This is a genomic window from Phenylobacterium sp. (assembly GCF_041916435.1).
Taxonomy (GTDB): domain Bacteria; phylum Pseudomonadota; class Alphaproteobacteria; order Caulobacterales; family Caulobacteraceae; genus Phenylobacterium.
This window is the reverse complement of the sequence record NZ_JAYRZM010000008.1, coordinates 1-100,547: the sequence shown is the minus strand read 5'-3', so window position 1 is coordinate 100,547 and position 100,547 is coordinate 1. Positions and strand designations below refer to the sequence as shown.

The 100,547-nt window shown below is 66.1% G+C and carries 88 protein-coding genes; 34 read left to right on the top strand and 54 right to left on the bottom strand.

All coding sequences use genetic code 11. The features are described from left to right. Positions 1-26: 26 nt before the first annotated feature. From ACE3TA_RS21435 to ACE3TA_RS21395, 9 genes are all read right to left on the bottom strand, one after another. On the bottom strand, positions 27-230 hold the full coding sequence (locus tag ACE3TA_RS21435; RefSeq protein ID WP_374576373.1) for a hypothetical protein: 204 nt from the start codon (positions 228-230) through the stop codon (positions 27-29). A gap of 337 nt (positions 231-567) precedes the next feature. Further along, positions 568-1,830 (bottom strand): Y-family DNA polymerase, encoded by a 1,263-nt coding sequence (locus ACE3TA_RS21430; RefSeq protein ID WP_374576372.1) that lies wholly within the window; start codon positions 1,828-1,830, stop codon positions 568-570. Then, complete coding sequence (locus ACE3TA_RS21425; RefSeq protein ID WP_374576371.1) at positions 1,827-2,246, bottom strand: LexA family protein; 420 nt, start codon at positions 2,244-2,246, stop codon at positions 1,827-1,829. Before ACE3TA_RS21425 ends, ACE3TA_RS21430 begins: the two co-directional genes overlap by 4 nt. Positions 2,247-2,397: 151 nt before the next feature. Next, positions 2,398-3,330: a DUF2493 domain-containing protein gene (locus ACE3TA_RS21420; RefSeq protein ID WP_374576370.1), complete on the bottom strand. Its 933-nt coding sequence runs from the start codon at positions 3,328-3,330 to the stop codon at positions 2,398-2,400. 234 nt (positions 3,331-3,564) lie between these two features. Continuing rightward, positions 3,565-4,149: a hypothetical protein gene (locus tag ACE3TA_RS21415; RefSeq protein WP_374576368.1), complete on the bottom strand. Its 585-nt coding sequence runs from the start codon at positions 4,147-4,149 to the stop codon at positions 3,565-3,567. A 61-nt stretch (positions 4,150-4,210) separates the two neighbouring features. Further along, positions 4,211-5,110 carry an ArdC family protein gene (locus ACE3TA_RS21410; RefSeq protein WP_374576367.1) on the bottom strand — a complete coding sequence of 300 codons (900 nt, stop codon included), beginning with the start codon at positions 5,108-5,110 and terminating at the stop codon, positions 4,211-4,213. Between the two features lie 141 nt (positions 5,111-5,251). Continuing rightward, on the bottom strand, positions 5,252-9,511 hold the full coding sequence (locus tag ACE3TA_RS21405; protein WP_374576366.1) for a strawberry notch-like NTP hydrolase domain-containing protein: 4,260 nt from the start codon (positions 9,509-9,511) through the stop codon (positions 5,252-5,254). 385 nt (positions 9,512-9,896) lie between these two features. Continuing rightward, positions 9,897-11,942, bottom strand: a complete 2,046-nt coding sequence (locus ACE3TA_RS21400; protein WP_374576365.1) for a chromosome partitioning protein ParB — start codon at positions 11,940-11,942, stop codon at positions 9,897-9,899. An 86-nt stretch (positions 11,943-12,028) separates the two neighbouring features. Further along, the gene (locus ACE3TA_RS21395; protein ID WP_374576364.1) at positions 12,029-12,934 is read right to left on the bottom strand and encodes a toprim domain-containing protein; all 906 of its coding nucleotides are present in this window, start codon (positions 12,932-12,934) and stop codon (positions 12,029-12,031) included. Positions 12,935-13,282: 348 nt separating this feature from the next. Here ACE3TA_RS21395 and ACE3TA_RS21390 point away from each other — a divergent pair, with 348 nt between their 5' ends. From ACE3TA_RS21390 to ACE3TA_RS21380, 3 genes are read left to right on the top strand one after another with little or no spacing between them, the layout of a single operon-like run. Beyond that, positions 13,283-13,669, top strand: a complete 387-nt coding sequence (locus ACE3TA_RS21390; RefSeq protein WP_374576363.1) for a hypothetical protein — start codon at positions 13,283-13,285, stop codon at positions 13,667-13,669. A gap of 38 nt (positions 13,670-13,707) precedes the next feature. After that, complete coding sequence (locus ACE3TA_RS21385; protein WP_374576362.1) at positions 13,708-14,361, top strand: hypothetical protein; 654 nt, start codon at positions 13,708-13,710, stop codon at positions 14,359-14,361. 9 nt (positions 14,362-14,370) lie between these two features. Continuing rightward, on the top strand, positions 14,371-14,790 hold the full coding sequence (locus ACE3TA_RS21380; RefSeq protein WP_374576361.1) for a hypothetical protein: 420 nt from the start codon (positions 14,371-14,373) through the stop codon (positions 14,788-14,790). 55 nt (positions 14,791-14,845) lie between these two features. On the opposite strand, the gene ACE3TA_RS21375 is transcribed toward ACE3TA_RS21380, so the two are convergent. Further along, the gene (locus tag ACE3TA_RS21375; protein WP_374576360.1) at positions 14,846-15,337 is read right to left on the bottom strand and encodes a DUF3368 domain-containing protein; all 492 of its coding nucleotides are present in this window, start codon (positions 15,335-15,337) and stop codon (positions 14,846-14,848) included. Between the two features lie 3 nt (positions 15,338-15,340). Continuing rightward, positions 15,341-16,396 carry a helix-turn-helix domain-containing protein gene (locus tag ACE3TA_RS21370; protein ID WP_374576359.1) on the bottom strand — a complete coding sequence of 352 codons (1,056 nt, stop codon included), beginning with the start codon at positions 16,394-16,396 and terminating at the stop codon, positions 15,341-15,343. A 279-nt stretch (positions 16,397-16,675) separates the two neighbouring features. Between ACE3TA_RS21370 and ACE3TA_RS21365 the strand changes: the two genes are divergently transcribed. The 3 genes from ACE3TA_RS21365 to ACE3TA_RS21355 are packed head-to-tail and all read left to right on the top strand — an operon-like array spanning position 16,676 to position 19,349. After that, complete coding sequence (locus ACE3TA_RS21365) at positions 16,676-17,776, top strand: nucleotidyltransferase (RefSeq protein ID WP_374576358.1); 1,101 nt, start codon at positions 16,676-16,678, stop codon at positions 17,774-17,776. Then, positions 17,773-18,216, top strand: coding sequence for a hypothetical protein (locus ACE3TA_RS21360; protein ID WP_374576357.1), 444 nt, complete (start codon positions 17,773-17,775; stop codon positions 18,214-18,216). The genes ACE3TA_RS21365 and ACE3TA_RS21360 overlap by 4 nt, the downstream gene beginning before the upstream one ends. Further along, positions 18,216-19,349: an SAVED domain-containing protein gene (locus ACE3TA_RS21355; RefSeq protein WP_374576356.1), complete on the top strand. Its 1,134-nt coding sequence runs from the start codon at positions 18,216-18,218 to the stop codon at positions 19,347-19,349. Before ACE3TA_RS21360 ends, ACE3TA_RS21355 begins: the two co-directional genes overlap by 1 nt. Positions 19,350-19,359: 10 nt before the next feature. Here ACE3TA_RS21355 and ACE3TA_RS21350 read toward each other — a convergent pair whose 3' ends face one another. Next, positions 19,360-20,031 carry a thermonuclease family protein gene (locus ACE3TA_RS21350; protein WP_374576355.1) on the bottom strand — a complete coding sequence of 224 codons (672 nt, stop codon included), beginning with the start codon at positions 20,029-20,031 and terminating at the stop codon, positions 19,360-19,362. Further along, positions 20,028-21,494 carry a DnaA N-terminal domain-containing protein gene (locus tag ACE3TA_RS21345; RefSeq protein WP_374576354.1) on the bottom strand — a complete coding sequence of 489 codons (1,467 nt, stop codon included), beginning with the start codon at positions 21,492-21,494 and terminating at the stop codon, positions 20,028-20,030. The genes ACE3TA_RS21350 and ACE3TA_RS21345 overlap by 4 nt, the downstream gene beginning before the upstream one ends. A gap of 454 nt (positions 21,495-21,948) precedes the next feature. Between ACE3TA_RS21345 and ACE3TA_RS21340 the strand changes: the two genes are divergently transcribed. Next, positions 21,949-22,158 carry a hypothetical protein gene (locus ACE3TA_RS21340; protein WP_374576353.1) on the top strand — a complete coding sequence of 70 codons (210 nt, stop codon included), beginning with the start codon at positions 21,949-21,951 and terminating at the stop codon, positions 22,156-22,158. A 5-nt stretch (positions 22,159-22,163) separates the two neighbouring features. Here the strand turns inward: ACE3TA_RS21340 and ACE3TA_RS21335 are convergent, their stop codons facing one another. The 11 genes from ACE3TA_RS21335 to ACE3TA_RS21285 form a co-directional block, all read right to left on the bottom strand. Next, entirely contained in the window at positions 22,164-22,337 is a 174-nt protein-coding gene (locus tag ACE3TA_RS21335; RefSeq protein ID WP_374576352.1) for a DUF2274 domain-containing protein, read from the bottom strand. Beyond that, positions 22,309-22,746, bottom strand: a complete 438-nt coding sequence (locus tag ACE3TA_RS21330) for a hypothetical protein (RefSeq protein ID WP_374576351.1) — start codon at positions 22,744-22,746, stop codon at positions 22,309-22,311. The genes ACE3TA_RS21335 and ACE3TA_RS21330 overlap by 29 nt, the downstream gene beginning before the upstream one ends. 15 nt (positions 22,747-22,761) lie before the next feature. Next, positions 22,762-23,979, bottom strand: a complete 1,218-nt coding sequence (locus tag ACE3TA_RS21325; RefSeq protein WP_374576350.1) for a TrbI/VirB10 family protein — start codon at positions 23,977-23,979, stop codon at positions 22,762-22,764. Next, positions 23,976-24,956 (bottom strand): P-type conjugative transfer protein TrbG, encoded by a 981-nt coding sequence (gene trbG, locus ACE3TA_RS21320; RefSeq protein WP_374576349.1) that lies wholly within the window; start codon positions 24,954-24,956, stop codon positions 23,976-23,978. Before trbG ends, ACE3TA_RS21325 begins: the two co-directional genes overlap by 4 nt. Beyond that, on the bottom strand, positions 24,953-25,636 hold the full coding sequence (trbF, locus tag ACE3TA_RS21315; protein ID WP_374576348.1) for a conjugal transfer protein TrbF: 684 nt from the start codon (positions 25,634-25,636) through the stop codon (positions 24,953-24,955). The genes trbG and trbF overlap by 4 nt, the downstream gene beginning before the upstream one ends. Positions 25,637-25,656: 20 nt before the next feature. Continuing rightward, entirely contained in the window at positions 25,657-26,976 is a 1,320-nt protein-coding gene (gene trbL, locus ACE3TA_RS21310) for a P-type conjugative transfer protein TrbL (RefSeq protein ID WP_374576347.1), read from the bottom strand. A 241-nt stretch (positions 26,977-27,217) separates the two neighbouring features. Next, positions 27,218-27,937, bottom strand: coding sequence for a conjugal transfer protein TrbJ (locus ACE3TA_RS21305; protein WP_374576346.1), 720 nt, complete (start codon positions 27,935-27,937; stop codon positions 27,218-27,220). Beyond that, on the bottom strand, positions 27,930-28,265 hold the full coding sequence (locus ACE3TA_RS21300) for a hypothetical protein (RefSeq protein WP_374576345.1): 336 nt from the start codon (positions 28,263-28,265) through the stop codon (positions 27,930-27,932). The genes ACE3TA_RS21305 and ACE3TA_RS21300 overlap by 8 nt, the downstream gene beginning before the upstream one ends. Beyond that, positions 28,265-30,739 carry a conjugal transfer protein TrbE gene (gene trbE / locus ACE3TA_RS21295; RefSeq protein ID WP_374576344.1) on the bottom strand — a complete coding sequence of 825 codons (2,475 nt, stop codon included), beginning with the start codon at positions 30,737-30,739 and terminating at the stop codon, positions 28,265-28,267. Before trbE ends, ACE3TA_RS21300 begins: the two co-directional genes overlap by 1 nt. A 52-nt stretch (positions 30,740-30,791) precedes the next feature. Beyond that, a complete protein-coding gene (locus tag ACE3TA_RS21290) occupies positions 30,792-31,058 on the bottom strand; it encodes a VirB3 family type IV secretion system protein (RefSeq protein WP_374576343.1) in 267 nt (88 codons plus the stop codon). A gap of 1 nt (position 31,059) precedes the next feature. Further along, positions 31,060-31,407, bottom strand: coding sequence for a TrbC/VirB2 family protein (locus ACE3TA_RS21285; protein WP_374576342.1), 348 nt, complete (start codon positions 31,405-31,407; stop codon positions 31,060-31,062). 373 nt (positions 31,408-31,780) lie between these two features. On the opposite strand from ACE3TA_RS21285, the gene ACE3TA_RS21280 reads away from it, so the two are divergent. Genes ACE3TA_RS21280 through ACE3TA_RS21265 form a run of 4 tightly spaced genes read left to right on the top strand, consistent with a single transcriptional unit; the run spans position 31,781 to position 34,689 of the window. Continuing rightward, positions 31,781-33,106, top strand: a complete 1,326-nt coding sequence (locus tag ACE3TA_RS21280) for an ADP-ribosylglycohydrolase family protein (protein WP_374576341.1) — start codon at positions 31,781-31,783, stop codon at positions 33,104-33,106. Continuing rightward, complete coding sequence (locus ACE3TA_RS21275; protein ID WP_374576340.1) at positions 33,103-33,822, top strand: hypothetical protein; 720 nt, start codon at positions 33,103-33,105, stop codon at positions 33,820-33,822. The genes ACE3TA_RS21280 and ACE3TA_RS21275 overlap by 4 nt, the downstream gene beginning before the upstream one ends. Positions 33,823-33,824: 2 nt before the next feature. Next, the gene (locus ACE3TA_RS21270) at positions 33,825-34,331 is read left to right on the top strand and encodes a hypothetical protein (RefSeq protein WP_374576339.1); all 507 of its coding nucleotides are present in this window, start codon (positions 33,825-33,827) and stop codon (positions 34,329-34,331) included. Next, positions 34,312-34,689, top strand: coding sequence for a hypothetical protein (locus tag ACE3TA_RS21265; protein ID WP_374576338.1), 378 nt, complete (start codon positions 34,312-34,314; stop codon positions 34,687-34,689). Before ACE3TA_RS21270 ends, ACE3TA_RS21265 begins: the two co-directional genes overlap by 20 nt. Positions 34,690-34,768: 79 nt before the next feature. Here ACE3TA_RS21265 and ACE3TA_RS21260 read toward each other — a convergent pair whose 3' ends face one another. The 7 genes from ACE3TA_RS21260 to ACE3TA_RS21230 all read right to left on the bottom strand — a co-directional run bounded on the left by ACE3TA_RS21260 (position 34,769) and on the right by ACE3TA_RS21230 (position 40,959). Further along, positions 34,769-34,975, bottom strand: a complete 207-nt coding sequence (locus tag ACE3TA_RS21260) for a TonB-dependent receptor (protein ID WP_184721713.1) — start codon at positions 34,973-34,975, stop codon at positions 34,769-34,771. A gap of 170 nt (positions 34,976-35,145) precedes the next feature. Continuing rightward, on the bottom strand, positions 35,146-36,297 hold the full coding sequence (locus ACE3TA_RS21255) for an ABC transporter permease (RefSeq protein WP_374576337.1): 1,152 nt from the start codon (positions 36,295-36,297) through the stop codon (positions 35,146-35,148). Further along, complete coding sequence (locus tag ACE3TA_RS21250; protein WP_184721709.1) at positions 36,294-37,433, bottom strand: ABC transporter permease; 1,140 nt, start codon at positions 37,431-37,433, stop codon at positions 36,294-36,296. Before ACE3TA_RS21250 ends, ACE3TA_RS21255 begins: the two co-directional genes overlap by 4 nt. A 2-nt stretch (positions 37,434-37,435) precedes the next feature. Continuing rightward, the gene (locus tag ACE3TA_RS21245) at positions 37,436-38,482 is read right to left on the bottom strand and encodes an HlyD family secretion protein (protein WP_304273865.1); all 1,047 of its coding nucleotides are present in this window, start codon (positions 38,480-38,482) and stop codon (positions 37,436-37,438) included. Next, positions 38,479-39,915 carry a TolC family protein gene (locus ACE3TA_RS21240; protein ID WP_374576336.1) on the bottom strand — a complete coding sequence of 479 codons (1,437 nt, stop codon included), beginning with the start codon at positions 39,913-39,915 and terminating at the stop codon, positions 38,479-38,481. Before ACE3TA_RS21240 ends, ACE3TA_RS21245 begins: the two co-directional genes overlap by 4 nt. 101 nt (positions 39,916-40,016) lie before the next feature. Continuing rightward, positions 40,017-40,220: a hypothetical protein gene (locus tag ACE3TA_RS21235; protein ID WP_374576335.1), complete on the bottom strand. Its 204-nt coding sequence runs from the start codon at positions 40,218-40,220 to the stop codon at positions 40,017-40,019. 52 nt (positions 40,221-40,272) lie between these two features. After that, positions 40,273-40,959, bottom strand: coding sequence for a TetR/AcrR family transcriptional regulator (locus ACE3TA_RS21230; protein WP_304273871.1), 687 nt, complete (start codon positions 40,957-40,959; stop codon positions 40,273-40,275). Between the two features lie 654 nt (positions 40,960-41,613). Here ACE3TA_RS21230 and ACE3TA_RS21225 point away from each other — a divergent pair. Genes ACE3TA_RS21225 through ACE3TA_RS21200 form a run of 6 tightly spaced genes read left to right on the top strand, consistent with a single transcriptional unit; the run spans position 41,614 to position 47,268 of the window. After that, positions 41,614-42,237 carry a TetR/AcrR family transcriptional regulator gene (locus tag ACE3TA_RS21225; protein WP_184721700.1) on the top strand — a complete coding sequence of 208 codons (624 nt, stop codon included), beginning with the start codon at positions 41,614-41,616 and terminating at the stop codon, positions 42,235-42,237. Next, a complete protein-coding gene (locus ACE3TA_RS21220; protein ID WP_297515753.1) occupies positions 42,234-42,737 on the top strand; it encodes a thioesterase family protein in 504 nt (167 codons plus the stop codon). Before ACE3TA_RS21225 ends, ACE3TA_RS21220 begins: the two co-directional genes overlap by 4 nt. Next, positions 42,730-43,581: a 3-hydroxyacyl-CoA dehydrogenase gene (locus tag ACE3TA_RS21215; RefSeq protein ID WP_184721698.1), complete on the top strand. Its 852-nt coding sequence runs from the start codon at positions 42,730-42,732 to the stop codon at positions 43,579-43,581. Before ACE3TA_RS21220 ends, ACE3TA_RS21215 begins: the two co-directional genes overlap by 8 nt. Before the next feature lie 39 nt (positions 43,582-43,620). Further along, positions 43,621-45,387: an oleate hydratase gene (locus tag ACE3TA_RS21210; RefSeq protein ID WP_184721696.1), complete on the top strand. Its 1,767-nt coding sequence runs from the start codon at positions 43,621-43,623 to the stop codon at positions 45,385-45,387. A 30-nt stretch (positions 45,388-45,417) separates the two neighbouring features. After that, the gene (locus ACE3TA_RS21205; protein ID WP_374576334.1) at positions 45,418-45,660 is read left to right on the top strand and encodes a YHS domain-containing protein; all 243 of its coding nucleotides are present in this window, start codon (positions 45,418-45,420) and stop codon (positions 45,658-45,660) included. Between the two features lie 48 nt (positions 45,661-45,708). Next, on the top strand, positions 45,709-47,268 hold the full coding sequence (locus tag ACE3TA_RS21200) for an ISL3 family transposase (protein WP_374576333.1): 1,560 nt from the start codon (positions 45,709-45,711) through the stop codon (positions 47,266-47,268). Between the two features lie 186 nt (positions 47,269-47,454). On the opposite strand, the gene ACE3TA_RS21195 is transcribed toward ACE3TA_RS21200, so the two are convergent. The 3 genes from ACE3TA_RS21195 to ACE3TA_RS21185 are packed head-to-tail and all read right to left on the bottom strand — an operon-like array spanning position 47,455 to position 51,867. Beyond that, positions 47,455-48,399, bottom strand: coding sequence for a phospholipase D family protein (locus ACE3TA_RS21195; protein WP_374576332.1), 945 nt, complete (start codon positions 48,397-48,399; stop codon positions 47,455-47,457). Further along, positions 48,396-50,234, bottom strand: coding sequence for an ATP-binding protein (locus tag ACE3TA_RS21190; RefSeq protein ID WP_374576331.1), 1,839 nt, complete (start codon positions 50,232-50,234; stop codon positions 48,396-48,398). The genes ACE3TA_RS21195 and ACE3TA_RS21190 overlap by 4 nt, the downstream gene beginning before the upstream one ends. Next, positions 50,227-51,867 (bottom strand): DEAD/DEAH box helicase, encoded by a 1,641-nt coding sequence (locus ACE3TA_RS21185; RefSeq protein WP_374576330.1) that lies wholly within the window; start codon positions 51,865-51,867, stop codon positions 50,227-50,229. Before ACE3TA_RS21185 ends, ACE3TA_RS21190 begins: the two co-directional genes overlap by 8 nt. Positions 51,868-52,242: 375 nt before the next feature. Here ACE3TA_RS21185 and ACE3TA_RS21180 point away from each other — a divergent pair, with 375 nt between their 5' ends. Next, positions 52,243-54,186, top strand: coding sequence for a DNA phosphorothioation-associated putative methyltransferase (locus tag ACE3TA_RS21180; RefSeq protein WP_374576374.1), 1,944 nt, complete (start codon positions 52,243-52,245; stop codon positions 54,184-54,186). Positions 54,187-54,211: 25 nt separating this feature from the next. Here the strand turns inward: ACE3TA_RS21180 and ACE3TA_RS21175 are convergent, their stop codons facing one another. After that, the gene (locus tag ACE3TA_RS21175; RefSeq protein WP_374576329.1) at positions 54,212-55,360 is read right to left on the bottom strand and encodes a cysteine desulfurase family protein; all 1,149 of its coding nucleotides are present in this window, start codon (positions 55,358-55,360) and stop codon (positions 54,212-54,214) included. 96 nt (positions 55,361-55,456) lie between these two features. Here ACE3TA_RS21175 and ACE3TA_RS21170 point away from each other — a divergent pair, with 96 nt between their 5' ends. From ACE3TA_RS21170 to ACE3TA_RS21160, 3 genes are read left to right on the top strand one after another with little or no spacing between them, the layout of a single operon-like run. Beyond that, complete coding sequence (locus tag ACE3TA_RS21170; protein WP_374576328.1) at positions 55,457-56,452, top strand: DUF4007 family protein; 996 nt, start codon at positions 55,457-55,459, stop codon at positions 56,450-56,452. Beyond that, positions 56,449-59,808, top strand: a complete 3,360-nt coding sequence (locus tag ACE3TA_RS21165) for a hypothetical protein (RefSeq protein ID WP_374576327.1) — start codon at positions 56,449-56,451, stop codon at positions 59,806-59,808. The genes ACE3TA_RS21170 and ACE3TA_RS21165 overlap by 4 nt, the downstream gene beginning before the upstream one ends. Further along, positions 59,809-60,639: a phosphoadenosine phosphosulfate reductase family protein gene (locus ACE3TA_RS21160; protein WP_374576326.1), complete on the top strand. Its 831-nt coding sequence runs from the start codon at positions 59,809-59,811 to the stop codon at positions 60,637-60,639. A gap of 10 nt (positions 60,640-60,649) precedes the next feature. Here the strand turns inward: ACE3TA_RS21160 and ACE3TA_RS21155 are convergent, their stop codons facing one another. The 4 genes from ACE3TA_RS21155 to ACE3TA_RS21140 all read right to left on the bottom strand — a co-directional run bounded on the left by ACE3TA_RS21155 (position 60,650) and on the right by ACE3TA_RS21140 (position 65,883). Next, a complete protein-coding gene (locus tag ACE3TA_RS21155) occupies positions 60,650-62,830 on the bottom strand; it encodes a DEAD/DEAH box helicase family protein (RefSeq protein WP_374576325.1) in 2,181 nt (726 codons plus the stop codon). Between the two features lies 1 nt (position 62,831). Then, positions 62,832-63,308: a DNA phosphorothioation-associated protein 4 gene (locus ACE3TA_RS21150; protein ID WP_374576324.1), complete on the bottom strand. Its 477-nt coding sequence runs from the start codon at positions 63,306-63,308 to the stop codon at positions 62,832-62,834. Further along, positions 63,308-65,326 (bottom strand): AAA family ATPase, encoded by a 2,019-nt coding sequence (locus ACE3TA_RS21145; protein ID WP_374576323.1) that lies wholly within the window; start codon positions 65,324-65,326, stop codon positions 63,308-63,310. Before ACE3TA_RS21145 ends, ACE3TA_RS21150 begins: the two co-directional genes overlap by 1 nt. 254 nt (positions 65,327-65,580) lie before the next feature. Continuing rightward, positions 65,581-65,883, bottom strand: coding sequence for a hypothetical protein (locus ACE3TA_RS21140; protein WP_374576322.1), 303 nt, complete (start codon positions 65,881-65,883; stop codon positions 65,581-65,583). A gap of 123 nt (positions 65,884-66,006) precedes the next feature. On the opposite strand from ACE3TA_RS21140, the gene ACE3TA_RS21135 reads away from it, so the two are divergent. The 9 genes from ACE3TA_RS21135 (at position 66,007) to ACE3TA_RS21095 (ending at position 81,138) form a co-directional block, all read left to right on the top strand. Beyond that, complete coding sequence (locus ACE3TA_RS21135; protein ID WP_374576321.1) at positions 66,007-67,020, top strand: helix-turn-helix transcriptional regulator; 1,014 nt, start codon at positions 66,007-66,009, stop codon at positions 67,018-67,020. 9 nt (positions 67,021-67,029) lie between these two features. Then, on the top strand, positions 67,030-69,759 hold the full coding sequence (locus ACE3TA_RS21130) for a PD-(D/E)XK nuclease family protein (protein WP_374576320.1): 2,730 nt from the start codon (positions 67,030-67,032) through the stop codon (positions 69,757-69,759). 2 nt (positions 69,760-69,761) lie between these two features. Next, positions 69,762-72,926 (top strand): UvrD-helicase domain-containing protein, encoded by a 3,165-nt coding sequence (locus ACE3TA_RS21125; protein ID WP_374576319.1) that lies wholly within the window; start codon positions 69,762-69,764, stop codon positions 72,924-72,926. Further along, on the top strand, positions 72,923-73,705 hold the full coding sequence (locus ACE3TA_RS21120; RefSeq protein ID WP_374576318.1) for a hypothetical protein: 783 nt from the start codon (positions 72,923-72,925) through the stop codon (positions 73,703-73,705). Before ACE3TA_RS21125 ends, ACE3TA_RS21120 begins: the two co-directional genes overlap by 4 nt. Further along, complete coding sequence (locus ACE3TA_RS21115; RefSeq protein WP_374576317.1) at positions 73,702-74,415, top strand: exonuclease domain-containing protein; 714 nt, start codon at positions 73,702-73,704, stop codon at positions 74,413-74,415. Before ACE3TA_RS21120 ends, ACE3TA_RS21115 begins: the two co-directional genes overlap by 4 nt. A gap of 157 nt (positions 74,416-74,572) precedes the next feature. After that, a complete protein-coding gene (locus ACE3TA_RS21110; RefSeq protein WP_374576316.1) occupies positions 74,573-78,247 on the top strand; it encodes a DUF3883 domain-containing protein in 3,675 nt (1,224 codons plus the stop codon). Between the two features lie 549 nt (positions 78,248-78,796). Then, positions 78,797-79,168, top strand: a complete 372-nt coding sequence (locus ACE3TA_RS21105) for a helix-turn-helix domain-containing protein (protein ID WP_374576315.1) — start codon at positions 78,797-78,799, stop codon at positions 79,166-79,168. A gap of 30 nt (positions 79,169-79,198) precedes the next feature. Further along, positions 79,199-80,617, top strand: coding sequence for a VIT domain-containing protein (locus ACE3TA_RS21100; protein WP_374576314.1), 1,419 nt, complete (start codon positions 79,199-79,201; stop codon positions 80,615-80,617). Continuing rightward, complete coding sequence (locus ACE3TA_RS21095; RefSeq protein ID WP_374576313.1) at positions 80,614-81,138, top strand: hypothetical protein; 525 nt, start codon at positions 80,614-80,616, stop codon at positions 81,136-81,138. Before ACE3TA_RS21100 ends, ACE3TA_RS21095 begins: the two co-directional genes overlap by 4 nt. 8 nt (positions 81,139-81,146) lie before the next feature. Here the strand turns inward: ACE3TA_RS21095 and ACE3TA_RS21090 are convergent, their stop codons facing one another. Together ACE3TA_RS21090 and ACE3TA_RS21085 are read right to left on the bottom strand one after the other, a co-directional pair. Further along, on the bottom strand, positions 81,147-81,677 hold the full coding sequence (locus ACE3TA_RS21090; RefSeq protein ID WP_374576312.1) for a hypothetical protein: 531 nt from the start codon (positions 81,675-81,677) through the stop codon (positions 81,147-81,149). A 58-nt stretch (positions 81,678-81,735) separates the two neighbouring features. Then, positions 81,736-82,995, bottom strand: coding sequence for a hypothetical protein (locus ACE3TA_RS21085; protein WP_374576311.1), 1,260 nt, complete (start codon positions 82,993-82,995; stop codon positions 81,736-81,738). Between the two features lie 116 nt (positions 82,996-83,111). On the opposite strand from ACE3TA_RS21085, the gene ACE3TA_RS21080 reads away from it, so the two are divergent. Beyond that, the gene (locus ACE3TA_RS21080; protein WP_374576310.1) at positions 83,112-83,474 is read left to right on the top strand and encodes a hypothetical protein; all 363 of its coding nucleotides are present in this window, start codon (positions 83,112-83,114) and stop codon (positions 83,472-83,474) included. 117 nt (positions 83,475-83,591) lie between these two features. Here ACE3TA_RS21080 and ACE3TA_RS21075 read toward each other — a convergent pair whose 3' ends face one another. The 3 genes from ACE3TA_RS21075 to ACE3TA_RS21065 form a co-directional block, all read right to left on the bottom strand. Further along, complete coding sequence (locus ACE3TA_RS21075; protein ID WP_374576309.1) at positions 83,592-83,954, bottom strand: hypothetical protein; 363 nt, start codon at positions 83,952-83,954, stop codon at positions 83,592-83,594. A 106-nt stretch (positions 83,955-84,060) separates the two neighbouring features. Then, positions 84,061-84,822 (bottom strand): hypothetical protein, encoded by a 762-nt coding sequence (locus tag ACE3TA_RS21070; RefSeq protein ID WP_374576308.1) that lies wholly within the window; start codon positions 84,820-84,822, stop codon positions 84,061-84,063. A gap of 271 nt (positions 84,823-85,093) precedes the next feature. Then, positions 85,094-86,431 (bottom strand): transposase, encoded by a 1,338-nt coding sequence (locus ACE3TA_RS21065; protein WP_374576307.1) that lies wholly within the window; start codon positions 86,429-86,431, stop codon positions 85,094-85,096. 499 nt (positions 86,432-86,930) lie between these two features. On the opposite strand from ACE3TA_RS21065, the gene ACE3TA_RS21060 reads away from it, so the two are divergent. Continuing rightward, positions 86,931-88,184: a type II toxin-antitoxin system HipA family toxin gene (locus tag ACE3TA_RS21060; RefSeq protein ID WP_374576306.1), complete on the top strand. Its 1,254-nt coding sequence runs from the start codon at positions 86,931-86,933 to the stop codon at positions 88,182-88,184. A gap of 2 nt (positions 88,185-88,186) precedes the next feature. Here the strand turns inward: ACE3TA_RS21060 and trbB are convergent, their stop codons facing one another. From trbB to mobQ, 3 genes are read right to left on the bottom strand one after another with little or no spacing between them, the layout of a single operon-like run. Further along, positions 88,187-89,140: a P-type conjugative transfer ATPase TrbB gene (gene trbB, locus ACE3TA_RS21055; RefSeq protein WP_374576305.1), complete on the bottom strand. Its 954-nt coding sequence runs from the start codon at positions 89,138-89,140 to the stop codon at positions 88,187-88,189. 24 nt (positions 89,141-89,164) lie between these two features. Next, positions 89,165-91,156, bottom strand: a complete 1,992-nt coding sequence (locus ACE3TA_RS21050) for a type IV secretory system conjugative DNA transfer family protein (RefSeq protein WP_374576304.1) — start codon at positions 91,154-91,156, stop codon at positions 89,165-89,167. Positions 91,157-91,163: 7 nt separating this feature from the next. After that, a complete protein-coding gene (gene mobQ, locus ACE3TA_RS21045) occupies positions 91,164-92,660 on the bottom strand; it encodes a MobQ family relaxase (RefSeq protein WP_374576303.1) in 1,497 nt (498 codons plus the stop codon). Positions 92,661-92,924: 264 nt separating this feature from the next. Between mobQ and ACE3TA_RS21040 the strand changes: the two genes are divergently transcribed. Next, positions 92,925-93,608 (top strand): hypothetical protein, encoded by a 684-nt coding sequence (locus ACE3TA_RS21040; RefSeq protein ID WP_374576302.1) that lies wholly within the window; start codon positions 92,925-92,927, stop codon positions 93,606-93,608. On the opposite strand, the gene ACE3TA_RS21035 is transcribed toward ACE3TA_RS21040, so the two are convergent. The 6 genes from ACE3TA_RS21035 to ACE3TA_RS21010 form a co-directional block, all read right to left on the bottom strand. Next, a complete protein-coding gene (locus ACE3TA_RS21035) occupies positions 93,609-94,319 on the bottom strand; it encodes a cell wall hydrolase (RefSeq protein ID WP_374576301.1) in 711 nt (236 codons plus the stop codon). 122 nt (positions 94,320-94,441) lie between these two features. Next, a complete protein-coding gene (locus ACE3TA_RS21030; RefSeq protein ID WP_374576300.1) occupies positions 94,442-94,993 on the bottom strand; it encodes a S26 family signal peptidase in 552 nt (183 codons plus the stop codon). A 212-nt stretch (positions 94,994-95,205) separates the two neighbouring features. Beyond that, on the bottom strand, positions 95,206-96,189 hold the full coding sequence (locus ACE3TA_RS21025; protein ID WP_374576299.1) for a ParB/RepB/Spo0J family partition protein: 984 nt from the start codon (positions 96,187-96,189) through the stop codon (positions 95,206-95,208). Positions 96,190-96,246: 57 nt separating this feature from the next. Next, complete coding sequence (locus tag ACE3TA_RS21020; protein WP_374576298.1) at positions 96,247-97,452, bottom strand: AAA family ATPase; 1,206 nt, start codon at positions 97,450-97,452, stop codon at positions 96,247-96,249. A 309-nt stretch (positions 97,453-97,761) separates the two neighbouring features. Then, complete coding sequence (locus ACE3TA_RS21015) at positions 97,762-98,727, bottom strand: replication initiator protein A (RefSeq protein ID WP_374576297.1); 966 nt, start codon at positions 98,725-98,727, stop codon at positions 97,762-97,764. Positions 98,728-98,899: 172 nt separating this feature from the next. After that, entirely contained in the window at positions 98,900-99,259 is a 360-nt protein-coding gene (locus ACE3TA_RS21010; RefSeq protein ID WP_374576296.1) for a single-stranded DNA-binding protein, read from the bottom strand. Positions 99,260-99,800: 541 nt separating this feature from the next. Here ACE3TA_RS21010 and ACE3TA_RS21005 point away from each other — a divergent pair. Beyond that, on the top strand, positions 99,801-99,926 hold the full coding sequence (locus tag ACE3TA_RS21005; protein WP_374576295.1) for a hypothetical protein: 126 nt from the start codon (positions 99,801-99,803) through the stop codon (positions 99,924-99,926). Positions 99,927-99,963: 37 nt separating this feature from the next. Here the strand turns inward: ACE3TA_RS21005 and ACE3TA_RS21000 are convergent, their stop codons facing one another. Next, on the bottom strand, positions 99,964-100,470 hold the full coding sequence (locus tag ACE3TA_RS21000; protein ID WP_374576294.1) for a mobile mystery protein A: 507 nt from the start codon (positions 100,468-100,470) through the stop codon (positions 99,964-99,966). Positions 100,471-100,547 lie beyond the last annotated feature (77 nt).

The window sequence follows — 100,547 nt, the reverse complement described above, 5'->3', positions numbered from 1 at the left end:
CGCCTTGAGCGCCGCGCGGTCCCCCGTCAGTGGCGGGTCTTGCGAGTGTCGTGCAGCAGGGTGTGGAAGTGGGCGATGGCCGCCGCTTCGAGCTCGAACGGCGTGGCGCTGCGCTCTTCCTGACGGTCCAGCTCTTCGGCGATCGCCAGGACGTCCCAACACTCGGCGACCACATACCAGCTGCCGGTGTCATAGAAGTCGTGGGCGTGTTGGAAAACCGCTTGCGCCATCGCCATCGTCGTCATCGTCGTCTCCCGCTTTGCTGCCGGATCGGCGGGCTCGTTCCCGCGATCTCGCGACCGGGAAGGGCGGGGAGTAGGGCAGGGGACAGGGTCGGGGCCGATGGAAACCGGCCTGCAGCGCAGCGAAGGCCGTGAGGGTCCGTCGGCCCCGCCTCGCCTTCGGCGAGGTCGCCTTGGCCCCTAACCGGCCCGCCCTAGGGTCGTGAGCTGGATCGCGGACGAGCTCGCTTCGGCGGCCTCCATCCGGGAGACGACCTTCGATGTTGCGGTGAGGTCAGGGGATCAGACCCCCCTCGAGGCGTCCGATATTCGGTGTTGGAGCGCCCTAGGCCCGGGCGACCGGCACCTCGTCCAGGCGCGTGGTGTAGCGCGGTGTCCGCCACTCAGCCTTCTGCGTCCATCGGGTCCGGCCCGTCGTCGCCCCGATCACCACGCTGCCCCGCCCAAAACGGCGGTTAGAGGCGTCAAGCGCCGCCATCAGCCGCTCTGAACGCGCAGAATCCCTTGCCGACAGCAGGCTCGCCTGCATCTGCCCGGCGGGAACCAGGCCCTCGCAGACGACGCCGGCCTTGCTGTAGCGATACCCATCCCGCCAGGCCTGGCGCGCCGCCTGCCGGGCGCCGGCGACGAGCTCGGTGCTGTCGGCCGTGGCCTCAAGGAAGGTCACGGCGCCACTGGCGCTATGATGCGGCCCGGCGCCGAAGGGATTGGTGTGCATGAACACCGACAGGCGCGGGGCGACCACCCCATTGCGGCGCAACTTCTCACCCACGCGACTGGCAAAGCTCGCGACCGCCTGCAGCAAGTCGTCTAAGTCCGTGATCGGCTGGCCAAAGCTTCGGGTCACCGCACACCCCTTGCGGCCCGCCGGAACCTCGTCCCACGACAGGCAGGTTTGGGCGCGCAACTCCAGCACCAAGCGCTCGCCGACGACACTGAGCATGGCGCGGACCTGCCGCGGATCGAGGTCGCGCAGTTGGCCGGCCGTCGTCACCCCCATGGCGGTGAGCCGCGCGGCATAGGCCGGGCCTACGCCCCAGACATCGCCAACGGGCAGATCGTCCAGGGCGGCGGCGCGCATCTGCGGGTCGCTCAGGTCGCAAACGCCGTCCAGCGCCGGCGTGCGCTTGGCCAGGTGGTTGGCCACCTTGGCCAGGGTCTTGGTAGGACCAAGCCCGACACAGGTCGGGATCCCGGTCCACTGGCGGACGGTCGCGCGCAAGGCGCGGGCGTGAGCGACCGGATCGGCAAGCCCTGTAAAATCTAGGAAGCTCTCATCGATGCTGTAGACGACGACCTCGCGCGCGAACCGCTCATAAACGGCGTTCACGCGCCGGCTCATGTCGCCATAGAGCACATAGTTCGAGGACAGGGCGGCGACCTGCTCGCGGGCGCAAAGCTCGCGGACCTTGAAGTAGGGATCGCCCATCTTCAGGCCGATCGCCTTGGCCTCGGGGCTGCGGGCGATGATGTTGCCGTCATTGGACGACAGCACCACGGTTGGCCGTCCTTCCAGGCGCGGATCGAAGACCCGCTCGCACGAGACGTAGAAGCAGTTGCCGTCGCTCAGGGCGATCACTGGCGTCATCGGGACGGCCGATGCGCGCGAAGCGACCAGGCGACCACGCCCCAGATGCTGATCTCGCTCAGCGGATCGGGCGCAAAAGGCAAGGCGCGCGGGTTGTCGTGACTAAGGCTTGGCCGTCCAGCGACATAGGTCAGGCGCTTGACGGTCGGCTCGCCGTCGACGACGGCGACCACCACGTCGCCCGAGACCGGGGCCAGCGAGCGATCGCAGACCAGATAATCACCGTCCAGGACGGTCGGTGTCATGCAGTCCCCCGACGCCCGCCACAGGAAGGTGGCGGCGGGGTTGGTGACCACCAGGCGACTGACATCGATGGCGTCTTCGATCCAGTCGTCGGCCGGGCTTGGAAATCCGCAGCAGATCCGAAAGCCCACGAGGGGGAGGGGCAGGGGAAGACCAATGACAACGGGACGCATGAGACCTCGAAAGCCTGCCGACACGAGGGCAGGGACGAGGTCGAGAACATATGTAGAACATTTGTGATCCCGCAAGAGGGCTCGGCCGCTGTCCACACATCGCCAACAGACAAAAAGGGCGTGACGGCGCGAGCCGCCACGCCCAGCGATGTCAGCCGCGCGCCTTCACCGGCAGGTGACGAATGCCGTGTTCAGCCGCCTTCTGGCCGAGGTTGAGGGCCGGCCCGAAGGGCTGCAGCGACGCCGCTCGCGTTCCGTTCAAGGTGTTGGCCAGGGTCAAGACGCAGACCGGCTCCAACGCGATCAGCTCGTCATTGGCCCGGAACGGCGCAGCCCGACCGTTCCTGTCGAAATCGGCCTTGGCCAGCACCAGGGTGACGGCCTTCTGCTTGGCCCACTTGATGGCGATCTTCTCGCCACCCTTGGCGCCCGTCGTCGCCAGCGCCATGTCCGGCCACTGCGCCTGCGCCCAGTTCAGGGCGTCGAAGATGCGATGGGCGTCGTCCTCGGTGTCTGCCTGGGGGGCGGCCCGGAAGGCGACGATGACGGCGCCCGGGTCGGTGGCGGCATGTTTGCGGGCTTTGGCGGTGCGCAGGGCGTCGCGCGCCTCGATCTGGGCGGCGGTCAGACGCGAGGCTTTCACATGGCCCTTCCAGGGGGACCAGACCTCCCCGGTCGCCGTGGTGTAGCTCGCGGCGGCCGCGTCGCGCACGAACTCCAAGGCCAGGCAGGCCACATCGGCGGCGCGGGCCTTGCGGGTGGCGTCCTGCATCTCGGTGTCGGCGATCTCCGAGCCATCGAAGTCGCGGCTCAAGCGGTTGAGCTCGTCCCTGGCCCGATCCGCCTCGCGCTCGATGCGTTGGGCGGCCGAGTGAAACGCCCCGATCAGGGTCTCGCAGATGATGGTCTGGAAGTCCTCGAGCGCGGTCTCGCCAAAGACATCGAGGGTCTCGGTCAACACGGCATGGCCAAGCTGGAGCAAGGCGTCTTCGTGAGGATGGGGCCGCGGATCGTCCAGGGAGAGCGCCTGGGCTTCGAAGTGGGTCAAGTGACCGGTGAGGGGTGAGAAGGCAGCAGAGGCCATGATGGGGGTCCTTGTCGGCGTGGGGTTTTGAGCCCGTCGGCTCGACGACCGCCCCGTGCCGACGGCTGGAGACGCCCACAAGGGCTTTGAGCGCAGCGTCCCTTGTGGGGGGCTCCGGACGGTGGCGAGGTCTCAAGAGCCAGAGGACTTAAAAGACCCAAGGACCGCCGGCAGGACCCTTGGCCGCGACGGCTTCACACCCCGTCAGCGCCCACGTCTGCCTCCGCCCAGGGCTCAGTCCCGGGAGCGCCCCGTCCGTCCCTCGATGAGGTAGACGCGGTCCTTCAGCTTGGGGATGCGGTAGAGCCCGCCCAGCTCGCTGCGATAGACGAGACCGCCGCGCCGGCGCCCTGGCCAGGCGACCGCCTCGAAGCGGGAGAAGGTCCGCCCGTCCTGAAACAGAAGCGGTTCGGCCAGGACCACGACATCACCCGGCTTGGGCGTCGGCTTGGCGGCCCGCGCCGCCCGATCCGACAGTCGGCCTCGGCAGCGTTCCCGCCAGGCCAGGGCATATGTGTTCTGCGTCGCGGTCAGGAGATCGAGGATCCGCGCGGGACACTCGGACTCGCACGGCCCCATGGACTCGGACATGTCCTTGTAGCCGAACACAAGGCCCTCCCGGTCGCGCGGGTTGTAGCGCACCAGGCAGACGAGGCCCCAGACCTCCCGCTCGCCGGATGCGGCGGTGACCCACTCGACGGCGGCGTAGTAGGTGCGCCGACCAATCAAACTTGAGGCCAGAACACGAGAGCTTCCGGTGTCGCGGTCGTAGGTGAATTGGGCGTCGAGATAGGCCTTCGGGGGTCGCGTACCCCGCAAGCGAACGCATGTAGAGCCAGCCCATGGCGGTCTCCTTGCAATGATGTGGGGGGAAGGGAGGTCAGTCGGCCAGATCGGTGACCGCACCCTGGGCGCTGAACGCCAGCAGGTAGTCGACGGCCCGCTGCGCATGACCGGAGGCTTCCAGCAGCGCAGTGGGCCGATGCCGCAGGATCTTCGCCCAATGGCCGAGATAGGCGGCGTGGCTGTCGAGCAGCTGCGGCGCAAGACCGATGCGCAGACCCAGCGCCGCCGCGCCGATTTCGGCGACCAGCTCCTCGAAGGCGTAGGCCTCGTCGCCAAAGCGTTTGCCGAAGGTGCGATCCAGCCGGTGCGCCGCGCCAGACCAGTGCAGCTGCTCATGCGCCTTGGTCGCCAGGAAGTCGTCGCGTGTGTCGAAGGCGTGCGGGTGCGGCAGGCGGATCAGGTCCAGCGCCGGCACATAGCAGGCCGTGCCGCCTCCGAACTCCACCCGGGCCGGAATCGCATCCAGCACCGCGTTGCGCGCGGCGATTCGGGCGGCGGGGTCAGGATCGACGATGTCGAGAAAGGCGCGCGGACAGTCCGTCAGCTGCTCGGCGTTGAAGACGCTGTAGGTCTTCAGATAGCGCAAGACCCGCGGGTCGCCGCTGTCATCGGCCGCGCCGACCTCCGATCTTTCGGAGGGCTCACCGACCACACGCGTCTTGTAGAGGATGGCCGGCGAGGCCTTCTCACCCTTGCCGACGGGCGCACCGATGGCCAGAGCCTGGCGGAAGGTGAACCAGTACGGCGAGCGATAGCCGCGCATCGCGCCGGCGAAGGCGAGCAGCCAGGCGTTGCTGCCGCTGAAGGCTTCGCCGTTCGACCGCAAGGGCATCCTCGGATCAGCGCTGGCCTTCCAGGCTTGGCGCCACGGCGGGACGCCCGCCTCGATGCGGGCGATGAGGTCTAAGATCAGATCATCGAGCGGGTTGGACATGGGACCCTCGGGTTCGCCCCCGGGCCAATCCCGGAGCGCTTGCCCGCTCCGTCCCTTCCTCCAGCCCTTTGCCCGTCGGTCCGCCGACGCGAAAGAGCCGCCGGCTCATCACCGGCGGCTCTCGATCACAAACCTGCTCGGTCAGGCCGCGGCGGGCAGGATGGTCTGCGCCGGCCAGCGCTCAAGGATGGCGCTCAGCACGTCCGGGCGATCGGTCGGCACGAAGACGCGCGGCGTGTAGGCGATGATCTCGACGAAGCAGCCCAGCGCCGTGAAGCTGGCGCGCTGGGCCGCCGCGCCCACGACCTCCAATCGCTGACGGTCCATCACCTTGGCCCGCCGCAGCCAGAGCCCGCCGCTCAAGGCGACGGAGGCGCCGTCCGCCAGCACCAGACGTGCGGCCGAGGCGCCATCGCCGACCGCGCCGGCCGTATCGGTCAGACCCAAGGCGATCTTCAGCGGGGTGACCTGCGCCGGGTCCAGCAGGCGCCCCAGCCAGCGCCGGCCGTCCGGCGCCTTGAGCCGGCGCACCGAGGTGCGCTTGTCGGGCAGGCTGCTCCAGATCGGCAGCAAGAGCCCCGTCACCAGCACAAGCTCGCGCGTCACCCACGGGTCGGCCACCGCCAGCTCCGCCTCCCAGGCCGCGCGCCAGGTCGCCTCGTCCGTCCCCTCCCACGCCGATTCCTCATAGGCCTTGAGCGGGGCCACGCTGCGCTTCTCTGGCCGGATCAGCCGCACCGCCGGCACCAGGCGGTCGTCATCATTGGTCGTGGTCAGGCCCTGGACGACCAGGGCGGCGCGGCCGGACTTGCTGTTGACGGCGAACACCCGCGCCTGCGGATCGCTCTCCGCCAGGGCCGCCTCGGCCCGCAGCAGGGACCGGGACGTGCGCACCTGAACGCGGAGCAGGCGGGTTTCAGCCCCGGTCACCGCATCGGTGCGGATGATTTCCTCGTCCAGCACCGAGAGGTCGTCGGCGACGACGTCCTCCATGCCCCGGTCCAGCGCGCCGGACGCCGCCGCCCGCTCCAGGATGCTGGCCAGGATCTCGTCGAACGCCGCAAACAGGCTGTTCTGGTCGGCGATCCGCAAGGCCAGGAGCCGGTTGAGGAAGGTGTTCATCGCCGGCATGTCGTCCGAACTCTTCAGCTCGCCGTCGCCGTTGATCAGCCGCAGCCCGGTCTTGGCCTCGAAGGTCTCCCGGTCCATCGCCTCCACGGTGCCGAAGTGCAGGGCGATGTAGAAGGCCTGCAGCGCCCGGTGCGCCCAGGGGCTTTCGAGATTGTCCTCGGGCCGGAAGAGGCCGTTGCCGGCGGTGCGGCGCTCGCCACGGGTCAGCGCGCCCAGGCTGTCGAGCCGCCGCGCGATGGTCGACAGGAACCGCTTCTCGCCGTGGATGTCCGTGGTCACCGGCCGAAACAGCGGGGCTATGGCCTGGTTGGTGCGGTGCGAGCGCCCCAAGCCCTGGATCGCCGCATCCGCGCGCCAGCCCGGCTCGACCAGGTAGTGGACCCGCCGCTGCTGGTTCGCCGCGCCCAGGTCGGCGTGATAGCTGCGCCCGGTCCCGCCGGCGTCGGAGAACACCAGGACGCGCTTCTTGCCGCTCATGAAGGCGTCGGTCTCGGCCTTGGCGGCCGAGGCGCTGCGCCGCTCGACCACGCGGCGGCCATCTCGGCGGATCACCCGGCGGCTGCGCCCGGTGATCTCGGCGACCTGCTCGGTCCCCAAGGCCTCAAGCACCGCATCCAAGACGCACGGCACCGCCGGCAGGCAGGCCAGGTGGGTGACCAGCTCGTCGCGAAGGCGCAGGGCGGCCTGGCTGACAACAGGCGCGCCATCGACCATCACCGGCACCATGGTGACATTGCCGTCCTCATCCTCGACCGCGTCCATCGCCATGATCGGGAAGGCCCCCATCAGGTAGTCGAGCACCTGGTCTTTCGGGGTCAGGTCGACAGCGAGGTTGTTCCATTCCTCCGGCGGGATCTCGGCCAGGCGACGCTCCATCACCGCCTCATTGGTCGAGACCACCTGGACGATGGCGGAGCGTCCGGCCGCCAGATCGTCTCGGATCGAGGCCACGAGGGAGGGGGCCTTGAGGCCGGCCAACAGGTGGCCAAAGAAGCGCAGCTTGGAGCCCTCGAAGGCCGACATCACGGCGGACGCCGCTTGGCCGCTCTTGGGCTTGCCCTCTTCGGTGACCCCGACCGCCTCCAGCGCGGCGCGCAGGTTGTGGTGGATCAGCTGGTAGGCGTCGGCCCAAGCGTCCCAGATGCCGATGTCGTCGGCGCTCAGCGGATGCTTCAGGGCGTCGTACTCGACGCCATCGAACGAGAGGGAGCGGGCGATGTAGAGCCCCATGGCCTTCAGCTCCCGGGCGATCAGCTCCATGACCGCCACGCCGCCGGTCTCCACAGCGTCCATGAAGGCCTCGCGCGTCGGGAACGGCGCATCCGGCCCGCCCCACAGGCCCAGACGGGCGGCGTAGGCCAGGTTCTCCGGCGTCGTCGCCCCGGTCGCCGAGACGTAGAGGATGCGGGCGTTGGGCAGGCGGTTCTGCAAGGCCAGACCCGCCATGCCTTGCTGAGAGGCCTTCTTCGGCCCACGCGCGCCCTTGGCGCCACCGGCGGCGTTGGCCATCGCATGGGCCTCGTCGAAGACGATCACCCCGTCGAAGTCAGCGCCGAGCCAAGCCACGATCTGATCGAGGCGGGACGGCCGGTCCCCCCGCGCTGGCTGGCGCAAGGTGGCGTAGGTGGTGAACAGGATCCCCCGATCGAGGCGGATGGCGTCCGCCTGCTTCCAGGCCGATTGCGGGGTGAGGTCGCTGGCCGCGCCGCCGATCGCGCCCCAGTCCCGCCGCGCGTCTTCCAGGAGGGCGTCGTTCTTCGACAGCCACACGGCCCGGGTCCGGCCCTGGGCGAGATTATCGGCGATGACGCCGGCGATCTGCCGGCCCTTGCCGCAGCCGGTGCCGTCGCCGAGAAAGAAGCCGCGCCGGAAGCTGACCGCATCGGCTGTGTCGTCGGCGACCAAAAGCACCTGATGCGGCGCTTCGCCCAGCCGCCAGCGGCCCGGCAACAGATTGGCGTGGGCCTCGCCGGCGTAGATCACCGTCTCCAGCTGGGCGTCCGAGATTAGGCCCTCGCCCGCGATCTTGGCGGGCAGGACCGGTCGATAGGTCGGAGCCGGCGAGGCCACCGAGGCCATGGGTCCGGATTCCACGAGGGGGGAGGGGTGAGGGCGGCTTTGGGCGAAAGCGACCCGGCCCAGTTGGTAGGCCTGATAGAGGCCGACGTCATGACCTTCGCCCGACCACGGCTTGGTCTCGTAGGCGACCGGCGCCGTGGTGGCGAGGAAAGCCAGCTTGTTCGAGGGGCTCGCCAGGGCCCGTGCCCGCGGGGCCAGGATGGCGACGCTCGCCGCCGCCCGGAACTGGCGCGGCTGCGCGCTCGGCCGAGCCGGGACGGCGGCCGCCGCGAGGGCCGCGTCCGCCAAGCCCTCGGCGGCGATCACGGGTGACAGCGCGCCAGGCTCGCCACGATCGATGACCAGCAGGCCCGTGTCGACCGAGGTCCCGTGCTTGGCGTAGGCGCGGGGCGGAAAGGCCAGCCGCAACACAATCGGTCCACGCGCCGCCAGCCCGCGCATCGCGGGCGCGTCATCGAACAGGCGGGTCGGCACGATCGCCGACAGCCGGCCGCCTTCGGCCAGGGTGTCCAGCGCGGCGTGCAGATGCGCCTCCAGCACCTGGAAGGGCGGATTGGCGATGACGGCATGGAAGCTGCCCGAGGCCGGCAGGATGTCCTTCAGGTGCCGCGCGTCATGGGCGCTGCGGGCCGCCAGCGGAAACAGCCCCTCAAGGATCGCGCCGCGTTGATCGGCGATTTCGTTCAGGGTCACATTGGCCCCGCAGGCTTCCGCCAGCACGGCCAGAAGACCGGTGCCGGCAGACGGTTCGAGCACCTGATCGCCAGGCCGGATCTGAGCGGCCAGCACCGCCAGCGCGCCCAGCTGCGGCGGCGTCGAGAACTGGTCGAGCGCCACCTGTTCTTCGCTGCGCCGCGTGTGGGTGAGGCCGAGTTCGGCCAGATTGGCCAAGAGGGCGCAGATCTCGGCCGGCGCATCTTCCAGGCGGCTGATCTGAGGCGACAGCCGGCGCAGCTGCAACACCAGTGCGGCCTCCACGGCGTCATAGGCGTCGCGCCAGATCCACGCCCCCTCCGCGTCCGAGCCGCCAAAGGTCGTGGTCATGGTGTTGGCCACCAGCCGCCGGTCGAGCGTGCGCGATCGGTTCAGCTGCGGGGTCAGGGCCCGCGCGGCGGCCAGGATGTTGGCGGCCTTGTGCGCGGCCGGGTCGGAGGCTCCAGCGGTCGCGAAGAGGGGAAGCATGGCGTTCATGGCGGGGATCCGTTCACCCGCGGCGGAGGGCGCCTCCCTCCAGTCCCGACGGGCTCGCCCGTCCACCCCCTTCCTTTACCCTTTCGGAACAACGCCGGCGCCCCGACCCCCTAAGAGGTCGGGGCCCTGTCCCTACTGGGTCAGGACGACGTAGTGAAAGAGCACGCCTGTCAGCAAAAGACGGGCGCAGCCACTGTTCACAAACGGAATGCCGTAGTGTCTGATTTTGATAACGCTTGTCATGAGATCACCTCCTTTCAGATGTATTTATGCTCGCAAGACGTAGACCAGACGATTACTTCGCTCTACCGGCTAGGGTGTGGCATTTCGGCGACACCCTGTGGCGCAGTTAGAGCCCCGCCGGTCGGACGGGGGCTCCTCTGGATCAGGCCGCGATGGCGTCGGCGACCACAGCGGGCTCGCTGTCGTCCTCGGGCTCGCCGACAGGCGCTTCGGGCTCATCCGTCTCGTCCGGCGAAGGCGCCTCGTCTTCCATGGCGCCCTCCGCCTCGCCGTCGTCATCGCCGAGCGCGGCGGGGCGATCCCAGGACAGCACGGCGGGGGCCCACTGCCGTTCGGCCGCCGCCTCGGCGACGAAGGTGACGAGCGCATCCTTCTTCAGGGTCTTGGCGCGATCGTCCTCCACCCCAAGCTCCTCCAGCAGAACCAGGAGCTGGGCCTTGGAGTGGACGCTCAGATAGGCCTCGTCCGGGGTCCAGTGGGCGGAGATGTCCGCGCCGCACAGCGCGGCGATCTCGGCCGCCTCGGCGCGGGCCCCATGGCGCAGGAGGCTGGTGCGGGCTTCGCGCATGTTGAGCGAGACTGCCGTCAGCTCCGCCATCAGGGCCATCTTCTCCCCGTGCGGCAGGGTCTCGACCCAGGTGATCGGCCGCAGGCCCGAGGCGCGGTAGGCCTCGCGGCGGGCGTCCAGGCGATGGCGCACCTCCCCGTCCAGAGCCGCGATCGGCGCCTGCGACCCGCGCTGATAGCGGGTGGCGGCGATCTGCGAGGCCGAGCCGTCCAGGGCCCCGCTCGAGTGCAGGGCCAGCTGCTTGAAGAGCTGGGCCACCAGCACCGTCAGGGCCGCGCTGGGATCGTCGGCCAGGTCGCGGATCAGGCCGCGCGTGGCGACATCGGTGCGGGTCTCATGCAGGACATGGCTTGCGCCCTCCACCTCGACGTCGGCCCGGGGAACCTCAACGTCCTGGGTCACCGCGCTGGGACGGCCACCGGCGGACAGGGTGTCGTCTTCGCTCTCGTCTTCCTCGGGCAGCTCTTCGATCGGCAGCGGCACCGAGTAGAAGGTTGCGGCCAGCCCGTGTCCGTCCGACGGCGTGAGCAGCACCGCCCCGATCTTGCTGCGGGTCAGGACCGCGCCGGCCGCCACGCCATAGGCGCTGACCAGCGGCGCCAGCTGGATCGGCGCCTCATCCGTGGACGGATCGAGATCCTGCAGGGCGCTCTCGAGCTGGGTCACCGCATAGCGGGCCTCGGCCAGCGCCGTCTTCTGGACCTCGTCGAGGTCGCGCTCCCAGACATGGGCCAGGCGGAAGAAGCCGTCCGGGGCGCTGTAGCCCGCTTCCCGCGCCAGATAGACCGCCAGGCCCTCGGCCTTCAGGTGCTCGACGATCGGCTGCACACGCTCGCGCCAGGCGCCCTGCAGGACCTCCGGATCGAGCAGGAAGTCGGGGTACTCGCCGAAGAGGTCCGAGGCCACCCGGCCGCCGGCGGCCAGGTAGCGGTCCATGCCGACCAGGGTGAAGCGGTCGTCCTCGACCGTCGCCCGGTCATGCTCGACGACGGCGCGCAGCTGATAGTCCTGGAAATAGCCGTCGAGCGCGGTCTGGGCGATCTCGGCCTGCTGCTTCTTGTCGGGCAGGCGGGCGAAGAGCCGGACCTGCTTCAGGGTCAGCCGCCCCTGCCGCAGGGCCTTCAGGACCGTGGGATGAACCGCGGCCAGGGCCTCCAGCCGCTTGATCTCCAGCTCGGCATAGCCGAGCGCGGTCGAGATCGCCTGGGTGTCCATTCTGGCTTTGCGCAGCTTGCCGATGGCGGTGATCACGTCGGCGATGTGGACCGGCGCGTGCTCGGTGTTCGGCAGCACGATGGCGGCCGCCTGCTGGGCCGGGGTCTCGGCCAGGAGGCAGTCGATGGGGTAGTCGTCATCGATATCGCCGCGCTCCCGCAGCAGGATCAGGCCAAAGCGCCGGCGGCGGCCGTCGAGCGCCATGAACGGGGCCTCGCCCTTGCGCCCCGGTCGCACAATCGGCGGGATCACCACGCCGGCGGCCAGCAGGGTGTCGGCCAGTTGCGGCACCCCGTCGTCGGCCGGTTCGTGGAAGCGGAGGTTCTCCTTGGCCAGGCCAAGATCGCCGAGGCGCACCTGGATGCGGGTCATGGCGGCGGGCGAGGCGGGGGATTGATCGGTCATCGGGGTCTTAAGCTCCTCGCGCCTGGGCGAGGGACATCCTGCCCCTGGGCGCACCCGCCCGATCCCTTCCTCCCTCCTTTCCCCGCTCAGGTCAGGACCGGATCCAGCCGGCCGGCAGCCTCCGCCTCGTTCCAGTCCCCAAAGCCCTCCGGCGGCAGGGCGATGCGCGCCTTGACGCCCGCGCCTACCAGGCCGGCGCGTAGCTGCTCGGCCGAGGCCTCGCCATCCGCGCCCCGGTCGGCGGCGATCAGCACCTCGCGCACCCCCTCGGGCGGGCGCCAGTGGCGCAGGTTGCGCGTCGACATCAGCGCCCAGGCCGGCAGAGCGAAGCGGGCGCTGGCCGACAGGGTGGTGAACAGTCCCTCTGCGACCAGCATCTGCGGCGCGGCCTCATCGATGCGCACCGCGCAGCAGGCCGGCGAGGGGCCTACGGTCTTGCGGCTCAGCCGCAGGTCGAGCGCGCGACGTCCGTTGGGCGCGAGATAGGTGACCTCGACGGCGGTGAAGCCGCCTTCCCGGTCGCAGATCGCCGCTAGCAGGGCCGGACGATGGTGCCGGCTTTCGGCATAGGCCGAGACGGGCGTCTGGCCGCCATGGCGCAGCACGTCGGGGCCGGGCAGGGGGCGGCCGACGCCGCGAAGCGCGCAATGCCGCGCAGACAGCGTGCCGGCGAGCGGCCGGCCGGCCTCCCAGATCCGCAAGGCGGCCTGGCGGCGCTCCAGCCCGGTCACGGGCGCGCCCGCTTGAGCCCGGCGCGTCTGGCTCAGCGTGGTCGGCGCGTTGTGCGCATCGACCAGGCCCTCGCCGCGCAGATAGTCGAGCACATCCTTCCAGTCGCCATCGCCGAAGGTATGGACGATCACCCGCCCCTCCCGCAGCAGCAGCGAGACCGAACGGTCAGCGGCGCTATGGCCGGGCGCGGGAATATTCGCCCGCAGGCCGCGATCATAAAGATCGCCGCCCAGGGCCTGGACGATGGGTTTCAAGGACATGGGTCGATCCTCCTTTGTCCCTCAAGGGCTCGCCCCCGGCGCCCTTGCTCCGCCTTTGGCCGCCGCAGGCCGGCTCAAACCCTTTGGGGGCGTTGCGGGGGATCGCCCCCGCTGGAGGGGGTAGGCGCTCAAGGCTTGCCTTTGCGACTCAGGGGGAGGGCGCTCCCCCCGCTCGCGGCTTCAAACCACACGCCCACAGGGTCCCACGGCACAGGTCTCAACGAAGAGGATCAAAAATACGACGCCTGCCCGGTAAAACCGGGCGATCAGCAACGCTTCGTCGCCATCCGCCCCGCGACAGCACGGTGCTTTTCTGACAAGTTAAGCACGATAGTAGGGGAGCAGGCTTTGCCGCAGCAGATGATGGCTGAACGGGAGACAGAGACGGACGCCCGCGAGGAGGCCTGGGTCATCGCGACCAACCCGGACTTCCCGATCCGCGCGCGCAACGTCAACTGGTTCCTGGAACGCGGCGGCTCGATCAAGGAAGTCCGGCTCACGGAATCTGAAACCGGCGAATGGAGCGTCTGGCTGCGCCTGGCCGGCCGCTCGGGCGAGCACCGCCTGGCCATGTTCAAATCGGACGAGCCCCGCCTCTACCGCGATGTCGCCCGCGCCATCGCCATGTGCCGTGACGACTTCGGTTATTTCGGCCCCATCACGCTATCGACCGACCGGCAACCCCAGACCGCGGGATCTTCCCCCGGCTCAAGCCAGGATCTCGGCGCGGCTTAGGCCGACACACATCCGGCGAACAGCAGGCAGGACGGACCATGGTCGACTATCGTGTTCGGATGTCTGACCGCTTCCTGGAAGCGGCGATCATGGGCGCCATCGAGGCCTACTGTCACGGCGACGGCTTCCAGACCGAGATCGAGACCATCGGCCCGATCTGGGGTCACCGCCGGATCAGCGGCGACGAGCACATCATCTTCCTCGAGCGGCTGGCCGTCAGCCTCTCAGCCGACCGGCAGACGGATTCGGTCACGCCGAAAGCCGAGGCCACCGACCTGATGGCCGAGGTCATGGAGCGCTTGGCTCCGGAGCTGACCCTACTCGGGGACTTCCACTCGCACCCCTATAAGGACCGGGCCACCGTCGAGCGCATCAAGGGCTTCGAGTTCTCGCCCGGCGACTTCAGCGCTTTCCTCCACGACGACGATCTATGGGACCGCAACCCCGCGGGCCCGGTCATGCTGGTGGTGACTATTTGCCGGCTGAACCGCGTCCACGATACGGACGGCAAGCAGCTGCGCTTCAACGTCTGGCAGTTCGACCTCGGCGAATTCCGATTCTGGATCAATGTCTGCGTCGGCTACCTGGATAAGCAGGGCCAACGCCAACACACCGGCAACAAGCGGTCGAACGTGTGGCTGGACCTGAACTCGCGCTTTTTCAATATCAGCGGCGATCGCGTCGGGACCTAGGGCGTGGCGATGGGTTTCAAGCGGATCCGCATCCCGATGGTGAGCCTGACGGGGAAGGTAGATCCCCTCTCTGGACGGCTCTGGGGCTGCGCCCCCATCGAGGCCAGTGAAATCGTCGAAGCTGCCGAACGAGGCGCTTACGAGCCTCGCCCCTGGGACGAGGTAAAAGACGACCTTCAAGGCCCAGGCGGCCGCTCATTTCACATCAAACGAGTGGCGACCTTCGTCCGCGAGGGCGTGCCCAGCGACGATCATGCCATTGTCTTGGACCTACAGCCGCAGCCGGATGGACTTCCGGTTGGCGTGCAGAATGGAAACCATCGACTTGCGGCCGCTCAAATCCGCGGTGACGCGCACATCGACGCACTGGTCTATGTCTTCGACCAAGCCGACCTCGACCGCGAACTGCCGGGCTGGACGGCGCTCTGATCGCCACGTCAGAGCGGCGCCGGATCTGAGGTTGGTTGGCCGCTCCAGAGGCTTTTCATCGCCGATATCGGGTCAGGCGCGCGTTGACTTCGGCCCTCGGCAGCCGGCAACGCGGATGTCCCGAGGCCTTCGCCAGGCCCGCGGCTAGCACCTGAGGGCTGCAGGCCCCCTGCGATTCCAGCTGATCCAGAACCCAGAGCGTTCCATGGACGTCGAGGGCGTGCGCTTCGGCGGTTCGCCTCAGACCCGCATCCCCTGTCAGCAGCGTCCACTGGCGGCCCTGAGCCAGCGCGAAGGCGAAGGTGTCGGGCAAGGACAAGGTGGCGTCCGCGCGGCGAAGCACGGTCGCGCCCTGCACCTCGCCGGGCGACAATTCTTCAACCCGAAGGCCGAGCGCCAGAAGCCGGTCTCCCAAGGGGCCAGCCAGTTCGCGATGGAACAGGAGGTCAGGCACCGCGAAATCGACCGCGAGCTGGAAGACCGACTCCAGAAGCTCGCCTCGTTCCAGGTCGATGATGACCGAGGTGTCCGAGACGAGGACTGTCATGGATCACGCCGCCTGTTCCAGGCGCGCGTCGAGGTCGCGCATCGAGATGCCCAGCATCTCAGCCGCACGGCTCTCGCCGATCACGTTCTCGGCCAAAGCCCGCAGGCACAGTCGCTCAAAGCGCTTGGGCTCTTCCTCATCGGCTTGCATGACCGCCGGCTCCTCGAACGGCGGATCACGCCAGCCCCGGCGTTTGAATTCACGGTAGAGGTCGGAGAAGGCCTTGGCGTCGATGATGCCAAGATCCTTGCAACGGAAGGCGATGGCCTGAACGCTGACGCCGAAGCGCCGCTTTAGCGCCACCAACTCGCCGATGCTGATCGATGAGCGATGGGCGCCGACCTCGGCCCGCACCACATCGGCCGGCATGAGAAAGGCGCCGGCGAAGCGGTGCGCCGCCTTCTCCTCATCGATCCCGGCCGCCGGCGCCATGACCATGTGACCAAGTTCATGGGCGAGCGTGAAGCGCTTGCGCTCCGCCCAGATTTTTCGCCGCACCACCACCACCCGGGCGGCGTCGCGGCCGTGGCGGCGCACGCGCGCGGCCAAGCCATCGATGTCGTCCAAGTCGAGGGACAGCACCTTGATGCCGCGCTCCTCGAGCAGTTCCGCCAGCTTGGGGATCGGATCGTGGCCCAGGCCCCATTCCTCGCGCACCGAGCGCGCCGCATCCTCGGCGTCGCGGATCTCGCCGACGGGGTAGGGGGCGCTGCGCGGTTGCTCCCAGTCGACGCTCTTGAGCTGCAGCAGATCTTCGATCGCCAGATAGCGCTCCAGCATTTGGATCGTCAGCGCTTCGACCGTCGCTTCTTCCTTGGCGGACGTCTTCTTTCTGAAGTCGACGCCTTCCAGAACCAGCTCCTCGTCGCTGAGCAGGTAGCCCTCGCTGACACCCAGCGCCGAGGCCAGCGCCATCAGGGCGCGCGAGCCCGGCATGTCCTCGTTGCGCTCGTATTTGCCGATCGCCTGGGGCGACACCACGCCGTCCATCCGCGCCGCAAGCTCGCGCAGCGACAGGCCTGCGGAGGCCCGCGCCACCTTCAGTCTGCGTCCTATCATCGCCGGCTCCTCACGTCGGTTTACAAAACTCGCATCTAGGCGCATTTTTGTAAACCAATACCCCTTGATTTGGTTCAGGGGGTCCCCATGTCCCAGGCGAAATAACCCTGTTTCGCCCCATTTTGTAAACCGAGGAAGCCATGGCTTGGCCGCCCCCTTCGAAAGATCCCTTCGCCGATCCGCTGGACGCCGTCCTGGCCGAGATCGCCATCAACCTCCAGCTACCGCCTGGCCTGCACGCCAAGGCCGTCGACCGTTACGAGGCGGTCCGCACCTATATTGAACGGCCCGGCAGCCCGCTGCACGGGCGGGTGGCCTGCTTCTACCCGCAAGGTTCAATGCGGATCGACGCCACCATCTCCACCCGCGGCACCGACGACGAATTACGACATCGACATCGTCGCCGAGATCACCGGCCGCGACGACGGGCCCGAGGCCCTGCTCGACGACCTCGAAGCGGCGCTCGCCGGCTATCCGGTCGGCAAGATCGTGCGCCAGACCCGGTGTGTCACGCTCTACTACGCGGACGGCATGCACCTGGACGTGACGCCGGCGCGGCGGACCGCGCTGAAGGAAAAAGAGGGCGTGATCGCCCATGCCAAGAAGGGGGCCGGCGCCCCGCCCGGTCGCTACGTCCCGATGAACGCCTATGCGTTCGGCGACTGGTACACCGCGCGCACCCCGACCGAAGAGCGTTTCGCCAAGGCGCTGAACGAGCGGCTCTACGCCCAGGCCGGGATCGCCTTCGCCGATGCCGACGTCCATGACGTTCCCGACCAGACGCCGCTGATCATCAAGAGCGTGACGACCGTGGCCCTGCAGCTGCTCAAGCGTCATCGCAACATCGCCTATGCCGACGAGACCGGCCGCGTGCCGCCCTCGATCGTGCTCTCCTGCCATGCGGGCCACGCGGCCCAGCCGGGCATGGGTCTGGCCGATATGGTGATCCGCCAGGCGCGCTGGACGGCGCGGGCGATCGATGAGGCGACGCGCCAGGGCCGCCTGCTGTCGGTGCCGAACCCGGAGTTTTCCGCCGAGCGGTTCACCGACCGCTGGCCCGAGAACCAGACCCAGCAACAGGGCTATGCGCGACACCTGCACACCCTGGCGAATGGGCTGGAAGCCGCCCAGCGGGGCAATGTGCAACTGGAAGACCTCCAGGCCTGGCTGCGGGTCCAGTTCGGCGAGCGGGTCGTGACCCGGTCGGTCAAGGCGTTCAACGAACGGCTGGGTCGCCAGGTGAAGGCCGGCCAGCACGGCTATACCCCAAAGGGCGGCCTGTTCACCCCGGCGGCGCCGGCGATCATCGGCTCGCTGTCGAGCCTGGCGCCGGTCGCGGCCCGGGCGCACACCAATATGGGCGAGCGCCGCTTCTCGTGAGCCTGTCGATCGACACCCAGATCGAGGCGATGTCGCGGCTGTGGCCGGCCTTCAAGCTGGTCCGCCGCGAAGGACCGGCGGCCCTGTGGCAAGGGACGGTCCGGCCGCTTCTTCAGACCTACCGGGTCGGCATCTTCTATCGCGCGCCGCTGATGGTCGAGCGCTACAGCGTTCGGGTCGTGCAGCCGCAGGTCGAGATCTTGTCCCCCGCGCTGCGGCCGCGCCGCGGCGACGCCGAAGGCATGCTGCCCCACGTCTACTACGGGCCGGACGGCGAGGTGACGCTGTGCATGCTCGATCCGGACTCGAGCGAATGGTCTCCGGCCGACCTGCTGGCCGAGACGACGGTGCCTTGGATCACCGACTGGCTGGTCGCCTACGAGGGCTGGCGCGCCACGGGCGAATGGACCGGCACCGGCCGGCATGTGGAACGCGCCTGATGGCGAAGACGACGATCCCCCAAAAGACTCAATCGGCGCTATGGGCGAGGGCCGGCGGGCGCTGCCAGTACCGAGGGTGCAATCAGGACCTGGTCGGCGACCTGATTTCCGGAAATGAGGACGCGACCTTCGGCTTCATCGCCCACATCGTCGGCGACAGCGTCGACGGCCCGCGCGGCGACGCCGTGCGCTCGCCGCAGCTGGCCCGATCACTTGAGAACCTCATGCTGATGTGCGCCACCCACCACAAGCTGATCGATGTGGTCGACGTCGCCGGCCACCCCGAGCCGGTCCTGCTGGCCATGAAGGCCGAGCACGAGAGCCGCATCCAGGTCCTGACGGCGATCGACGAGGACCGCGCCTCTCATGTCATTCGCTTCGGCGCCAACATCGGCGAGAACGAAGCCCTGGTCTCGACCAAGGCCATCTTCGCGGCGATGCAACCGCATCACCATCCGGCCGGGGGTCAGACGATCGACCTGGAGCTCGTCGGGTGCGCCTACAAGGACGACGAGCCCGCCTACTGGATCTTCCAGCGCGACAACCTGCGCCGGCAGTTCGAGGCCAAGGTCCGCGGGCGGGTGGAGCGGCAGGAGGTGCGCCATCTCAGCGTCTTCGCGCTGGCGCCGCAGCCCCTGTTGATCGAGCTCGGCCGCCTGCTCTGCGACATTGTCCCGGCCACAGTGCGCCAACGCCATCGCGAACCGGCGACCTGGGCTTGGCAGGCCGATCAGACGCCCATCACCTTCACCGTGTCGCCACCGGCCTCGGGACGTGGCCGTCCCGTCGCCCTTAAGCTCGGCATCAGTGCGACCGTGACCGACGAGCGCATCACCAAGCTCCTCGGGGAGGACGCCGCCATCTGGTCGGTAACGGCGGCGGAGCCCCACAACGACATCCTGCGCCGGCCGGAAGACCAGGCGGCCTTCCGCAAAGTAATGCGGTCGTTGTTCGATCGCATCAAAGCCGAGCATGGCGAAGACGCCATCCTGCATGTCTTCCCCGCCATGCCCGCCTCCCTGGCCGTCGAGCTTGGCCGCGTGTGGATGCCGAAATCCGACCTTGCCATGACGATCTATGACAACAACCGGACGGCCGGCTTCATCCCCACGATAACGATCGGGAAGGACTGACAGGATCGAGTCACCGCGCCGCCGCCGTCCAGCCCGCCGCAACGGCTTCAGCCGCCGAGCAAAACCACCGCTCGCCGCGGGCCGTGTCGATGCGGGTCGCGGCGTAGTCCTGCTGCCCGGGCACATGAAAAATGCGCCGCCCCTTGGCGTTGATATTGCCCTTGATCACGCATCCCGAGTTCGGAGGCCCTACCGGGGCCGGCTGAGCCCGACGCGCATCCGCCCGCCAGCTCGAGGGCGTCTCGAACCGCCCGGCCCAGAGGCCGCGCCGCGCCTCGCGGGCCTCGGCCTCCACCCGGGCATAGGCGCCGCGGCTAAATTGGCGGAAGTCGACCGCCCAACCGGCCCTGACCAAGGCCTCGCCAAGGTCCGTCGAACCGGCCTGACAGCGGGCGACCGCGCGGCCGTAGGCATCTCGATCCCTGATCTCGCAGCGCACGGCCCGGCCGCCGATCAGCCGCACGAGCTGGTCGCGGGCGACGTCGCCGCAGGCGTAGGTCTGTCGCTGGGCGTCCTGACAGACCTGGCGGCCCTCCGGCGCATCGACACCCCAAAGCCGCACTCGCTCGGCTCCGACGCTGAAGGTGTCGCCGTCCACGACGCGGGCCTGGCCCGTCACCTCGGCGGGGCCGGCGGCCATCAGCCCGACCGCCGCGACGAGCATGCTCAGTCGCCGGATCATCGACGATCCTTGCGCAGGGTGATCACCACACGCTCGACGAACACCTCCGCAACCTCGGCGGCGTGAAGCACCGAATCGAGGTACTGGCTCTTGATCCTGTCGGCGGCAATCTGGCTCGGCGTCGACAGCTGCAGCACGCCGTCGGTCAGGCCGTGGAAGCCGACCCGTCCGAACCAGCTGCCATAGGCCCCCTCGCGCACCAGGCGCCGCAACGGCGCGGCGATCGCCTGCCACACCGGATCGTCAGCTCCCGGCGCAGCCATCAGCGGGGCGGGTTCGGGTGGAGCCGCCGGCGGCGGAATATCGCCCTTGGCCTTGAGAACCCGCGCGAAGTTGAGGCGCAGGTCGGGCGCCCCTTTCGGCTCGTAGGAGGCCATGCGGCCAAAGTATTTGCATGGGCTGCGGACGTCGGGGTCCTCGATGGCGATCGCCAGCATGGCGATTGCGCGCACCCCGTGCCGCTTCAAGGCCCAGGCAAAGGTCTGGTCGTTGTTCCGCTCACGCTCGGGCAGAAGATCGTCGACTGCGGCCGCCACCCGCGCGAGGTCGGCAGGCGTGATGCTGGCCGGATCCGCCACGGCGGCAGGCCCCACCAGAGCGGCGATGCGGGGAGACACCTGGAAGGCGGCCCTAAGCTCCTGGCGGACCATTTCCGCGGGCGCGGACCCCTCCGAGAAGGCGCTGGAGAAACCGCTTGCTCCCTCCGGAGAGCAAAGGGCGCTGTCCTGTCGGTTGGCAGGACGCTGGCCCGAGGATTTGTTGGCCGTGCCGGTCTCGGCGGCCGCAGGTCGCCGACTGTCAGGCTGATGTCGCGCTGAAGGCGCGTCCTTTCCTCGTACAGAAGAACTGACGTTCTGATGGGACTGTTCTAGGTGAGTGAATCCTGGCGCCCGGGCGGTATTTCTTTCACTGAAGACGACGGCTTCGGAATAGGCGGCCCTTCGGGCCTGAGCCGCTTCGCGAACCGCGAGATCCGCAGCCTCCATCTCGTCGAGCCGCGCCACCAACGGGGCCAGGTCATAGGCTTCAACGCCCGCCGGACGGTTGGCACGGGTATAGTCGCGAACCATGAAGCCGGCCGCCTCCAGGGCGCGGCGATGGGCGCGAGCATTGCTCTCCGTGCAGCCCAGATAGTCAGCAATCAGGCTCGTGCCGGGCCAGACGGTCGCCACATCCTGTTCGAGCCGGTCCTGGTTGAGGTGCTCGACATAGAGCAGCAGCGTCATGCGTTGCTGCACCGTGAGCATCGGCGTGCCCTTCAAGACCGCCGCGGCGATCCGCGCGACGGTGACGCCGGCCTGCCAGCGCCAGGCGCGGGCCTGGGCGCAGACCGCGTCGAAATTGGGGGCGCGCTTGGCGAAGCCTGGTCGCCAATCGTCGCCCGCTAAGGCCGTTTGCATGTCGTCCCTTCCCAACGGGACGAGGCCGTTTCGCGGTCGCGAAACCGGCAGGCGAAAGACCATAGGTCTCCTGTTCGAGGCCTTGACGACGCAAAATGCGCCGCTTAGGCTTACTCGATCAAATCAAGCCGCTACCACACGGCGCCTGCGATTTCCGAGAGCCTCCCGCGCCAACGGGGGGCTCTCGCCGTTTAGGGGTCTCGTCTAGGTCAAGATGAAGTCCTCTGAGGCGACCGGGCGCGCGCGGAGGCTCCGCGACGCGACTCAGTCGACGACAGCGTTCAGTGAGTCTGAGGATTCCTAAAGGCTTGGAATTGCACCCTTTTGGGCAAAAAGGGCCGATTCGGGCGGTTGACCTTGTCTCGGAAACGAGTCCGCCCGGATGCGACTCAGCCCGCTAGGGGTTGCGGTCGCGGCGTGGTCGCACCCCTACAGATAGATCCTTCCCCCGTTGGCGAACTCTGCGCCGGCCAGGTGGGCGCTTGCCCAATGACCACGGGTCTTTGACAAAGAGGGGGTGTCTGACGCCCTCGGCCAACTGCTGGAACTTCGCCTGCGCTTTCGGCGCAATCCCGAAGCCCGCGCCTTGGTCGACCGCGCCATCGCGCTGGTCGCCAAGGCCACGGCCGCTGACGCGGACCCATGTGCCCTCGATCTAGAGGTCGCCAAACTCGGCGCCGAGCTTACCCGGCGCTTCGGCTCACCGAGCGGCGTCAGCTTTCACTGAGCGGGTTACGCTGCGGCCGGCTGCGCCTTGCGCCAAGCTTGGAAGCCTTTGTCGGCATCGATGAAGGCCGCGAGGATGTGAGGGACGAGCTGCTCGAGCTCCAGGGCCTGATCGTTGGCCTGGGCGAAGGCGCGCTGATAGTCGGCCAGATCAACGGCGAGCTTGCCCTTCAGCTTCAAACGCAGGTCGGTCGTCTTCTCCTCGAGGTCGATCTTGCCGAGGGCCAGGGCGGTCTTGGCGGGGCGCGTCATGGGCGTCTCCTTGGGTGGTTTGCAGGAAGCGGTCGATCGCCGTGAAGGCGAAGTCGGTGAGCTTGAGGTTGAGAGCGTCGGTCTGCCGGCGGATCCGCAGGCAAAGCGGCTTGGACAGGCGCACCGAGACCCGGTCCTTGGCGCCGCGAACCGCTGGGAAGGTCACCGTCTCGCCGCTGTCGAGCGCCTCCACCAGCTCGCGAAACGCCCGCTCATAGATCAGCCGCACACAGCCCCGGGGGTTCTTGCGGGTGTTCAGGCGCTCGGCGGTGTCGAGCATGTCCTGGTGAAGGCCTTCGGGCAGGAACAGCCCGAGCTTTTCCGCGGATGGGATCATCTGAAACACTCACGCTTACGGATAGGGGGCGAGGATCATGTCCTTGCTGACGAGCACGCGGACTGGCCAACCGGCCCGCACGCGCAAGGTGGGCTGGCGGTTGAGGTCGCGGCCGGTGATCTGCTGGCCGACCTGTTGGGCGGAGTTGGCGACCCCGCTGGCGGCGGAGTTGACCACCAGCGCGCCGGAGCTGCGGTCGCCGGCGTCCTGGGCGGCGGCCGCACCGACGCTGAACAGGGTGGACAGGATCACGCCCCGCGCCAGCTGACCGAAATGGCCGTCGGTCTTGTCCTGCAGGCCGGCGGCGCCGGTGAGGTCTGCGCCGGCCATCGCGCCGATGTTGATGGACCGGCCATCGGGCATGATGATCCGGTTCCAGGCGATGAGGGCGCGGTTCTGGCCGTAGGCGATCTGGCTGTCGTACTGGCCGATCAGGCGCGAGCCCTGCGGGATCAGCACGGTGCGTCCGGTTCTGTGGTCATAGACCGGCTCGGTGACCTGGGCGATCACCTGGCCCGGCAGGTCGGAGTTGATCGCCGTGACCAAGGCGGCCGAGATGATGCTCCCGGCCTTCACCTCCCAAGGGCTCAACGCCGGCTGCAGCGGATTGGTCAGATAGTCGTCGGTCCGGGCACTGGCGGCGAACTGGCGCTTGGCGGCCTGGCCATTGGCCGGCTGAACCTCGGCGGCGGCCGGCTCGGCCGCGGCGCCTGCGGACGCGGCGATGGGACGAACGAGCGCGGCGGGGTCCGCCCCCGCTGATGCGGTCATCGCGGGCGGCCCGCCGAAGAATGGACCGGATGTCCGCGCGGCCAGCGCCTGTTCGCGCGCGGCTTGCACGGCCGGATCGACCTGAGCGGGAGGAGGAGGCGGCGGCGGAGCGCCCGCCGGCAAGGCGCCTGGCGCACCCGGCGTCCCCTCGGCTGGAGGCAAGGGCGCCGTGCCGGGAAGGCCCTGAAGCGCCGGATCGGCGTAGCCAGCGGCGTACTTGGTCGAGATCGCCGGCGTCTGGACCTGGCCGGTATCGGCGGCGTCGGAGATCGCCTCCTGTCGCGCCTGCGGCGCGTGGGCCCCGCCGAAGCCCAGGTAGAAACCCAAGGCGACAATGCTGGCGAGGCCCGTGGCGCCCAAGATCAGATACTTGCGGTTCCAACGTGTCACCGGCGTGCGGGGCGCGGCCAACACGCTTTCCGGCGACGCCTTGCGCGGCGGATCGGGCGGAAGCTGGGTCATGACCCGCCCCCGGTGCGGGTGATGCGCACCACCTGCTGCTTGCGCTCGCCCAGCCGCAGCTCCGCGACATCGATCAGCCGATCGACCACATAGTAGCCGCCGAGATAGCGGTAGTTGACGAGCTGGGCCTGCTTGTCGGGCCCGATCAGGAACAGCGGCGGGGCCTCGGTCGAGGCCATGTCACGCGGAAACTGGATGTAGGTTTTCAGGCCGTCGTCGAAGACGCGGACCGGCTGCCAACGGGGCGCGCGAAAGCCATTGGCCTTGATTCGGTAACCGAAGTGCAGCGAGTCCACCGCCAGCCCCGACGCCGCTACGCCCTGGCTCTCGGCCGCCTGGGCGGCCTGCGCCTCGCGGGCTTCTTCCTGCGGGTAGTTCCAACTGATGACGCTGGTGTAGGTGTCGCCTTCGTAGCTGACCGCATCGAGCAGGTAGGTCCGCTGGTCGGTCGTCAGGATGATGTTGGTCCGCAGGCCGCCGCGGATCGGCTTGACCATCACAATGACCTGCTGGGTCGCGCCTGACCCCTGCACTGTCTCGCCGAGCACCCAGCGCACAGTGTCGCCGGCCGCCTTCGAGATCAGTTTCTCGCCGGGGCGCAGCGAGATGGCTGTCAGGAAGCGGGGGCTGGTGTGAACGGTGTAAAGCCGCCCCGGCTCGAAGTCGTAGTAGAGGGCGGCGTTCACATAGGCCCCAGCGCTTGGATAATCCCGCGCGCTGCTGTTGGCCGACTGCACAGTCGTCAGCGCCGTGGGCCGCGCGTAGCGCCGTGGCGTAGCCCTGCGCTTCGGCGCGGCCCGGACAGGCGCCTGAGCGATCGGCGCTGGAGCGGGCTGCGCGACAGGCCTCGCGACGGTCGGGACCGGGCGTGGCGACGGCGTTTGCGCCTGAACCGCAGGACTGGTCGAGGCCGCCAGCATCGCCAACAAGCCGGCCGCAGCGCCCATGGAAATCCGTCTAGGGGACAAGGCGCTCATAGCTCACGACTCCATTGAAACTCGGTGATGTAGATCCCCAGCGGATTGGCCCTCAGCTCGGCCTCGTTCTTCGGCGCCACGACCTTGGTGGTGAAGAGACCCGTCCAGGCTTCTGTCGCGCCGGAGGCGCCAGCGTTGAACTGGGTCTCGCGCCACTGGACCTGGTAGGTGTGGGGGCTCCGCGGCAGGACCGAGACGATCTCGACGTTGACGGCTTGGGTGCCCGCATTGGCGAAGGGGTCGTTGGCCTTGGCGAAGGCGTTGAGCTGGCCGATCGCCGGGCCGGACACGAAGTGGTAGGCCCCGGTCCAATTGTCCCGGATGACAATGGGGTCGATGCTCTTCGAGCGGGTTCGACGCACCCAGTCCGCGAGGAAGTAGCCGATCTCGGCCGTGGTCGGCTCGTAGGTCCGCCCCGCCAGCTCGATGCGTCCGGGGCGGGCGTAGCGGTCGATCGGCACGACGTAGGTGGCGATGTTGGTGTTGTTGGCCTCGTAGATGAACCCGCCCAGCGCCAGGGCCGCGAGGCCCAGCCCGCCGAACGCGGCCATCCGCCAGTTCTTGGCCTGCACGACGGCAGAACCGATGCGGTTGTCCCACTCGCGCGAGGCCCGAAGATAGGGGCTCTCGACCGGCGCCGAGCTGCCGTATCGATCGTTGGGTCGTTTGAACGGGTTCATCGGCGCACTCTCGACTGGGATTACTCTTCGGGGTCGTCATCGCGGCGGGTCGGCGTGGCGCTCAGTCCAGGGCCGTTTCCATCTCCGCCAGCGGTCGCCGCGGCGGCGCTGTCCCGAGCGGCGCCCGCCAGCCCGCCGCCCCGGCGGGCTTGAGCTCGCGAAACGACCAATGACGTCGCCCCCGATTCAGGCGGAGGCGGGGGAGGGGGCGGCGGTGTTTCGCCGTCGTTCGCGGCTGGCGTGGAAAACAAGCGGCTGCCCGCAGCCCGACCCTCTGAAACCAAGGTTGACAGCGGGGCGCGTGCGAAATCCGCGGCCATGCCCCCACCGCTTGGTCCGCCGCCGCCCCCGGACGGGCGGGAGGCGCCAGATCCCAGGCCGCCCGACGCGGCGCGCGCGGCGGCGATCTTTTCGCCACCAGCCGCCCAACCTCCAGCAACAGCGCCTCCGACCGCCCTGCCAGCCAACGCCACGCCCGCTGCGCCAGCGGCAACTCCAGCAGCGCCCATCAGCGCGCCACCGGAGTTGAGCTGGGGGCCGCCGGAGATGAGCGCACCAGCGATCGACGGGATCTTGAGCGCGAGCATCATCAGGAACACGGCCGATAGAAGAAGCCCGCATTCCTCCGAAATTGTCGGCTCAAGGGAGAGGGTGAACTGCTGGAATATGTTGATCCCGATGCCGAGGATCACCGCCAGGGCCATGAACTTCAGACCGACTGAAACGACGTAGCCGATCGCCCGCTCGGCCAGGAACGACGTCTGGCTGAGGACGCCAAACGGCACGGTGACGAAGGCGATGAGGGTGACGAGGTGAAACTCGATGATCGTGATGGCGATCTCGATCGCCAGCACAATGAAGGCGAGCAGGATGCCTATCGCCGCCACGGCCGCGACGATGATGACATCGATGTTCTGCAGAGCGCCAAAGCCGCCGTTCTGCTTAGCCAGCTCGCCGATATAGGCCATCAGCTTGACGACGATCTGCATCCCCGCATCGACTGCCGTCGTCGGAGCGTTCATGAAGTCGTCGACTGACCCGCCTCCACTCGCGCGAAGACCAAGCTGACCGAACCCGTTGACCACCGTCAGGCTGAGCGTGTGCCAACTGCCTACGAGCCATGCGAAGAAGCCGACCAATAGGACCTTTCGCACCAGGCTCGCGAGGACGTTCTGGGTCTCATCAATCGCCCACAGGATCGCTGTGAGCGCGATGCTGATCACGACCAGCGTCCCCAACACCGTTTGAACTTCGCCGGAAATCACCCCGAAGCCGGTGTCGATTTGCGTGGTGAAGCGGCGGATGAACTCGTCCAACGCCGCTGGACTGGCGGTCGCCATGCTTGGGTCTCGCTATCTACGGCTCAGAAGGATTTCTGGCCTTTGAAGGAGCCCTTCACGGGCTTGTAGTAGAGGGGAGAGCAGGGGTTGCTCGGGTCCTTGATGCTGGGGTCAGGACACTTGGGCTCTGTCTTCGTCGCGGCAGGAGGCGCAGGTTCGGCTGGCGGCTTTTCTGCCGGCCCACAGCCAGCCAAAAGGAAGATCGCGGCGATAGTTGAGGTCGTGAGAAGCGTCCGCATGGCTAAAAGCTCTGCTGGCCGGAGAAGGACCCACGCACAGGGGTATATGCATTGTGGCGCTGGGACTCCGCCCGCGCCGCCACCGCGCCTGCCTGCTGCTGCGCTAGGATCGTCTCCTGTGTCCGCGCCTGCGTAATGAGGATGGTCTGCAGACCTTGAAGCTGGCTGCTTAGAGCGGCGAGCAACTGATTAGTCGCCTGGATAGCGGCCGTCTGACCGGCGGCCCCCTGCGAAGCCGCGACGGCGCCGTTCACCGCGCCGGCCGTCGTCGTCTGGGATCGGACCAGCTGGTTCTGCACCGCCATCGAGTCCTGCAGCGTCAGGCGGCTGTTTGCCTCCCAGCTCGCGAGACGCTGCTGAATTTGGGCAAAGCTCTGACCCGAAAGGCTGGTCGGGTAGAGCTGCTGGAATTGGCCGGCGATGTTCTGGCTGTTGTAGCCGATGGCCTGCGCCTGCTGCATGAGCTGGCTGGCCTGGGCGTTGATCTGCGCCAAGGGCTGGGTGACGTCGGTGCCGAGCTTCTGCAGCATCGCCATCTGGTTAGTGACCTGGGCCTGCAGCTGCTGGATTTGGGCCAGCCCCTGGTGAACCTGCTGCACGGCCTGGGCGACGGCGCGCGGATCAAAGACGATCTGCTGCGCGGCCGCGGGCTGCGGCGGCAGCGGCCCCAAGCCGAAGGACATAGCGACGACCGCCGCTGCGGCCATGAGCTGCTTACGCATCGAACGAGTCCTTGTGTTGAGCGGGGAGGGGCGTCGGCAGGGTGTCGGCCGCGGCCTTTACGAAGAGCGGCTCGGTCAGGGCGCGGAAAGCGACAGCGCCGCCGAACAAGGCGAAGCCGGCCAGCATGACGAAGAAGTTGTGGTGATAGGTCGTGCCAAAGACCGCCAAAAACCCTGGTGCGGCCAGGACGAGGAACAGGATCCTGCGACGCCGGCGGTTGGCGATCCACGGGGCAGGGAGGCGGCGACGAAGCCAAGCCAGCCGTGCCGCGCCCCGCGCGCTAAGGGGCGGCTGGGAACTGAGAAACGAAAGATCGTGCGCGCCCATCACGCCACCCTCGGATAGGCGGCGCGGCGCTGTTCGCCGAGGTAGCGGGCGACGTCTGCGTGGCCCTTGGCCGCGAAGAAGCGTTCAGCGAATTGGCTGCGCTCATGGTCGGCGAGCAGCTGGCTGATCAGCTGCTGGTCCCCCGGCGAAGAGGACCCCACGGCGGCGAGGGACAACCCGCCCAGGCCCAGCTCGAAGAGCCGGTTCCCGGCCGTGGACTGATAGTAGTATTCCCGCTTCGGCGTGGCGTTGGCGATGATCCGCACCTGCTGCGGGTTCAGGCCGAAGTCTTGATAGAGCGCCGCGATCTGCGGGGTCTGGGCGTCCGGATTGGGCAGGAAGACCCGGGTCGGACAGCTCTCGATCAGCGCCGGCGCGATCGATGAGCGGGCCACGTCCGCCAGGCTCTGAGTCGCGAACACGACGGCGACGTTGAACTTGCGGAGCGTCTTCAGCCACTCGCGGATCTTGGCGGCGAACGCGCCTTGGTCGAGGAAGAGCCAGGCCTCGTCGAGCACGAGAAGGGTCGGCCGGCCGTCGAAACTGCGCTCGAGGCTGCGGAAGATGTAGGTCAGCACCGGGGCCAGCGCCGACTTGCTGGCCATCAGTTCCGCCATCTCGAAGGTCTGCCAGGGCGCGGGCCGCAAGGCGTTCTGGTTGGCGTCGAGCAGGTGGCCGTAGGGCCCACTCAGCGTGTAGGGCGTCAGCGCCGCCTTGACGGCCTGGTCCTGCACGGTCGCGGCTAGAAGGGTGAGTGTGCGTTGCTCACGCGGGCCCTCGGCGAGATTGCGCAGCCCGCTCCAGATTTCATCCTTCACCGGCGGGGTGATCGGTACGCCTTCGGCCGCGACGATGTCCTGCACCCACTCCTGCGCCCAGGCGCGGTCGTCTGCGGAATCGATGGCCGCCAACGGCTGGAAGGCCAGCTCGCTGTGATCACCGCCCAGGACGTAGAACTGGCCGCCAGTGAGCAGGGTCGAGGCCCGCGAGCTCGCGCCCTTATCGAAGTAGAAGACCTGCGCCTCGGGATAGCGCAGCCATTGCATGGCCAGCGTGTTGAGGAGCACCGACTTGCCGGCCCCGGTCGGGCCGACGATCATGGTGTGGCCGACATCTCCCTGGTGCAGGTCGAACCGAAAGGGAGTGGTCCCGGCCGTTCGCGTAACCAGCAAGGCGGGTTGGACGCCGGCGTGGCCGCGCTTCTGGCATTCGGCGCTCAAGTGCGCGTTGAGCGTCGGCCCCGGCCAGATCGCCGACATCGGCATCATGTCGCAAAGGTTCAGCGACGAGACCAGCGGCCGGCGTAGGTCGGCATAGGCCTGGCCCGGCAAGCTGCCGATCCAGGCTTCGACGGCGTTGACGTCCTCGACCTTGCAGACGAAGCCAGCCCGGTTGATCGCGCCCTCGACCTCCCGAACCCGGTTGGCCAGCCGGTCGGGGTCGGCGTCCATCAAGGTCACGGTCGGGGTGAAGTAGCCGATCGAGGCGTAGTCGCCGCCGAGGATCGCCAGGGCCGCGTCGGCGTCGACCGACTTGGCCGCCGCATCAGGATCTTCCAGCAGGGAGGGCTCGCGGGTGATGGCCTCCTTCAGGAGCGCCATGACGCCCTTGCGCTTGGCGAACCAGCGCTTGCGCACCGTCGTCACCGCCTTGCGGGCGTCTTCCTTGTCCAGCGGCAGATAGCGGCAGACCCAGCGATAGCTGATGCCCAGCTCGTTGAGCCGGTCGAGCAGACCTGGCGAAGAAGTCGTCGGGTAGGCCCGGACCGAGATGGTGCGCAGGTACTGACCGCCCAGGCGAGGCAGCAGGCCGCCCTGAAAATCGTCGTCGGTCAGGAAGGCGTCCAGGCAGGCGGGCGTCTCTGGCGCCGCGACGGGGTGGCGCTTGGTCGAGATGCAGCTGTGCAGGTAGGTCAGGGTCTCGTTGTCGCCCAGCTCGCCCACCTCCGGCATGATGGCGGTGAGGATGTCGGCGATCTGATGAACCGTGCTGAGGAAGTCGCTCAGTGCCGCCCGATACATACCCTCCGCGCCACGGCCAGACGGCGCGTTCTCCAGCAGCAGGCTCTCAGCCGTCGAAATCGCCTCCTCCGGCGGCAGGTAGGTGAAGGTCAGAAAGTAGCGGCTCTCGAAATGCCGCTCCTGCGCCTCGAACCCTTCGCGCCGCTCCTCATCGACGAGGTCGGAGACGGAATCAGGGAAGGCGCTGACGGGATAGGTCTGAGAGGGCGAGCGGACCGCCTCGATATGCAGGCACCAGCGTGACCCCAGACGCCGCAAGGCGTTGTTCAACTGGGCGCGGGTCGCGACAAGCCCGGCGTCGGTGGCGCTGGCCAGATCGGGTCCGCGAAAGGCCAGGGTCTTCTGGAAGCTGCCATCCTTGTTGAGCACCAGGCCCGGCCCGATCAGGGCGACCCAGGGGAGGTGATCGAACAGGCGATCCGCCTTTGGCCGATACTCACGCAGATAGAGCACGTCGGACCCCTATGAGACCGGATGGGAGGAGGGGAGGAGCCGAGGGCGCACGTCAGGCGTCCAGGTAGGGCTTTTGGCGAATGTGCCGGCCCAGGGCGTCGAAGAAGTAAGGGTCGCGCTTGTTCAGCCAGTAGCAGGCGCCGTGGATGGCGAGCCCGACCGGGATTCCGATGAGCGGGACCTGCAGGCCAAGCGCCAGAACGGCGGTGAGGGTGCCGTTCAGCACCGCGATCATCCGCGGCACGCCGGCGATCGTCACCGGCTCGGAAAGCGAACTGTGGAAGGCGATCTCGAACCCTTCGACTTCGGAGCGCGCCATCTCAGAACGCAGCCCCGGCGGTCATGTTGAAGAAGGTGGAGATGAAGGTCGTCGCCGTGAACGCGATGGCCAGGCCGAAGACAATGCCGATGCCCTTGCGCAGGGCCGATCCGCCCTCGGCGAAGGCGAAGCCCAGCCCGGTGAGCACAATGGCGATGATCCCGACCGCCTTGGCCACAGGCCCCGACAGCGACTGCATGATGGTGTCGAGCGGCCCTTCCCAGGGCATGGCGGTGCCGGCGCCTGCCGCCCAAGCCGGGCTCACCGCGAGGAGGACAGCGGCGCCAACGACGAGGGCCAGGGCGGTCGATGCGCGCCCTCGAAATTGGCTTTGAACGGCGGTTTTCATCGCAGCTGACCCTTGATTGCGTCCGCCCGCGCTTGCCGGGCGTCACAACCGTGAGTCGCGGAATACGCGAGGTCAAGGGCATTATTTCCTAAAAAGGTGCAATTTGTGCTTTTTCTACAGCAAAGCTACGACCGTTAGAGGCGAGCTTCTGGCCGCGCTTCGTCGCCCTGAATCAAGCAGGCAGCCGCGCGCATTTCCCCCGAATGGTCGGTATGTTTCGGCCGCAGAAGGGGCGACTTTGGGGCAAACGCCCGAGTTCTGTGGGCTGTTGATTCGATCCAGGCCGCGCAGCGCGTGATCACCTAACTGCCCGACCGTATTTGTCGGGTAGCTTTGCTAGTCTTCCGATGATTGAAACATCTCGGAGATCTGCATGAGCCAAGACCTGTCGCCCGCTGAATCCTTCGCTGATCGTGCGCTTGGCGCCTGGCTCGGACTTGCTGTCGGCGATGCGCTGGGGACCACCCTGGAGTTCAGCCGGCGCGATAGCGAGCCCCACCACACAGAAATGATTGGCGGCGGACCGTTCCGTCTTCAGCCGGGCGTGTGGACCGATGACACCAGCATGGCTCTGTGCCTTGCCGACACCTTGCTGGCGACCGGAGAGGTCGACCCGCGCGATTTGATCACCCGGTTCATCAGCTGGTGGCGCGACGGCGAATACAGCGTGACAGGCTCCTGTTTCGACATTGGCAATACGACCCGTGCGGCCCTGGAGCGGTTCGAGCGCACAGGTGATCCTTTGGCCGGCGATCCCGCAGCCCCCGCCGCTGGGAACGGCTCGCTTATGCGCCTCGCCCCAGTCGCCCTGTTCTACTGTGACGACCGAGAGACGGCGGGCTGCGCCGCACGTCTACAGTCTCAAACGACCCACGCGGCCGACGAGTGTCTCGACGCTTGCGAGGCCTTCGCGCATCTGCTGATCGACGCCTTTGCGGGCAAGCCGAAGGCGGAGCTTCTCAACGGGGCGCCGACTAGGACGGCGGGCCAGGTAGCCGAAATTCTAGCGGGCAGTTGGCGCGCCAAGCCTCGCGCCGATATCTCGTCCAGCGGCTACGTCATTCACACGCTCGAGGCCGCCTTGTGGGCCGTCGGCCAAGCGTCGAGCTTTGAAGAGGCCCTGGTTCTGGCGGTCAACCTCGGCGACGACGCGGACACTGTCGGGGCCGTCACGGGCCAGCTCGCCGGCGCGATCTGGGGAGCGAGCGCGATCCCGCCGCGCTGGATCGAACGCCTAGCCTGGCGCGATCAGCTTGAAAGGACGGGCAAGGCCCTCCTGCGCAAGGGCGCGGCAGCCCAAGGCTTGACCGCCTACTTGCGTCCCCACGACGGACCGCCGGACGCCCCGGATTGGCTGGACCAGGTCGCACATGGCGCATGGGCCGCGATCCCTCCAGATCTCGCCTATGACGACTCCATCGTCTTCGCACACATGCTCAATGGTTACGTCATGGCTGAACGCCTTGGCTTTGGGCACGCCTCCGAGGTCGCTCACGCCGCGTTTGCCCGCCACCGTGAGACCGGCGCGTGGTCGGGATCGGCCGTCGAGCTTTGGATCACCTTGTTCTTCCAGCATCGCGCAGACCGCTTCACCGTCATGCTTACGGCGCCCGAGCCGCAACCCCACCTGGATGCGCTCTGCCAAACCTTGCGCCGGCAGCTGATGGCGGGGGACATCTGGCCGGGAGCGTCGACGTGACGGCGGCCGAGCCAAGCTTCACGCTCTGCCCCTCGCTTGTCGCCACCTTGGCGGCCTGTCCCATCGAGCCGCAGGGCGTGATCGGCCGGGCGCCACGGGCCTGGGCCAATCACGTTGAAGCCGGTCTCGGCGACCGGCTCGCCCTGGATGAGACGCGGATCGACCGGGCACGCCTCTTCGGCCTGGCCAGAGAAGGCCAGCCCGAAAAGTTCTTCCTGTCTGTGATGGCCTGGGGTGGCATGAAAGTCGGTCACGGCATCTCAGCCTGGGCGGAAAGGGCCCACTGGTCACCCGCCTTGGACGCGGCGCTGGCTGGCGGCCTGCCGCGCGCCGAACTCTACCGTCGCTTCGCCGCCGTCCCGACGACGGGCATGCGCGCTGCCTATTTCACCAAGCTCATCCATTTCGCCTCAGCGCTCAACGAGGCGCCGGTCGGCTACATTATGGATCAATGGACGGCCAAGTCGGTCAACATGATCTGCCGGAGCCAAGTGGTGACGCTTGATGCGGCCGGCTACGTGCTGCCGATCAACGACCATCAGGTTTATGAGGCCTTCTGCAAGGCGGTCGACGCCCTCGGCGAGGCGCTGCAGATCAGCGGGGCGCAGGCCGAAGAGCGCATTTACTCGCGAGGCGGCCGAAAGCCGGCCGCGTGGCGGCGCCACGTCAAGACGCACTGGCGGCCCGCAGTGCGGCCTAAAAAGGAGGAAAACTAGAGGTGCCCGCCCATGAGAAGCTCATAGGCTTCATCGCCAAGTGCGAGGATCCCGCCCAGCTCCGCACGATGATCACCAACGCGAAGGCGCGCGGGGAGGACGAACTCGCCCTGGCGGCCTTCAGGCGCCTTGTCCTGGTCTCGCCGTCCGAAGCGCCGGGGACGGTCGAGCATGATATGTGGCAGACCATATTCGCCTTCGAGCACCTGCTGAAGGAGGAGCGCGGCAAGACCACCTTGCTCGCGCGAACCCGCCAGAAGATCGCCCGCGTCGGGGTCATCGAAACCCTCAAGGACTGGGCCGCCGCCAAGCAGGAGACCGAAGGCTTCAGGATGCTGCTTGAGCGCGGCCTGCCGGAGATGACGGGTGAGGCCATCGTTCTGCGTCATCCGCAACTCTTCCCCCGCAGCGCGGTCGAGGCGGCCCGAGCGCGCCTGACAGCGGCCGGCGTCGGCGACGACGCGGTCCTCAAGCCGCTGGGAGACACCTATGTCTGCGCCGATGACTGAAGCCGCCAAACCGCCGCCGCACATGACGGGCTGCATCTGCGAACAGGGCAGCGCGCGCTTTACGGAGTTCGATGCCAGGCCCGTCGGTTGCGACGAGACCGAGGGCCGGTTCGCCGATGTCACCATCAATCGCTGCCGGACCTGCCATCGCCTCTGGCTCCGTTACCTCGTCGAGTACGAAGCCTTCAGCCGCTCCGGTCGTTGGGCGAGGGGTCTCATCTCGGAGGAGGCCGCAGCGGGGATGACGCCGGAACGCGCCGTCGATCATCTCAACGGTCTCGAATGGTATCTCTATGGAGGCTCCTACTTCGACGGCATCGCCGGCCGCCGCAGCGGCCCGATGCGCTGGGGGCCCTGACATCCGATGAAACAGGACCTTCTCTATACAGAGGCCGGTGAGAGTCTCTTTCGCGCCGTCGACCTCTCGGCGGCGCCCCCTACCAGCGTTTACGCACGGCGACGCTGACCATCCGGCCCATCGGCGAATAGTTCACGCTGTCGTAGCTCACATCATAGGGCTGGGTGGTGTTGATGGTGTCTGGGGGCGCGTTGAAGAGGTTGCGGACGCCAAGGGAGAATTCGAGGCCATGAAGGGCGCCGCTTTGCCGGAAGGCGTAGATGCCATTGACGTCCACCGTGGTCATGCCGCCGACATTCTTGACGGTCGTCAGTCGCCGATCCTCGACGCCGCCGATAGCGCTGCAGCGAAAATGGAGATTGCGACGTCGGGCGCGCCTGTGAAGGCCAACGCGCTAAGAGCGGCATGATGACGCCTGCGTGTTGGGCGCCACGGTCAGCTTGAACTGGCGCCAAGCTAAGGCGTCGGTTCGCCCGGTGAGCGCGATGGGGCTGGCTCGAGCCGCGCCAAGTCCTTTTGGGGCTTCCACCGAATCCAGGCCAAAAGGCCGTACCCGCAAGTGAGCACGGACAGCCCCGCCAGGTCAGGCCAGACCTCGGCCAGACTTGCGCCCATCTGGTTGAGTTTGATGAAGACCTGGATGCCCGACGTGGAAGGAATGAAGTGCGCCGCCAGCGCCAGAGGGACCGGCATGGCCGAGAAAGGCCAGGCCAGGCCGCTCAGGAAGAAGAAGGGCACGGAACTGGCCGCCAGCACCTGGGCCGAGCGCTCGGGGCGGTCAAAGGCGCTGCCCAGCAAGAGGGCGAAGAAGACGACCGCCGGCACGTAGAGCGCCGTGGCCAGGAGCATGCCCACCAGATTTCCCCCGCGCGGATAGTCCTGAAACCAGAACACGAAACCGAAATAGAACAGGCATCCGGCCACGCCGATGGTGCAGAAGGCGGCTGCCGCGCCGAGGAAGTCGATGCGGGACGGGGCGATCTTGCCACGCCGACCGGCCGACAGGAGCACCACGCCCATCAGCAGGGTTTGTTGAATGATCAGCACCGCCACGCCGGGCACGACATAGCTTCCATAGCCCTGGGCGGTGTTGAACAGGGGGCGGGTGTCGGTCTGGATCGGACTGAGCGCTCTGATCCCCGCGGCGCGCGCGAGGGGCGCCAGGTTCTCGGCGACCGCGCCGGTCAAGACCGACTGAACGGTCGCGCCCACCGTACTGGCGCGGACGAGATAGGCGCCGTTGACATAGATGGCCAGACCCGCGGCCGGCGCGCCGGTGAGCAGACCGCGCTCGAGCTTTTCGGGGACCACGATGATGGCGTCCACGCGCCGGCTTTCCAGCGCGTGGCGGGCTTCACCAAAGTCTGTGGTGCGAAGAACGATGCGAACCCGGTTCGCGCTCGAAAGACGCTCGACGAGGGCTCGGCTGACCGCGCTCTGGTCCTGATCGACGATGGCGACGGGCAGGTGGGTCGCCACTTGCGAGCGGTAGGCGGCGGGGTAGTAGAAGGCGTAGACGATCACCGCCAGCAGCAGCAGCGAGACCGCGGGCCGGCTGGCCAGGATCGCTTTCCAAGTGCCAAGATAGGCGCGCGCGAACCGGTTCATTCGGCCGCCTTCGGGGGCTTGCGCAGGAGGAGACAGGCGGCGGGAAAGAGGACCGCGCAGAAGAGCGCCAGGACGGTTAGCCATCGCAGGGAGTCCGCACCTGGCGAGCCCATGAACATCTGCTCCATCTGCAGGCGCACATAGCTGGTGAACGGCAGAAGGTTCGACAGCACCCGGGTAAACAGCGGTGCGGTCAGGGTGGGCAAGGTGGCGTCCGAGAAGGTAATGGCCGGCCCGCCATAGATCGCCGCCGCCGACAGGGCCGTGGGGATGTCCTTGATCAACACGGTGACGAAGGCGGCCAGGGCGGCGTAGGCCGCGTACATCAGGAATTGGCCGGCGGTCAGCAGCAAAAGACTGCCATGCACGCCCCAGCCGCGAAAGCCGCACAACCAAGCCGTGCCCGCCAGGTTCCAGGCGGTGAACACCAGCACATAGGGCGCGAGTTTGCCCAGGAGCGCCGGCGCGACCTCGCGCGGGGCGGCGATCCAGGTCTTGAACGTGGCGTCGCGAAACTCGCGGCCGATCGTCACAACGATCGCACAACTCATCATCAGGTGCAGAACGCCCGGTTGGATCAGGGCTTCCAGGAACCATTCGTAGCTGAGGCCGGGATTGAACAGCACGGTCGCCTGCACGGCAGGAGGGGTAAACCGTGCTTGAGGCAGATTGTGGATGCGCTGCAGCCTGGGGGCGATCTGGCCTGACAGGCCGCCGATCGCTTCGGCCACGCCGCGCGCGGCCAGGGCGCCCAGCGAATAGTATGAGGCGTTGTCGTAGACGACGATGGTCGCCCCGACGCCGGACAGGGCGTCGCGGTCAGCGTTCTTGGGCACGTAGACCACGGCCCAGACCTTCCCCTGGCGCGCCAGGGCGAAGGCCGAGGGCAGATCCGCCGGTTCGGCGGCCAGGCGGATCGCGCCGGAGGCGTCCAGATCGCGCGCCAGTTGTCGGCTGAGCGTGGAGTGGTCGGCGTCGACCAGAGCCACCGGCAGATGCCGGGGGCTGCCGGCGAGAAACAGCCAGCCCATCACCACCAGCAGCAGCAACGGCCCCACCACGACCACGCCCAGATCCCAGGGGCTGGCGACGAGAAAGGCGATCTCGCGACGCCAGGCGCGAGCGAACGCCGCCACGGTCAGAATGTCCTGGTCTGCGGCCAGGCGAAGAGCACGCTCATGCCGGGACGCAGGCCCCCGATCCGCGCGACCGGCCGGACCTTCACCTCGAAGGAGCGAATGTCGTAGCCGCTGGACTGACGGGTGGCGCGCCAGGTGGCGAACTCGCCGGCCGGGCTGATGTAGTCGACCCGGAACCGGACGTTCTTCAGGTCCAGCGCGGGCACCTCGCCGGTCAAGATCTGGCCGGTCCGCAGGCCATGAAACTGGCTTTCGGGAACATTGAGGGTAACCCACGGATCGGACAGGCGCGTCAGGGTGAAGACCGGAAAGCCGAGCGGCACGATCTCGCCGTCGTTGACCAGCTTCTTGCCGATTTCGCCGTCAGCCGGGGCGCGCAGGGTGGTCTCGGCCTGGAGCGACGCGGTCTCGGCCATGCCCGCCTGTGCGATCCGCACCTGCGAGGCGGCGATGGTCTTTTCCTCGACCGTGGCTCCGCTAGCAACCTTCAGATATTGCAGACGCGCGGCCTCGGCCTGGCGGGCGCTGGCGTCGCGCGCGGCAAGAGCTTCATCGCGACGCTGGGCTGCGACCACGCCCTGGGCGTAAAGGTTGGAGGCCCGGACATAGGTCTTCTGCGCCAGATCCGCCGCGGCCTGGGAGGCGTTCCAGACGGCCTTGAGTGAGGCAATGTCCTCCTCGCGCGCGCCCTTGACGGCGCGTTGATTGACGGCGCGAGCGCTGTCGAGCAGACCTTCCGCCTGCGTCTGCTTGGCCGCGATTTCCGGACTGGCCAGTTGCGCCAGCAGCTGGCCGGTGCGGACCTGCGCGCCCTCGTCCACCAGCAGGCGCTCGACGCGGCTGAGAGGCGCCTTGGTGGCGATGGTCAGTTCTTCGGCCTCGACCATGCCCTGCAGTTGTCCCGCGGCCGGGCGATAGGCCAGCCACAGGCCCACGATGATGAATAGGCCCGCCAGAGCGACGATCCCGCCGGCGATGAGCTGTCCACGGCGGCGGGGCGGCTTGGCGGCGGGCGGGGCTTGCTGCGGCGCTGCGGGCTCGCTCATCGGACATCCTTGTCGGCGCGGGCGATGTGGTCGCCATAGGTCTGGATCTGGCCGCTGGCGGCCAGCAACTGGGCAAGCGCCAGGTCGTAAGCATAGGCGGCGGTGACCTTCTGGGTCTGGGCCAGGCTGAGCGCGGTCCGCGCATCGATGACGGCCGAGGCGGTCGCCTCGCCCTCCTTGAAGGCGATCTCCTGGACGCGCAGATTTTCCGTCGCCGCGGCGATGTTGGTGTCCAGCAGCAGGAACTGCTTGCGCGCGGTTTCGACCTGGCGCCAAGCAGTCGCGATCACCACGCGCAGGTCGTTTTGGGCCGCGCCGACCGCAGCGGAGGCCTGTTCACTCTTGGCCCGGGCGGCGGTCACCGTCTTGCCTCGGTCGATGTTGGAAAAGAGCGTGTAATGGACGCCCACGCCGACGATCCAGTCGGGGTCGATGATCACCGCGTCGTCGCGGTTGAGGTTGTAGGACGCGAAAGCATAGGCCTTGGGCAGCATGGCGCTCTTGGCGATCTTGACGCCGGCCTGACCGGCTTCGCGCAATGCCTTTAGACGCTTGAGCTCCGGCTGATTTTCCAGCCCGGCCTCCACGAAGGTCTGGGCCGGCGGCAGGGGCGCGGTCGACACGAACAGCGGCGTGGTGGGCGTCAGCGCGCCGTCTTCACGCAGCAGCAGGGCGAGGGTCTCGTTGGCGGTCTGGTAGGCGTCGGCCGCCGCCAGGCTCTGACGGCGGGCGCTGTCATAGGCGACTTCGGCTTGAAGGCGCTGGGACTTGGGGATGACCCCTTGGGCTTCGATCTTGCGGGCGTTATCCAGGTGATGGGCGAAGCTGGCTTCGGTCTCCTGGCTGACCGTCAGCAGGCGAGCGGCCATTTGCTGGCCGAAATAGGCCTGGATGAGCCGTAGCAGCGCGATGTCGCCGGTGGCCTGAGCCTGGGCCTCGGCTCCCGCCGCCTCGGCCTTGGCCGCGCTTTGGGCGCCGGAGATAAGGCCTCCGGTATAGAGCGGCATGATGGCGCTAGCGGTAGGTCGCAACACGCTCTGGCGGGTCTGCAGATCGAGCGTGTTCGGCGTCAGGGCCAGCGCGTCCTGGACCTTGCTGGCCAGGCCCGACTGGATGGCGGCCGTCAGGTCGCTGGGAACGTTGGGCAGCAGGCCCGGCAGATTGGCGATGAAGCCGTCGGCGGCCGAGCCCACCGCGTCCTTGGCCGGCTGCAGCGAGATGTCGATGCTCTTCTGATATTCGAAGGCTTGAGCGTCGAGCGTGATGACCGGCAGATGCAAACGCGTCAGAGCGTCGGCCTGGGCGCGGCTGGCGCGAGCGCCAGCCTGGCTGGCGGCGATCTGATCGGAACTGCGCTCGAGCTGGGCGCGGGCTTCCTCGAAGCTCAGTGGGCGGGTCGTTTGCGCAAGGCCAAGGCTTGGAGCCAGCATCATGGCCGCGACAAGCCACGAAGCGGGTTGGCAGATCACGAGCCTCGAAAATGGAAGAGTCTTCACGCCAGCCAACCTCGGGAGCGGATCACGGTCGCCATGGCCTAATCCCTCCCTAAGATGTGGTCGTCGCGCTTGACGGTGTCGATCACCTTTTCACCTTGCCAGACTTCCACGGCGACGGCGCTGGCGTGCTTTTGCAACATCTTGATCGCGTGATCGCGATAGCCGGTCAGCGGCAGTTCCTGCAGATCCACCATGGTCCTGCTCTGTGTGTCGCTGATGCAGACGAAGATGAAGGTGTCCACGATGGGATCTCTTGCCGCGTGCGAAAGCGAAATCTGAGTCTGGGTGTTGATCTTAAGCTTGTTCGAGCAAAGCCTTGGAGGTCGGGCCGGCGGGTTCCAGGCGCAACGTGGCCAGATAGCCCCTTACAACCTGCGTGATCTGACCGCGCAGGTCGGTCTCCGGCGCATGCCCGCGGTGCGCGCCGGTATATTGCCTGGCGATCATCAGATGGGTCGCGGCGAAAATGGTGCTGGCCGCAAGCCGTCCGGCCTCGGCGTGCTCCGCCAGGCCATGGGCGCGAGCCGCCCCCGCCAGGCGCGAGGCGATCGCGGCTTCCAGATCGGCGATGACGCCAAGCCCCTCTTGGCGGTTGGGCGTTGTCGGGGCGCCAAACAGCAACTCGCGCTGGTAGGCCGCGCCGTTGTCGCTGCTTATCCGCCCAAGCTCAAGCAGGGGAGAGACCATCTCCATGATCGCCTCGACGGGATCGTCCGCCCCGACGGCGCGCGTCGTTCCCTGGGCCAGCGCCTCGCGCAGTTTGTCGTTGTAGACAAGCAGCAGCAGTTCGCTTTTGGACGCCGCATACCGGAAGAGCGTACCGACGGCGATGTCTGCCTTCTCGGAAACTTCGTGGGTCGTGACGCCGTCATAGCCTCGGTCTTCGAACAGGCGCGTCGCGGCCTGGACGATCCGTCGCCGCTTGTCCTGCATGTTCCGGTCGCGCCGGCCCAGAGGCGGCGCGAGGTCGGGCGAACTCATGCGCGAACCCTCAAAAAATGACCATAGTCATAAATAAGCGTACTCATAATTTTTGGACGAGTTCAAGCCGCTCCTCGGCGCGCGTGGAAGCGCAGTCCAATTGGTGAGCAAAGACGATTGCCGTTGCGCCGCCAAGCGTCGCAGTCCTCGATCGTCGTTGCGCTGTCTCATGTCGGCCATCGCCCGATCGCAGTCGTCGATCAGGTCGGCAATTTTCCGCGCCACGCCGATGGACGTGGCTATACGAACAAATCGTGTCTTTTGCATTTTCTCGGTCCCTCCGCCGCAGGAGGTGACCGCCTTCTCTGAACCGCCTTGATCTACCTCAAATCGCCGACGGGAGCGCTTCAATCTTCAAGGGCGGCGCTCGCGGACGCTCATAGGGCGCTTGGGTAGGGCTCCAGAGGCCACGCGATCCCGGCGCCGAAAGTCACTGGAGCGCGGCGCATTCCCCGCCTCTCTGGGCGTCGAGCGCTCGATCGCCATCAAGTGCGTATGTCGCGAGGTCTAGTCAAGGTCGCCCTTTCCGGCCGTCCGGTGGCGGGACGTGATTTTGGTCTCGACCATCCGTCAAATTGGGATATCGTTTGATATCTGGATTCGTCCTCAATGCTGGCCGGTCCAAGGTTCAGCATGACTGCTGGAGGTTCCGCAATGCCGATTCCGCGAAAGGAAACGCAGCGCCAAACACGCGACCGGCTGATCGCCGCGGCGCACACCTCGATCGTCGAGGAAGGGGTGTCCGGCATGTCGATCCGCAACATTTGCGGTGCGGCTGGCCACTCTCAAGGCGCCTTCTATTCGAACTTCGCCAGCAAGGATGACCTGCTGGTCGAGGTGATGGAGGCGCACATCCACGATGAAGTCGCGCTTTTGCGCGAGTTGGTGCGCGGCTCCGAAAGCGGCGACATCGAACGGACGCTTCGGCGTCTGGCCGACCGGCTCGCCAATCTGGCCGCCGAACCACAATGGTCGCTTCTTTCGATCGAATTGCAGCTTCACGCTCGGCGCGACGCCGCCTTCGCCGCCCGACATCAGGCGGGCAAAGCCTCGTGCTACCGGATGTTCGGTGAGCTCGTCGCCGACCTTACCCAGCGGTTCGATCTGACCCCAGCCCTGCCGCCGTTGCAGGCGGGTATCGGCCTTTACGCCTTGTGGATGGGGCTAGCCGTTCAGGGGCAGGTGGCTGGCGCGATCGGGCGCGAGGAGATGTTGGTCGCCTTCTTTCGCGCCATGGCGGGCCTGGATGCGCGGGCGCCGGCAGGAGCGCGGCCATGACAGGCGCCGTGGTCGCTCGCCGCCGGATTGGTTGCGACGCGGCTGGAGCGCCGCTTCTGGGACGCCTTGATCCGCAGCGACGCTTCACCCTCACGTTCTGCGCCCAGGACGAACACATCGATGAACTGGGCCATGTGAATAACGCCACTTGGGTCGTCTGGATTCAGGAGGCTTCGGTGGCGCATTGGTTCGCCGCAGCCCGACCGGAGGATGCGGATCGCTATGCGGCCGTGGTGCTCCGGCACGAGGTCGACTATCGCGGCAACGTCCTGGCCGGCGCGCACGTCACCGCGGTCACTTGGCTCGATGGCCCGCCGCGTGGCGCGCGCTACGCCCGGCGCGTCGAGTTCATCGACGTGCGCGGCCGGTGTCTCGTCGCGGCCCTGTCCCAATGGGCGCTGATCGATAAGGCGACAGGCAAACTGGTCCGCGTCCCCCGCCAGGTGTCCGCCCCATTTCTCCACGATGCCGCCGAACCCGGGAGCGCTTGCGATGATTGATATCCAGAAGGTCACCGTGCTGGGCACGGGCGTATTGGGCAGCCAAATCGCCTTCCAATCCGCTTTTCGCGGCTTTGACGTTGTCGCCTATGACATCAGCGACGAGGCCCTGGTCCAGGCCCGCTCGCGTTTGGATGGTCTGGTCGCGACCTATGAGAAGGAGATCCCGCAAGCCGCCGGCGGTAAGGCGGCGCAGGCGCTCGGCCAAATCCGGCTGTCGGCCGATCTGGCCGACGCGGTAGCACAAGCGGACCTGGTGATCGAGGCTGTGCCGGAGGTTCTGGCGATCAAGCAGCAGACCTACGAGGCGTTGGCTCGGGTCGCGTCGGACAAGACTATTTTCGCCACCAATTCCTCGACCTTGCTGCCCAGCGCCCTGAAGGATTTCACGGGGCGTCCAGACCGGTTCCTGGCCCTGCATTTCGCCAACAGCATCTGGAAGTTCAACACCGCCGAGGTGATGGGCACGTCCGACACCGATCCGGTCGTCTTCGATGCGGTGATCAAATTCGCCACCGACATCGGCATGGCGCCCATTCCCCTCCGCAAGGAAAAGGCCGGCTACGTCCTCAATTCGTTGCTTGTGCCGTTTCTCAACGCCGCGACGGATCTTGCCGCCGGCGGCTACGCCGGTCCCCCCGACATCGACAAGGTCTGGCGGATCGCCACCGGTGCGCCGATGGGCCCGTTCCAGATCTACGACATCATCGGTCTTTCCACGCCCTACAACATCCTCTCCCACGGCGACGAGCATGCTCGCTCGCTCGCCGCCTGGCTGAAGGAAAACTACATCGACAAGGGCAAGCTGGGCGTCGCCGCCGGCGAAGGCTTCTACCGATACTAGTCCCCACAAGATTTTCAGTTCAGCCGAAAGGACTTCGCCATGCACTACAGCAGCGGAAACTATGAGGCCTTTGTCCGTCCGCGCAAAGCCAAGGACGCCGACAAGAAGTCAGCCTGGTTCGTGGGCGCAGGGCTGGCCGGACTGGCCGGCGCGGCTTTTCTGATCCGCGACGCCGGCGTGGCGGGCGAGCGGATCACCATCCTGGAGGAACTCGACATTCCGGGCGGCGCGCTCGACGGCCTGGACGTGCCGGAAAAGGGCTTCGTCATTCGCGGCGGGCGCGAGATGGAGGAGCACTTCGAATGCCTCTGGGATCTTTATCGCTCGATTCCGTCGCTGGAGATCGAGGACGCCAGCGTCCTGGACGAATTCTACCGGCTCAACAAGGACGACCCGAACGTCTCGTTGCAACGCGTCACCCAGAACCAGGGCCAGGACGTTCCCGACAAGGCGCTGCTGACGCTTAACGATCGGGCGCAGAAGGACCTCATCTCCGTCTTCCTGGCGACGCGCGAGGAGATGGAGAACAAGCGGATCAACGAGGTCTTTGGCGAAGATTTCCTCAAGAGCAACTTCTGGCTCTACTGGCGCACGATGTTCGCCTTCGAGGAGTGGCACTCGGCGCTGGAGATGAAGCTTTATCTGCATCGCTTCATCCACCATGTCGGCCATCTCGCCGATTTCTCCTCGCTCAAGTTCAATCGCTACAATCAGTACGAATCTATGGTCCTTCCGCTGGTCAAATGGCTGAAGGAGCACGGCGTCCAGTTCCGCTACGGTGTCGAGGTCACCGATGTCGACTTCGATATCCAGGCCGACCGCAAGCAGGCCACGCGCATTCACTGGACGGAGAAGGGCCAGGCCGGCGGCGTCGATCTTGGTCCCGACGACCTGGTCTTCATCACCATCGGATCTCTGACGGAGAACTCCGACAATGGCGACCACCACACGCCCGCCAAGTTGAAGGACGGCCCGGCGCCGGCTTGGGATCTTTGGCGTCGCATCGCCGCCAAGGATCCCGCCTTCGGCCGCCCCGACGTTTTCGGCGCCCATATTCCCGAGACCAAGTGGGCCTCCGCGTCGATCACCGCGCTGGACCCGCGCATCGCCCAGCAGGTCGAGAAGATCACCAAGCGCAACCCGTTCACCGGCAAGATCGTCTCGGCTGGGATTGTGACGGTCAAGGACTCCAGCTGGCTGCTCAGCTGGACCGTTCACCGCCAACCTCACTTCAAGAAGCAGCCCAAGGACCAGATGATCGCTTGGTTCTATGCGCTCTTCGTCGACAAGCCTGGCGATTATGTGAAGAAGCCGATGCAGGACTGCACCGGCGAGGAGATTACCCAGGAATGGCTGTATCACCTCGGCGTGCCGGTCGAGGACATCCCGGAGTTGGCCGCGACCGGCGCTAGGACCGTGCCGGTGATGATGCCTTATATCACCGCCTTCTTCATGCCGCGTCAAGCCGGCGACCGGCCTGACGTGGTGCCTAAAGGCGCGGTCAACTTCGCCTTCATCGGCCAGTTCGCCGAGTCCAAGCAGCGCGACTGCATCTTCACCACCGAGTACTCGGTGCGCACGCCCATGGAGGCGGTCTACACCCTGCTGGACGTTGAGCGCGGTGTCCCGGAGGTGTTCAACTCCACCTATGACATCCGCACGCTGTTGGCGGCGATCGGACCGTTGAGAGACGGTAAGGGCATTGACGTCCCGGGCCCTGCATTCCTACGCAAGCTGCTGATGAAGAAACTGGAAGGCACAGAGATCGCCGCGCTTCTCGACGAATTTCATCTGATTTCGGAATAGCCAGGACAACAGGCCTTAGGGGAAACGCCAATGGCCGACAGGGATCACGAACGAGGAACGGCGGGCGAAAGCGCGGCGGCCAGTGGGGGCGCGCACGGCGACGCGGCGCCGCGCCGAGACCGCGTTCGTGATCCGGTCTGCGGCATGATGATAACGCCGTCGGACGCGACCCTTCGAAGCGACCATGAGGACGTGCGCTATTATTTCTGCTCGACCGGCTGCAAGGCGCGGTTTGTGTCTCGGCTTGCAAAAGTGGCTCTGACTCAGTTTTGATGAAGTTGGCCGGCTGACTGGCGTGAGGTTCACGCTCGGATCAGCGCCATGGCCAAACGCCTTTCCCAATCCAGTCTCGTCCCCGCTGGCTTTGTCGTCGTCGGCGCTTGGGCCACCGATGGGCTGACCACCCTCAACATCCGAAGCACGGGCTCGACAAGTCGATGCCCTGACTGTGGCGCCGCGAGCCAACGCGTTCACAGCCACTACACCCGGCGCATTTTTGACCTTCCGATCGCCGGCAAATCCGTGACGCTGCGGGCGCAGGTCAGGCGGTTTCGGTGTGAGGCTGTGCTCTGCGGCAGGCGTATCTTCGCCGAGCGGTTCGATCCGGCGGTGTTGGCGCCGTGGGCGCGACGAACAGGACGGCTGGAGGGCCTGGTGCATCATCTGGGCCTGGCCCTCGGCGGTCGACCAGGAGCGAGCTTCGCCAAGCGCCTGGTGCTGCCGGTCAGCAACGACACCCTGCTGCGGGTGGTCCGCCGGCGAGGCTCTCCAGCGCCCCCGCCGCCCACCGTGATTGGCATCGATGACTGGGCCTGGCGACGCAACCATCGCTACGGGACGATCATCTGTGATCTGGAGCGTAGGCGGCCTATCGGCTTGCTTCCAGATCGCGAGCCGGCCACGGCCCAAGCCTGGCTGCGCCAGCAGCCGCAAATCGCCATCGTCGCTCGTGATCGCGGCGGCGCCTACGCCTTGGCTGCCGAGAGAGCACTTCCGCATGCGATCCAAGTCGCCGACCGCTGGCACTTGTTGGAAAACGCCAGCCGGGCCTTCCTCGACGCGGTGCGAAAGTCGATGCGCCAGATCCGCAGCGCCATTGGCGCCATGACCATCAATCCCAATCTGCTGAGCGCCGCCGAGCGCCTCCAATATGAGGGCTACCTCCGGCGCGAGGAAGCCAACGCGGCGGTCTTTGCCCTGGCCAAGGACGGCGTCGCGATCAAGGAGATTGTCCGCCGTACAGGGCACAGTCGCGGTCTGGTGCGTCAGATCCTTCGCGGACAACGCGGCGACGTGTTCCGCCTCCGCGAGAGCTCGCTGGAAGGCTATCTGCCGTGGCTCGATGTCCAATGGTCGGCCGGACGTCGCAACGGCGCCGAGCTTTGGCGGCAGCTTAGGACACAGGGCTTTCGGGGTTCACTTCGCGTCGTGACGGAGTGGGCCACCCGACGCCGGCGCGCTGACCAGGTCAACGCCGACACCCTGAGCCGCATCCCTTCGGCGCGTACCATAAGCAGGCTGATGACGACCTCGCGCGACACGCTGTCCAAGGCCGAGACGGTCACCGTCGCCGCCATCGAGACGGGCGTGCCTGCGCTGATCGAAGCCCGCGAGATCATCGCCGCCTTCCACTTGATGATCCGCCGTAAAGCTGAAGGTGACCTCTGCCCCTGGATCGAACGTGGCCGCGCCAGCCTAGTGGCGTCGTTCGCCAACGGCGTCGACCGGGATATCAGCGCCGTTCGCGCCGCCATCACCTCGGGCTGGTCAAACGGTCAGACAGAGGGTCAAATCACCAAGCTCAAGCTCGTCAAACGCCAGATGTACGGCCGTGGAAAGCTCGACCTGCTAGAGGCCAGACTCCTGGGCCACGCCATCTGATCACGTCACCAAATCTGCGTCAGAGCCAATTTTCAACGCCGTTTGACACCGTGAGTTTCAGAATTTACCCGAGTCACACACCTGGGCGCTATTTCCAATGGAAACTCAGCGTCATAAGCCGCGCGATTTCCGATAAGATATATTAGGCGCAACATGAGTTCAGCGCCCTCATTGGGTCGCTGAGCTTTATCGCAAAAGCTCATATGGCCTTTCGGCGTTTGCGAAGCATCTCACCTGCGGGCACGCGCTCATACTGATCCGGGTAGAGTACACCAGCCACTCCTTGGTGACGCTCCAGAGGTCCTCCGGACTAAAGTCGTGGTCCTTTGGCAGGCTCTTGCCAATTGTCTCTGCTGCTACGTGATCGGTGAGCCCCAGATTTGTCAGCCGATCGAGGTCCTGGATCCAACGGACCTGCCGCAACATGGCGCCGACGTAGCTATTGAAAGCCGCTTCGCTGAGGCTTGGGGGAGTTCCCAGGTAAGCGAGATCGTGATCGCCCAGCTTCCGCGCGTTGGCGAGCAGGAGGTCGCCAATCGTTTCGTTGTAGACGCGAAAGAGCAGGTCGGGCCGCGGACAAGTCGGTAGCCAAAAGGCGCTTGAAAATGCGTGACCGGGGGCAAAGTCGCACGCCCACGCCGGCACACGGGGTAAAGTAGCTTTAAGGGCTGCCGCGGCGGCCGCGACCGCCTGGCGTATCCCCTCGTCGGCTTGCAGGACGCTGGAGAAGAGTAGCGCCTCGAATGCCTGCAAGTGTGCCGCATTCGGATCCACTTCCACCAACAACTCAAGGTTCGCGGGCTCGGCCCAGCCAAGCGCTCGGCCGGTCAGGTTTGCGGACCCAAGCAGCCCCGATCTGCCCGCCTTGAAAAATTTCGCGTGCAGGTGTGGATGGAGGAAGAGGCGCCCATTCGGCCAAGCCGCTATCTGATCGAAGACCTCCAGATCCGAAACGCCGGCCGCAACCTCGTCCGGTCGCCACCGCGTGACGCAGGTGATCGGCAGCTCCTTAGGTGTCGCTGCCAAGATGCGCGCGAAAGCGTCCGCCTTGATGAAGGGCGCGACCAGCAGAACGGGTTCTTGGGCTTCGGCGCAAAGCGCTAGCAGCCGATCGCCAAGCAGGGCGCTCACTCTGTCAAATCGTCGACGGCCAGAAACGTCTTGGCCATCTGACCCCAGTCTTGCCGCATGTCCTTGAGCTGTTGCTTGCGGGCATTGGACATCTCTTCGATTTCAAGCCGCGCCCAGGCCGCGAACAGCATGCGAAGGGTTTGAGAGGCTTCGTCGAGGTTGCGGAGGAGCACCGCTTCGCTCACCTCATCACGGAATTCTGGCGAGAGCACCTGAAGTAAGCGCCGATAAGCGGGATGCGAACTATTAAAGACAATCTCGGTGAGACCACCGGGTTTGCTTTCAACCTTAAAGAATGCATAGCTCTCCCAATCCTCAATTAGAAACAGGACCTTACGGTCGCGGTCCTGCGCGGTTTGGGCGATCCCGCGCGCGACGTCTGGCTCATAGCGCTTCTTCTCTAAATCCTTGACCAGCGCCTCTTTGGCGGCGTCATCGAGGACTTCCGCGTCGGACTCGACGCTGCGCTCCTCCGCGCGATCCTTGAACGCCTTGGAGGCCCGATCATCAACGGTGGGCTGCTCATGCCGCTGACCACCTGAGCGCGTGCCCTTAGTTTGAGCTTCGAGGCGCTTTCGCACCTCCTTCAATTGGTTGCGGATGTAGTTGGTGATATCGATGAGGTGATATCGGGGATCGCCTTCCTCGAGCAGGCGCTGCTTGAAGGCGACTGACGTCTCGCCTTCTTCCGCCTCATCCTCCCAATTGAAATGGGCCATGCGGGCAAAATGGACCGCAGCTTGTTTATTGTTGGTGACTCCGAAGATCTCATCAAGTTCTGGCGGAAACTCCACCTCGACTCCCCACCAGCGCTCAACCGGGTCGTATGAATTGACCCAATTGTCGTCTAGGTCGAGCTCGCGCGCAGCGCGCACGACGGAGACCCCAATGTTCTTAGCAGCGTGGCGGCCGTAGTGGGTGGCGCCTCGGTTTGTGCCGTCCTTGGGGACTGTCTCTGGGCGAGCCCAGGAGATGCGCACGATTACGTCGTGGGCGCCGCGGTCTTCCGTCTTGATCGTGAACTTGTGATCCTGTTCGCCCCACGGCTGAAACATCGGCGTGGTGTCGAACGGCTTCGGCGTTGAAGACGGTGCCATAAGATAGATGGGGTCATTAACGCGGGCGTGCTCGTCATAAGCCACCTCCCCGTCCGAAATCGCCTTTAGTCGAATTGCCACGCGGCCGTCGTCGATGAACTTCCGATAGATACGGCCCACGAGCATTTCCGTATTGTGGAGCGTGCTACGCGCTGAAGACCAAGTAAGGCGATGTTCGTCGAATTCGGACCAGACGACGAGGGTGCCGGTGCGCCCCAAGATCTCGGAGCGCTCACGCCATTCGGTCGGCACAGGGCGCAGCGTAACTTCGGGCACGAGCTCAGTCGCGCCGCTCTCCATCTCATCTACGTTGAGATACGAGTGGATGGCGTTCTCGAGACCATTCTGCCAAGTCCAGACGTCCACCCGCTTGCATTGGGAAATGGACGCGTTGGGCAAGCCCATGCCGAAACGACCGATCCCCGTGCGATCGGCCAGCCGCATGCCATTCCCGAACTGCAACGCCTTATCGAGGACCACTGCGTCCATACCCTCGCCGTTGTCCACCACGGCGATCTGCGAGATGCGGGCGCGCTGATATTTCTTCGCGCTCTCAGGCTTGGCCTCTACGCAGATCACCTCCACGTCCGAGGCCTTCGCCTGAATGGCGTTGTCGATTAGCTCGGCGAGGGCGTAGGCGGTGCTCTTGTAGCCACTGTCGCGCATCGCCACGACCGCCAGATTCGGCGGAATAATCCGGCCCCGCGGAACGGTCACGCCGTTAAGATCATCAGCCACGCCAAATATCCTCCCAATTCTTGAAGGCTTCGGCGACGTCACCAAAGCCTGGCAGGTCTGGATCGACCACCGTCACGATTTCCGCTTCCGCATTGCCGCCCGCCCTGGGCCCTCGCGTCGCGCGGCCCACCATCTGGCTGTAAAGGACCAGAGATCGGGTGGGCCTAGCAATCACAGCGGCGCTGGTTTTAGGGGCGTCGAATCCCGTCGTGAGCACCCCGAAATTGCACATGACGATAGGATCGGGGGCGTTGCCTTTGTACCTACGGATCGCGCGTTCACGGACCGCCGGATTCATATCGCCTGTGACCACGAGCGCCTCATGGCCGCGCGCGGTCAGCACCGCCCGAACAAGGTGCGCATGGCGTACACTAGCCGCAAAGACAATGATCCGTCGGTGCCGCCGCAGGAGATCTTCCACGTCTGTGACGATCTTCAGGTTGCGCTGCTCGTCCTCGCCCAACTGCTCGAGCATCTCCGGGGGCACATCGAGGGCGCTCGCCAGGTCCGCCTTGTCATCACACGAAAGCCCCGCGCCCAAGCTGTGGTTCAGGGTGCGGAATGTTGGTCGCGCCAGATAGCCTTCGGCCATGAGGTATTCAACGGGATCGGGGTAGCCCGGCACCTCGAGCGTCACCTTTCGACGGCCGAAAAATTCGGACAGCTTCGCATCAGCGTCGATGTCGGCCCAAGTCCGGCCAGGTGTCGCCGAGAGCCCCAAAAGGCGTCCCTGAGGGTGCTTCTGAGACAGGGCCTCGATCACATTGCGGTAGGTCGGAGCGATGGCCTGATGGGCCTCATCCACCACGGTCAGGGTGGTGCGATCGCCCAAGCGCAAGAGGTCGTTGGCATTTCGGGCTAAAAGCGCGTGAAGCTTCTGAAGTCCGCCCACCAGAACGCCATCGCGCAGATTGCCCAGATCAGGTGCGAATGAACCCCAGTATCGCGCCAGGGTCAGGCTTCGGTCGCCCAGATTGCGCCAGGCGTTCTGCACCTCTTCGGCCGCTTGCTCGAGAAGCTCAGGGCTATTCGCCAGCCAAATCACCAAGCTCGGTCCGTGGGTGCGAAGGTGGTCGCAAACCACGTGCATCGCGGTGCGGGTCTTTCCGGCGCCGGTCGGCATGTGGAGCAGAACCCGGCGCGGTTCCTGGTCCAACTGCGACAGCGTGCGGCGCGCCGCCGTGCGTTGATGCGGGAAGAGGCCGTAGCCTGCTTCAAGCTCAAGCGTTGCCGGTCGATGAACGCCCGCTGCGCGCTCATCAGAAGCAAGGCCGAAGAATTCGAACAACGGGGTGAGGTTGTCCGCCTGGGCGAGGGCCGCATGCAGGCGGCGCGGCAGCGAGAGCAACGGTTCGCGCGAGACATCAAACGCTCCCGCGAGCTCTTGGATTTTGGCAACCGGCAAGCTGTCAACCAACTGCTCTCGCGTGCGCACGTCGACCAGCACACCGATGGGATCGACCATGTCCTTGGCGAGAACACGTAGCTTCTCGTCACTGACCAGGTCAGCGTCCATCAGACGGAGCACCGCCTGAAGGGGCTCACCGACGATCTCGCGTGTGAGCGCGATCGGCGCACGAGCAAGTGCGACGTCGAAGGGAAGCCCCCGTCCTATGTAGGACTCAGCGTTCATGATGGCAGGCTACGCCCATCCGCTGAGCGGAACCTGGCCGGGCCCGACCCGGGGCGCCCTGCAACCTTCTGCCGACTGGAGCGGCCGCAAGGGCATCATTCTCTTCAGTGATCGTCTTCAGCATGTGCATCCCCCGCGCGCATCCTAGCGTAGCTGCACGCGCCTCCAAGCCGGCCAAAAAAGTATCGCGGAAAAATCTAATGCGGCTATCACCCGACAGAATCGGTCGGGACAATGCGAGCGGGGTTGTGCCTTCAGGAAGCCCTTGAGCGCTCCATCCTTGCGAACGCTTGATGAACGAGGGGCGAGCTGCGGGTTGCCTAGCGATGCGGGTTGGCCACACTTTTCAGAGTGATGGGCGGGAGATTGTCCAAGGTGGCGGTTGTCCGGGCAAAAGCGGCCTCTGACGTCGGCAAGCGAGTCGGAGCCGCCATCTACATCCATCGGGCTGCCGTTAGCTGCTTGTCGGGCGAGCATGCGCAAATCCTCAACGGTGCATTGGCGATTGCCGGGGAGGTTCGGTGGAACGTCGCCAAGGTTAGCCGAGGCGGTGCAAGCCTTCTCCTCTACGAGGATTTCGATGACGTCGCCTTCCCTGCCCTGCTGAGCTCGACTGCCGTCGTCTTGGAAGGCAGGAAAGCCAAGAGCCTCGACTACACCGCAAGCGCCAATCCACCGATCCTCCATCGGAAGGAACTGCTGCTCGCACCGGACGACCCCAGGCGGCCGACATTCGCGGCGCTCACGAGGGCGGCCGAAGAGCATGGCTTGTTTCGTCAGCCCAATCGGATCGGCACACGGCGCGCATGGGCTAAGCTCATCGATGACGCTGGGCTTGAGCTGCGGGGCCATGTGCTCGTGCCCAAAGGCGCCCCGGTCGTCGAAGTCGCCCGGCACAAGACGGCGTTGTCACGGCGAGATCTTTCGCAGCCGGTCTCCCTCATGCTGCGCTGGGGTGTGATCGAGCGCGACTCGTCCGTCTTCGACTATGGGTGCGGCCAGGGCGACGACGTCGCGATCCTCAGCGCCAACGGCATCGAAGCGTTCGGTTGGGACCCACATCACGCGCCGACGGGCCCTCGGCGACCGGCCGACGCGGTCAACCTCGGCTTTGTCCTGAACGTCATCGAGGAGCCGAATGAGCGCGTGGAGACGCTGAAGGCGGCCTGGAGCTTCGCGCGCCGGGCTCTGACCGTAGCGGTGATGCTGCCCAGTCAGACGCCACCGACCGCACAGCGGCCATATCGGGATGGTTTCCTGACCGCTCGGGGCACGTTTCAACGCTACTTCGCACACGAGGAGATCAAGACTTTCGTCGAAGGCGCCTTGGGGGAACGGTGCATCACCCTGTCGCCGGGCATCATCACGGCTTTTCGGGACAAGGAGCTTGAGCAGGAGGTCTCATATCGCCGCCGATCACGCGCGGCGCTGATCGCAGAAGGTTTCGTCGTTCCGCCGCGCCCGCCCAGGCCGGTTACGGTCGCGCCGTCTGTCCGTGAGCGCATACAGCCTGAGCTGGAGGATATCTGGCGCACGGCCCTGGCCCTCGGTCGTCCACCGGAAGCTGGCGAGGTGGAGTCCGATGTGACGCAGGCGCTGGCGACTGCGCGAGTGTCGCTCGAGCGCGCGATCGCCTTGGCCTGCGACGGCACCTTCGACGCAAATCTGCTCGAAGAGGCGGCGCTGGCGAGGCGGGAGGACCTCTTGGTCCACTTCGCACTCAGCCTGTTCCCGGGCGCGCCGCGTTACACGAAGCTCGCCAGGTCGCTTCAGCGTGACGTGAAAACCTTCTTCCGGAGCCATGCCGCCGCGATGGAAGAAGCGAAGCGACTGCTGTTTTCCGCCGGCGACAAGCTAGCCATCCGAGCTGCGGCGGAAACGGCGGTTGCGGCTGGGCTTGGCGGATTTTTGGGCGACGCCTTCGTCTTCACGCCATCGGTGCTGGCGCGGCTCCCCCCTTCCCTGCGGGTCTTGCACGGATGCGCGGAGTTCCTCCACGACGACCTGAACTCGGCGCATTTCCTTCACCTGCCGCTTGACGCGCCCGCGCTCACTGCGATCACTTGCGACGATCCATCCCGGCATTTTCCGGCGGTCCGGTCTCGTGTGGAAATCGACCTACAGGCCCTGCGCGCCCGACGGCGTGGCCGGGCCGGATCGGTCCTTTATTTGAAGAGCACCTACCTCGCGGAGGTCGATCCCCTTCGACCCGCCCAAGCCGCCATCGACCAGCAGCTCGTCTCAAGGGGCGTCGTCACCAGTTCAGGGGAAGGCCCGCTGTGGGAGGAGCTTCAGTCCGCCCTGAAAGCCAAGGCTTAGGCTTGCAACCCCGAGCGCCACGCGTTCAAGCGGCGCGTTTCAGAAGCACAGATCGAAGAGCGTCGGTTGCGATCTCAACGTCGGTTGGGCCTGAGAAGCGGCCGACCGAAAAGCGGACACATTGAGCGGCCTCCTCTTGCGACATGCCCAGTGCGAGCGGCACGTGCGACGGCCCTATGATGCCGGAATTGCACGCCGAGCCAGTGGACGCCCCGACGCGCGGTTGAAGCCGCGTGAGAAGGTCGGTCGCGTCTATGCCGGGGAAACGGACGTGCAACGCCCCGGGGTGGCGGGGGGATGTGGCGCACGTCACCTTGAGGGCAGGAAAGATGCCGCGAAGGGCAGACTCTAATCCATCCCTGAGGGCCGCGACGGCAGCGCGCTCGTTTCCACCTTCATCAACGATCAGCCGACATGCTTCGCCCAAGGCGGCGCACAAGGCGGCGGGGACGGTCCCCGCTCTGAGCCCACGCTCCTGTCCGCCTCCGTGAACGAGGGGCTGCGGGCGCCACGGCGCCTCGAGGGCCACGAACAGGGCGCCGATCCCGCCCGGAGCATAGATCTTGTGGCCTGAAAGGCTCAGCGCGTCGACCTTCCACTGGAGCACGTCAACCGGTTGAGCGCAGAGCGCCTGCGTCGCGTCGACGTGAAAGAACGCTCCAAATTCATGGGCGACCTCGGTCAGGTCGGCAACGGGCTGAATGGTGCCGATTTCATTGTTCACCGCCATGATCGACACGACGGCGACATCCGGCGCCATCCTCGACCTCAACTCACCGGGGTCAACCAAACCATCCGGGCCAACAGGGACAAGTTCTACGGAGAACCCACGAGCCGACAGCGCCTGCGCCGGCGCGAGCACCGACTTGTGCTCGATCGCGCTCACGAGGACCCGGCGCCGATCCGCGGGCGAGCCCAAGGCCGCCCCGAGGATTGCGAGGTTGTTAGCCTCGGTGGCGCCCGACGTGAAGGTCACCTCCTCCTCTAGCGCGCCGATCGCCCGCGCCACTGATTGTCGGGCGTCCTCGATTCGGCGCGCGGCCGCCCACCCGAACGCATGATCCTCGGCGCTCGCGTTCCCCGGGTGCGAGAGCGCCTCGATCAGGGCATCGCGGACACGAGGGTCGACGGGCGTGGAGCCCTGATAGTCGAGATAGGCGGCGGCTTCGGACACATTCACCCCCTGACGCACTGGCGGCATCCACCAGGAGGTTGACACAATGTTCTCATTGGGTCCATCCAACTGGAAACGATCTCCAGTGAGTAAAGAATGGCCCGGAGCCTGCTCGACATCGCCGACGCCCGCCTTCAGTTTGCAGGCCACGAAACCTTTCCACTCCGTTACGGGTGGCTAAAGAAGGCCTACGACGCTGTCAGCAATGAAATCGAGAGCGGCGTTCCGGCGGGCACAATCTTTAATGACGACGCTTCGATCTCGCTCTTCGGCGTTGGTCGCAACATGGTTATCTCGATTCGGCATTGGGCTCTCGCGACGGATATACTCGCGGCGGAAGACAGGCCGGGCGAACGTGCGACACGAATCGCAAAGGGGCGCCTTGGCGAGCTCCTCTTCGGCGACGCCCTAGATCCCTACCTCGAGCACCCCGGCTCGCTCTGGCTTTTGCACTGGATGCTTGCCTCGAAGCCCGGCCGCGCGACCGTGTGGCATTGGGCGTTCAACGAATTTCACGAGCCGTCCTTCGACCGCGAGCTGATGCGCCGGCGCCTGCAACGTCGCTGCGACGAGCTCAGCGAGGCACGCCGACTCGGGAAGGACCGATCAATTAGCGACATCACGATCCGCCGCGACGTTGAGTGTCTGATCCGCACTTACGTCGCTACCGCGGGAGGCGCTCGCCGGGCGCCGGAAGATAATATTGAATCTCCATTGGCCGAGCTGAGCCTCATTCAGAAGGCCGGCATTGGTGAAGTCTATAGATTTCGCCGCGGCCCGAAATCATCTCTACCCGATGAGGTTTTCCTATTTTCCCTTCTCGATTTCTGGAACACCTACTTCCGAGGGCGGCGTTCGTTCTCGGTTGATTTCCTGACTTTTGAACGTGGTTCGCCAGGACAGGTCTTCCTCTTGGACGAAGAGACGGTAGCCGAACGCTTGGTGCGATTGGATGCCCTGACCGAGGGAGCCCTCCGCTGGGATGAATCTTCCGGCATGCGGCAGCTCTATGCTCACGATTTGGATCGTCTCGACATGTGGCAATCCTTGAGATCGATGTACCTGCGCGACATGGCGGCGGCCGCCGCATGAGCACTCCCCTCGCCTCTTCCGTTCGCGTCGCCCGACGGTTCACCCGGGCCATACGAGTCGACAGCGATCTGGGCGACCCCGCAGCCCTTGAAGGCTACGTCTGCTCGCAGTCGGCCGCCGACGCCCTGCTGCTGATGGGACGCCATCGAGAAGCGACAGGGCATTGCGCCTTCACTTGGACCGGCCCCTACGGAAGCGGGAAATCGAGCCTTGCGGTGGCCTTGGCGGCCCTGCTCGCAGGTCCGCGCGGCCGGACCAAACAGCTCTTCCGCGATCTGCCAGCGGAAGACGGTGTCGAAATCGGCCGACTCTTCCGGCCATCTGCTCGAGCCTGGACCGTGGCGCCGGTCGTCGGCCGCCGAGCCTCTGCCGAAGACGCTATTGCGGACGCCATCATGGCCGTCGCACAGCAAGAGAAACTCCCGCCGCGAAAGCCCAAGGAGTCCCTTTCGAGCTGGATTTCCCGCCTGGTCAGCGCGCCTAGCGCCGAAGGCCTGGTCCTCATCGTCGATGAAATGGGGAAATTCCTTGAGCACGCTGCGGCGGACGGTGGCGACGTTCACGTCTTCCAGGACCTGGCGGAGATTTCCGCACGGTCTGGCGGACGTTTCATCCTGATCGGCATCCTTCACCAGGCGTTCGACGAGTACGCGCACCGCCTCTCGCGCGAAGCGCGGGACGAGTGGATGAAGGTCCAGGGCCGCTTCCTAGACGTGTCCATCAGCCTCGCGGGGGAAGAGCAGATCGAGCTCATCGCGCGCGCGATCGAATCCAAGGACAAGCCGGCCGTCCCCTCGCCGATGGCTCAGGTGACCGCAAAGGCGATCCGCGGCAAGCGCAGCGGATCACCGGCCGCTCTGGCGGAGCGCCTGTCAGCCTGCTGGCCGCTGCACCCGATTGTCGCCGCCCTCCTGGGCCCGATCTCCCGTCGCCGCTTTGGACAGAGCCAACGGAGCATCTTCGGTTTCCTCACCTCCGCCGAGCCGTTCGGTTTGCAGGAGCATTTGGCCAGAGCGACGGGACGCGAGGAGCTGTTTGCCCCAGAACAGCTGTGGGACTATCTGCGCGCCAACCTGGAACCCGCGATTCTGGCGTCGCCGGATGGCCACCGCTGGTCGACCGCGGTCGAGGCGATTGAGCGGTGCGAAGTGCGCGGCGGGAGCCGTACGCATCTTGCGCTCTTGAAGGCGATCGCGCTCCTCGACCTATTCAAGGATCGTTCCGGACTTCAGGCCACGCCCGAGGTGGTCGCCCAATGCCTGCCGCCTGGTGAGAGCGGTTCGATCGAAGCTGCCCTGACGGACCTAGTCAGCTGGTCGGTCGTCGTTTTCCGGAAGCACGCCGGGTCTTACGCCATCTACGCGGGCAGCGACTTTGACATCGAGCAGGCCATTGAGGACGCGCGCCGCAACGGCGTGACCGTCGACTATCGCCACCTGGCACGTCAGGCATCGCTGCAGCCCATCCTCGCCAAGCGCCACTACGAGACCACAGGGGCGCTCCGCTGGTTCGAAGTGGACCTCGCGCCGCTTCACGAGGCTCAGGAAAGGGTAGCCAGCTACAAGCCAGCCGCTGGCGCCGCCGGCCTGTTCCTCCTTCTCGTCAGCGGCCAAGGCGAGCCCCAAGCAGCCGCCCGGAAGATCTGCAAGCGGGTCGCCCGCGAGGCTGGGGAACGACTGATCGTCGTAGGGTGGACTCGCGACAGTTTCCGCCTGCGTGAGATGGCCATCGAACTGGCCGGTCTTGAGCACGTCCGCGCGAACCGGCCCGAACTCGAGGGCGATCCCGTCGCCCGACGCGAAGTCGATGCGCGCATCTCCAGGCTCGCCGCGGAGCTGGAGGACCGACTGAGCGACGCCATCGACCTGGTCGATTGGGTGCTTCCAGTCGAGGTCGAGGCTGGTCATTCCCAGAGGCTCACGGGCCCCGCCGCCCTCAGCATCCTTGCATCAGACCTGGCGGACTGGCACTACCCGGCGAGTCCGCGCCTGCGTAACGAGCTCGTCAATCGGACTCGACCCTCCTCAAATGCGGCTGCAGCGACCCGCGCTCTGCTGCACGCGATGGTCGACCATGCGGGTGAAGCGCGGCTCGGTCTCGACGGCTATCCGCCTGAGGCTGGCCTCTACTCCAGCCTGCTGGAAAGCACCGGTCTTCACAAAAGAGCCCGCGGGGCCTGGCGCTTTCTCGCCCCGCAAGACGGCGATCCGCACTCACTCGCCCCTATTTGGCGCAGGGCCGAGGAGATGCTGAGGGCGAACGACCGCGGACAGACGTTCGCCGAGCTATTCTCGGCCTGGCGGGCGCCGCCATTTGGCGTTCGCGATGGGCTGCTTCCAATCCTCGGGGCGGCCTTCCTGCTGAGCGCGTCTGAACGGGCGGCGATCTATCTCGATGGGGTGTTCCGCCCGCAGCTCGACGCCTATCTGGTCGACCGGATCCTCCAAGACCCGGGCGCGGTGCGCGTGCGTTGGGTGGAACTGTCCGATCTCGACTCAAACCTCGTCGCGGAGCTTTCGCGGCGCCTGAGCGACGAGGAAGGGTGCGTTGCGCCCTCACCGCTCGAGGTCGCCAAAGCGCTCGTGCGGCAGGTCCGCGCTTTGCCGAATTGGACACTTCGGACCAGCACGCTATCCCCGAATGCAACGGCCCTTCGAAACCTTGGCCGCAATTCTCACGATCCCAACCAGCTCCTCTTCGAGGATCTCCCGCGCGCCATTGGGGGGGAGCGTGGGGCGACGGGCGCCTTGCTGGCGAGCGCGGTCGACCGCGCTCGCCTGGAGTTGCAGGGCGCCTATCCGCAAATGCTCAACGACCTGATCAACACCCTCTATCGTGAGCTGCGATTCAAAGGGGCAGCGAGTGCGAACTTCGGGCCGCTTCAAAGACGCGCGGCTGCGGTCAAGGGACTGTCGGGCAACTTCCGCCTCGATGCGCTGGCCACCCGTCTTGCGGCCTTCGACGGGACCATGGAGGACGTTGAAGGCATCGCGAGCCTTGCAGCGAACAAGCCGGCGAGAGATTGGGTCGACCGAGACGTCGACGCCGCTCGCATCGAGCTCGCGGCGCTCGCCCAGCAGTTTTTGCGAGCGGAGGGCTTGGGCCATCTCAAAGGTCGCGCCGATGGGCGGGTGACCATGGTCGTGTATGTCAGCGACCCCGACTACCCGGCTCCCGCCGCGCCTGAGATCGAACTCGATCCTGCGGAACATCGACAAGCGGACCAGCTGGCATCCAAGATCGCGAAAATCCTCGGACAGGAAGGCGCGCCGACCAACGTCGCGCTTGGCGCCCTCGCCAAGCTCGGGCTGCAGCTCAGCGCGCCCTCGGATCTCCATGAACCCGCAGAGGCCTGAATGACCGAACGACACGTGCTCGGCATCTCCGGCGGCAAGGACAGTGCAGCCCTAGCCGTGTATATGCGCCAGCACGCCCCCGAGCTCGACATCGAGTATTTCTTCACCGACACTGGCAAGGAGCTGCCGGAGGTCTACGAGTTCCTGGGCCGTTTGGAGGGCTTCCTGGGCAAACCGATCCTCCGCCTGAACCCTGATCGCGACTTCGATTTCTGGTTACGGGAGTACAACAGCTTCCTCCCCTCGCCGCAGACGCGTTGGTGCACGCGACAACTCAAGATCAAACCGTTCGAGGAATGGGTCCGCCCGCTCGTTCGCGCGGGTGACGTCGTGCACAGCTATGTCGCGATCCGGGCCGACGAGGACTACCGAGAAGGCTACATCTCCGGGCAGGAGAACCTTCGGGTCCACCTGCCGTTCAGGACTGCCGGCATCGATAAGGCCGGCGTCACCGAAATCCTCGAAGCAGCTGGCGTCGGTCTCCCTGACTACTATCGTTGGCGGTCCCGCAGCGGCTGCACGTTCTGTTTCTACCAGCAGAAAATCGAGTGGGCACGCCTGCTCGAGGAACATCCAGAAGCCTTCGAAGAAGCCCGTGGCTACGAGAAGACGGCGCTGGAGCACGGCTCGCCCTTCACCTGGAGCCAAGGCGAGTCCTTGGACGATTTGGCGCGCCCGGAGCGCCTAGCTCAAATCCGAGCCGACCACGAGAAGCGCGTCGCGCGGCTCAACGCCCGTAAGCCGATCAATGCCCTGGCGGACGACGTGCGGGTGGACATCGACGAGGTGTATGGCTCGGCTGGGAAACTCTGCCTTGCCTGCCACAAGTAGATCCCCCGCGTCAGATCGCGTGTTCCAGATCGTAGGCGGTGAGCACGTCCCTCAGGCGCTCGTAGGCTTCGAACCGGTTCTCAGCCAAGGTCGAGAACTCCGCTACGCGCTTCAGCTCAGCGCTGATCAGCTTGCGGGCCGCGCCAGTCGGATCGAGCGCGCCTTCGGGTAGGATCACCACGAAGTCGTGGATGGTCGCGAGGCTCTTCCCGGGGGACCGGCGCAAAATGCGGCCGCGGCGCTGGATGAACTGGCGAGGATCGCGCGAACTCGCCAGGATGTACGCGGTCCCGCAGGCCGGCACGTCGATGCCTTCATCCAGGCATTTGATCGCGACGAGGCCGTCGATCAGGCCGACCCGAAACGCCTGCAGGATTCCCTCGCGCTCGCGCCGACCCTCCCGGGCGGTAAAGCGGGAGACCTTCCAATGCAGATCGTCGAGCACTCGGCTGACGACCTCGATCTGCCGCGACGGCAGACTGTCGGCGTTGTCGTCCTCGTCGTCCTCCTCGTCGCCATCGTCGTATTCGACACGGCCGTCGCCACAGTAGAACAGAGCGTGACTTTCGGGCGGCCGACCGGCGAGGACCGCCTGAAGCGCGGGGATCTTGTTCACCGCGGAGCCGATCAGGCGCGCGCGCCTCATCAGCAGCGCCGTCAAGCCCTGGCTCGGCTTAGACCCTAATGATTGCCCTTCGCGGGCGAACAAGCGGGCGATCTCGTCCGACAGGGCGATGAATTCCTCCGCCTCGTCGTCCGTCAGCGCGACGAGGTGGGGGTAGTAGTTGTAGGGCGTCAGGACCTTGTCCTCGATCGCCTGCTTCAGCGTGTAGCTGAAGACAATGTCGCCATAATACGCCTTTAGCCGGGCGTTTCGCTCTTCGTCGAGGTAGTGCTCGGGTGTCGCTGAAAGACCAATTCGATACCTCGCATTCTGAGGCAGCGCGCTGGCGAATGAGTCTGAGCCGTGATGGTGGCACTCGTCGCCAATCCACAAGAACTGGTTTGCTGGAATTCGAGCGATGGCGTCTTGGAAATCCGCTGTCTTCAGCGTTCGATTGACCACAACAATTGCTTCGAACGGCGTCGATCCGGTCAGGACGTCGAGCACCTTCTTCTGCAATTCGTCGTACCAATTGGCCTTTGACACGTAACACTGAAGCGCTCGGATATTGAACGTCTCTAAAATCTCGCACCATTGGTCCGCGAGACTTTGATAAGGAGCCGCAATCACCACAGTCAGCCCGGGGATCGCCTTCGCCATCTGGACGATGGCGTAGACGGCCGTAATGGTCTTCCCGGCGCCTGTGGCCAGATCGAAGATTCCTTGGAACGCCCCTTTGGCCTGCCAGGCCGTCAGCGCTTCGCGCTGGTGGTCTCTGATTTGGAAGGGCATCCCGTTGACGGTCTCGGGCACGCTCGGACCGCGTGGGCGCGAGGCTACGGCCCCCTCTTCCTCCGCGGCGCGGAGCCGCGCCTCAATTTCCAGTTCTCGTTGCGGGTCGGGCGGACGCTCCATCGTCGCGGCCACCTCCAGCAGGCGGTCCTTAAGCGCCGTGGGAACGTCAATCACGACGGTGCCCCGACTCTGGTTGGCCCAGAGGCGTTCAAAGCTCGCCCGGTGTGGCTCATGCCAGTCGGACAGCTCGGGGCGCCACGCGGGAAACACGTCGATCGATTCGTAGTTGAGCGTCGGCAGGAGCGCCGACGCGCTCTCATTGGCGGACCCTGCGAAAACGATCGAGTCGCCGGCGGCGTCGGAAATGATTCCGACCTTGTCGTGGTAGAGTCCCCGAGGGCGCAGCGCGACGCGGATCTCCAGGCGGCCCTGCGCGACGAGCCAAGATAGCGCCTTGAACCGATGCTCGAAGAGCTCGTCGTTCGCCACCTCCTCTAATGCGGCGATGAACGTCTGGCCGAGGCTGTCTGAAAGCTCCTTCAGACGCAGGCCCTCCTTCACCGCCTCGATATCCGCCTGGTCCGAAAAGGCGCCGACGATCAGCCGGATCGCTCCGCCACCGGCGATGAAGGCGGTGAGGGCCTGGGCCGCATGGCTCAAGGTCGAGGCGGAGAAGAACCCAACGGCGCGGTCGTATCGGTTGGCCACTGAGAGCGCCGGAAAGTAGAAGTCCCGAAGGATGTCATCCTGGTCCGACTTGTAGACGCCCTTGAGCTGCAGATCGCGCAGCATTTCAGAACTTGATCGCGGCCAGATCGGGCTCAGCTTGCGCCGGCTGCAGATATTTTCGCTCCTTCAGCAGGGCCATCAGCGCCCGATCAGGGTACTCGCCGCCGTTCCGAAGCATAAAATCCTTGATCAGGCCCAGACCGCCGTTGGCGTACTCCTCGAAGATTTGGGCGCAGCGAATCTCTTCGCCCTCGCGAAGCACCTCGACGTCTCCGGTCTCCGCGACCGCGATCGTCCAGAGCAGATCCTCAGCCGCCGGCTCGCGCTCGAACTGTTGATAGGAGATGTCCTCGACGCCTTGACTACGGTCGAGCGGAACCCGCCGCTGTTCGGAGAAGCCGAGAAGCGCTGCGAAGCACAGAAGCTCCCGGATGGTCGGGAAGAGCTTCCGGTCCGATCCGGGGATGTTCTGCATAGAGAGCCGCTGGACGAGTTCCTCGTGGACCCGGCTACGATTGATGTTGGGGGCGCGATCAGCCATCAGCGAGTTACCCGAGCAAAGGTGCTGCCATCGAATTCAGCGTCGAAGACCGCTGTCTCGACGTCTTTGCCGTTGAATTGGCGGACCTCCAATGGCCGCTCCCCGCGAGGGTCCCGGTTGTGGCGCACCAGGACGTATTCCTCCCCGATGCGGCCCTTGATCGCCTCCATCACACTGCCGGAACCCTGCGATTTCGACACCATCAGAAGGACCTGGCCCGCCATCTGCGGCACGTACTCCGCCGTCGTCTGACGATAGGCTTCGTCGAGCTGACCGAACGGCGAGTCCAAGACCAAGGGCGCCACGGTGCCCCGCAGGAGCCGGTAATCGTCGGCGTTCTGCCGCAGCTTCGCGAACTCAACCAGCGCGGCCGTGAACGCCAAGCCAAGCAGCTGATTTTCCCCGCTCGACTTGGGCAATTGCGTGCCGGCCTCGTTCACCAGGCTGATGCCGTAGTCGTCGGTCATCTGGAGCCTGAAGGCCTTGCGGCTCGTCTTCTCGAGAACCTTCGTGATGGAATGACGAAGTACCTTGCGGGCGGCCTTTTCCTCCTCCTGCAATTCACGCTCGAGTCGCCCCTTCAGGGTTTCGCACAGCGTATAGCGCTTCATGAACACCCGCGCGCCGGCGTCTTCCTGAGCGAGCTTCTGCAGCTCGCGCGCGGCGACAGCCTTATCGTTTTCGGCGCTCTGGATGCGGGACGTCAGATTCCCGACCTGCTCGTGCTTTTGGTTCACGAGCTTGCGGAGTTCGTTCCGCTTCGCCTCGCGCTCGGCGATTTCACCGAAATTGATGCCCGAGAGCTGTTCGGAAATCTCCTGCAGGTCCGCTTCGTGGCGCGAGATGTCCTGCCGCGCTTCGGACAGCCGAGCATTGGCCGCGTCCAGTCGCCCCGGCGCCTTCGCGCGCTCGGATCGGAGCTGAGACAGCTGGGCGCGCACCTTCATGATCCGGTTGCGCAGGGTAGCGTTAGCGGCCTTCTGGAGCAGCCCCTGGACGGCCGCATAGGCTGCGGTGCCGGGTTCGAGTTCCCGGTCGCAGATGCATTTGTGCATCTCCAGCAGGTCGGAGACGAGCTCTTCGTTGTATGGCGCCGGCAGCCGACCTTTGACCTCCTTCTGGTCGAGATAGTCCATCGCCAGTTCGGTGATCCTCGTCGACACTAGGAAACGCCCATTGTCGCCAAGCCACTTCAGCACCTCGGCTTGAGCTTCGGCCTCTCGCTTCGTTGCCCGGGTCAGCTCGCCGGTCGCTTTGTCGCGACGGGCCTGCAGCTGCTTGGCGGCCGCCGAGTTCCTCAGCTTGTCATCGATGTCAGCGATCTGTTGGTCGATGCGCTCGATGTCGCCACGGAGCCCGTCCCGCGCTTCGGTCGCTTGTTGGATCTGCGTGGTGAGCGCATCGATGCGCGAGCTGATCGCCTCCATGCTGGAGGACGCCTTCGTGGTCGGCATCTGCCGGCGGTAATAGGTCGACGTCTCGGCCAGGTCCTGGATCGCGGTCTTGATCAGGGAGCAGCCCAGAATGTCTTGCACAGCCCTGCGGATGCTTCCCCGGTTGTCCTCCCCCAAGAACACCTCGGCGTGCTCGCCGTCGAAGAGGAAGTGTCCAGCCATCCCCTTCGGGATGACGGTATTGATGAACGCATCGGGGTTCTGCAGCGTCTGATGGTGGCCATTGTCGACCCGCATCACCGTGAACTCGCGATCGCTCGGACCGCCCTTGGTGTAGCGCCGGGCACGGTAGCGATTGCCGTTGTGCTCGAAGAGGACCTCGACAAACGCATGCGTCCGCCCTGCCGCCCGGGCGTCATAGTTCACGAGATCATCGCGCTTCTCAAACTTTGCTGTCGTGTCGCCGTAGAAGCACCACAGCAGCGCATTGAGCAAAGTGGTCTTGCCGACGCCGTTCTCGGCATGAATGAGGGTGACGTTCCGATCGGGGTCTTGGGACAGCTCAATGGCGCTCTCGCCATAGAAGCAACGGAAGTCTTTCAGCGTGATTTGTTCAAGCCACATTATTGGCCGCCCTGCGCACCCGTAGCACGCTCGATGATGTCTCGCAGGCGGCGCCGGCGCTCCGTTTCCTTACCTTTGTTCTCGAAGTAGAATTCCCGTTGGAGCTCAACGATTTGCTCGATAACGCGGCTTTGCACTTGCTCTTCAACCGCCTTGCCATCTTGTGACAATCTCACGCCCCCGTTCACTTAGCATCTTCTTGATGCGGCTCGCCCATGACGAGCATAATGTTCCAGTGCCGGCTGCCAAGCTACTCATTGGGCTCCTCGACGGTAACGTCGGCTCGCAGAGCCACCTCGCATCCTTAAGACGGTGACAATCTCCCCGGTCCGGTCGCTCCAGACGATGCTGAGGCCACGTAGCCTCTCGCGCTCGGCGCCGAGGCGGTCGGCCAGGTCCGGATCCTCGAGCCGATCGCGGGTCATCCGCAGCACGGTGCAGCCCCCGCCCACCGGCGCCTCGAAATCCGCATAGCTCATCAAGGCGTCGATCAGATGATGCGGCACGCCACGCTGCTGCGAGCGAACGGCGGCGTGTTGGGTGAGCGCGTAAGTCATAGCCAGATCTCCCTGTCCTCTGATCATCACCCTGAAGGCTGCACCCGACAGAATCGGTCGAGTAGGACTCGACGGAACAACAACCGCAGGTAAGCTCGGCCGTGTCCAAGTTGGGGGGACGCCATGCGGCACGAGAAAGCACAGTCACTCTTGCATCTGGCGCGGGTCCTCGCCGGGTCTGCCGAAGGGCTGACCCTCGATGAGATGGCGGAAGTCGCGGGGACCGGACGGCGGACGGTCGAGCGCATGCGCGACGCGCTGGAGCAGCTCTTCCCTCAGCTCGAATGCATCGAGGAACCGCCGTCCAAACGCTACAGAATGACGGCCGGGCTCGACGGCCTCTTTCAGGCCCCGACCGCCGAGGAGCTTGTGGCCCTGGGCACCACGGCCGAGGCCATGCGATCGGCTGGCCACCATGACCGTGCCGCCGCCCTGGCGTCGATCGAGACCAAGGTGCGCGCGTCGATGCGATCATCGGCCCTGCGCAAGCTGGTGCCCGACATGGAAGCCCTGCTGCACGCCGAAACCGTGGCTGTTCAGGCGGGGCCCCGTCCATTCGAGGACGAGACCGTGCTCGCCACCGTCCGGCACGCGGTCAAGGCCATGTGCGGCCTGAAGTTCTCCTACAACGGCGGCTCGACGCCGGGTCGGATCCGCGAGGTGGCGCCCTATGGCCTTATGTTTGGCCGCACCAACTATCTGGTGGCCGCGGAGCTAGGGACGACCGAGCCCAAGTCCTGGCGGCTGGACCGCATCCACGACCTAACTCTGATGGACTGCCCTGCCCCGCCGCCCGAGGACTTCAGCCTGTCGGCCTTCGCCGGCCGGTCGTTTGGCGTCTTCCACGGCGACGCTGAAGACGTGGTCCTGCGGATCAAGCCGCATGGCGCAGCCGACGCCCTGGGGTGGCGCTTCCATTCCAACCAGCAGGTCACCGAACAACCCGATGGGTCCGTCCTGGTCAGCTTCACCGCCAGCGGCATGCTCGAGCTGGCTTGGCACCTCTTCACCTGGGCGGACAAGGTGGAGATCGTCTCGCCGCCCAGACTGCACGACCTGATGGTCACCGAGCTGCAGAACGCCTTGGCTGCACACCTTTCCCGCCACCCGACCGGATCTGTCGGGAACACACGGTAGCCTCCAAGAATGGCGGCCGATGATTTTGGCGGGGAAACCAGCATGGATTTGATTATGGGACTGGCCTGCGACGGGCGCGCCTATCCGGATTTTCCCGGTGAAGGCGACGGCGCCCTGCACGCGGCCGTCGTCGGCGCCAGTGGCCTGATCGACGTTCTAGAGGTCCAGCTGGGTCTGACGGGACCTCGCGGCGCCGAAGCCGTCCGGATCGCCGCCTACGCCGCGAAGCTGCGCGCGGCTGCGTCGGCGGGCAGCGCCCCCTTCTATGCAGCCTCTTTCGCCCGTGACCCCTGGGCCAGCGCCAAAGCGCTGTTGGCCTGGCGCGATCAGCTAGTCGCCGCGGGCTGGCAGGGTCTTGCGATTGGCTCGTCCCGCCTGGACGATCTGGCGCAGGCCGAAGTCACCGGCCCTTCGCTCCCGCCGGGGACGGCGGACCGCCTGTGCGCTGTGTTGGCCGCCCTGGCGGACCGCCCACCCATCAATCTCGACCGCATCCAACTGGTCGAACCGCGAGAGATCCTGCCGCCGGCCTACGCCCGGCTCATCGACGAGCTCGAAAACTGTGGCGTCGAGATCGTCCAGGCCCCGAGATTGGATCCGGGTGATGACGCGGATCTTCATCGGGTGCGGACCTTCCTCGCCACGGGAGCGGCAGAGCCGCTGCGCGGGGACGCGAGCTTCGTGACCGTCGAGGCCGACACCGCTCTGATGGCCGCCGAGGCGCTGGCGGAGTGGCTGGCCGCCGGCTCTGAAGAGGATCTATCGGGGACCGTGGTCGTCAGCTGCGACGGCGACACCGCGCTCCTGGATCGCGCGCTCCAGGCGCGGGGCCTGCCGGCCCTCGGACAGTCCGCCGCCTCGCCCTGGCGTGGCGCGCTGCAGGTCTTGCCCTTGGCCTTCGCCGCCAGCTGGGCCCCGTTCGACGCCAAGGCTTTGCTCGATCTTCTCCTGCTGCCGCGTCCGCCCATCGGCAAAAGCGCGGCCCGCAAGCTGGCGCGGGCCCTCGCGCGAGAGCCCGGAACCGGCGGTGCCGCCTGGGATCGCGCCTGGGCGGACCTCGATGCGGATCTGGCGCAAAGGTTCGCCGATCACCCCTCGGCCGCGACCGAGATCAGCCGCCGACGGGACCGCTGGCGCGAGTGGACGACCGGCGGCCTCTACAACCGGATCGACGGCATTCCAGCGGACGCCGCCCGGCGGATAGCAGCGCGGGTGGGTCAATGGGCCATCGAGACCGACGCCGGCGCGTCCGACCCCTTGCTGCTGTCCGTCGCCGGCGCAGCCAGTGCGCTGGCCCAGGCCATCGAAGTCCTGGGCCAGGATCCCCTGCCCGCGCTCCTGGTCGAGCGGATGATCGAACAGGTGCTGGCCGAAGGCGCCCAGAATCCTGAGCACATCGCCACAGCCGGGGGCCTGCGCTGCATGAAGAACCCGGCGTCGATCTGGGGGCCGGTCGAGCGCCTGATCTGGTGGGATTTCAAGGGGCCCGGCGATCGCGTGCCGGCCACCCCGTGGAGCCAAACCGAGGTCGCGGCCCTGACGAACGCGGGCTGCACGCTGGAGGCGCCGTCCGCGGCGGCCGCCCGCCTCGGCTGGGGCTATGCCAACGCGCTGCATCATGCGCAGACGCGGGCCATGCTGTTCCGCCCGGCCCTGTCCGGCGGTGAGGAGACCGTCAGTCACCCTCTCGCCCACCAGCTCAATCCCCTGATCCAGCCGGCCGGGGAAAGGATTCGCTGGAGCGCCGAGCGACTGCTTGAAGATGCGGCCCACGACCTGGCTGGCCGGCGCCTGCCGCGAGAATTGGCCCTCATCGTGCCGCCGCCGCAAGCGCGCGCCCGTTGGAGCCTGCCGCCGTCGGCGCTCGCCAAGCTGGCCGACCGTAAGGAGAGCGCCACTAGCTTTGAGCGCTTGGCGGACTGCCAGATGCGCTGGATTCTGCTCGACGTGCTGCGGCTGTCGCGGGGCCGGTTCTCAGAAATTCCCGGCCCCGATCAGCTGCTCGGCAACCTGGCCCACGAGATCGCCAACCGCGTCTTGCAGCCCGGGCCCGTGGCGGATGCCGAGGAGGTGCTGCGGCAGGTCGATACGGTGTTCGACAGCCTGCTCAGCGCCATCGCCTCACCCTTGCAGCAGCCCGAGTTCGCCGGGGAACTGGCCGCCGCGCGGGCCCGCGTCCCCGCCGCCCTGGCCGAACTGGCGCGCCTTCTGCGCCAGAAGAACCTTGAGGTCGTGGGCACTGAGCTCGATCGCGAGGCCGCCTTCGCCGATGGACTTGCAGTGCTGGGCCGGCTGGACCTGGTGGTCCGCCACCCCGCCAAGGGAACGGGCGTTATCGATCTGAAGTGGACGCGCAGCGCCAACCGGCGACGCACCGAGCTCGCCGAGGGCCGCGCCCTCCAATTGGCGACCTACGGCGCCATCGCCGATTCAGCCGCCAGCGCTCCGGCGCCGGGCGCCTACTACCTGCTCAACCAGCGACGCCTCATCGGTCCGGCCGGCGCTTTCGTCGCCGACGAAGAGATCGACGCCGCGCGCTCGCTTGCCGACACCTGGATCGACCTTGTCGAGACCTGGCGGTCGTGGCGCGATCTGGCCGCCCAAGGCGTCGCCCTCGGGACCGGCCTGCCGGAAGCCGCCGACCACTTCCCGGCGGACCTGCGCGTCGGTCCTAACGAAGAGCCGTGCCGCTACTGCGAACTCACCAGCCTATGCCGCGTCACCCAGGAGGCGAACTGACCATGAGCGCCGCCAAGATCAACACTGTCGTGGCCTCGGCTGGGGCCGGCAAGACCACCCGCATCGTCCGCGATATCGCCGGCGAAGTTGAGACCCGCGAGCCGGAAGAAATCGTCGCCACCACCTTCACGGTGAAGGCGGCCGACGAGCTCATCGAGCGCTCGCGCGCCCATCTGTTCAAATCGGGCCGCGCCGAAAAGGCCGCGCGCCTGCTCGGCGCCCGGTTCGGCACGGTCAACTCGATCTGCGGTCAGATCGTTGGCGAGCACGCCATCGATCTTGGCCGATGCCCCCGCGCTGAGGTCATTCCGGAAGACGGCGTCTCGCGCCTCTTCGCCATCGCCGCCGATACCGCCATTGAGCGGCATGCGCCGGCGCTAAATGCCTTGGCCGACGCGATGGGCTTCTTCGAACCCAAACGCGCCGCCGACGCCGAGCGCTCGGATTGGCGCTCTACCGTGCGCCGCTTGATCGAACTGGCCAGGGCCAACGGCCTGGGCGCCCCCGGCCTAGCCCACTCCGCCGATCGCTCGGTCGAAACCTTCCTGGCCCTGCTGCCGGAACCGAGCGTCAGCGCCGAAGCGCTCGACAAGGCGCTGCATGACGCCGTCGCCGCGGCCTTGGCCGTGTTTCCGGCCGAACTGGGCAATGACGGCAAGGCGGCGCTGAAGCTGTTGCGACCGATCCATGCCGCCGCACAACGCGGTGAGCGGCTGTCTTGGCCCGACTGGGCGAGGCTCTCAAAGGTCAAATGCGCCAAGAAGGATGGCCAAGCGCTGATCGACGCCCTCGACGCGGTATCCCGCGCCGCGGCCCGCCACCCCGAACATCCACGTCTGCAAGCGGACTGCGAAGCCTTCATCCGCACGCTCTTCACCTGTGCGGCCGAGGCGCTGGACGCCTACCAGGCCTATAAGGCCGCGCGCGGCCTGATGGATTTCATCGACCAGGAGGCGCTGGCGCTGGAGGTGCTCCGGGACCCGGCCATGGCCTCGCGTCTTGGGGAGCGGATCAGCCGCGTCTTCGTCGACGAGTTTCAGGACTCCAGCCCGCTCCAGATCGCCATCTTCACGGCCATGGCTGAGCTGGTTGACGCCAGCACCTGGGTCGGCGACCCCAAGCAGGCGATCTACGGGTTCCGCAACGCCGATAGCGCCCTGACCCAGGCGGCGTTCGATGGGGTGGCCTCGACCACGACCGATCCGCAGGAGGTGCTCGCCACATCCTACCGCAGCCGCGCGGGCATCGTGTCCTTCGTCAACGCCGCCTTTGGCCCCGCCTTCACGGCCATGGGCCTGCCGGCGTCCGAACACGCCTTCACCGGCACGGCGCGCAAGGAGGAGGGCTTCGGCCACGCGCCGTTCGCGGTCTGGTGGCTCGAGGGCAAACTCGATCTGCAGTACGCCGCGCTCGCGGCCGGGATCCGTGACGCCATCGCCGACGGGGCCGAGTGGCGCGTCGACGACAAGGCCGAAGGCGGGGTCCGCGCGCTGAAGGCTGGCGACGTCGCCGTGCTCTGCCGCAGCCACGCTGACATCCTGCGGGTCGCCACCTCGCTCAGCCGCCTCGGCGTCAAGGTCGCCGTCGAACGCGACGGCCTGGCCAAGACGCCCCACGTCGAACTGGTGATGGCCGCTTTCCGTTGGGTCGCCGACCCGACCGATCGCCTGGCCCTGGCCGAGCTCGCCCGGTTCTTCAGCGACGATCCGACCTCGGATCTGTGGCTCCAAGCCGTCAGCGCCGAGGACCAGGACGCCGCGCTCCAGGCCGCCGTACCCATCTCGGCGGCCCTGGCGGACCTGCGCGAGACGGTGCTGACCCTCACGCCGGCCGATCTGGTCGACGCCTTGATCGTCCTGCCCGACGTCATCCGGCGGATCGAGACCTGGGGCGACGTCGCCGCCCGTCTCGACGATCTGGAAGCCTTGCGCGGCTTCGCGCGGGCCTATGAGGCCAGCTGCGCCAGCTCAGGCGCGCCGGCGACCCCGTCTGGCTTGGTCCTGGCCCTCGCCGCCGACGAACCAAGACGGCCTAAGAGCCTGCAGGCCGACGCGGTGAAGGTCATGACCTACCACGGCGCCAAGGGGCTCGAGTGGCCGCTGGTCGTCCTGACCGGCCTCAACCGCGAACCGAAGCCGCGTCTGTTCGAACCTGTCGCCGAGGCTGAAGGCGCCCTGGACTGGCGCGATCCCTTGGCGGGACGCTGGATCCGGTACTGGCCCTGGCCCTACGCCAGCCAGAGCAAGGACGTCGGACTGGATGAGGCCGCCCTGACCTCCCCCTTGGGCCAGGCGGCCGAGCTGCGCGCCCGGCAGGAAGAAACCCGCCTGCTCTATGTCGGCGTCACCCGCGCCCGGGACTACGCGGTCTTCGCGCCGCCCGCCAAGGGCGAGCTGAAGTGGCTGCAGGTGCTGGACGGAACAACGCCAGGCCACGTGGCCCTGCCCGCCGGCGCCAACAACATCCTGACGGCGGGGACCGAGACATTCGCCGCGCGCGTGAGCCCCCTCGTCGCGGATGACGCGCTCGTGCCGCCCGTGGTGCGACCGGCCTATGTGCGCCTGACGCGGCAGACCCGCGATCGCTTGCCTCTGCACCGGCGGCCCAGCAGCGAGGCGAGCGCCGGAGCGTTCGTCGTCGTTGAGAAGGTTCAGCTTGGGCCGCGCCTGCCCTTTGTCGGCACACCCGACATGCTGTCGCTTGGCGAGGCGGTCCATGCGATTTTCGCCGCGGATCGCGCCGACGACCCGGGTCCGGCGCGGCTGGCCAAAGCCAATCGCATCCTGGAGCGCTGGGGCGTGCATCAGGTTCAGGCTCAAGACGTGCTCGACGCGTGCGACCGGCTGCACAGGCATCTGGACAGCCTTTGGCCGACCGGACGGCTTCATCGCGAGACCCCGGTATTCGCGCGGCTCGGCGATCAGCTGGTCTCGGGCCGCATCGACCTCCTCGCGGACCACGACGCCGGCTTCGCGGTGATCGACCACAAGAGTTTCCCAGGATCGCGCGACACCTGGGAGGCGCGCGCCGTCAGTTATGGCCCGCAGCTCGGCCTCTATGCCGAGGCGATCGAAGCCGCCGTCGGCCGATCCTGCGATGGCCTATACATCCACATGCCGATTGTCGGCGCCCTGCTGCGGGTCGCCCGCCAGAGCGAGGCTGCTTGACCAAGTTCGATCCCATCGCCAGCGCGAAAACCGCCCTCCTCGACCACCTGCCCAAGGCCGCCATCCTGGCCCGCTACCAGGTCGCCGGCGGCCAGGAGCTAGTCAGCGGCAAGTTCGCCAACCCCGAGTCTTCGGCCGCTTTGGCCGCCAACGCTTTCGGCTTCTTCGCCGAGCAGCCGCAAGCCTTGAGCCTGCCGGGCCTAGTCGCGGCGGGCGATGCCCAGCGTGTCGACCTTGAGGTTGAGATGCGCTTCCCCTGGAGCGGCGGTCACCACCCCTGGCTGGATGTCGGCGTGGTGACCAAGGAGCAGCTGATCGGCATCGAGTCCAAGCGCTACGAACCTTTCCGCGACCGTAAGGCCGCCAGCTTCTCCGCGGCCTATTCCCGACCGGTTTGGGGCGAGGCGATGGGCGCCTATGAGGCGATGCGGGACAGTCTTACCGGCGGGCGCACCTTTGTCTTTCTCGACGCCGCCCAGCTGGTGAAGCATGCGTTCGGCCTGCGCACCCAGGCGCTGGCGACGGGACGACGCGCGGTCCTCTTGTATCTCTACGCGGAGCCGCCGACCTACCCGGACGGCCGCTCGGTCCCACAGTCCGCCGTTGACGGCCATCGCACCGAGCTGGCCGCCTTCACCGCCGCGGTCGACGACGCCCTGGCCGACGTCGCCTTCTGCAGCCTGTCCTATGCGGACCTGCTGGGGCATTGGTCCGGCGTGCCGGCCCTGGCCGACCACGCCGCCGCGATCGCCACCCATTTCAAGGTGGGGTCGCAATGACCCGGCTGCGTGTGATCGACCTCGAAACGACCGGGACCGAACCGCCGGCGGAGATCATCGAATTCGGCCGGGTCGATGTCGTGATCACCGATCATGGGGCGTCGGTCGAGCCGCCGCAGTCCTGGCTCTACCGACCGCTGCGGGGCATTCCACCAGAGACCATGGCCGTGCATCACATCACCGAGGCGGATTTCGGTCCGGCCACGCCGGTCTGCACGCCCGATCAACTCCATGCGGCGGTGTGGAGTGGCCCCGCGCCGGCCGCGCTGGTGGCCCATAGCTGCGCCTTCGAACGGCAGTTCGTCACCGAAGCGACCACGGGCGCCATCCCTTGGATATGCACCTACAAGGTCGCCCTACACGTTTGGCCCGACGCGCCGCGCCACTCCAACCAGGTGCTGCGCTATTGGCGCGGCCTGACCCTCGACAACGCCCTGGCCATGCCGCCGCATCGGGCCGGGCCTGACGCCTGGGTCACGGCCCACCTGCTGGCGGAGCTGGCCCGGTTCGCCAGCTTCGATCAGATGGTCGCCTGGACGCGCGAGCCTCGGCCCATGCCGGTTCTGACCTTCGGCAAGCATCGCGGCCAACCCTGGGCGCAGGTGCCCAGCGACTATCTGCAGTGGATGATCAGCCAAACCGATATGGACGCCGACATGGTCTGGCACGCGCGACAGGAATTAGCCAGACGAGCAGAGAAGACCAGGTGAGTACTTTGAACGTCGTTGCACCCGAGGAATCTCCGCCGTTCGCCAGCGCTGGTGAGTGGGACGTCTTCCTGCGTCACGAGCTGGACGCGAGCTGGGCGCCCAGCACTCGAACGTCACAAAATTTCTTAATGGTCGGCGACAGCAGCCAGCGCCGATCTTGCCCTTCCCCCTGTTCGGCCCGGCCATCGAGAATATCGGAGCGACAGGTCCCGGCCGAGAGCTGATTAGCTCTGTGCGGCAGCTGAGAGACGCGGGTTACAACACCGTCATTGCGTCCCCTTTCTTCAGCGAGAAAGCCTTTAACAAAGCCAAAGAGCAGACGGCGGAGTTTGAGCCACGTTTCCTTTTGTTTGTTCGGGCATTGGTGGAAATCGAGATACGCGTCCAAGGATTTGAGCCACGGATTTGGCGCAAGAGCCCCACTAGCGGAGACCATCTCGAACTGGAGATGGTAGAAGGTGATGCATCCACGGCCGAGTCTTGGATCTGTCGTTATGCCGGTGGAGAACTGGCGGAAGACCCGGAGCGGCCCGCTGATCAACCGAGCCGCTATGAACTCGCCGTCGCCTTGCGCACAGATGACGCCAATGAGCGGGGCGAGCTGCACTGCTATTTTCCCACTAGCGTCGCAGTACCATTTCCCGCCCTTTTCCACGCGACTCTGGAGATCACCTCCAACCGGAAGAGCCTGAAGGATCAATCAGCTCAGAATGACGAAGTCCTTGCGAAGCTTGCAGATTTCTATGCGCAGACCCTGTCTGAGCTGCGCCAGGACGGGGTTGTCGAGAACGCACTGGAATTTCTCTATCCGGACGAGACCTTCCCAGAGCCGCTGAAGCCCTTCGAAAGGGCAGTTTACGAAGCCGCGGCACAAAGGTCGATTATCGCGACGATTGGCGGGGAGCATGTTTGCGCGGATCAAACGCGTCTTGGGCCACAGGGCTATGACAAGTTCTTCCCGGAACGTCTGTTCCCTGGGTTGGCGCGCTGCAGTTCGGCGAGCGATCTCGTCGTTCTACGCGCCTTGGGCGTGGAAGCCATGGCGGCGGATGAAGCCATCGACGTCCTCCGGAAAGCTGACTTGGATCTAGAGGAACGCGCCAGCGTCATCGCCGGCATTGCTCAGCACCTTCCAGCCAAGTTTCACTTGAGATCGTTCCTGATCGATCAAAAGGATCGTCCGCTCAAGGCGAGCAACAGCTGCTTCCCTCCGCCGACGAGCGGACGGCCACCCGCGCTTCCGCGCTGGGCCCGGGGAAAATTCCTAAGCAGCCCTCTATGGGATCGTTTGAGCGCTGCTCTGCCCGGCACGCCGCGCGAGAAGATCCTTCGACTAAAATCGTTTGGCGTCGAGGAATACAATCTCGATGGCGTCGCGCGCTCATTGGTCCGGCAAGCCGAAAGGCTGATCGACCGCAGTTCTGCTGACGTTGCGACGCGCGTGCGCGGTGAGTTGTTGTCGGCGCTGGCCAGGCTCCATGACCGCGAGGGAGAGAACGCCCCGAAGTTTCCTCAACTGTCCGTCCTTGCCTGCGCGAAGGACGGAGTGTGGCGGCCTCTGAGAGATTTGCACCTTTCAGAGGGGTACGGCCTGGCGGGGCGCATCAACGAAGCCCTCTACGACGCCCGCTCCGATTTGTTGTTGGCGCCCATAACGGCGCAGGGAATTCCGGAGTTGCCAGCCAACCCTGGCGCATTCTTCGAATGGATCGGGGCCAACCGATGGCCAAAGGTCCAAGAGATCACCGAAGGCTCGGTGGAGTGGCAGATCATAGTAGGCACCCTGCCGTCTGAATTCGAGGTCTTCGACGACCGAGGCACACCTCAAGAAATCAAACGATTTGAGCTGTCGCTGGGTTATTCCGCCCGCTTTAAGGCTGAGGTTATTGTTGGCCTTGGCGACATCCTCAACTCGGCGAGCAGCGATGCCGTCGTCTCATGGCTCGCTCGAGACCCTCGCTTCGACGCGGCAACTGGCTATGCATTCCCCTGCTCCCTCGAAGCCCGCAAGAACGCCATCGCAAATTTCCGAAGCTACCGTGGTAATTTGCCAGACTTGGTGCGTCAGCAGATCCGTGACGCTAAATGGCTTGATTGTGTGGATGGCGAGAGGCGAGCGCCGGCCGAAGCCATGCGGGACCCTGGTCGTTTGGTCGGACTCTTTGTGCGACCCCGGCATGCCTCAGACGCCATCGCGGAGGCCCTTTCGCTCGATAACACGCTTTGGGCTCGAGGACTCGCAAACGCCTCTGTACCGGCGACGCTTCAAGACCTTTCAGAGGCGGAGATCTATCACCTGCTTCTGGGCCTCGAGGGCCGGGGCTTAGAACCTGACCTTGTTCGCCGGTTCTACCTGCACATCCTCGAACTGGAGGACTTCAAGGCTGATCGCGGAAGCGCCAGCGGCGAGCAATTCAGGCAAAATGGTACGATCCAGGCTCGCCGCGGCCGTAACATTGAGTGGATACCTCCAGGGTCGGCATTCTACGTCGATCGCGATGGTATCCCTGCATCCGTGCGGGAGAATCTTCCGCTGATCGATTTGCCAACCCGCCGAGGCGCCAAACAAGTCTCGGAACGGTTCGGCGTCCAACCTTTAGGCCGTCAGGATTTCTCAATCGAGATTGCAGCCCACCGCGCCGCGCCCGAGCCAGACCGATCATTGCTCGTCCATCGGTTCGCCGAGTGCAAGAAATTCGTCAGGGCGCTGCGGTCCGCAGCGTCGTCTGACACGACATCTCTGCGCCGGCTGGAGCGGCTCCAGATCGTCCCGGCGACGGAGGTCTCACTGAAAGTCAGCTTACACGAGCAGGCGTTTGGCGGATCGCTTGAGCCGTGGTCGCACCTGCTCGACGGCGACACCCTCTATGTGACGATCGAACAGGCGATGGAACCTGGAAAGCTCCTGCAATTGTCGGCGAGTGCCGTTGGCGATGGTCTAGCGGAGTTGTTCGAAATTCAGAACGGCGGTGACTTCGCCACCATGTTCGCTATGGCGGACGATCCCTCAAGACGGATCATGTTTCGGAAGTTCCTGCCTAATTTCTCGGACGAGGAGCTCGAAGCGCTGTTTGGAGAGATTGACGATCCGGGAACGCCGGCGCCCCCTCGTTTCGATCCGTCTCGCCTTGTAGTCCCGCCGGCCGCAGCAAAACAGGGTCCAACCGAGGCGGCGGACCCGGACGATCCGGCACCTTTGGCACCAGCCCAGAAAGTGAATCCGGATCTCGTAGACGCGCACGCCGTCGAACCCGAAAATTCGCCTGAGCGCGGATCACGCAAGGCAGGTCTAAGAGTGAGCCGAGGCTCCAGCGGACTAGGCCGCCCGCCGCGCGACCCGACGAAGACGGGGGACGCTGAAACTTGGGCGGCGCTATTTGAGAGACAGCAAGATCGGTATCCGCTGGAGGTTGCGCACCTTCAAGGAGAGGATGCCTTTGGCTGCGACCTGCTTTCGTTCCTCACAACAGCTGATCTGGAAGCCTTCGAGGAGACGCTGGACGAGAACTTGGTGGCTCGATTCGTGGAGGTAAAGTCCGGCGGAGTCCGGCTTACCCCCAACGAGGTCCGGGCGGCTGAGCGCTATGGCAATCGATATTGGGTCTATCGTGTGCTGTTCGACGGCGAAAGCCGCGATTCGGCAACGTTGACCGCTGTATCGAACCCACTCAGTCGGCAGTCGGCGCTGGCCACAGAGCTGACCGTGGACCTGAACGCCGTCGCCGATCGACACGTATACAAGGTGACGCGAAAGGACACGGTCGCTCCGGACGGCGATGAGGACGCAGCTCCCGATCCACTGACGTTCGCCACATCCGAGGCAGGATCGTAGCTGCCGCGCAGTGTCGCGCGGCGGGAAATGAAGGCCGCAAGGAGCCCGCGCAAAGCGCGCGGCGGGACGCGCCGTCGAGCGGCCGGCGGCGCCTGAAGGCGCCCGTCAGGGGCGGGCCCGTAGGAGCCGCGGCACGCGGCGGGACCGAGCACGCCCGCCGGCCGCTCTCCGTTCCGGGGCGCTGCGGGGTGTCCCCGCTCGAAGGGGTCGGCGGAGACGGAAGTCTCAGCCGCAGGGGAAGCCCTTCCCATAAGCGCTAACTTAACGCGCCAGCCCATTGGAGGTACGGGTAGCCGTTTGATCTGCCAGTCAGCAGGCGACAGACTCATGACATTCTACACCGGGCGCCTGAACGTGGCTAAGACTAAGACCTACCCTAAACATGTCTCCAAGAGCCTCGGATTAATGCCGACACGAAACGCCGTTCACCTCGAACGTTCGCCTCGTCAGAAGCAGGCATATGTTCATCCAGATCGACCAATTGGCGCGTTTGCCGGCAATCAGCCGGCGGATCCTTGTTTTTGACAAATTTTATGTTAAAAGGAACGAATGAAACTCGAAGAGCTTTCGGCGACTACCGGAGCGACAATCCGGCAGATCCGCTTCCTGATTTCCGAGGGGTTCGTCCCCTCGCCCGAAGGCGGGCGCACTTATGCTACATATGATGACGCACACGTCCAGGCGATCCGTCGCTTTCAGCGCTTGAAGGGCCTTGGCTTTCCCAATGCCGCGATCCGGCTTCTTCTGGATGCGCGCGAGGGCGTGCCCGTGCCGGTGATGGACGGCCTGACACTGGTGATCGCACCCGATCTGATCGGCAGGGATGCTGACCTGGATCAGATGATCGCGCGGACCGAAACTAGACTGCGCGAGGCATTTTCAGGCGATGTACCGAAGGCTCGCAAACGGGCGGCTGGCTGATCATTCGCGGGATCCGAGGGAAGCACGACGATGGATAAGCTGATCGATCCGCTGGTGCCCTTGTTCCGGCCGTCACTCGCCCCAAGACCACCCCTGCTTCTCGACAAAACCGAGATCCGACTTCGTCTGGTTCCACCAATTGCCCGTCTGATCGTCGCCCGCACATTCACCAATCGCGAAACGGTACCGATCGAGGCGGTGCTGACCATGCCGCCCGCTCTGACCGGCGAAGTGGTTCACGGCGTGGAAGTCGAGATCGGCGAGCGACGATGGACAGCACAGGCACGGCCAAGGCGCCGGGCCGAAACCGCCTATGACGGCGCGGCGGTTGACGGCAACCGCGCGATCCTGCTCGAAGACCTCAAGCGCGGATGGCGTACCTTGTCGGTGGCGGGCGTGCAGCCAGATGAGGTGGTCTCGGTGAGTTGCGAAAGCGTGATCGCGCTTGGTCCGACCGGAGCAACGGTGCGCCTCTGCCCCGGGGTTGACCCCGATCTTGCCGTTCCCGCTCTCCCGAATCACCTGACTCCGCGGCAAACCAGCGAGGCCCATCCGATCACGCTGAAGATCGAGGGCGCGAATGAGATCATCGTGCGGTCCGCGGGAACTGATCTGCCACCGGTGCAACAGATCGGCAACGCACCGATGATGCTGGAAATCGTCATCCCCGCAGGCTTCGAGGGTAAGGTGACGGACTGGTCTGCCGATGATGTGCGCTCGGAAATGGGCTTGCGCATGGCGGAGCAGATTGCGGCACTGCTTGACGGTGACGGGCCAGTCGATCGCCAGCGGGTTCGCGAGCTTGCGCTCAAGGGCAATTTGCTGACCAGCGAAACCAGCCTGGTCTTCGTAGGCGCCGAAGGGGAAGCGACCGGGGTGCTGCCGGCCATGCGCAAGCTCGCACTTGTCGATGCAGTATCCTCCGATGTGCAGGCGGTTCCGTCACAAGCACCGACAGTCGAGCCCGCTGCATCTCCGCTCGCGCCAGATGACGACTTTCCCGCCCCCGGCCGGGCTCGTGGGTTTGCCGTGCGATGGCCGACCGTGGGTTCGCGACCACCATGGCATGTCCGGCTTGGTAACTGGTGGCGCAACAGGAGACCGCGGCGGGAGGTGTCTCCCGATATACCGCACCTGGGCACGCGACTTCGCTCTGCAGCTTCGCAGGTGCTATGGAATCAGGACGGGGTGCTGGCCTTGCGGTCGGGCGATGCGACCCATTTGCCCCGAGAGGTTGCGGCAATTATCCGGGACGTCGCCACTGTCGAGAACGTGCGTCAGACCGCCTCGGCAATGAACCTCACGGCGGACCAGCTCGCCATCGCGCTGCTGGCACGAGCCGCTGTGTTGGATGGTGTCGCGCCGCCCGATCTGCTCGATCAGTTGTTCCCGGACCGGCTGCCGCTCCCCTTCGAGCGGTTGGCCCGGCAATTGGGAATGAGCGCATGAGATCTACGGTTTTAGCCGGCGCGCTGTTGCTCGCTGCGCCGAACGCCAATGCCGAGCCTCCCTCGCTCTCGCCATGGGGTGCGCGAAGCGGCGAGGAACTGGCGATAGACAGCGTCCGCGGACCCTGGGCGCGACGCTGGGTGGGACGGAGCGACGTCGGCGCGGTCATGCTCACCGTCTATCGGTCGGCGGAAGACGCCCAAAGGGTCGCGATGTTCTCGCGCGGACTGGGTGACGGGCCGGAGAATGATGACGACATGGCATTTCTCAGGGGCAATCTTCCCCGTGCATGGCAGACGCGGGTGCGAGCGATTCAGGCGACCGCTTACAATTCCGAAGCACGCGGTCTGTGTGCGATTGTCGGGGCGAGCGAGCAGACGTTCAGGCTCTGCATGGCTAGTCGGCCTGACAGTGCGGTAGTCGCGACGGTGATGACTGCGGTTGCGCACGATACGGCTATGGAAGCGGCGATGCTACTGGCGCGTTATGCGGCGCGTCATCCGATGCGCGTTGCCGGGTAACAGCGGACCTACTGTTCTTCCTTCAACCGCTTTTTGAGCAATGCGCGCGCCTCCGTCGTAAGCCCCTGATCCGCAGCGCTATTGCCGGCCGGCGACGATGCGCCTTGCATGCTCGACAGGTTGCCGGAATGCTCGACCAGATAGCGGTCAAGATTGCGATGGCCGATCGCTGATGCCGACGGATCGCCGCCGGGCAATGATCCGGTCAATCCGCCTGGATTGATCCGCCCGTCCTTCTCACGCAAAATTTCCCCGACCATCCCGTTACCCGGGATCCGGGCCGAGCCCTGGCCGAGCCCGATGACGCCGGGCTTACAGGGAATGGGCGTTGCGCGCGTGCCTCGGAGCCAGTGGATCGGCCAGTTCCACCCCGTCGCGATAAAATCTATCCATCCGAAAGCTTCACGTTCGCTCGCCTTGGCAGGATAGCAATGTCTTTCAATGGCCTGCTTTTCCGCACCGAAGAACCAGCCCAGGACTAGGAGAAGGAAAAGGACGCCGGCCAGTTTGCCACCCACATCCGAAGTTTTACTCATCATGACGTCTTCCCATCAGCAGCTAATTCACGCGTTATGGCGGCCCGCACCCGTCGCTTTTTTACCTCACTACCTTGTCGGTGCCGAAGTCGTTGCAGACGTCACCTGGTTGCAGCCAGGACGCGCTACACGGGGGCCGGAGGACGAACGGAGCAGAATCGCTTTCACGCAACGGAGCCGGCTGCCGGTTACGCCGCACTGCCGCCGCCCGCCGCTCATAATCGGCGACTTCATCGCCAAAGACCACGCGGCAATCCCGCCCACCGCTTTGCAGGACATCATAGCAGACGTCGCCCCGGCGATTGCCCGCCATGGGCCGCGTGAACACCCACCAGAGGCGTGCGGCATCTCCATCTCCCCACCAGCGAAGCACGGCGGGGCCATCTTCTCGACTGCCGCCGGCGAGTGACGGCAAGGCCATGGCGTCGTCCGGGATCGCCTTCGTCGTTCCGGTCACGTCGCCCGCATAGGTTTTGCCTGTCGGTAATTGCCCGGTCTCCGCGTCAAACAGCATGGCCATCGTGATGTTCTTGGTACGCGAGTAGAAGCTCGGCACCACCACTGGGCTTGAGAAGTCTCCGTTATGCGGCCGCAGTTCCAGTGCGCGCAGTTCCGCATCCGGTGCCCAGGCTTTGGCCACGGCAATGGCGAGGGCGACGTTGGAGGCCATATCCCTGCCTGAGCCGTTTGCAGCCTCGATCATCGCATCGACCTGCCTCCTGGCGTTCGGTCCGATGGGTCGGAACCACAGGATCTTCTGCTGCATCATCGCGACCATGCCGCCGCCCGTCACCGGGAGCCACTGACCCTCGTCGTTCCATCCCTGACCTGAGACGAAGCGCAAGCCCGCCCCGCTCGCCGACATCTGTCCGCGGTCGATATGAAAGGCATAATCGTCATCGGCGATGCCGTCGCGAACGATCGCGACATAGCTGCCGTCCGGCGCCACACGCAGCCCGATCACGCCGGACGACTTTTCCATATTGGGCTGGAAGACCGCCACCGACCAGGTGCCGCAGAAATGGCCGATGCCCGAGCGGTCACCGGCATCCGCCGGGCGCGCCACACCTCGGCGCATGCGGTCTACCCAGAACTCGAAACTCCGCCAGCGCGGGTCGTCGCTTGCGATCGTCCCTCCCGTCGCAGGAGGGATAACGCAATCGCCTGCCTGCTCCAGCTTTTCATCAGATTGTGAGAGTTGCTGCGCCACAGCTGGCGTGCGCGCATTGGCGGTTTCATGTCCGTTTTTTGCGGCATCGCAGGCGCTGACCATGAATGCCAAAAGCATCGTGGCTGACACGGAAACCCTGAACTGCGCCATGATAGCACCCCCTTCAGATAGAGGTTTCTAGCAGCCTCCATTTCTTTCGACAATAGATATGTTATAAGGGCGTCGAGCTTTGTCGGAGCGCTGCGTTGAACAGAGGGACATGGGTCGTGAAGGATGACGAAGAACTGCCAATCGACCCTACGAAGCTCTACTTCGTGCGGATCGTCGAGACTCGCGCGGCCGTGGGCCTGTTCTGGTCGGGGTGGCACGGGTTGCAACTGCTGATCCCGCGCCACATTGATCAAAGGCGCTGCGAAGTGGCGGAGATTGAGCCGCTGGCTGGCATGCTGTTCATGGATGGGCCGGATTTTCGCCAGCAGGCCGTTGCGGAAGGCTATGAGCACCGTTGTGCGTTGACGGACGGTCTTGCTCAGCAGCTCTTCGACGACGATGGCAGGGTGTTTGGATTGCCGCTGACGTTCGAACCGCTCTGTCGGGTGTTCGGCCCCGGGGAGGATACTGCGACATAGGATTACAACCGGCTTTGCGCCGAGCGGTATGCCCTTCGGGCAGGCGTTGCGCGGGCGAAACGGCGCTGTCTGCCATGAGTGGGCGGCGCTCGGTTTCTAACTTCCATTGAGCGTTGCTCAGGAACCGGGATCAATGATCATGACGCTGACGGAGACCAACAGAAAGACCGGGATGATATTAGCGACGGCGATCGCCGATGCGCATCGTCTCGCGCCTCGGGCCCGAACGATGCCGACAGCAGCAATGAAGCAAAGAAGCGCCACGGCCGCATACTGGCCGATCATCATCCGTTCCCGGATGTCCGTGCCGACCGCATGATGGTCTGTCACGAAAGGACCCAAGAGAATCGCAAGACCCCACGGTATGATCATGAACAATAGGGCATGCAGACGACGCCGTGCCTCGGGTGCCTTCGGAAAGGAGCGGACAACGACCACAATGGATCCGATCCACGCGAGAAGCAGGGCCCAAATAAGCATCGGAAGCTGTCTCCTCCTGTCCTAGGGGCGCCCGCCGTCCCGGTCTCGCGAAAGACTCTGGCCCATCGGAAGATCGTAAGGAAGTGTTCGGCATTGAACCGGGAATCTACTTGCCGAGGCGCTGAAACACCCTGATCATTCGGTCGATCGGCTCCTGATCGAACACTTGGTCGGTATCGTTCCGCCGCGGATAGGTGGTCACCAGCAGCAGAGGAATGTCTGCTACACTGGCTGAGCATGTCGCCTGAGGGCTTTCAGCGACCGGCCGGGCCATGCAGAAGGCCAGGAGATTTTCCTGGCCACCAAAGCTGGTTCTGGCCGATGATCCGGTCGGCAGGCCAACGATATCCATCGTTTCGTCCAAAATCCTCTTTCCGCCCGCAGCGTCGGGCTTGCCCGGCCTCGCGATCGGCTTCCTGAGATAATAGACGGTAACCGGGGGGTCGCCCACGAAGGAAATCGTTGCGCGCCCGACATAGCTGGCGCCGGCTGGCGGATCGATATTGACTTCATATTGCGTCACCCGGCTTCCGCCTGCGCCGCTTCCGATGGGCGGCAGGATGCTGGCGAGCATGTTGGCAGCCTGCTGACGAGCTGGCGTGGGAGCTGGCGCCTGAGCGGGCGCGGCCCCCTCTGAAAGCTGCAGCGCTTCCTGAGCGACTCCATTGACGCGGTCGCTGGTGGATCTGTCCTTATCCAGTTCAGCGATGACTGCCCGCCAGCCTGACGAATTGGCGCTGGAGGCGCCCCCTATCAGCTTCGGTGACCCCACGTCTTCGCTTTCGGCAGCCTGCCGATTCTGCTCGGGCGCCCGACCGCAAGCTCCCAGAGCGATAACCGCGTATATCATGATCACATGTCGCTTCATCCGAGCCTCCCAATTCCAGGCGGCTCTTTTTACACGCGTATTGTCATAAGAAAAGTGGCAAACTGTCTGAGGTGCAGGAACTCGGCCCCCAAAGCGCGTTACTTCTGAAGCTACCGATGGAATTCGCCTAGATTTGCTCGTACTGGGCTGGCGGCGAGATTCGCGAGAAATGTCCGGTTTCGGCGGGAACCGTCGTTGGCGGATGTCACCGAGAATGACGGGTTTGTCCCAATCACGGCCATCAGCAGCCAGTCATGAATTCACTCGCCAGCTATAGCGGTGTGTTGATCCTCGGGCTGCTCAGATCGGTAGAGCGCGAAGCTGACTGAACTGCGATATCCTTCGTCGGGGTGGCTCGAACAGGGTTCTGGTAGCGCCCGCGAGGCTTTGACCGATCCGGGCGAGGCGGGGCTCTCCAAGGATTGCGACCAAGAGCGCGTTCCTTAAGAATTTTTGCATTCGCCATAGCGACAAATGCGCGCCCAGCGCTGCCGGCGACGCAGGGGGGAAAAGCGAGGCTGTCGGAGACAGCCTCGTCGATCAACAATCCGACGATGAGATATGCCGCGAGCCAGGAGCGAGCGAGTTGGCCATCGCGTGCCGGGAGATCGTCGATCCCGAGCCCACTCTTAAGCCGTTTGAACGCAAGTTCGATTTGCCAACGCAGACGGTAGGTTGCGATCGCATTGTCCGAAGACATTTCCCGCGCAGGTACCGAGGTCAATAATAGCAGGAAATCCGCCGACGCGACTGTCAATGGATTGGGCTGCGCGGCCACCCGCTGCTTCCTTCTATGGTCAAACCATATCGCCTTGCGTGTTCGTTCCGAAGCAGCCTCGTCTTTGCGCCGAATGATCAGACGGGCCCGGAACGTCGAGACGCCCGACGTTTCTCGCTTGCGACCGGAACGATCAACCAGCACTTCGTGTTCGGCGACGTCGCCCGGTTGCATTCCGGCGTAGATCGCGTTCCAGTCCAGCCGCGCGCCATTCGGTGTAAGCAATCGGATTGTCGACCAGCCGATCCGCATGATGAAGTCCGCCCCCATCTCGCGCACGTGCAGCAAGCCCGGCGTTCTGGCATATCCTCGGTCCGCCAGGACGAGATCACCCTTCTCGAATGTATGGCGCGATAGACTCTCACCGCCATGCGTATCGCTGATCTCAAGCTGGCTGAATCGGCCCTCTGCGGGGTCGTATGTTGCGTGCAGGCGCCAGTTTGCGCCGCCCTTGCCCGGTGAGCGGATCACGCTGCCATCCACCACCCGCAGCCGTCGCGCGGCAAGCCGGCCGCGGATATTCGCGTCTAGCAAGGATGCGGCAACATGGCTCAACCAGTCGTTCGCCCCTTTGAGGCGCTTCAATAGCCCCACATCCGACAGATGTGCGATACCGCATCCCGCCGCCCATGCCGCTGCGGATCGTAGGCTCATCCCGCCTGGCCCATAGGCCAGTGCCAGACGGAGCATGGTCGCACCGTCCCTTACCACCCGTCTGCGCTTCAACGCGCCGTGCTCACGCGCACTTTGATCGAGATCGAGATTGTCCGGCAAACGCGACAGTAACTCACGCCACGCAATGTCGAAATGGGGATGGGTTTCGGAGTCCATCCTCCTCATGAATCACAGACTGATTCTTGCCGTCCACCCCTAAGTTAGCGCCTATGGGAAGCCCTTCCCCTCCCCCCGCCAATAGATGCGATTTCGTCTGCACCCGTAATTCGCGATATTTGGACAATTATCTTGCAAAATACCCGAGAACTGGCCATATATGGACAGTGCTAAAAACGCCCTCCGAAATCCTGCAAGACCTCGCTGGGCGCATCAAAGCGCGTCGGGTCGCCTTGGGCTGGCCACAGCTGGAGGCGGCTCAGCGGGCCGGCGTCGCCTACCGGACTTGGCGGCGTTTGGAGACCGAAGGTCAAGCCTCGCTGGAGGACATGGTCAAGGCCGCTGTCGCCCTGCGCTGCGAGGATGCGCTGGGCGCGCTGTTCCCCCTCCCCGCGGCCAGCAGCCTCGATGCGCTCCTGGCGCAGCAGGCGGCCGGCGCCGCGACACGGCCGGCGCGTGTGCGGGCGCCCAGGTCACGATCTGCGAAGGCGCTCCGCCCATGAAGCTGGCGCCCGGAACCCCGCTGGCCGCCAACCTGACCTTTGGCGAGGACCAGCCCTCTCTCCCCGTCGGCCGGCTGGCCATGGCCAGCGGCCTGGCGCAGCTGGAATGGTCGCCGGAGCTGATCGCCGCGCCACTCCCCGTTTCGGCCCTGCTCTATCCACCGGAACCTGGCCTGCATCCCGCGCGCGGCCGGGAGTTTGAAGGTCTGCACGGCTTTCTGGCTGACAGCCTGCCCGAAGGCTGGGGCTTCCTGGTCATGCGGCGACGCTTGAGCAAGCTCGGGGTCGCCATCGAGACGCTGAGCGCCCTGGATCGCCTGGCCCTGGTCGGCGACCACGGCCGCGGCGCCCTCACCTACCGCCCGGCGACCGCGCCGCCGCCGGAAGTCGAAAGCCTCGACCTCGACGCCCTGGCCGCCGAGTCGACGGCGATCCTGACCGGCCACGAGGGCGCGCTCGCCGACACCCTGGCCACCCTGGCGGGCGGCTCGGGCGGCGCGCGGCCCAAGGTTCACGTCGGGTTCGACGCCGAAGGACGGGTCTCGGTCTCCGAAGGCGAGACCGCCGCCGGCCACGAGGCCTGGATCGTCAAGTTCGCCGCGACCAACGATCCACCCGACATCGGCCCCATCGAAGCGGCCTACGCGGCGATGGCCGTGGCCGCCGGTCTGGACATGGCCCCCTATCGCCTGCTGCCGTCAAAGACGGGGCCCGGCTATTTCGCCACCCGCCGGTTCGATCGGCCAGAGCCTGGTCGGCGCCTGCACATGGTCTCGCTCAGCGGCGCGGTCGAGTCGCCGTGGCGCACGCCCGCAAGCTACGATCTTTTCCTGCGCGCGACCCTGGCCATCACCCGCCACGCTGACGACCTGCACGCCGCCTTCCGGCGCATGGTCTTCAATGTGCTGGCCAGCAATCGCGACGATCACACGCGCCAGCACAGCTACCTGATGGACGAAGCCGGTGGATGGCGGCTCGCCCCAGCCTACGACCTGACCTATTCGGCGGGGCCGGGCGGCGAGCACTATCTCGACGTCGAGGGCGAGGGCAAAAACCCGACCCGCGAGCAGGTGCGCAGCCTCGGACGTCGCCATGGCCTGCCCGATCGGCTGATCGACACCATCATCGACGAGGTCCGCGCCGCCGTGGCAGACTGGGCGCGCTACGCCGAGGAGGCCGGCGTCACCAAGGCGTCGCGCGCGGAGATCGCCGCCGCCCACCAGGACGTGGCCGCCCGCTTCTCGGCTTGAACCTAAGCGGCCTGGACGATGTAGCCGTCCTCCCCCCAGCCGGTCACCCGCATCAGCTCCGACACCCGCCGGCCGCCCGGCGTTCGCGCAATATGGATGACCAGGTCGATCGCTTGGCCGATGGCCCGGTGCGGGATGCGCTGCGTCACCTCGCCGATGAGGTCCTCGAGGCGGCTCAGGCCCTCCGCGGCGCTGTTGGCGTGCAAAGTCGCCAGCCCGCCCGGGTGACCGGTGTTCCACGCCTTCAGCAGGTCCAGCGCCGAGCCGTCACGGACCTCGCCGATCACAATGCGGTCCGGCCGCAGGCGCAGCGTGTCGCGCACCAGGTCGGTCATGGTCACGGCCGGCTCGGTCCGCTTGGTCAGCATCTGGATCTGGTCGGCCGCCGAGCATTGCAGTTCAGCGGTGTCCTCGATCAGCACCACCCGGTCGCCGGCGAAGGCCGGCTCGGCGAGGACCGCATTGGCCAGGGTCGTCTTGCCCGAGCCCGTACCGCCCACGATCAGCAGATTCTGGCGCGCCTCGGCGGCGGCCCGGATCGTGTCCGCCTGAGCCTCGCTCATCATGCCGCCGTCGACATAGTCCCCCAAGGTGAACACCACCTCCGGCCGCTTGCGAATGGCGAAGGCCGGCCGCGCCACGACCGGCATGAAGGCGCCCTGGAAGCGCTCGCCAGTCTCCGGAAGGGTGGCGCTAACCCGCGGGCGGTCGCGGGTAACCACTTCGCCCGCGTGATCGGCCAGCAGCCGCAGGATGCGGTCGGCGTCGGCCGCCGCCAGCAGCTCGCCCGTCCACGACCGCCCCTCCCCGATACGGTCGATCCAGATCTTGCCGTCCGGGTTGACCATCACCTCGACCACCAGCCGGTCGGCCAGGGCCTTGGCGATCACCGGCCCCATGGCCTGGCGCAATGCGGCGACCTTGCGATCAAGAACATCGGGATGGCGTTCGGTCATGACGGACTCGCGAAGATTGGGGGATCAGAGGCTGCCGTCGTCATCTTCGGCCCGCAGAGCCGCGACAGGGGCCAGAGTGAGGTAGTCGGCGGCCAAAACCGCCTCCGGGGCGTCAGGGGCCCCTGGAGCGCCCTCAGCGGCGCTGTAGCGGGGCTTGGGGACTCGAACGCCGGCGAACGCCTCTGGCGGCGCGCAGACGGCCCGAACGCCCCGCCAGTCGATGCTGGCGGGCCCCGGCAGGTCCGCCGCGCCGGGCCGCTGCTCATAGCTCGCCGGCACGCCGTGGAAATAGTCGCCGGTGCGCGCCTTGAAGAAGGGCTCTTCGTAGTAGCGGATCTTGTCGGCCAGGATCGGCTTGGTGTTGTTGACGAACAGGAACTGCTTGCGGTCGTCGAGGCCGCGCACGTCCTCCTCCGACAGGATGTAGCGCTGCTGCTCCGACTGTGAGGTCGATCGATGGGCCCGGCCGAACAGGCTGCGCGGGTCACTGTAGCTCTCCCGCATCTCCAGCGCCTTGCCGGCCCGCCGGGTGACCTTCTCGATACTGGTCGGCTCCGACGTCGCGAAGGTCGCGGTGATATGCATGTTGTCGAATAACGGTGTTTTGTCACCGTACTTGGAGAACACGTCGTTGAAGCTCTGGCAGACCAGATGGGCGGTGATCCCGTAGCCGGCCATCTCGCCCATGGCGTTCTCGAGGAACGGCAAACTGCCGAGCTTCGGAAACTCGTCGAGCAACAGTAGCAGCCGGTGTCGCTTGCGCCGACGACGGCTGTCATAGTGCTCCTGCTCCATCAGGCTGTTCACGCTCTGCCGGATGAACACCCGCACCAGGAAGGCCAAGCGATCGGCGTGGGCCTGTGGCGTGATCAGGTAGAAGGTCACCGGAGCCTCGGCGCACACCAGGTCGCCGATCGAGAAGTCCGACCAGCTGGTGGCGTATTCCACCAGGGGATCAGCCCACAGCGACAGCGAAGCGCGGCAGGTCGCCAGGACGTTGGACTTCACACGCTCATCCATGCCGGCCAGAGCCGTCGCCCCCAGCCGCACCTCCGGATGGACCTCGGGGATGGGCGCGCCGCCCTCGTCGCGCGCCAGGCCATCGGCGGCGTGATAATCGGGCCGATAGCGATGCTGGGTATGCAGCATGGCGTGAAGCGTCGGTTCGATGTCGATCAGCAGCCGGCGGACCTGGGCGAGGTTCTTGCGCTCGTCAGCCTCGCTGTAGAGGACGTGCAGGATCACCGCGGTGAAGAAGTCGGTGGCGCTCTGGTCCCAGAAATTGAGGTCGCCCGCTTTGCGCCCCAAGGGGTCGACGAGGATGCCGACCACGTTCTGGATATCTGCGATCTCCATCGGACCCTTGCGGACCTCGAACAGCGGATTCCAGCGGACCGTGTTGGGGTCGGTCGGGGCGAAGTAGAAGACATGGCTGAACGTCTTCCGATGGTCAGCGGTGATGTGCCAAAGCTCGCCCTTGCGGTCGTAGACGAAGGCGCTTTCCGGCCAGGCGACCAGCGTCGGCACGACATGGCCCGCCCCCTTCCCGCTCCGCGAGGCCCCGACGATGATTGCATGCTCAGGGCCGCCATAGGTCAGGTAGCGGCCCTTGAACCGACCGAGCACGCGGCCTCGGATTTGAGCGCCCTGGCCGAACAGTTTGGCCCGCGCCACGTCGGCCAAATCCGCCCAGGCGTCGCGGCCGAAAGCCTTTGGCGCACGCCTTGAGCCGCGGGTCGCGACCGCCGTCAAAAGGATCGGCGCCATCGCGACGGCGAGCCCCGTCAGACCCGCGCCGTCGAACAGGCGCGGATAACGCGGCTGCAGGGCCAGATACCATTCCACGAAGGCCCAAGGCCGATAGAGACGGATGGGGCCAAAGTCTGCCCACCCTGCCCCCAGGGCAGCCGCATAATGCAGCCCGTGCGCCGCCTGCTGCGTCGCCCAGGCGAGGCCCAAGAGGATCGACAGGATCGCGATCGGCGCCACCAGAACGAGACGTTGAGACGTGCTCATTGGCCCCTCATCGCCCCGGAAGGATGCCGCGGCCGATGGTCTGGCCCATCGAACGATTGACCCGCTCGACCGCCAGCGCCCGCGCTTGCGCCGGGTAGCGCATCAGCGCGGCTCGAGCCGGGCCGCCGACCTCGCGGATGAACCGGGTTTCGTCCGGAAGGCGGGACGGCACCTGCAGTTCCTTTTGGCCGAGCGCCTGGGCGACCCGTAGGTCGTTGTAGGCCCGCGTTGCGCCCTCGATGCGCTTGTCGATCCGCTTGATCTTGCGCTCCAAAGTGCGCCTCTGGCGGGCCACGTCGCCGGCCTTCTCCAACTGAGGGCCCCGGCGCGCGGCGACATAAGCTTGTCCCGCCGGTGAGGCGATCCAGGCGACGCGCACCTGCACCCCGACTTCGGCGCGCTTGGCCGCGGCGCGGGCCCGGCCGAGGGCGTTGAGCTCCGCATGCTTGGCCCAGATCATGCGCGCCGGATTGCGGATCCACTGCACCAGGGCCAAGCGTCGCTGACGCACCTGCGTGACCCTCTGTTCGGTCTGCCGCAGTCGAAGTTTTGCCGCCGCCAAGTCGGCCTGGGCGGGCTGAATGAGCTCCCGCTCCAATGCCCGCACGCTGTCGATCTTCGGCAAGACGAGCGCCGCGCGTTCGGCCGCCCACTTGTCGCGCTCGGCCACCATCCGCGCCCGCATCTGCTCGGTCTCGGTCGTTAGCTTCGCGACCGGAACGGCGATCACCGGCGCCTCGCGAACCAGCCGGTCGGCGGTCGCCTGGAAGTCCGTCCGCAGTTCCTTGCGCTTGGCGTTATGGGCGTTGGTGTCGCGGTTCTGCTGACCCCGTTCCGAAGCGATGTCCTTGCGCTCAAGCGCGCTCGCGGTCGGCCCCAGATGTACCCCGGGCTCGCGGTCTGAGCCCTGCTCCGCCAGGGACAGGTGCGAGACTTGCGGAGCGTCCGGACCAAGGTGTCGGCGCAGGTGCTCGTTCTGAATATCCGCCCACGCCGAACGCCACTCGCGAACCGCCTTTGGGCTCCACCATTCGGCGGGCTTCTTTCCAAAACCGTCCGGGGTCACAGAGCGCGTCGTAACCAGGATGTGGGCGTGGAAATTGCGCTCGTCACCCGCCTTGCCCGGCCGGTGCATGGCGACGTCGGCGACCATGCCACGCGCCACCAGCTGGTCGGCGACGAAAGCCTCCACGAGGGCGCGCCGTTGCGCGAAATCGAGCTCGTGCGGCAGGGACACCAACAGCTCCCTCGCGGGCACGGCGTCCTTCCGCTTCTCGGCGTCTTCGGCCGCGTTCCAGAGCGTCTGCCGGTCGCTGAAGGCGGCCGGGGCGTCGGCCGGCGCCATGATCGCGGCAAACTCAATGTCGCCCTTCGATCCGAAGTCGAACTCCATCGCCAGGCGCTCGTCGATCAGCCGGTCGCCAGAGCGATAGGCCGCCGCGGCGACAGCAGATCGGCCGGCCGATCTTTGGATGGTTTGGACCTCTAGTCGGTACTGCGCCATGCGCCCTCCTCCGGCCTCGCCGCCTTGGCCCCTGCCGGGATCGCTAAGGGCTGCGCCCTTGGCCCAAGGCTTCCCATCGATCGTTGGCTGGAGGGGCCTTGAGGGTGTCGGGCGAGGCCTGACCGCAGGGTTGGTGGGCGCAGCACATCCAACCCGTAACTGCGCCCTTGTGATGAATGACGATGAACCCCGGCATAGACCGATTTGCACTTTCGTGGCAGCTTAACGCCGTTTCGTGCTTTTTTGTCCCGGAAAGGCCGCGTCATGACCAAGGTCGATAAGCGCCGGCGGAACGCCCGTCCCTCGAAGTACAAACCACGCTCGCCCGCCCAACTGGCTCGCAAACGAGAGCTCTGGGCGGCCCGATCAAACGACCGCGACAGGGCCAAGCGCGTCGACGAAGAGGCTGCCCTGACCGAGCGGCTAGCCGAGCTGGAGACCGCGCTCAGAGAGGCGGGGCAGGACGGCGTCCACAAGCAGCGGCACGTCACCCCGCTCGAAGACATTGCCGATGACGCCAAGCGGTTCCACGTCCTGAAAGCCCGCGTCGAACGCCTCGAAGCCCTCTGGTCGATCAACAAGCGCAGACGCGAAACGCGCGGCAAAATCATCATCGGCGGCGCTCTGCTCGCTGAAGCCGGCGACGCGCATTTCGCTGGGGATGACGAGCTTCTCGCCCGCCTGGTCGACATCCTTGACCGCCGTGTCGAGCGGGTTCGTGACCGCCTGACGGTCCGCGAACTCCTGGGCAATGTGCCCCTGCCCCTGCGCCCCGGCGGCGACCTGGATGAGGACGCTGAAAGCGCCCTTCAAGCGGCCGGAGAGCGCCTGCCAGACTTCGATCTGATGGCCGAAACAGCGCTTGCCCAGGAGGACCCCGACGCCCTGGCGCCGAGCGATTTCGACCCCGACTATGCTGGCCTCGATCAGGCTTGGCGCGCCGCCTGATCATTGGTCGGACCCCGCCGCGAGGCCTGGCCCGACCACGAAGATGGCGCGCCCTGGATCGGTGACGGGAGTGGCGCGCAGGCTCCCCTGCCCTGCCCCATTCGGGCTCGCCGACGATGGCGGAACTTCCGGCCCCACGGCCCGATTGTCGCCGACGAAAATTGCCCCGCCCGCCGACTGCCAGGCGGCGGCGGCCGGCGACCCGCGAGGGGTGGAAGTGGGCGCCGGGGCGCGAGTTCCCCGCCCTCCAGCGGACCGCGCTTCGACGTAGAAGCTGTGGGCGCCGATGACCGCAGACGGGCCCGTGTTGCCGAAATTGACCAGGCCTTCGGAGACCTCGCCCCGGCTCGCGCGATCCGCCACGATCTGCGGGTTCTGGAAGAACCGCGCGCCGTTCGTCAGGTCCGGCAGGCGGCCTTCCAGCGACAGGTTCAGGATGGTCTCGATCCGGGCGCGCTGGGCCACGGTCGAGGCCGGCAGACGACGCCAGTCGCCGCCGGCGCGCATGACCGGTTCAAACTGACCGCGCGCATTGATCACCGCCTCGACGGTCGCGCCCCAGCGCCCGTCCTGAACCCTGTTGAGGATCGTATAGACGACAGCGGCCAGGCCGCTGTCGCCCTGATTGCCAGCTTCGGCGAAGGCGACCCGAGTGATCGCTTCGCGGGCCTCCGGTCCGGCCACAAGGGCGGCAAGACCGCTCGTCGCCATAGACGTCGCCGGCCTAGATGAGGCGGGCGTTGGCGGCGAACAATTGACCCCCGCGGGCAAGGGTTGGGCGCTCTGTCCGCGCGCGAGCAGGAGGCACAATCCCGCCAGGGCCGCCGGGTCCATCACCGGTCTCCCGGCTGAGGGCGCGACAGCGCCAGGGGCCGAAACACGCCAAGGATCTCGGCCTGGTTCACGGGACCGAAATAGCGGCTGTCGAAGCTGTTGGGGATGCGGTCGGAGAAGACGAACACCTCGCCGTCGCGAAGCCGGCGGCAGCCATTCCAGCGCGGCAAAACCGCGCCTCGGCGATCGGTGTTCAGGATCGGGGCTCGCACCTCTCCGTTGATCACCAGCCGGTCGTCGCCGGTGCAGACCTGGTCGCCGGAAACGGCGGCGACGGTCTTCAGAACCGGCACGCGGCGTAGGTAGCTCATATGGGGGTCAGCATAGGGAAAGGCTGACGCCGGCACGGGAAATGCGACTACGGCGCCGATCCTCACCGGCGCGGCCTGCCGCAGATAAAGTCCCTCCGGCTCGCTGGCCGTTCTGTTCCACAACACCAGCGGGCGAGCGCCCCCGTCAGTCGCGAGCGACAGCGCGCCGAGCAGCGCCGCGCCGCCGGCCAGGACGCAGGCCAGCGGTGTCCAACGAGGGGCTGTAGGGGAAAGGAACATCGAGTGAGACCGGCGCAGCCAAAACGAGCCGAAGGCTCGGCAGGGCTTGCGGCCGGGATGTGACTCATGCCCGGCGATTGTGGGCAAGGCGCCGGCAGCTGGTCACTGATACCCCGACAATGGGGGCGAGTTGCCCATGGGCAACTTGTCGCGCCGTGGCGCTAGATAGCGGGGTCCACGAGGGGCGAAGGCGGGCGGTTGCCCATGGGCAACTAAGCCTTCGGGCGGACCCTATCGAGTTCGCGCGCGAAGGCGGCCTGGAAGTCCGCGTTGGTGGCTTCGACGTCCAACGACAGTTCGAGCACGACCCGCTTGGCGCCCTTGCGCGCCAGGGTGAACAGGGTCGCCCCAGCGTCGTTGGTGACGTTCACAACGCCCTTGGCGGCCGGCTTCTTGGGCGGCGCCGCTTGAGCGGCGGCCTTCGCCAGCAAGGTGACCACCTTGGCGGCGTCGATCAGCCCCTTCCCGCTGGCCAGGGCCGCAGCCTGAACGCCCGCCAAGCGCTTGGCCTCGGCCATCACTTTCGGACGCGAAGCGTCATTGGCCAGCAGCGGCTTCAGCGTGCGCGCGTGGCGCTCCTTGAGCTGGCGCGGATCTCCAAACGCTTCAACGACATCGGTCGGCAGCTTGCCGAGGTCCAGGAAGCGCGAGAGCCAAGCCTTGGGCACTTCCAGCCGTTGCGCCATGCGCTGGGCGACACCGCCATAGAAGGTTTCGACCGCGTGCCGGTAGTCGAGCGCGCGCTCATAGTCGCTGATGTCCTGGCGCGCACGGTTCTCGACATCCGCCAGGCGGAAGGCCTGCTCATCGGAGAGCTCGCGCTCCTCGATCAGGTAGCGAATCTCGCGATGCTCGACATTGCGCAGATAGCTGATCGACCAATGCCGGCGCGCGCCGCTGATAACCTCGTAGTCGTAGGCCGGGTCATCCTCGACCCGCCGCACGATCGCGGGAAATTCCTGTTCGCCCTGTGCGCGGAGGCTTTCCAGGAGGTCGGCGCAGGACGCCTCGTTGAGCAGGTCGTAGCGGCGATTGTGCCGGCTCCACAATCGGCAGCGGGCCGGATCGACGAGCTTGAGCGTCTTTTCCTTCACATCGCCGGACGTCACCCGCGCCAGCCCGGTCAGGCGGGTGCTTAGGCGCTCTGTCGGGGGCGCCCCACGGTCCACGGTCGGGGTTTCGGTGACCGGAGCCACCAAGCCCGCGAGGATGGAGCGGTTCTTGCCTGTTGTGGATGCCATGACCGCCCTCCCCTACCCTAGTCCAAGCCGACGAAGCTCCGGCCGATGGCTCGGCCAGGCTTTGCGAATAAGCAGTTCGATCTCGCCGTTGAGGCGATCCAGATTGTTGCGGCAGCGCTCATAGGTCTTCGTCGCGGGTCCGCTGAGTTCATAGACCGTGCGCAGCTGGACGTTGGCGTTGTCGATCTCGGCGGAATCGAGCAGCGAGGCCGACAGCATGTCGGCGCCAAACACCGCTTCCATCATGTCGCGGATCTGGGTGTGGGCGCTCTTGCCCTCATCGACCTTGGTCGCGACCACGCGCAGGAAGTGGTAGCCGCGGGCGCCCAGGTGGTTCTGCATCACCTCGAGCGTTTCGACGATCATGCGCAGGAAGTGCGCTGTCGAAGCGAAGTCGACCGTCGATGGCGGGGTGGGAATCAGCAGGGCGTTGGCCGCCCGCAGAACCGCCAACGACAGCATGCCCAAGGCGGGCGGGGGATCGAGTAGGACCACGTCGTAGTCCCCGGCCATACTCTCAACGCCGCGCCGCAGGCGATCGAGCGCGTCCGGATTGCCGCGTAGCCTTGCCGCAGCCTCGTATTCCGCCTGGTAGAGCCCAAGGTTCGCTGGCACCAGGTCAATGCCCGGCCAGGCGGTAGACCGCAGGGCATACTTCAAATCCGGCTCACCGCCGTGACGGAAGAAGGGTAGCAAGGTCTCTTCGTCATCGATGTCGATGTCGGGGTTGAACCCGAAGATGGTCGTGGTGCTGGCCTGGCTGTCGCAGTCGATCACCGCGACCCGGTAGCCCTTCAGCGCCAGGAACTGCGCCACATGGCAGGTGAGCGTGCTCTTGCCGACGCCGCCCTTGAAGTTCTGCACCGCCATGACGATCGGCGGATCGTCAGGCCCGCGCCGCGGGCGCGTACCGAACACGTCGCGCATGTGGTTGACCTCGGACAGGCTGTAGCCTTCCCGCCGTCCCGTTGCGCTCAAGCGAGGCGCGGGGAGGCGGCCATCCGCTTCCGCCTGCCGGATAGCCTCAGAGGTGCGGCCGACCATTTCGGCGGCCTTGGTCACCGAAAATCGTAGATCGACGATCTTCTGTTCACCCGGAGCGAACACCGTCGCCCGCAGTCGGGTGATAACGTCATGCGCGCGGTCGCTGAGCGCTGACATCGCCGCCAGCAGGACCGGCCCGGAAGCGGCGCTTTCAGCTAGGGCTTGCTTCGCCATGGTCCGCCTCCTTTGCAAATATCCGACATCACGCCTGGAATTTGCCAAGTTTTCGGCTCGATACAATGAAGAAAGGGTTAACAGCGCGCCGAGCCTGAACCCTCTTGGTTCAAGGCGACGGCAAGCCAGCCTGTCCGCGGCGGCCGTTAGAAGAGATCTTAGGGATAAGGTTAGACAGAGTTAGGCGCCCTGCCGACGGCAGAAATCCGAGACCCCACAAAGGCTTCTGAAATCGCCTGGTCACTGAAACCCCGAGGGGAGGGTCACCGATCCCCCGACCCGGCGGTCATCGATACCCCGTGGAAAAGGTCACCGATCCCCCGAGGGCGGAACCCGGCGCTTCTCAAACATGGCGTCGACTTGCAACGCCCTGGCGTCCTCGCGCTCGCGACGGGCCGAATCAGCCGCGAGCCGCTCAAGGTCCGCCTTGATGGCGGCGCGCTCTGCGGCGTCGCGGCGGACGAAGTGGATGGCTGGCGAGTTGTCGGCCGTGTTGACGAAGCTGAGGTCGTACTCCGGCAGATCGTTCGCCGCGACGATCCGCTTGAGCAGGTAGTTGAACTGCTTGAGCGGACTCTCGCTTCCGGTCTTGTCGTGCAGCACACTGACGCGGCAGGTCCAGCCGCCGGGCTGGTCGCCGGCGTGCTTGCGGGCGATGCGATAGATGGCGCGCTCGACGCCGCCGGCCAGAGCGAAATAGTCCGGGTGCAGGGTAAGCAAGGAGCGATCCTTGATCACCCCCTCATAGACCCAGTTCGACAGGGTCAGCGTCAGACCCTTGGGCGCGCCCGTCACCGGATCGGAGTCCAAGACCCATTCGTCCAGCCAGCCGAACTGCGCCTTGGTGTTGCGCTTCGAGCCGCGGATGGAGGTCTGGATGGTGGTGGCCTCCAGACGTTGCAGCGCCGCCTGCAGTTCCTTGTAGCCCTTGCCCCCGGTATCCCGCTTGATTGCCTTGAGCAGGTCGTAGCTGGTCGTGTGCAAGGTGCGCGGCAGGTCGTTGACGCCCTGCTCGCGCATCTGGTTGATCCGCGACGTCGCCCAGATGAGGATGTCGGCATCCCAGATCGTGGCGATGCCGAACGCCGGATTAGCGCTGACATGGACCCAGACCTCACCGTCGGGGCTGGTGTATTCGATCGGCTTCAGTCGCTTGCGCTTACTCAGCGAAAAGAACGGTCGCTCCATCACCTCCCGCTGGTCTTTCAGCGGCAGGCTGCTCATCCGCGGGATGAAGAGATCGAACTCCTGTTGTCGAATCGCGCGCTTGGACATCTTGGGCGCCACCATGCTCATTTGTGAGGACGAAGGGTAGGGGAGGGCGCGCCCGGTCGGCCTGGAGGCGACAAGTTGCCCATGGGCAACTTCACCCGGACGCACCCCAAATCCGCCCTTCCTTTCCGGCCTTTGCAGGCCCGCCCGGCGACCGGGCGGGCCCTCTCAAGGCTCAGTCCTCGTCGGAGGCCTCCTGCCGGTCCAGCGACTTCAGCTCGTGCTGCGGGGTCGCCACCACAACCTTCGAGAAGAAGCGCTCCTGGCCGCTCTGGTCGGTGTAGCGGTCGTGGCGAATCTCGCCTTCGACGAACACCTTGGAGCCCTTGGGAAGGTGGCGGCCTTCCAGCCAGCCGACCGTGCCTTGGTTCCAGATCTCCACCTGGTGCCAGGTCGTGTAGTCCTTCCGATCGCCGTCCTTCTTGGTGTAGCGGTTGGTGGCGACCCGCAGGGTAGCGACCTTCTTACCGCCCGAGACGGTGCGGATTTCAGCGTCGGCGCCGGTGAAGCCGATGAGTTGAACCTTGTTGAGCATCACGTTTCTCCAATTGACCGCCGGGAGAAGCCCCGGCGGCTCGCGGTCCCTGCCGCGATCACGCGACCTGCTGGGCCGGGCATAGGGGCTGGGCCAAAGCCCGCGGGGTGTGGAAACCGGCCTGCACAGAGCGCAGCGGCGGAAGGCCGGAGGGTCCGCATCCCGCGCCTCGCGCGCGAGGTCGGCTTTGACCTAGGGCCGCCCGGACGAGGTTCGTGGGATTGATCGCGGGGGACCGCAGTCCGCTGGGCATTTTCTCGGGGTATTGGTGACCGGCCTCAACGGTGAACCGGCTACACACGCTGCAGCATATTCCCCGTCTCGGAGGCCTTGGGTCCCGCCGCCAGCGAGCACCTCCGCATTCCAGACGGCGCGGCGATCAGGGGTCCGCGAGGAGGGCAGGGGATCTAAGGTCCAGGCCAACGTCGCGTGCTTGGCCGACCACTCGGGCGACAGTTCAGAGATTAGGCGCGATCTTGCCCTTGTGACTGAACGCGCGCCTCCAGGTCCTGCGGGCCAAGCCGACGCGCCTTCGAGGGTCGTGAAGCTGGTCGCCCGGTCGTCGGCTGAAGTCAGCCATGGTGCGGGCCTGGACCGCTTGCTGTCCCCTGAAGACGCTCAGGCGCGACTGGGCGCCTATGCGACGCGCGCCGAGGGCGACGAATAGGCGGATAGACCCTGCCGACCTCGCCGGACGCTGACGCTCAGAGGGGATCCCAAAGCCGCCGCCCGCCGCGACGCGCATAGTCTTCGGTCAACCGATCGAGTTCGGCCGCCAGGTCGGCCTCGCTCAGGCCCTGGTTTTCCAAGCGCATGGTGTGGTCGATGCGGGCAAGCCGCGCTTCGGCGACAACACGCGCCCGACTATGGACCATGTCGGCCAACGGCCGGTTCGGCACCAGGACATAGTGCAAGGTACAGTCCAGCGCCGCAGCAGCCTTTTGCAGGCCCGCCAGAGTCAGCGTCCCTGAAACCTCGCCCTGCTCAAGCGCGACTACGGTTGAATGGCTCTTGCCGAGGCGCGCCCCAAACTGGCGGACGGTCAGGCCAAGCGCATCGCGGATCGCCCTCACCCATCCCTTAGGCGGGCGAGGCGACAAGACGCCGACATCCAAGGCGGAAAACCTGCGGTCCAGATGTCGACGCGCGACGGCCGAAGTGTCTGAATGGTTCGACATAATGAACCATAGCCGCTCAGTCTGGTCGATCATAGCCTACCAATATTAGCGACCTTGGACGATCATGACGGACCGCGCGGCGCCGTGTGCGCCGCGCGGTCCCCCGTCAG

Excerpts from the sequence above, each read along its gene's own strand:
- ACE3TA_RS21435 (WP_374576373.1), bottom strand. The coding sequence starts at position 230 with ATGGCGCAAGCGGTTTTCCAACACGCCCACGACTTCTATGACACCGGC.
- ACE3TA_RS21430 (WP_374576372.1), bottom strand. The coding sequence starts at position 1,830 with ATGACGCCAGTGATCGCCCTGAGCGACGGCAACTGCTTCTACGTCTCG.
- ACE3TA_RS21425 (WP_374576371.1), bottom strand. The coding sequence starts at position 2,246 with ATGCGTCCCGTTGTCATTGGTCTTCCCCTGCCCCTCCCCCTCGTGGGC.
- ACE3TA_RS21420 (WP_374576370.1), bottom strand. The coding sequence starts at position 3,330 with ATGGCCTCTGCTGCCTTCTCACCCCTCACCGGTCACTTGACCCACTTC.
- ACE3TA_RS21410 (WP_374576367.1), bottom strand. The coding sequence starts at position 5,110 with ATGTCCAACCCGCTCGATGATCTGATCTTAGACCTCATCGCCCGCATC.
- ACE3TA_RS21405 (WP_374576366.1), bottom strand. The coding sequence starts at position 9,511 with ATGAACGCCATGCTTCCCCTCTTCGCGACCGCTGGAGCCTCCGACCCG.
- ACE3TA_RS21400 (WP_374576365.1), bottom strand. The coding sequence starts at position 11,942 with ATGACCGATCAATCCCCCGCCTCGCCCGCCGCCATGACCCGCATCCAG.
- ACE3TA_RS21395 (WP_374576364.1), bottom strand. The coding sequence starts at position 12,934 with ATGTCCTTGAAACCCATCGTCCAGGCCCTGGGCGGCGATCTTTATGAT.
- ACE3TA_RS21385 (WP_374576362.1), top strand. The coding sequence starts at position 13,708 with ATGGTCGACTATCGTGTTCGGATGTCTGACCGCTTCCTGGAAGCGGCG.
- ACE3TA_RS21380 (WP_374576361.1), top strand. The coding sequence starts at position 14,371 with ATGGGTTTCAAGCGGATCCGCATCCCGATGGTGAGCCTGACGGGGAAG.
- ACE3TA_RS21375 (WP_374576360.1), bottom strand. The coding sequence starts at position 15,337 with ATGACAGTCCTCGTCTCGGACACCTCGGTCATCATCGACCTGGAACGA.
- ACE3TA_RS21370 (WP_374576359.1), bottom strand. The coding sequence starts at position 16,396 with ATGATAGGACGCAGACTGAAGGTGGCGCGGGCCTCCGCAGGCCTGTCG.
- ACE3TA_RS21355 (WP_374576356.1), top strand. The coding sequence starts at position 18,216 with ATGGCGAAGACGACGATCCCCCAAAAGACTCAATCGGCGCTATGGGCG.
- ACE3TA_RS21350 (WP_374576355.1), bottom strand. The coding sequence starts at position 20,031 with ATGATCCGGCGACTGAGCATGCTCGTCGCGGCGGTCGGGCTGATGGCC.
- ACE3TA_RS21345 (WP_374576354.1), bottom strand. The coding sequence starts at position 21,494 with ATGGTCTTTCGCCTGCCGGTTTCGCGACCGCGAAACGGCCTCGTCCCG.
- ACE3TA_RS21330 (WP_374576351.1), bottom strand. The coding sequence starts at position 22,746 with ATGATCCCATCCGCGGAAAAGCTCGGGCTGTTCCTGCCCGAAGGCCTT.
- ACE3TA_RS21325 (WP_374576350.1), bottom strand. The coding sequence starts at position 23,979 with ATGACCCAGCTTCCGCCCGATCCGCCGCGCAAGGCGTCGCCGGAAAGC.
- trbG (WP_374576349.1), bottom strand. The coding sequence starts at position 24,956 with ATGAGCGCCTTGTCCCCTAGACGGATTTCCATGGGCGCTGCGGCCGGC.
- trbF (WP_374576348.1), bottom strand. The coding sequence starts at position 25,636 with ATGAACCCGTTCAAACGACCCAACGATCGATACGGCAGCTCGGCGCCG.
- trbL (WP_374576347.1), bottom strand. The coding sequence starts at position 26,976 with ATGGCGACCGCCAGTCCAGCGGCGTTGGACGAGTTCATCCGCCGCTTC.
- ACE3TA_RS21305 (WP_374576346.1), bottom strand. The coding sequence starts at position 27,937 with ATGCGTAAGCAGCTCATGGCCGCAGCGGCGGTCGTCGCTATGTCCTTC.
- ACE3TA_RS21300 (WP_374576345.1), bottom strand. The coding sequence starts at position 28,265 with ATGGGCGCGCACGATCTTTCGTTTCTCAGTTCCCAGCCGCCCCTTAGC.
- ACE3TA_RS21290 (WP_374576343.1), bottom strand. The coding sequence starts at position 31,058 with ATGGCGCGCTCCGAAGTCGAAGGGTTCGAGATCGCCTTCCACAGTTCG.
- ACE3TA_RS21285 (WP_374576342.1), bottom strand. The coding sequence starts at position 31,407 with ATGAAAACCGCCGTTCAAAGCCAATTTCGAGGGCGCGCATCGACCGCC.
- ACE3TA_RS21280 (WP_374576341.1), top strand. The coding sequence starts at position 31,781 with ATGAGCCAAGACCTGTCGCCCGCTGAATCCTTCGCTGATCGTGCGCTT.
- ACE3TA_RS21265 (WP_374576338.1), top strand. The coding sequence starts at position 34,312 with ATGTCTGCGCCGATGACTGAAGCCGCCAAACCGCCGCCGCACATGACG.
- ACE3TA_RS21260 (WP_184721713.1), bottom strand. The coding sequence starts at position 34,975 with ATGACCACGGTGGACGTCAATGGCATCTACGCCTTCCGGCAAAGCGGC.
- ACE3TA_RS21255 (WP_374576337.1), bottom strand. The coding sequence starts at position 36,297 with ATGAACCGGTTCGCGCGCGCCTATCTTGGCACTTGGAAAGCGATCCTG.
- ACE3TA_RS21245 (WP_304273865.1), bottom strand. The coding sequence starts at position 38,482 with ATGAGCGAGCCCGCAGCGCCGCAGCAAGCCCCGCCCGCCGCCAAGCCG.
- ACE3TA_RS21240 (WP_374576336.1), bottom strand. The coding sequence starts at position 39,915 with ATGATGCTGGCTCCAAGCCTTGGCCTTGCGCAAACGACCCGCCCACTG.
- ACE3TA_RS21230 (WP_304273871.1), bottom strand. The coding sequence starts at position 40,959 with ATGAGTTCGCCCGACCTCGCGCCGCCTCTGGGCCGGCGCGACCGGAAC.
- ACE3TA_RS21225 (WP_184721700.1), top strand. The coding sequence starts at position 41,614 with ATGCCGATTCCGCGAAAGGAAACGCAGCGCCAAACACGCGACCGGCTG.
- ACE3TA_RS21220 (WP_297515753.1), top strand. The coding sequence starts at position 42,234 with ATGACAGGCGCCGTGGTCGCTCGCCGCCGGATTGGTTGCGACGCGGCT.
- ACE3TA_RS21215 (WP_184721698.1), top strand. The coding sequence starts at position 42,730 with ATGATTGATATCCAGAAGGTCACCGTGCTGGGCACGGGCGTATTGGGC.
- ACE3TA_RS21210 (WP_184721696.1), top strand. The coding sequence starts at position 43,621 with ATGCACTACAGCAGCGGAAACTATGAGGCCTTTGTCCGTCCGCGCAAA.
- ACE3TA_RS21205 (WP_374576334.1), top strand. The coding sequence starts at position 45,418 with ATGGCCGACAGGGATCACGAACGAGGAACGGCGGGCGAAAGCGCGGCG.
- ACE3TA_RS21200 (WP_374576333.1), top strand. The coding sequence starts at position 45,709 with ATGGCCAAACGCCTTTCCCAATCCAGTCTCGTCCCCGCTGGCTTTGTC.
- ACE3TA_RS21185 (WP_374576330.1), bottom strand. The coding sequence starts at position 51,867 with ATGAACGCTGAGTCCTACATAGGACGGGGGCTTCCCTTCGACGTCGCA.
- ACE3TA_RS21170 (WP_374576328.1), top strand. The coding sequence starts at position 55,457 with ATGGCCCGGAGCCTGCTCGACATCGCCGACGCCCGCCTTCAGTTTGCA.
- ACE3TA_RS21165 (WP_374576327.1), top strand. The coding sequence starts at position 56,449 with ATGAGCACTCCCCTCGCCTCTTCCGTTCGCGTCGCCCGACGGTTCACC.
- ACE3TA_RS21160 (WP_374576326.1), top strand. The coding sequence starts at position 59,809 with ATGACCGAACGACACGTGCTCGGCATCTCCGGCGGCAAGGACAGTGCA.
- ACE3TA_RS21155 (WP_374576325.1), bottom strand. The coding sequence starts at position 62,830 with ATGCTGCGCGATCTGCAGCTCAAGGGCGTCTACAAGTCGGACCAGGAT.
- ACE3TA_RS21150 (WP_374576324.1), bottom strand. The coding sequence starts at position 63,308 with ATGGCTGATCGCGCCCCCAACATCAATCGTAGCCGGGTCCACGAGGAA.
- ACE3TA_RS21145 (WP_374576323.1), bottom strand. The coding sequence starts at position 65,326 with ATGTGGCTTGAACAAATCACGCTGAAAGACTTCCGTTGCTTCTATGGC.
- ACE3TA_RS21140 (WP_374576322.1), bottom strand. The coding sequence starts at position 65,883 with ATGACTTACGCGCTCACCCAACACGCCGCCGTTCGCTCGCAGCAGCGT.
- ACE3TA_RS21135 (WP_374576321.1), top strand. The coding sequence starts at position 66,007 with ATGCGGCACGAGAAAGCACAGTCACTCTTGCATCTGGCGCGGGTCCTC.
- ACE3TA_RS21130 (WP_374576320.1), top strand. The coding sequence starts at position 67,030 with ATGGCGGCCGATGATTTTGGCGGGGAAACCAGCATGGATTTGATTATG.
- ACE3TA_RS21125 (WP_374576319.1), top strand. The coding sequence starts at position 69,762 with ATGAGCGCCGCCAAGATCAACACTGTCGTGGCCTCGGCTGGGGCCGGC.
- ACE3TA_RS21115 (WP_374576317.1), top strand. The coding sequence starts at position 73,702 with ATGACCCGGCTGCGTGTGATCGACCTCGAAACGACCGGGACCGAACCG.
- ACE3TA_RS21105 (WP_374576315.1), top strand. The coding sequence starts at position 78,797 with ATGAAACTCGAAGAGCTTTCGGCGACTACCGGAGCGACAATCCGGCAG.
- ACE3TA_RS21100 (WP_374576314.1), top strand. The coding sequence starts at position 79,199 with ATGGATAAGCTGATCGATCCGCTGGTGCCCTTGTTCCGGCCGTCACTC.
- ACE3TA_RS21095 (WP_374576313.1), top strand. The coding sequence starts at position 80,614 with ATGAGATCTACGGTTTTAGCCGGCGCGCTGTTGCTCGCTGCGCCGAAC.
- ACE3TA_RS21090 (WP_374576312.1), bottom strand. The coding sequence starts at position 81,677 with ATGATGAGTAAAACTTCGGATGTGGGTGGCAAACTGGCCGGCGTCCTT.
- ACE3TA_RS21085 (WP_374576311.1), bottom strand. The coding sequence starts at position 82,995 with ATGGCGCAGTTCAGGGTTTCCGTGTCAGCCACGATGCTTTTGGCATTC.
- ACE3TA_RS21075 (WP_374576309.1), bottom strand. The coding sequence starts at position 83,954 with ATGCTTATTTGGGCCCTGCTTCTCGCGTGGATCGGATCCATTGTGGTC.
- ACE3TA_RS21070 (WP_374576308.1), bottom strand. The coding sequence starts at position 84,822 with ATGAAGCGACATGTGATCATGATATACGCGGTTATCGCTCTGGGAGCT.
- ACE3TA_RS21065 (WP_374576307.1), bottom strand. The coding sequence starts at position 86,431 with ATGGACTCCGAAACCCATCCCCATTTCGACATTGCGTGGCGTGAGTTA.
- ACE3TA_RS21060 (WP_374576306.1), top strand. The coding sequence starts at position 86,931 with ATGAAGCTGGCGCCCGGAACCCCGCTGGCCGCCAACCTGACCTTTGGC.
- trbB (WP_374576305.1), bottom strand. The coding sequence starts at position 89,140 with ATGACCGAACGCCATCCCGATGTTCTTGATCGCAAGGTCGCCGCATTG.
- ACE3TA_RS21050 (WP_374576304.1), bottom strand. The coding sequence starts at position 91,156 with ATGAGCACGTCTCAACGTCTCGTTCTGGTGGCGCCGATCGCGATCCTG.
- mobQ (WP_374576303.1), bottom strand. The coding sequence starts at position 92,660 with ATGGCGCAGTACCGACTAGAGGTCCAAACCATCCAAAGATCGGCCGGC.
- ACE3TA_RS21040 (WP_374576302.1), top strand. The coding sequence starts at position 92,925 with ATGACCAAGGTCGATAAGCGCCGGCGGAACGCCCGTCCCTCGAAGTAC.
- ACE3TA_RS21035 (WP_374576301.1), bottom strand. The coding sequence starts at position 94,319 with ATGGCGACGAGCGGTCTTGCCGCCCTTGTGGCCGGACCGGAGGCCCGC.
- ACE3TA_RS21030 (WP_374576300.1), bottom strand. The coding sequence starts at position 94,993 with ATGTTCCTTTCCCCTACAGCCCCTCGTTGGACACCGCTGGCCTGCGTC.
- ACE3TA_RS21020 (WP_374576298.1), bottom strand. The coding sequence starts at position 97,452 with ATGGCGAAGCAAGCCCTAGCTGAAAGCGCCGCTTCCGGGCCGGTCCTG.
- ACE3TA_RS21015 (WP_374576297.1), bottom strand. The coding sequence starts at position 98,727 with ATGTCCAAGCGCGCGATTCGACAACAGGAGTTCGATCTCTTCATCCCG.
- ACE3TA_RS21010 (WP_374576296.1), bottom strand. The coding sequence starts at position 99,259 with ATGCTCAACAAGGTTCAACTCATCGGCTTCACCGGCGCCGACGCTGAA.
- ACE3TA_RS21000 (WP_374576294.1), bottom strand. The coding sequence starts at position 100,470 with ATGATCGACCAGACTGAGCGGCTATGGTTCATTATGTCGAACCATTCA.